Raw genomic sequence first — 115,343 nt, forward strand, 5'->3', positions numbered from 1 at the left:
TAGCTACCACAGTAGGAATTTGCGTGTTTTCTTTGGTACGAGTCAGTAATATTTCTTTCTTTTTGTCTACCGATGAAGGCTCTATTTTAGCAGAATAAGGCATATATCCTTCTGCTTGAATATCTAACTGGTACGAGGCAACAGGGCTTAATTCAGCACTATAAATATCGTTTTTCAGATTTAAAGCCAACTCTTGCGAAGATTTTAAATCGGTCAAATGCGCTGTAACATTACTCACTATATTTTTATACTTGGCATCGATAACAGAGAACGACAGGATACTTTCTTTTTCAAGCCAAATAGCTGTTTTGCCCTTATCTTTCTTCATACTCTCATCGAGTGTGAAGCGTCCGTCATATAGCTTGTAGCCTTCTGCTTTTACTTCGATAGTATAATTTACTTTGTCCATCAATGACGCCAGCACATATTCGTTACGAATGTCGGTAACCCCTTCTGCGATAGCACCTCCTCCTGGCGCGCTTATTCTTATACTTGCAGGCACTCTGGATTTTTTGACCGCATCAATAGCATACAACTGAATGAAATACTTTTTGAAGGGTTGTAATTCCAAATCTTTACGCTGATCGTCGCTTGTAGCCTGTATTTGTGTTTCGTATTCCTCAAAACCTGCTGCTTTTACTTTCATTTTGTAAGTATGTCCAGGCGTAAGATTTGCACTTACCTCTCCGTTTGGTAATGTTACCATGGCAGATACCATTTTGTTGGTCTGAATATCTGTCATTATCACCAAGGCATCTTTCAATAAATCACGCGTTTCAGCATGAACAGGGCGAGCAGTAAGTACCGAAAAATCTCTTGAGAAATACACATTAAAACTTCTGCTAGCCGAGAGATCTGCAATTGTAATTTTCTCTTTTTTAACAGAATACCCTTTTACTACTGTCTCAACATAATATGAACCAAAAGCAGGAATAACAAACTTAAACTCCATTTTCCCTGATACAGTCAATCCTTGGCTTACGACGCTTCCATCTGCTTTGGTTATCTTAAATATAGCTTCCAAAGGCTTTTGTGAAATAGAATCTTTTGCAGCCAATGTTACAGTCATATCCGACGCCACTCGTGTCATTCGGCATACTAATTCTGTTCCTGAAAAATTACTTATTTCTTGTGAAAAACGTTCAAATCCGCTCGACACCAATTCTATTCGATATTTGTTTTCTGGTAAAATCGAAATACTTGGCGAGCCATCATTCGAAATAATCACCTCAGGCTTGGCATTTTTATCTGACAAATCATACAGCGCATATTTCTGAACATCAATTTTGGCACCTGTTGCATTATCTACTACTTTGATGGCAACCTGTACATATTCTTTTTCGAGACGAATGATATAATTATACTTCTTGTTTTCAAGCAAGTCAGCCATGTTGAAGGTGCTTTGCTTCTGCTTAAATGTGGGTGCTGAAGTTTCGACAGTAAATACTTCTTTTTCAGAAATTCGTATTTCTACCTCAGATTTACCTTGGAAAGTTTCGACACGATTAGACTTTTCTAGTTTAACCGTTAGATTTGCTTCCACAGGTTTATTGGTTTTAGCATCCAAAATGGTAAAACTAACAGGAACAGATTTGTTTCTATACAAAGTAAAAGTAAGCGTTGCACCGACAGGAATATCTTCAATTTTTTGAGATAAAGGACGATACCCATCGGCACTTGCCACCACCTCAAAAGAACCTTTACGTTTCATCATGGCTTTAAATTCGCCAGCAGAACCCTGAATAGTAGGATTTACTTCGCCAGTAAGCATATCTGCAATCTTCACTTTCGAAGTTTTGATAATTTGCTTAGTATCTCCATCCACAATTTTCACCGTCATCGGATAACGGTCATTTTGCATGGCAATCAGCTCTATTTTCTTTTCACCTAATTTAAACTCAGGGAATTCAAGTGTTTTTTCAAAAGGCAAATAACCATCTGCCTCCGCCGAGATTTCTAATACGTCATCTTTTAAAAGTTTAATCTCAAAAAACTCAGTATCCTTATTGGTTTTACCTTCTAAAACTTCTCCTTTTTTCTTTGTTTTTACTTTAAATGAAGCATACAAAAGTCCTTGAGTTATATCGTCTACAGCCTTCAGGCGTATCAGTGTAACCTTCCGAGGAATCAACTTTACTGTCAAATCATTGGTTGATTGTCCCGTGAAATTGAGGTCATTATCTTCAAAATAATCAGATTGGATAGACACTTTTACCTGACGATTTTCTGGAATATGAAGCTTTACAGAATTCATACCTGTTTGTGGCGCAAATTGTGCTGTAGTACCCGTTCCACTTTCAGTCAAAACAACCCTCCAATTTGGCGCAGGCTGATTGGTGCTAGCATCCAATGCCTTAATCGTAAGATTGGTGGTAGTAGCCTCTAAAGCGATTTGAGTCAAAGGCTTTGCATCTTTTTGATTGTCGTATTTGAGGGGTTGCCTAACAGGATTATATCCTTTGGCATTTACCACTAGTTCATATTCTTGTCCTAAAGCTACTGCGCTGGCAATTTGTCCAGTTGCACCTTGTTGCTGGGTTGCAATGGCTTTCCCACTTCCTTTTTCTAGAATTTCTACTTGAGCTGGAATTAGAAAGCGAGTTTGCGAATCAACTACTTGAAATACCAGTTTTAATTGCGGCACATTGGCTGGAATTTTGGCTGGAATTGGCTCAACCTTTGCCTGATTAGCGAGCATCACCAACTTGATTGGCTCGACACTTGCCTCACAGCTCGATTGATTGGTAAGGTCCAGTCCTAATCTTTTTTCATAATAGCCAGCCTCTCTAATTTCAAAAGAGTAGTTTCCTTTTGCAGGGACGATAGCAGTATAATTTCCTTCAGTGTTCGACAAAAATGACGCAATGAGCGTATTCCCTTTATTTTTATCAAAAATATTGATTCTAGTTGCCACAGGTTTATTGGTGAGGGAGTCGGTAATAGTGCCAATAATGGTCTGATTTGCAAATAAAGAAACCGAAGTGGTATAGATATCGTTATTTTCAACAAAGAATAACTCTTGTCCACAGGCAGGTATTGCCGCAAACAAATCAGCTTGTGGTGTGTTTACCTCATTTAAAGGTTTTGCGGGCGACCATGTATTATTCGCTTGAAGAGTAGAATAATATAAGTCAAAATTACCTTTTCCTTCTTTTCTTACCGATGCAAAAACCAAAGTTTTACCATCAGGCATGATTCGAGGAGCTTTTTCACATAGCAAATTGATAGGGCTTGGCAACTCTACAGGTGCTTTCCAACTTCCATCAATGGCTTTTTCGGATACCATGATTCTATAGCAAGACTGGGCATCTTGTGTGTTTTTTTCATTGTATTTGGCACGAGCAAAATACAATTTTTGTCCATCAGGTGACAGAGATGGATATCCTTCATAATCGGTGGTATTGATTGTATTAGGCAAACGAGTTGGCGACGACCATCCAGTAGACTCTTTTACAGAAACAAAAATATCTTCGTGACCAGAAGATTCTTTGCTTTCTGCCGAGAAATACAGAATATTTCCATCGTAGCTCAAGCAAGGAGCACCGAAAGGTTGATTTTCGTAAAAAGTAGCGCTGATTTTGGGTATTGGCGTAGGCACAGACCAAACATTTCCTTTTCTTTTGGTTTCGAACAACTTCCAATCTCCCTGTCGATTTGACTCGAAAATCATGGTACGACCATCTGCACTAACCGTCGGAGCTGTTTCTATAAATTTGGCTGTGTTAACAGGTGGGTTTAAGGCTTTTTTTCCTTGCGCCACGATATGCTGCGAACTCAAAGAGCCAATTATTCCCAAAAGTATAAACTTAATATTTCGTGTTACGTTTTTCATGGGCAATTAATTACTTTGCAAAATTAGTTAATTTTGCCAATTGCGTACCTTGCTTTACACTCTTAGATGAAGTACCGAGTAGCTTTCTTTTCTTTATAACGCACAAAATGACGGTTCATGTTTTGCAAGAATTTGAAAAGTTTTTACTCTTGACTGTCAAAAAAGCAGGTACATTAGGATTTTGAAACCAAAAGATACAGGGTTCAATGATTTTTTTTGCAGAATTAGGCACTCAAGTCTCATTTTTTGACTGATTTATTTTTATTTGGTGCGTCTTCAGAAAAATCATCTCATAAAAATTGCATTTAATCTATAAATAACACAGTTTCGTATCCTGATTTACCCTGAGGCATTTATCTGTAAAAATTGGATTTAGCAGGGATAAGAAACATACAACAGTATTATTAAAATGAAATATTTAATTGTTGGCTTAGGAAATATCGGCCCAGAATACTTATTCACTCGTCACAATATTGGCTTTATGGTCATTGATAAATTAGCTAATACACACGAGGTAAAATACGATATGAGCCGCCTTGCCTATCATACCGAATTTAGACATAAAGGTAAACAAATTCACTTATTGAAGCCTACCACTTTTATGAACCTAAGTGGCAAAGCGGTAAATTATTGGCTAAAAGACTTAAAAATAGAGCCTGAGAATCTACTAGTTATTACAGATGACATTGCTCTACCCTATGGAAAAATGCGTTTAAAAACCAAAGGTTCTCACGGTGGGCACAATGGTTTGAGAAACATTGAAGAGCTATTGGGCACGCAACAATATAGTCGTTTGCGTATCGGAGTTGGAAGTGATTTTTCGAAGGGTCGACAAGCCGACTATGTACTAGGTAATTTTACTGAATCAGAAACAGCCTTTTTACCCGAGCATCTTGATAGAGCAAGTGAAATAGTACTTTCATTTTGTACTCAAGGCGTAAATCAAACGATGAACAAATACAATCAGTAATTGTACTTTTAAAAGAATTTTTCCATTTTTTCAAAAAGATACAATCAGAATAATACAGTAGTATTTTGCACAATTAACAAAATATTATTTTGGTATGCTTACCGACAATTACATCTTATATCCAACTATTCACTGATTTTGAAATAGTTATGGTATAGTTAGCTTCGTAAATTGAAAAAAAACATTTGGAGAATTAAAAAACTTTGCAGAAATTTGCATCATCAAACAACAGCAAAATAATTTGTACAAATCAACGATTAAGCAAATTATTAAAAATGCGAAAGGTGACATAAAAAAGTTACAGGCGTCAAAAAATCAGTATGTAAATTATTACTAGAAAAAAAGAACCAAACACTCTCATTTTTCGTTAATTTATTAAGTAAAAATACTGAAAACAAAACTTGTTGTTGTTCCTTACAAAATTACTTTTGGAAAGGTTTTTGCAAGAATTAGTAATTAGAAACTTGTAAGTCGATTTAAGACTCAAAAATATTTTTTTCATAGTTAAATAGGTTTAGAGGTAAGACGAGAAAGGGCGTTTTCAATGGAGACGCCACTTTTTAATTCTCCTCAAAAGCTATTCAAAGATTTTGGCCAAAGGCCACCGTTTTTTTCATAGTTAAATAGGTTTAGAGGTAAGACGGGAAAGGGCGTCTTCAATGAAGGCGCCACTTTTTAAAAACATTTACACTCAAAGTCGATTAGGTAGTAGCGAATGGGCAGATGGTTGCGATAAAGAGTTTTTGATTTTGTAAAAGGTGCAGTTATTTTTCATAGTTAAATAGGTTTAGAGGTAAGATTTGAAAGGACATGGCTATTGGCTTCGTCCTTTTTTTGTTTTTATTCCCTTTAGTTTTACTCCACTTATTCGCCACAATTATGACTTCATACCCAAAAAATATGTATATACATCAATTTTTCAAAACTCATCAAAAACTCCCCTTTTGTATCAAAGCGACACAATAAAAAAAATTTGTACAATTCTTAGTAAATCCCAATCGTTAGGTATATATTTGTATCAATTTTCATAGTTAAATAGGTTTAGAGGTTAAACAGATAAGGGCGGGAGCTTCTCCTGTCCTTATTTTTATTATGGATTCTGCATATTTCACAATTTGCAACTATCTATGCAAATTGTGCTAAATCCTGTATTTAACGACTCAACAATTCATACTTCAATTTACTGAATATCAAACACTTTCTGAAAAAGCAAAAAAAAATCTGCCACTTTCGTAGCAGATTTTGAAAGACATTTCTTGCAATTATCGTAAGTCTGAAATCGCAGCAAAATCCATATCTGTAAAGTCAAGGTTTTCGCCAGCCATACCCCAAATAAATGAGTAGTTGGTAGTACCAGCACCTGAGTGAATAGACCAAGGTGGAGACACAATCGCCTGATGGTTTGCTACTAGCATGTGACGCGTTTCTTGTGGTTGTCCCATAAAATGGAAAACACGGTGCTCTTGTGGAACATCAAAGTACAAATATGCTTCCATACGACGGTCATGCACGTGTGATGGCATGGTATTCCAAACGCTACCTTTGTTCAACACGGTAAGCCCCATTACGACCTGACAGCTCTGTAAACCATCTTTGTGGATATACTTATAAATCGTACGCTCGTTTGAAGTCTCTAAGCTTCCTAAAGCTACAGGAGAAGCCTCCTCTTTCGACAACTTACTTGTAGGATATACTTGGTGTGCTGGAGCCGACAAAATAAAGAAATTTGCAGGGGCTGAAGCATCAGCACTTTTGAAAGTTACCTTCTGAGAACCTTTACCAATGTACAAGCAGTCCAATTTTGACAATTCAAATACCTGACCATCTACCTCGATTGAACCGTCGCCACCTACGTTGATGATACCGGCCTCTCTTCTTTCAAAGAAATAAGTCGATTTTAAGTTATCATACGTCGGTAACTCCAATGCTTGTTCTACAGGCATTGCTCCACCAATAATCACACGGTCGTAGTGCGTATAAACGAGCTGAATAGTATCAGCAACGAAGTTTTTCTCAACTAAAAAATTGTTTCTTAACGCTTGCGTATCGAAGCCCTTTGCCTCATTTGGGCTGATGGCATGAAGAATTTGCATATTATTTATTTGGTTTTAATAGACTAAGAGAATACTTCTTCAAAAAGAATTTTGCCTTCTAAATCTACTTAGAAAGGCCAAAAGATTATTTTACCAGAACAATCTCCTGTAATCATTTTATTTAAAAAGTACAACTTTTATAAAATCAGTTTATTGAAGAATATTCATTCAATATAAGGTATATTAGGACTGATTGTAAAACGAATCTAAATGGTTTTCAAATTTTCTCTTAGTATCTGAAAGAGTTTTTTTGTGCAATCGTTACCGTAAACGTTATCAATTTAGATCCTAAGATATTTCAAGTACTTTCTCCCTCCTATCCTATCTGTTTTTTGAGACAACGATACGGCAAATAATGTTCTTCCTAAAATGGAAATCACAGCATTGAAGCAATATTGAATAAGTACTATTTCTCATCCCTTATCAACTGACAATATTCATATTTTAATCACAAAAAAGGGCTATCCCCAATGAGAGATAACCCTTTTGTTATAATAACGCTAACTATGAATCTTCTAGTTGATAGAAGCTCCGCTCCAAACGTCCTTTGAAGGATGCAAGAATGCCAAAGAACCATCTTTATCTTCCGCCATCAAAATCATTCCTTCAGATACCATTCCCATCATTGGGCGAGGTGCTAGGTTAGCCAAGAAAGTTACTTGCTTTCCAATCACATCTTCTGGAGAGAAATGCTCTGCAATACCACTCAAAATGGTGCGTTGCTTAAGCCCATCGTTCACTGTCAACTTCAATAGTTTCTTCGATTTTGCTACTTTCTCTGCGGCTTCGATTGTACCGATACGCAAATCCATTTTCGCAAAGTCATCGTACTGAATTGTATCTTTGATAGCCGAAACTTCTTTTCCTGCTAATTCATTCATTTTTTTAGCGTCTTGTAATTTTTGAATCTGTGCTTGAACAGTGGTATCCTCAATTTTATCGAATAACAAACCAATCGACTCAATTGGACTTCCTGCTGTTAGTAAATCGGCATTTCCTGCGTCAGACCAGTTCAAACCTGACAAGCCTAAGCCTGTGCCTAATTTAGCAGCAGTGAAAGGCATAAACGGTTCAGAAACGATTGATAAAGTTGCAGCAATTTGCAAACCTATATTCAAAATTGTACCTGTGCGTTCAACGTCTGTTTTGATTACCTTCCAAGGCTCTGTATCTGCCAAGTATTTGTTACCCAAACGTGCTACATCCATCACCAAAGCCAAAGCCTCACGGAACTTGTAGTTGGCAATAGCATCACCAATTTTATTTGGCAACTCAGCCAAAGTATCTAATGTCTGACGATCAAAATCAGTTAACTCGCCACGTGCAGGGATTTTTGAATCAAAATTCTTTTGCGTCAACACAAAAGCACGGTTAACAAAGTTTCCAAGAATACCTACCAATTCAGAGTTGTTACGTGTTTGGAAATCTCCCCAAGTAAAGTCTGAATCTTTTGTTTCAGGAGCAGAAGCTGCCAAGGCATAACGCAATACGTCTTGCTTGCCTTCAAACTCACGAAGGTACTCGTGCAGCCATACCGCCCAGTTACGTGACGTAGAAATTTTATCACCTTCTAAGTTCATAAACTCATTGGCAGGTACGTTATCAGCCAAAATAAAGCGACCATCTGCCATACACATTGCAGGGAAAATCAAGCAGTGGAAAACGATATTGTCTTTACCAATAAAGTTTACCAAGCGAGTTTCAGGATCTTGCCAATATTTTTGCCATTCGTCGGTCAACTCTTTGGTCATTGAGATATAACCAATCGGCGCATCAAACCACACATATAGCACTTTACCGTCTGTATCAGGAAGCGGTACTTTTACGCCCCAATCCAAGTCACGGGTCATAGCGCGAGGACGCAGACCGTCGTTTAACCAAGATTTAACTTGACCTAATACATTGGTTTTCCATTCTGGATGACTAGCAATATATTCCTCCAAAGCTGGTTGCATTTTGTCTAATGGCAAATACCAGTTTTTGGTTGGTTTCATCACAGGTTTTTCACCACTCAAAGCTGAGCGAGGGTTAATCAATTCGGTTGGAGATAGTGTTGAACCACATTTTTCGCATTGGTCGCCGTAGGCATTTTCATTACCACATTTTGGACAAGTACCTATGATATAGCGGTCAGCCAAAAAAGTTTGTGCTTTTTCATCAAAATACTGTTCTGTAACTTCTTCAACAAATTGACCTTTGTCGTACAAGTTTTTGAACATTTCTTGAGAAGTCTCATGATGTACTTTGTTGGAAGTACGAGAATAGATATCAAAAGAAATCCCAAATTCCTCGAAAGAACCTTTGATGATTTTGTAATACTTATCAACCACTTCTTGTGGTGTAATACCTTCTTTTTTAGCCTTAATCGTAATAGGAACACCATGCTCGTCGGTTCCAGAAACGAATTTTACATCGTGACCAATTGAACGTAGGTATCTAACATAAATATCTGCTGGCAAATAACAGCCTGCAATATGCCCAATATGGATAGGCCCATTGGCATAAATCAAGGCAGCTGTTACGGTTGTTCTTTTAAATTGCTTTGTCATTATATAAACGGAAGAGTAGCTATCTCTTCTTAAGTTTTTGATTCAAAATTTCGGGCAAAATTACGAATAATTTACATGCTATAGGCCGTAGGCGTTAGGCAAAATAAGATTCAACTATTTAGCTGTCGGCTTTCGGCAATGGGCTTTCGGCAAAATATATCTATAGTTATTTAAAAACATGTTAAAACTCTTTGCCTTGTGCCTGTTGCCTAGTGCCTAAATAAATCTTATTGTGCCCAGGCCCACACTAACTTATTACTGAATGCCAATAGCTGAAAGCCGAATGCCTAATATTTTACTTACGCTTTTCTTTCAATGTCTCTTAAGTTCTCCATTTTCTTATTTCTCAAGAAACCATTAATATCCTCCAAATGCTCTTTTACTCGTTTGTTGCCAAATTCGAATACTTTGGTAGCCAAGCCATCCAAGAAATCACGGTCGTGAGAAATTAAGATAATTGTACCTTCAAATGCCTTGAGAGCTTCTTTCAAAATATCTTTAGTCTTAAGGTCAAGGTGGTTGGTAGGTTCATCCAGAATCAACAAGTTTACTGGCTCTAACAACAACTTAATCATGGCCAAACGCGTTCTTTCTCCTCCTGAAAGTACCTTCACTTTCTTCTCGATAGCATCGCCGCTAAACATAAATGCTCCAAGGATATCCTTAATTTTAGTACGAATCTCTCCTACTGCAATATTATCAATCGTTTGAAATACTGATAATTCTCCATCCAATAAAGCTGCTTGATTCTGAGCAAAGTATCCAATCATGGAGTTATGACCGATTTTCAAATCACCTTCGTGCTGAATTTCGTTCATAATTGCTTTAACAAAAGTAGATTTACCTTCCCCGTTTTTCCCTACAAAAGCTACTTTTTCGCCTCTTTCGATGGTCATCGAAACATCTTTGAATACCAAATAGTCGTCATAGCTTTTCGCAACACCCTCTGCAATTACAGGATAGTTACCCGAACGTGGCGCTGGTGGAAACTTTAGATTCAAAGCAGATGTATCTACTTCATCAACCTGAACAATATCCAATTTTTCTAACATCTTCACACGTGATTGCACCTGTAAAGTTTTTGAATATGTACCTTTAAAACGCTCGATAAACTCCGTCGTTTCAGCAATCATTTTTTGCTGTTCGTTAAAGGCTTTTTGTTGTTGCTCCAAACGCTCTTTACGAAGTTGCTGATATTGTGTATAATTTACTTTGTAGTCATAAATTTTACCCATTGTTAACTCAATGGTACGGTTGGTGATATTATCAACAAACGCTCTATCGTGAGAAATAACGATTACAGCTTTGGCGCTATTCAACAAAAAGTCCTCAAGCCATTGTATCGACTCGATATCCATGTGGTTGGTAGGCTCATCTAGCAAAATCAAGTCAGGATTTTGGAGTAAAATTTTTGCCAATTCGATACGCATACGCCAGCCACCACTAAATTCACTCGTTTGGCGCTGAAAATCTGAACGAAGGAATCCCAAACCCAACAAGATTTTTTCAACCTCCGCATCATAGTTGATTTCTTCGATAGAGTAATATTTCTCACTTACTTCAGAAACACGCTCAATAATCGCCATGTATTCATCAGATTCGTAATCAGTGCGCGTTTCGAGTTGGTGATTGAGCTCGTCGATTTCGGCTTTCATACTCAACACATTAGAAAATGCCTTTGAAGTTTCTTCAAATACCGTTGAGTTGTCTTCTGTCAATAAATGCTGAGGCAAATAAGCGATAACAGCATCAGCTGGCTTCGAGATTTTACCACGCGTTGGCTTGTCAACACCTGCAATAATTTTCAACAAAGTGGATTTCCCCGCTCCGTTTTTGCCCATCAAGGCGATTTTATCTTTTTCGTTGACGTTGAATGTTACATCACCAAATAGCGCACGACCGCCAAACTCTACTGTTACGTTATCTACAGAAATCATATATAAAAAATAGCCCGTTTTCGTTTTTTGCTATTACCTTTTGAAGTTGTTATGTGTATCGAGAAAATTCTAGCATACAAAGATAAGGCTGATTTATGAATTCTTTCGGAGAAAAGACTTCCGAATTGAAAGTATTCTTTTGCGCCTCGATTTAAGTACCTACTACGTAAGGGTTCTGAAAAAGCGCAGGTTTGTTTGATAAAAACCCTTGACAATCAAATTGGAAATACTTATCTTTGCACCTCAATTATTATTAAGGCAATAAACAAACAAACAATATGCTGATTATCAACGTAAAAGAAAACGAGTCAATCGACAAAGCTCTTAAAAGATTCAAGAAAAAATTCGAAAAAACTGGTGTAGTTAAAGAACTTCGTAGACGTATGGCATTCGAAAAGCCATCTGTTGAGCGTCGTACTGAAGTAATTCGTGCTTCATACAAGCAAAAAATGTACGGTAACTTAGAGTCTTAATTAACGTTTGATTTCATTTCATAATGTTATCATTTAATCGCGAATTAAGCCGATAACCGTTCAGCATTCATAAAAAATTGACTATCTTTAGAATCATGAATTCAGAGATAGTCAATTTTTTTTTAGCCTACATACAACACGAAAAACGTTGTAGCGATCACACCACCACGGCTTATCGCAATGATATGTCGCAGTTTAGTCATTACCTTGCCAATACTTACGATTTTCATCATCCTCAACTTGCCGACCACCAAATGATTCGTTCGTGGGTGGTATCTCTCTCAGAAGCCAAACTCGATAGTCGTTCGATTAATCGAAAAGTGGCTACGCTTCGAAGCTTTTATAAATTTTTACTTTTCAAGAAAATCATCGACCAAGACCCTATGCGCAAGGTCGTGGCAATGAAAACAGCCAAGAATATTCCTACGTTTGTGAGAGAAAGCGAGATGGAAATGTTGTTGGACAAGGTGGAGTTTCCAGAAGATTTTGAGGGTGTCCGTGACAAACTCATCATGGAATTACTCTATGGCTCGGGTATTCGTTTGTCAGAACTTATTGAGTTGGAAGTAAAAGACATTGATTTTTACCAACATACCATTAAGGTTTTAGGAAAAAGAAATAAGGAAAGAATTGTGCCTATTCATGCCAATCTCTCTGCGCAAATAAAGGAATATATTGAGATAAGAGATAGAGAAGGTTTTCAACATCATTTGTTGATTGTAAGCAATAAAGGCGAACAAGGTTATCCTGTGATGATTCAACGAATTGTCAAAAAATATCTTTCACTTGTAACAAGCTTAACGAAAAAATCACCTCACGTATTGCGTCACTCCTATGCCACCCATTTGTTGAATAATGGCGCCGATTTGACTGCTATTAAGGATTTAATGGGACATACTTCCTTAGCTGCCACGCAGGTATATACCCACAATTCGATGGAAAAATTGAAAAAAATATATGAGCAGGCGCATCCGAAGGCATAATTGAGTGGGTGAGTGATTTTTATAAATTTCCTAGTTCAAGACTTAGTCTTGGACTTATTTTTTTAAAACAGTTTACAAACTGTAATCAAACACTAGTTCGAGACTTTGTCTCGAACTAGTGTTTGATTTTTAAGGTAAGACATTACGTCTCTACTGATATAATGAATATTAAAAACAATCACTCATGCACTCAATCACAAATCACTCAATACTATTCTTCGTCTTCAAATTTGAAGTTATCCAAATCAAACAACGAATCTGTTAAGTCCTTGAATTGAAGACCCTGGTCGAGCGTTTTCTTCGAAATCATTGAGAATTCTGAAAGTCCGTGCAATACAAACTCCATCATAAATAATTTTTCACGACCTTCGAATGTTGGATATATTTTTTCTACCAGTTCATCCAAGCCATCAATAGTTCTCAATCTTGATGAATAGTCAGCATCAGAACTATCGTTGAAAATATCAATAATGTTGCCATCCATAAACCAGTCGATAATTGGTTTGTATGGGTTTTTACCAGCTTTGTCTTTCGCCAACTTTTTGATTTTTTCTGGGTCTGGGAAGAAGTTCAAAAACTGCGTACGGATGGCTTTGCCAACCAAGTTTTGAGCCACAATTACAGGACCTTCTACCTCGCCTTCATACACTAACTCAACCTTGCCACAAACCGCAGGAATCACGCCAACTAAATCGGCAACACGTACATAGGTTTTTTCTTCCCCATTCAATAATGCACGACGCTCGGCAGCAGAAATAAGGTTTTCATATGCCGAAATAGTCATCCTTGCCGATACCCCAGATTTGGCATCTACGTACTCTGATTGACGGGCTTCGAAAGCAATTTGTTCAATCAAATCCTCCACTAAGGCATTGGTGGTCACCAATTGTTCTTGCTCAGGTTTGATGTTTGCTTCTTGCAAGGTAATACGTTTTCCGATTTCTAAAGTCTTTGGATAGTGCGTAACAATTTGAGAATCAATACGGTCTTTGAGTGGCGTTACGATTGAACCACGGTTGGTATAATCCTCAGGGTTAGCTGTAAACACAAACTGAATATCCAATGGCAAACGCAATTTGAATCCACGAATTTGAATATCACCTTCTTGTAAAATATTAAACAAAGAAACCTGAATACGAGCCTGTAAATCAGGCAATTCGTTAATTACAAAAATTCCACGATGCGAACGAGGAATCAAACCAAAGTGAATTACACGTTCGTCAGAATATGGTAATTTTAATGTTGCAGCTTTAATTGGGTCGGCATCACCAATAAGGTCAGCAACAGATACGTCTGGAGTGGCTAATTTTTCTGTGTAACGGTCGTCACGATGCAACCACGAGATAGGCGTAGCATCTCCTTTTTCAGCTATAACATCTTTGGCAAAACGTGATAGCGGTTGCAAAGGATCGTCATTAAGTTCAGAGCCTTCTACCACTGGCACATATTCGTCTAAAAGATTTACCATTAAACGAGCAATACGAGTTTTGGCCTGTCCACGCAAGCCCAGAAGGTTGATATGATGTTGCGAAAGAACCGCACGTTCGATATCTGGAATCACAGTATCCTCATACCCCCAAATCCCATCAAATACTTTTTCTTTATTTTTAATTTTTTGAATCAAGTTATCACGCAACTCTTGCTTGATAGATTTTGCCTGATAACCTGCATTTTTTAATTCGCCAAGAGTTTTGATAGCGAGTAATTGGGTTGCTGAAAGATTTTTGTAAGACATAAATTATTTTTGATTTTGGGATATAGGCGAATTTTCAATCGATTTCCAAAGGATTTCCGCCATAATTCGACCACTTATTTATCTAATTCTGCCGTTCACATACATTTAAGTGCGGCGATACTTAACATTCGGTAATTTTGAAAGGTAATAACCTCTTTATCTAAAATTCAAAATGAAGCTCCTTTCTGCTTAATCTCGACCTAGCAAGCCTCTGCTTTCGAGCAGGGGCTTTTTATCTGACATCCTTTCTTCGATTTCTTTGATAGTCTTCAAAAATGAATTCACCCAGCCCCTTTAAAGAAGAATAATAGGCACGACCATTATTGGTTTTGGTAAACTCCTGAACAAACTCTTTGAGATATTGGTCACGAGCAATCATAAAAGTTGTAACAGGAATTTTCAATCTACGGCATTGAGCAGCGAGGGTGAGGGTTTTGTTCAGAATCTTTTTATCCAAACCAAAACTATTTTTATAATACCGAATACCTTCTTTTAAACAAGTAGGTTTTCCATCTGTAATCATAAAAATCTGTTTGTTTTTGTTTTTTCTCCTGCGCAACAAATCCATAGCCAACTCCAAACCAGCGACGGTATTGGTATGATAAGGACCCACTTCAAGATAAGGTAAATCCTTCACCTGAATCTGCCAAGCGTCGTTGCCAAATACAATTACATCGAGGGTATCTTTGGGATATTTGGTCATAATGAGCTCCGAAAGTGCCATAGCGACCTTTTTAGCAGGCGTAATTCTGTCTTCTCCGTACAAAATCATTGAGTGTGAAATATCAATCATCAACACCGTAGAGGTTTGAGCTTTGTATTCCTTATCCATGATTTCGAGGTCATTTTCGGTCAACATAAAGTTTTCGAAACCATTATTGATTTGCGCATTTCGAATAGACTCGGTCATGGCAATTTGCTCCAAAGAATCTCCAAATTGAAATTCCCGACGATCGGTATTCATTTCGTCGCCAGTACCTTGGTAAGGTGTGCGGTGATTACCCGAATTGCCTGTTTTTTTAAGTTTTCCGAAAATTTCATCTAATGATTGTTTCCGAATACTCTGTTCGCCTTTAGCCGAAAGAACTTGAGCTTGTTGCCCATTTTCATCCTTTTCTTCACGGATGTATCCTTTTTCTTTGAGGTCTTCGATAAAATCGGCAATACCGTAAGAGTCATCAGTAAGGTTGTATTGTTTGTCGAGTTGGGTAAGCCAAGACAGAGCCTCCGAGACATCGCCCGAGGTCATGGTGACCAATTGATTAAAGATATCTAACAATTGGTCGAATTTGGCTTTTTTCCCATCTTCTTGTTCTTGTGGAACAAATTCAGAAAAGCGGTATCCGAGCATGCGTGTTTTAGAGCTAGTTGAAGGTTTTAAAAAAGGTAAAATTGAACACCGATACATCGGACTGTTCCAAATTCTATAATTATAAAACAAATTTTTACGCGTTGAGGTTTCCAGAAATTAACTTCCCAAACAGGCATAAAGCAAAATATTTTAGTTAGGCATAAGATTTAATCATTTATTTATACCGTTATTTTACTATTTAGCAGGAAAAATATTCTATTTGCCCCCTAAAATCCCCAAAGATTATTCTTGGAAAAGCTTTCCTAAAGGTCAAATCATATCAAGGCTTTATCTATATTTGTACTCCATTATAAACATTTAAACTGCTGTTGTAAAGCAGAAGCGTGCTTTTTAAGAGGCTTTTACACCAACTTATCGAGCAGCATCTTTACCAAAATATGAAAGTATTAAAATTCGGAGGAACGTCATGCGGAACCGTTGAAAGTATTCAATCAGTTCTAAGCATCATCAAGGGAAACCTTGAAAAAGGAGAAAAAATCGCCGTTGTATTTTCGGCAATGGGTGGAGTAACCAATCAGCTTATCGAAACGGGTAAAAGAGCCGCAGTAAGTGATTTAAGTTATTTTGACCTTGTAAAAACGATCGAAGAGCGTCATTTTAATGTAGTTAGAGCGCTGATCGATGTAAAAGCTCAATCAAAAGTATTTGCTAATATCCGAACGATTATCAACGAACTAGAGGATTTATTGAAAGGGGTGTCGTTGATTCGTGAGATTTCTTCTCGAACAGCTGATTTAATCGTAAGTTTTGGTGAACGTCTTTCGACCACTCTCATTTACGAAATCCTTCATGCACAAGGCGTTGATTGTCAGTTTTTAGACGCACGCAAAGTCATTCGTACTAATGATACTTTCGGCATGGCAGAGGTGGATTTTGACACGACTAATAGTCTGATTCAAGAACATTTTGCCAAAACCAAATCATTACAATTAATTACAGGCTTTATTGGTTCGACTGACAAAGGCGAAACTACGACTTTAGGACGTGGTGGCTCTGACTATACAGGTTCTATATTTGGTGCTGCCCTCAATTCTGAGGAAATCGAAATTTGGACCGACGTAGACGGTATGATGACCGCAGACCCTCGTAAGGTAAAAAATGCCTTTACGATTCCAACAATTACGTACTCGGAGGCAATGGAACTGACGCACTTTGGGGCTAAGGTGATTTATCCGCCATCGTTGCAACCAGCATTTGCCAGAAATATTCCCATTCGTGTACTCAATACCTTCAACCCTAGCTTTATTGGCACAGTTGTAAGTCGCCAAGCAGAGCCAAGCGAGTATATCATTACAGGTATTAGTTCGATTGATAACTTAGCCTTGGTCAACCTTCAGGGCTCAGGGATGATTGGTGTGGCTGGGGTTTCAGGAAAGTTATTCACGATTCTTGCCAAGCATAAAATCTCGGTGGTATTGATTTCTCAGGCATCGTCTGAGCACTCGATTTGTTTTGCCATTGACCCACAATATTCGCAACAGGTACGTCAAATTTTGGAAACAGAATTTGCAAGCGAAATCGCTTTAGGAGACATTGAAGGAGTAGATATTCAGGAAAATCTATCTGTTATTGCCGTAGTTGGGGAAGGTATGCGTCATCATACGGGGGTGAGCGGTAAATTGTTCTCGGTATTAGGTAAAAATGGTATCAATATCGTGGCTACCGCACAAGGCTCTTCTGAGTTGAATATTTCGGTAGTTATCGAGAAAAAAGATATTTCAAAAGCACTTAATGTTATTCACGATACTTTCTTTTTCTCTCAAGTCAAAACGCTCAACTTATTCTTGGTGGGTACTGGTTTGATAGGAAAAGCGCTTTTGAATCAATTGAAAGGACAAGCAAATTATTTGTCAAAATATAGAGGTTTGAAAGTAAATTTAGTAGGTGTAATGAATTCCAGAAAAATGCTCGTAACAAGCGATGGCATTTCGATGGATTCGTGGCAAGAGACCTTGGATTCGATGGGCAAAACCGCAGAACTTTGGGCTTTTGTGGAAGAAGCCAAACGCCTGAATTTACCTAACTCTGTATTTGCAGATTGTACAGCGGACAAGAATATCCATAACTACTACCTTGGTTTATTTGAATCGAATATCTCGGTCGTAACGCCAAACAAGGTAGCCAACTCTGGTCGATATGAAGACTATGCGTTGTTGCATAGAACAGTCTTGAAAAAAGGCGTCAAATTCTTGTACGAAACCAACGTAGGTGCAGGCTTACCTGTGATCAACACTTTGCAAGGTTTGATTGCTTCGGGCGATAGATTTGAGAAAATTGAAGGAGTACTTTCGGGTACCCTATCTTATATTTTTAACAACTTCAAAAAAGGTGTCAAATTTGCTGACATCGTTCGTGAAGCCAAAGTAAAAGGTTACACCGAGCCAGACCCACGCGAAGATTTGAGTGGTATGGATGTAGCTCGTAAGATTTTGATTTTGGGTCGTGAAATCGGACTAAGATTGGAACCTGAGGACGTAACCATTTTGAAATTATTACCAGAGAATTGTGAAAAAGCACCTACTGTAGAAGACTTTTTCAACGAACTGGAAGTATCCAATAGTTATTTTGAAACAATGGTTGACGAAGCCGAAGCTAAAGGCGAAGTACTTCGTTTTATCGCAACACTCGAAGACAATAAAATTACGATTGGGGTAAAAAGCATCGGCAAAACGCATCCATTCTATATGATGGATGGCGCCGACAACGTAATTTCATTTACCACCAAACGTTACCACGACCGTCCGTTGGTCATCAAAGGACCAGGCGCTGGTGCAGAAGTAACCGCTTCGGGGGTATTTGCCGATATTGTTGCTATAGGAAGCTATTTGGCGTAATAGGTTTTACTATGATAAATCGCATCGAAATACAAGGTTTTAAGTCCATTCAAAAAATGGACTTGAAACTATCTTCTATCAATATCTTAATTGGAGCAAATGGAGCAGGTAAAAGTAATTTTATCAACTTCTTTAAGTTGCTCTATCAACTCTATCATCAAGATTTACAAAACTACGTAGCCGAAGAAGCTGGTGCCGAAAATATTCTTCATTTAGGACTAAAATACACAGAAAAGCTGTTTGGGCGAATTGAGTTTGATAGTACGAATGCCTATCTGTTTACACTCGCTACCAATCAACAAGGAAGCTTATACTTTCAGCATGAGAGTACTCAATTCCATCATGGTTTCCCTTCTTGGGACGAGGTTGCTTTAGGAAAAGGTTATTTAGAAAGTAAGCTAAAAGATACAGAAGGTGCTCGTTATCGGTATGTCAACACCTATATGTCATCTTTCAGGGTTTTTCACTTTCATGACACTAGTAAAACAGCGAAAATCAAGCAAAAAGGAAGTATTAATGACAATAGAGTCCTGAGAGAAGATGGAGGGAATTTGGCTGCATATTTATTTTATTTACAAGAAACGTCTCCTAGAGATTTTCGAAAAATTGAAAATGTAATCCGAACAGTTGCCCCATATTTTGAAGGTTTTGATTTACAACCAGACAAAATCCGCAATGACCAAATTCAGTTAGCTTGGAAACAAAAAAGGTCAGATATGACTTTTTTTGCTATGCACTTATCAGATGGCACATTACGATTTATGACATTGGCGACATTGCTATTGCAGCCAAATTTACCAAAAACTATTATTATAGATGAACCAGAGTTGGGATTACATCCTTTCGCTATAAATAAGCTAGCAGGACTAATCAAAAAAGCCTCTGCTCAAAGTCAGGTGATTGTATCTACACAATCGACAGATTTGGTTGATAACTTTGCCCCTGAAGACGTTATTATTGTAGATAGAAATCAAACAGATTCAGCATTTAAAAGACTTGAAAGTTCATCTCTTCAAAATTGGCTTAAAAACTACACCTTAGGAAACTTATGGCATAAAAATGTTATCGGAGGTACACCATGAAAGATTTATACTTTGTCGTAGAAGGAGAAACAGAAAAAGAATTTGTTGATAGATTATTAATTCCTTATCTCTATCAGCGAGGTATTTCCACTCATATCCAATCCGTCATTATTTCAATGAAAGGAGGAGGTCATGGGTTCAATAATATCACACATTTTGGCAATACTATCGAGCCTTTATTACATTACCAAAACGAACCTATTATTACTACGATGATAGATCATTCAGGTATCAATAGTGAGCAAAAACTACCAAATTATTTACGTTGTATTAAGCATAACAATACCGAACAACGTATAAGTTGTATGGAAGAGTCATTAAAAAATTATGTCAACTCTATAAAACCATACCCAAACTTTATACCTAATATTCTCAGACACGAATTTGAAACCCTTCTATTTGCAAACCCATCCGAAGGATTTGACTTGGAAGATGAGGAAATAAAGAATAAGATAATAGACCTTAAAAGCGGTTATACAAGCATTGAAGATATAAATACCAACCCTGACAACTTCCCATCCAAAAGACTCGAAAGGATTTTTGCTGCATCAGGCAAAAAATATAATAAAATTGTCGATGGTATTGATATTGCTGAATTGACAGGCTTAGAAACAATCATTGAATATTGTCCACGCTTTTCAGTGTGGCTTGAAAATATTATTTCACTCGTATTAGCGAGTTAAGATTTTACAAAACCATGAATGATTCAATAAAAGTATTCGCCCCTGCTACAGTTGCCAATGTGGCTTGTGGTTTTGATATATTTGGCTTTGCGGTTGACAATCCTGGCGATGAGCTAATATTGCGCAAAACTGATTTAAAAGGCGTAAAAATTAATAAAATTGAAGGTGACGAAGGTCGTTTGCCATTGGATGCAAGTAAAAATACGGCTGGTATTGCCATTATCAAGTTCCTAGAAGCTATCGGGGCTGAATCGCAGGGTTTTGAAATGGACTTGAAAAAATTGATGCCACTAGGTTCGGGGTTAGGCTCTTCGGCAGCTTCCTCGGTGGCTGGTGTATTTGCAGCAAATGAGTTATTAGGTCGTCCGTTGGCACAAAAAGACCTATTACCTTTTGCGATGGAAGGCGAATTTATTGCTTGTGGTTCAGCTCATGCCGACAATGTTGGTCCAAGCTTGATGGGTGGATTTACGGTAATTCGTAGCTACGACCCATTAGACATTATCCAACTTCGTACACCCAAGGAGCTATATGCCACCATTGTTCACCCACATATCGAGGTAAATACCAAGGATGCACGTAATATCTTGAAACGTGAAATTTCTTTGAAAAAGACGATTACTCAAATGGGCAATGTAGCTGGTTTGGTAGCGGGCTTAATGCTTCCTGATTATGATTTGATTTCTCGCTCATTAGTTGATGTAATCATTGAACCCGTTCGTGCGATTTTGATACCACAATTTGACGTTGTCAAAAATGCTGCACTTGAAAATGGAGCGCTTGGCTGTTCTATTTCTGGCTCTGGACCTTCGATGTTTGCTTTGTCAAAAGATTTTGACACTGCTCAAAAAGTGGGAAAAGCCATGCAAGAAGGTTTTTCAAAGGTAGGTATCGATTCTGATTGTTACGTTTCTGGAATCAATCAAGCAGGGCCAGTCGTGATAGGCTAGATAATAATTTAGTGAATTATGATTGAGTGCATGAGTGATTATATAAAAATCTATATTCTTGCTGTAGAGGCACAATGATTTGCAGCCTACATCAAGGACTATGTATCAAAAAAGCGGTCGAAAATTGTTTTTCGACCGCTTTTTTGATACATAATAAAACAAAAGCCACTATAGGTTCTGCTATTTCTTCCAAAACTCAGAAAAGGTTTGCCTTTTCTAACGATATTTTCAAACTCAAAATGACAAATATTTCTTGCTACAATTCATAACGTCCTCACATAGCACAATCTTTTATCAAGTAATATATTGCACATATTTATTATTCTATCTCTATTTTAAAAATCTTTTTCAAAGCCCATAAGAAGCCAATACCGACCAAAGCTCCTAATGAATCTGCGACGACATCGATTAAATCAAAAGAACGGTGAAATGATTTAGGTAAACAATATTGCATTATCTCTATCCCTATCCCAAACAATACTCCTGCGAAAAAACCTCCTTTTTCAGATTTATAAGCATATACAACTAAAAAAGTCCATACTCCAAATGCTAATAAATGCTGCAATTTGTCATAAAAGTTGAATACCTGTGGGATTTTTGCCCCAGGCATTGCACACAATATGATGATTGCGACACCACACAACCACGACCATACCTTAATTCTTAAGAGTTTATCAATCAGATTCATATCTTGAAATATTTGCTATCAGTAATATATTAAAGATAATAAGAAATATATTACTGATATATTAAAAAAATTTAAAAATATTCTTTTTTAGTTATACACCTTGGAGTTTTTTCACCTACCTTTGAATCGTCTTTATCAAACCAATTTTTTATGAAAAAACTATTAACCCTTATTTGTGCTTGCGTAGTATTTGTGAGTTCTGCGCAAAATCAATATAATATTGTTCCTTTACCTCAAACTGTCACACCTCAGAAAGGTCAGTTCGTTGTAAAAGGAAATACAAGTATCGTAGTAAGTACTAATGACCCAGCTTTCAAACAAGTGGCGTCTATGTTGGCTGACCAACTGGGTGCTGCAATGGGCACAACACCTAAGGTAGTTAGCTCAAATAGTAAAGCCGTAAGCAACAGTATTCAGTTTGTAAAAAATGATCAACTAGCAGAGGAAGGTTATACGCTTAATGTAAGTAGCAATCAAGTAAGCATTGCAGCCAGCACAGGAAAAGGCGCATTTTATGCTTTACAAAGTTTGTTACAATTACTTCCAAATCAAATTTTTAGTAAAGAAAAATCTACAGGTATAACTTGGTCGGTTCCTAACTGTTCCATTGCTGATGCTCCTCGTTATTCGTATAGAGGTTTGCATTTGGATGTGGGTCGCCACTTTTTCCCTGTAAGCTTTATCAAAAAATATATTGATTTGATTGCTTTACACAAATTGAACAATTTCCACTGGCACTTGACAGAAGATCAAGGCTGGAGAATTGAAATAAAGCGCTATCCAAAATTGGCGGAAATCGCCTCGAAACGCGCGCAAACTGTCGTAGGTAGAGCTTATTCAAAGAAATTTGATGGCAAACCTTATGGTGGATATTACACGCAAGACGAAGTAAAAGAAGTGGTAGCGTATGCTAAAGCAAAATTTGTCAATGTAATTCCAGAAATCGAAATGCCAGGGCACTCTCAAGCAGTATTGGCAGCTTATCCTGAATTTGGTTGTAATCCTGATAAAATCTACCAAACTGCCACTGACTGGGGTGTATATGAAGATGTACTTTGTCCAAGAGAAGAAACATTCCAGTTTTTGGAAAATGTTTTGACAGAGGTAATGGAGCTTTTTCCAAGTGAATATATTCATATCGGTGGTGACGAATGTCCAAAGAAACAATGGAAAGAAAGTCGTTTTTGCCAAGAAATCATCAAGCGTGAAAACTTGGGTGATGAGCACGGCTTACAAAGTTATTTTATCCGTCGTATCGATAAATTTATTACCTCAAAAGGTCGTAAAATGATTGGTTGGGATGAAATTTTGGAAGGTGGTCTTTCGCCAAATGCAATCGTAATGTCTTGGAGAGGTACTGAAGGTGGTATTGCAGCGGCTAAAGAAAACCACGATGCCATCATGACGCCAGGTGGGTATGTGTATTTGGATCACTACCAAGCTGATCCTAAAACTGAGCCTTTAGCAATTGGTGGGTTTACTACTTTAGAAAAAATCTATTCGTACGAACCAACACCAACCGAACTTTCACCAGAACAACAAAAGCATATTATTGGGGTTCAAGCAAACGTTTGGACAGAATATATGCAAACCAGCGACTATGTTGAATACATGGTTTTCCCTCGTGCATCAGCCCTGTCGGAGGTAGCATGGACAAGGAAGGAATTAAAAGATTATAGCAAATTCTCTGAGCGCATGAAAGTTCATGCAGATCGTTTGGAGAAATTGCATGTAAACTTTTTCAAAGGCTTTTTAAAATAAAGCCACGCAAACCAGTAACTCCCAATTTTCCTATAAATAATAAAGGTCAGCAGGATATTCCTCGCTGACCTATTTTTTATTCTTCTGTGATATAACTCAAATGTTGAGCAAGCAAAATGTATAAATCTTGTGGCGTGTGGGGCTTCAATAAATAATCATTCATCCCTGTGCTAAGTGCCATTTCTATTGTTTCTGTATTGTTATCAGCAGAGCTAGCGATAATAGGTATCTCCGAAAATTTCCTCACTTCCTCTGCAAACTCGAATCCACTCATTTCTGGCATTTGTAAATCAACTATGATCAAATCATAATGTGTGCCCGCTTTCAAAGATTCTAAAGCATCAATGCCATTATTAAAGGTTTTTACCGAAATACCTTTCTTTTGTAAACTTCTGTTAATGATAATGAGGTTAATATCGTTGTCATCTATTGCCATGACATTGAAACCTTCAAAGTTAAAGTTCGCAACTGTATCTTTCTTTACGACCTCCTGCTGCACCTGTCCTACAGTCAAATCAAATTTAAAAGTAGAGCCTTTACCAACTTCACTTTCAACAAAAATACGAGTGCCAAACAGTTCAAGTATTTTACGAATAATGGCCAATCCCAAACCTGTACCCCCAAACTGACGGGTAGTTTTATTGGATGCTTGAACAAACTCTTCAAAAATCTGATTTACGGCTTCTTGAGGAATTCCTATCCCCGTATCGGTGACTTCTATGGTAAGAATATTATCCGTTTCGAGTTGTTCCTTCAAGGTAACTCTTATGGTAATCGTGCCATTTTTTGTAAACTTTACTGCATTAGAAACAAGATTATTGATCACCTGTACCAGTCTTATAGGGTCACCACCCACATAATTAGGCACATTGTCTGCAATCTCAATCAGTATTTTATTGCCTTGATCTTTGGCTCGATGCAAGTTGATACTTGCAATATTTTTCACCAAATCTCGAATATTAAAGCTAATATTTTCGAGTTGCACCTTTCCAGCTTCTAGCTTACTAAAGTCTAAAATATCGTTGATGATTGACAATAATGTTTCCCCTGTAAACCTTAATACATTGAGAGGGTCTTCTTGGTCTGGTCTGGGGGATTCTTCCAAAAGCAGGTTGATGTTACCTAAAATCGCATGCAAAGGCGAGCGTATTTCATGGCTCATCATCGACAAAAAGGTAGACTTAGCTTTCAAGGCAACCTCCAAATTGTCTTTAGCTTCGGTCAAAGCAAAGTTTTTGAGCTCCAAACTTTCCTTGGTTTCCATCAACTCGAAGGTCTTTTTACGGAGCTCCAACTGCCCCATTGCCTGTGATGCAAGCGCCTTGAGTGCAACCACTTGCTCTTCCTTGAGTGAGCGGGGACTACTATCTATCACGCACAAAGTACCCAAAGCATGCCCATTTTCTGCGACAAGCGGTATTCCTGCATAAAAAACCACATAAGGAGAACCTATCGTCAGCGGGTTATCTGAAAAACGTTCGTCTTGTCGTGCATCTTCGATAATAAAAGGACGATCGGGCTGTACAATCGCATGAGCACAAAAGGATAGTTCGCGCGGACCGCCATCTCCGTCTATCCCATTTTTAGCTTTAAACCACTGACGATTTTCATCGACAATAGTAATTGTAGAAATAGGGGTTTGACATATTTGAGAAGCTATTCTTACGATATCATCAAAATCCTTTTCTGGGAGTGTATCTAGTATTTTATACGCCTTTAGGGTATCTAGTCTTTCTGTTTCGTTTTCTGGTATTTTTGGAAAAATCATAATATCAACCGACTTGATTAAGTAAGGTTTGCATAAATGATAGGATAAATAGAACCACATTAAGCATGAGTGCTGAATTCTGAGCGATGAGTATTGCGTGTAAAATTATGATTACTGAAATTTCATCTCATTAATTCGTTCAACTCAACTAGGCACGATTACTTACGAAGGCTGTAAGCCGTAGGCATTTAGCAAAAAAATAATCATGATTTCATTAGAAACGCCTATTAATTTCAGCATACTGCATATAGCTTAATGCCTATTGCGGGTAAAAATTATTTAATTTTACCCACTAACTTATAACAAAGGGGTTCATCAAATCGAGGATACTTAGGAGCGTATGATGATTGGTTATTTATCTACAATGATGATAAAATAATCTAATCGAAAAGTTATTCATTATAAATATACAACAAAACACGTCTCAATAAGTTTGTGAACCAGAAAATAATTCACTTTTACAACACACTAACAGGTCTTTTTAAAAAATATTTTTATCATCCTTTATTCGAATTACGATATATTAGAATCGCTAAAATTATCACAAGCACCAGGAAATGAAGTCTTTATAAGGTCGACTGTTGGATTCCACAAAAATCAAGTCGATTTTTCTAAAACTCTAATTCAATTACATGAGGTTCGAGTATCAGTTTTTTCGCAAGACGCTCATGTCGAGACGTTTTGCCTCTTACCGACCAATAGCAAGTTATAGTATCATCCTTATAAATCTGTTTACCTTTCTTGGCTTGTACTTTTATTTGTCTAAAAATTTCCTCCATTCTAAGAAATCCTTCATCGCCTTTCTTAATAACAATTTTGTAATTACGAGTTTCGCCATATCTATGAATCCAACGTTCCATAACGATAAAAAACTGCAAAATCATAAATACCATAATTGCGCCAAAAAAAGAAAGTAAAATATGCCCATCGCCAATAGCCATACCTAGTGCAGCAGTAACCCAGATAATAGCGGCTGTGGTAAGCCCTTTTACACGATCATCTACTTTGAAGATGATTCCAGCACCTAAAAAGCCTACACCAGTAACAATATTGGCCGAAATCCTATCAGGAGAGGCACCCATTCCTACTTTTTCAGAAAGAATGGTAAAAATGGTAGAACCAACCGCTATCAAAGTGAATGTTCGCAAACCTGCAGATTTACTATGATACTCGCGTTCGCCTCCAATGATCGCTCCTACAAAAGTAGAAGCAAGCAGTTTGATTATATCTTCGTCATGTACAATATGATTCCAAAGAATCTCCCAATCTCCCATTAAAAACATACGTATATTTTTTCTTTACAGATTTTTATCATTAAATGGTAGTAAGCCCCTCAGGGCTTCTACTCCAACAACTTCTTAGCACTGTGAAATTAATAGATATTCTCAAGGCAAAAAAAATAGCCGTCACTTTCGTAACGGCTATTTTTTTGAGTATTTACCCTTATTGCTTTTCTGTGGCCATTACCAGCGCCAAATTCAATTTGGCCACCACGTCGTAAATTTTTGCTAATTCCTGTACAGTACGGTCTTTTGAAATACGTAAAACTACCGTTTCCGAATTTTTAGCTTTGGCTTGTTCAGCCAAGTAAGCTTCCAATTGATCGGCTTGTACGGGATTATCATCTACAAAATAATTATCATTCTCATCTACAGTCAAACGAATGTTTTCTTTGGTAGCCGTTTGTTCTGCTGAGCTTGATTCTGGCAAAAGCAGCTTAATAGCATCTGGGCTTGCCAAGGTTGATATCATCAAGAAAAACATCATCAAGAAGAATAGGATATCCGCTAAGGCTCCAGTTTCTACTTCTGATTGTTCTCTAGCTCTTTTTCTAATGTTCATATTTACTTCAAATTAAAGAGCTCTATTATTTAGAGGCTGGTTTGTGAAGAATATCCAAAAAGTCGATCGCAGTAACTTCCATTTTGTTTACTGTACGATCAATCATTGTTGTCAAAATCGTATAGAAGAAGTACGCAATGATACCTACCATCAAACCTGTTGCTGAAGTTACCATTTTTTCATAAATACCACTTGCGATAGTACTGATGTCAATTTTATTGGCTACCGAAATGTTGTGGAATGTACGAATCATACCCGAAACAGTACCCAAGAAACCAAACATTGGGGCAATTTTGGCAATTGAGGATAAGATACCCAAGTTTTTCTCCATGTTATAAATCTCTACACGTGCTGAGTTTTCGATGGCATTTTCGATATCGCGCATAGGTGACCCAATACGATTTAAGCCTTTTTCTAATAAACGAGCAATTGGGAATGGAGAGGTCTTGCAATAGTTGATAGCACCTTGGATGTTACCTGCAAAAAGCATTTCCTTTATTGAAAATAAAAATGTATTGTCCAATCTAGACGTTTTACTGATATATCTGTATCTCTCGACAAACAAGAAAAGAGCAATAAAAAACAATACAAAAATAGGAATCATAACCCATCCACCTTTTTCTAAAAGGCCAAATAAGTTTAGATCCTCTCCAACCTTGGTAACAGTCGTTACCGTCGTAGATGTTGTGTCGGGTTCAAAAGTAGTTGTCTGTAATAAGATACTTAGAAGAGTAGTCATAAGTTTTTACAGGTAAAAGCGTATTTTTCTAATTGAAAAATACGGCTAATTTGATTTGTAGGAAATTGATTAATTATTGAGTTACCTTAATTGCAAATTATTGCGATTGTCGCACGAGTTGTTACTTGTACGAACTAAATTTTCAACAAGTTTAACGAAAAAATTTAAGTAATATGATATAACTAAGTCAAAAAAAAGCCAGTTGCTGTACTGTAGGGTATGAGTTTAAAGTAGTTATTATACTTATCCAAAAACTTCATTTTACTAAAGTAGCATAGAAAAACGACTTTCTTTTTACCGTTTGATAAAAATGAAGCACCGACTCAAAAAATTTGTCTCAGCACCTTCGTATTGATCTGATGTCCTCCTTCAAATTCAATAATTTCGATGGAAGGAACAGCTTGTTTCAACGACTTTAGAAAATCATCAAATTTTGCTTGCTCCAAAATTTCATCTTTTTTCCCATACACATACACCAGAGGTTTATCTACAAAATGGGAAGGACTCACTACCTCTGATATGCCTTCCGAAAAATACCCTGCCCAAAGAATTAATCTTTGAAATGCTTCTGATTGCACTTCAAACCATCTTGCAGCAGTAGCACACCCCTGAGAAAAACCCAATAATTCTATCTCTACATCGAAAGGATTCAAATCCATCAATATGGTATCCAACAATTTATTGAGGTAATTGAGGTAATCCAAAATCTCGGTATCTCTCGACTCTTTGGTCATCCAAGTTGCTCCTACCCTACCCGAAAATCCATTAAGGTAGAACCTTGATAATGCCTCAGGCGCAACAATTAAAGTATTTTCTGATGCTAATTCTTTAAACTTTTGGATAAAAAACTCTCCTAACTGTCCGTAACCATGTAGTACGAAAATCACTTTACGTGTTTTTTCCGACCACTCGCCAATGGTGTAATAACGGGCGGTTTTAGTCACTTGAATTTCGTGTAAAGGCATTATGTCAGTAGTTTTTGGAAAATTAAGTAATAGTGCAAAATAAAATTGCATTATTACGCTGTAGGCAGTAAGCTGTAGGCGTTAGGCAAAAGTTGCTATTACTTCGTGATAAATACTATTTAACTTTTAGCCTACCGCATAAAGCCTAGAGCTTAAAGCGAGTAAAATTATTTTTACTTTGCCCGCTACCTTATTGATTCAATAACTTTGCTAATACACCCTCCTTCAAAGCATAAGTCGATACCTTAATTTGCTCAATATCATATCTTTTCAGGATAAAATCTATCAAACAAACCCCAACTACAATCATATCTACACGTAACTCTATCATCCCAGGAATTTGCATTCGCTTTTCTCTATCTTGCGAGACTAAGGCCAAAAAAGATTCTTTGAAAGAACTTATAGGTAAGTCAAAACTTACTTGTTCTCTTGGCGGCCATTCTCCATGAAGCTTATGCCAATACATATCCACTAAAGTCTCAAACGAACCTGCCGAGCCAATAATACATTCAGGAGCATATTGGTGTACGGCATTGGTCAATGGCAAAAGAGCATCTTCCAAATAATCACGCATCAAACCTACTGAACGAGGCGAAATAGGGTCAGTACTCATAAATTGATCCATCAATCGTTGACCGCCTATCTCAAAACTTTGTTTCCAAAAAACCTTTGTTGCATCACAAATGATAAACTCGACACTTCCTCCACCAATATCAATAATCATCGACGGTGTTCGTCCGATTTGCGTCCCTAGCTTCACTCCCTCATATATCAATCCTGCTTCTTCATCACCCGAAATAACTTGGATACTGATACCTGTGGCTTCAGCAATTTTTTCACAAAACTCTTGACCATTTGACGCATTCCGTACCGCACTGGTTGCCATAGCTTTTACATTTGCTAATGACACATCCTCTTTTTCTAAAATGGCCTTAAAATAATTTAATCCTACAATAGCTCTAGCTATTCCTTCTTGAGTAATAATACCTTTCGAAATACCACCTTGTCCAATTTTGGCGGCATAACTATCTTCATGTATAATTTGAAAATCTTGCCCTTCTTGTTCAACTACCAAGAGTTGAAAAGTATTCGTTCCTAAATCAATAATTGCTTTTCTCATATTTGCTATCGCTAATTTCTCACCTTGAGTGAATTACAAAGAAACACGATTCTTCTCCTACAAACGAACTTTCACCGAAAAACTTCGTGTTCTTTGTCTGGAAAAAACTCTATAGTTATCTTTACAGTATGGTATTAATAACAGGTATAACAGGATTAGTCGGAAGCTTTGTTGCCAAACATTTTTTGGACAAAGGACATCAAGTCGCGGGGTTTCGTCGTGCCAACAGTGATTTGTCTCTAGTGACTGATATTCAATCTCAAATCCATTGGCTTGAGGGCGATGTGCTAGATGTTTTGTCATTGGAAAAAGCCTTGGTAGGTATCGACATTGTTATCCATGCTGCTGCGGTTGTTTCCTTTGCGCCCAAAGATGCCGAGCTGATGAATAAAGTCAACATCGAGGGGACTGCCAATGTCGTTAATGCTTGTTTGGAAGCGGGTATTCGAAAAGTTTGCTTTATTAGTTCTGTAGCCGCACTTGGCAGAAAATTACCCCAAGAATATGTTGAGGGTCAGCAAGTAACCCTTAATGAAAAATCTACTTGGGAAGAAGATCCGCTCAATTCCAATTATGCTAAAAGTAAGTATTTGGCAGAAATGGAAGTATGGCGAGGCGTAGCTGAAGGGCTCAATGCAGTTATTGTCAATCCATCGGTAATTCTGGGAGAAGCAGATTGGAATAAAAGTTCGACCCAGCTATTCAAATATGCCAACAGCGAACCTACTTATTATCCCAAAGGAAGCCTCAATTATGTAGACATCCTTGACCTTTCTGAATGTGTCTATCAGCTTGTAACATCTGATATTGTGGGCGAAAGGTTTGTTCTGAACGCTGGTACGATTTCTTTTCAAAACTTCTTTGAGAAAGTATCCCAATCATTAGGAAAAAAAGCGCCAACCAAGGCGGTATCAAATACCATTTCTGAAATACTTTGGCGAGTAGAGGCTCTGAGAAGTTGGCTTACTGGAAGCACTCCTATCCTAACCAAAGAAACTGCACGTTCGTCCAAGTTTAACTTCTATTTTGATAATGCCAAAATCAAAAAACAATTGAATTTTAATTTCAGAAGTTTTGATGAGACAATTACCCGAGTTTCGCAAAATTTGTTAAAAAAACAAGCTTAAATAATAGAGAGGCGCTATCGTTTTTCCATTCAATTACTAACACGAACCATCATTTTATAAACTCTATTTTTATTTGATTTAGCCCCCGAACCATGAATGTAATTCCTATTTTAATACAGCTGTTTGAACGAGATTTACAAAAACTTAAAGCCGAAATTGTACAATATTCGCAAGAAGAGAACATTTGGGCGATTGTTCCTGAAATTAATAATTCAGCAGGAAACTTAGTACTTCATTTAGTAGGAAATCTGAATACCTATATTGGCGCTGAAATTGGCAAAACGGGGTATATCAGAAATAGACCTTTAGAGTTTTCTCAAAAAGGTTTATCCAAAAAAGAACTTGTCAACAAAATCAGTGACACACTCGATGTAATCAAAGAAAGTCTCAATACTTTACCAGAAGAGGCTTTAGAGGAAATATATCCTCAATTAGTTTTCGAACAAAAAACATCAACAGGCTATTTATTGACACATCTTACTACTCACCTTACTTATCATCTCGGTCAAATCAATTATCACCGACGCTTGTTAGATAAGGCGTAAATAAGACGGATTACTCTTGCCATTATTGATAAACTAATCAACTTTCATTCAATCAATTAAGTATCGAGACTGAACAATAGAACACAGATACATATTAGAAAAATACAAAACAAATTCGAGCTACTCTAGACAGGTTTTCGGGAAGATTCTCGTTTGCAATTTTCAAAATAAAATCTTATCTTAGCAATAGTCGTTTTGTAAAAAATAATTGTGGAAGATTGTTCCCCTATTAATAACCTCTTATAATTTCTAGCTATAAGGCATTATAAGAATCAAAAACGTTATTTCACCTCGTATTAATTGTATCTTATCCAATTATAACCATTATGGAACAAGACTTTGAAGACCGTCATGAAGATGTTCTCCAATCGGTAAAACGTTTTGAATCTATGTTAAAACGTGCCGAGAGCTCTTTTTTCGACTTAGATACTTTTGAGCAAATTGTAGAGCATTATATGGAGGAAGGAAAATTCGAAGAGGCTTCTCAAGCTTGCGAAATCGCACTTGAGCAGTATCCTTATTCGGTTGAGTTGATGCTATGCAAAGCCGAACTCAGTTCCAGCCTTGGTGAGTATGATGAAGCACTAGAAATTTTGGCTCGTGCAGAGTTGTTTAATCCATCTGACAACGATATTACTTTTTTAAAAGGAACCATTTACAGCCTCAAAGGCGACTATCAAGCGGCTATTGCAACCTTGACAGAAACCCTCGAAAACGCTGAAGATAAAGATGAGGTATTTTATCATATTGGCTTAGCATACCAAAGTTGGGAACGCCATCACAATGCGGTAGCGGCTTTCAAACAGGCAATTGAAGTAAACCCCAACAATGAAAATGCCCTGTATGAGCTGGCCAATAGCTTGGAGATAACGGGTAAGCTAGAAGAAAGTCTTCCTTACTACGAAAGTTTTATCGACAATGATCCTTATTCACAAAATGCTTGGTATAATATCGGTATTGCCTATTCTAAATTAGGACGATTTGAAGAGGCAGCTAATGCCTATGAATATGCCGTGGCCATTCAAGACGATTTTGCTTCGGCTTATTTCAATCTGGGAAATGCCTACATGAATTTGACGAATTGGACCAAGGCAGAAGAATGTTATCGCTATTGTTTAGAGCATGAAGATAAAAGTCCAGAAGTATATTGTTGTTTAGGAGCAAGTATCGAGCGCCAAGAGCGCTTTGATGAGGCAATGCATTATTACAAGGACGCCATCAAATTAGACCCTCTTTGGGATGATGGTTACTTCGGCGTTGGTATTTGTTTGTGTGAAAAAAAGAAATGGTTTGAAGCCATTCATTTTCTTAAAAAAGCCCTTGAACTTAATAAACACAATACCTATTACTGGCTCGCATTAGCCGATGCAGAGGCCAATTTGGGCAGTTTGGTTTCGGCTTTAGAAGCCTACCAAAAAGCGGCTGAGTTAGACCCTCAAAATACCGAAGCATGGATTAAATGGTCGGTATTGAACCATGAACAAGGAAATTATGACGATGCTGCCAACTTGATGTTGAGTGCTATCGACGAATTACCAGAAGAATCCGAATTGTACTATCGTGCTTCGATTTATTTGATTAAGGCAGGAAAATATAGAGAGGCTTTTAATTACTTGGAAACAGGATTGATTCTCAATTTTGATGGTCATGAAATCATGTTTGAATATTTCAAAAATTTAGAAACTCAAAAAGCGATTTATCGAATTATTGAGCAATATCAGAAAAAGTAAAAATCTTTTGTAACAAAAAATCCCCAAAGTCAGACTTTGGGGATTTTTTGTTTTGGTTAACCAACGATTAACAAAACTCTTCGAATACCATTTCAAGGTGAGCGGCAATCATCTCAGCCGAACGACCTTCGATGTGGTGACGCTCAACAAAATGAACTAAATCACCATCTTTGAAAAGCGCAATCGATGGAGATGATGGAGCGTAAGGCAAAGAGTACTCACGTACTTTTGCAGTAGCATCTTGGTCAACACCAGCGAAAACAGTAAACAAATGATCTGGTTTCTTAGCCGAATTCCAAACCGCTTCTTTCACGCCTGGACGAGCAGTACGAGCAGAACAACCACAAACTGAGTTGATAAACACCAAAGTAGTGCCTTTTTCTGTCATTACTGAATCTACTTCACTTGCTGATTTCAATTCTTTGAAACCACCTTCTACGATATCAGCTCTCATTGGAGCCACTAAATGTTCTGGATACATAATTACTTATAAACAAATTTAAAAATTTGGAATTTCTTTAATATAAACGTAATTGAGCAATAATCAATAGGCTTATCGCCTATTGCCTACAGCCATCGACTACATAAACCCTAACTCAAGTTTTGCCACTTCGGACATCATATCTTGTGAATATGGTGGGTCAAAAGTAAGCTCAACACTTACGTCAGAAACACCCTCAATTTCTCTAACTTTTTGCTCAATTTCAACAGGAATTTGCTCTGCTGATGGGCAAGAAGGCGAAGTCAAGGTCATGAGAATGTATATGTTATTTACTGGAAAAACCTTGATGTCATAAATCAAACCCAATTCATATACATCTACAGGAATTTCGGGGTCATATACCTTTTTAAGCGCCCCAATAACTTCTTCTTTTAATTCTTCCTCAGTCATTGTTTTGTAAAAAACTTGTTAAGTGGTTTATAAAAAGATAGTAATGTCTTTTCTTAACAATGCTTACTTGAGTTGGTAAGCAATTGCGTAATTCTTCATTTGTTTTACCATCGAAACCAAACCGTTTGAACGAGTTTGAGCTAAATGCTGACTCATACCAATTTGGTCAATGAAGTAAAGTTCTGATTCAGCGATTTCTTTTGGAGAATGCCCTGATAATACTCTAATCAACATACTTACCAATCCTTTTACAATTACGGCTTCAGAATCGGCTTCGAATATCAAATTGTCTCCTTCTTTGTGGGCATTAAGCCACACCTGACTTTGACAACCTTTGATAATATTATCTTCAGTTTTTTGATCTTGGGGTAAGCCTTTTAGCTTTTTGCCCATATCAATAATGTACTCGTATTTATCTGCCCAGTCATCAAAAAGTGCGAACTCTTCGATGATTTCGTCTTGAATTTCGTTAATAGTCATTAGTGTCTATTTCAATGAGTGAATTTTGAGTAAGCAAAAGTAGATATTTCTATCAGTTTGTTCTTTTACTTTTTGTTCACTTTGTAAAACTTACAATATTAAGCAAGCATTTTCTTCACACGGTGAAGACCAGCGATTAAACGATCAACTTCCTCAATTGTATTATAAACCGCAAAAGAGGCTCTTGTAGTTCCAAAAATATTAAAACGTTTCATCAAAGGTTGTGTACAGTGGTGACCTGTACGTACTGCAACTCCCAAATTGTCTAACAAAACGCCAATATCTTGTGGGTGAATCCCCTCAATCACAAAACTAGCAACCGAAACTTTATTTTTAGCCTCGCCAATTATTCTTAAACCTTCGATTTGTAATAATTGCTCAGTAGCATATTGCAAAAGCATATCTTCATGAGCCGCAATTTTATCACGACCGATTGAGTCCATGTATTCCAATGCAGCTTTGAGTGCTACTACATCAGCGATATTTGGTGTACCTGCTTCGAATTTGTAAGGAAGTTCGTTGTAGGTAGTTTTTTCAAAAGTCACTTCTTTAATCATCTCACCACCACCCATATAAGGAGGCATGGCTTCTAGTAAGGCTTTTTTGCCGTACAAAGCACCAACGCCTGTTGGTCCGTACAATTTATGTGCTGAAAACGCATAAAAATCTGCGTCTAAATCTTGCACATCAATGTCTAAGTGAGAAGTTGCCTGTGCACCATCAATCATCACAACTGCTCCTACTGCATGTGCTTTGGCTATGATTTCTTTCACTGGGTTAATCGTTCCCAAGGCGTTTGATACATGGTTTACCGAAACCAATTTTACTTTTTCAGAAAGTAATTGGTCGTATACCTCTATGTCCAACTCGCCAAGATCGTTTACTGGAATTACTTTGAGCGTAATACCTTTCTCTTCACAAAGCATTTGCCAAGGTACGATATTCGAATGGTGCTCTAGTCCTGAGATAATGATTTCGTCACCTTCTTTGATAAACTTACGTCCGTAAGTACTCGCTACTAAATTGATACCATTGGTAGTACCAGAAGTAAAGATAATTTCTTCGGTCGAAGCGGCTCCCAAAAATTTACGTACTGCTTCACGTGTAGCTTCAAAATCACGCGTAGCACGTTCGGCCAAAGTGTGAATCCCACGGTGAATATTGGCATTATCAAATTCATAATAATGCTTCAGTGCATTGATAACCGCGACAGGCTTTTGAGTAGTGGCCGCATTATCAAAATACACTAATTTTTTCCCATTGATTTCTTGATCTAGTACAGGAAAGTCTGCTCTGATTTTTTGAATATCTACAATTTCGGTGAGTGTCATGGCAGTTACGTGTTTTTGGGAAGTTCTACAATAAAATGGTGGCTAGCAATTCTAAATTTCTTTTGAAGATACAAACGATGTGCATCGTGGCGCTGATGACCCGAATCAAGATGAATGGCGTCACAGCCTAGTTCGATAGCATACTGTTTGATAAAATCTAAGAGCTGACTGGCTCGACCTTTTCCACGCGCTTGGGGCAATGTACTGAGGTCGTCGATATAGATAATTTTGCCAGCATAAAACAGATTCATACATCTGAATCCTACGGCTGACCAAATTTCTTGATTTGGTTCTTCGACAAAAGCGATTTGATAGGACTCCTTTTGCATTTGCTCATACATTTCCACAAAACGCTCTACAGTAAGATGTGGTCGTAGCTCGTGTATTACGGGAAAGCATCGAAGCAAATCTTCATGTGATTGAACCAGTTTGATTTGCATAGTACCTAAAAAAGTAGGAGTTATGAATTAGTGCTGAATGATGAGTTGTGAATTGTGAATGTAAAATTTTAATTATCAATATCTTACATTTTCAATTGATTAAATCATGTTTGACATGACTACCTTTTTAAGTAACTAATAACCAACCACTTGCCTCAAAATTGCATTAATTTTGTACCACTACTTAAAATAAATATGTCGGGTAATAAGCTTTGAAATATGAATGTAGAGTTTGTGAATTATGAATAAAAATCTTTAATCATAGATAATTAAAAACTTACATTTACAACTCATAATTCAACACTCACACCTACTTAATACCCGACACGGTTTTGATTTTTCTTTAAGATCAATCTTACGCTTGATATATTTTTTCAACAATAAGTCCTTCCAAGTATTCTTTAATAGCTGGAATTTCCATTTTGTCGATTACTTCTTGTGCAAATGCTAACATCAACAAAGCACGAGCAGCATCTTTAGAGATACCACGCGCTTGCATATAGAACAAAGCATCATCGTTTAATTGACCAGTTGTTGTTCCGTGTGAACACTTCACGTCATCTGCCCAAATTTCCAACTGAGGCTTCGTATTCATCGTCGCATCGTTTGAAATCAACACGTTTTTGCAAGACTGGAAGGCATTTGTTTTTTGCGCATCCTGTCTTACATAGATTTTACCGTTGAATACCCCCGTTGACTTATCTTTCAAGATACCTTTATATAATTCGTTTGAGTTCGAATTAGGTTTGGCATGATCAACAGCTGTGTGGTTATCTACGTGTTGTTTTCCGTTTGGAATGTACAAACCAAACATGTTAGCTTCGGCATATTCACCATCAATTTTGATATTGAGGTTGTTACGCACAAAACCACCATTTGCAGTTACGGTGTTTGCCGTAAATACCGAACGACCTTCTTGATAAACAGCAGTTGTACCGATGTTATAAGATTGGTCTGTTTCGTTTTGTACTTTGTAATAATGAACGTTTGCTTCTTCTGCTACGTAAACTTCGGTAACAGCATTAGTAAAGGATACATTTTCACCAAAAGAACGAAACGCTTCAGCTACTTTTACCTCAGCACGTTTGCCAGCTACAATCAAGTTACGAGGTTGCGCCGCTACGTTAGTTTCACGAGCATCAGCAATAAAACGCAAGATGATAGGTTGTTCTACTACTTTTTTCTCTGGTACATAAATAAATACACCATTTTTAGCAAAAGCAGTATTTACAGCTGTAAAAGCATTATCAGCTGAATCGGCATATTGGTTGAAATATTTTTCAATCACATCAGCATGCGACTTGATCGCCTCCGCCAATGGAAGAATCACCACCTCGTCTGTAGGGCTTACAATGGTACTTAAAGCTTCGTTGTAAACACCGTTGATAAAATACAAAATATTGCCATCCAAATTTGGAATAGCCATTTGCTCTACATCAGCAGCACTAAAGTCGGAAGGGGCATTAAACGCAAACGATTGGTTTACCAAGTTTTTAACGTTAGAATACTTCCATTCTTCATGCTTGATTGTTGGGAAACCCAATTGATCGAAGGTTTGCAAAGCCTGCTGACGTACCAAATGAATCGGGCTTTTGGCCTCGCCATTCATTTTGCCCTCAGCATCTTTAAAGTCAGCAATTAATTGTGCCTTCAAATCAGTATTACTATTCATTTTGTTCGATGATTTGATAATTGGTAGATTGTTACTTTACTACCTTTGAGTAAAACGCCTCAAAGATTACCGAAAATTAAGCGCTTACTTCAGCAGCGTCAACTTCAGCTTTAATCCAATCGTAACCTCTTTCTTCAAGTTCAAGAGCTAATTCTTTTGTACCTGATTTTACGATTCTACCTTTATATAATACGTGTACGTAGTCTGGAACGATATAGTCCAACAAACGTTGGTAGTGAGTTACTACGATAGTTGCGTTGTCTGGTGATTTCAATTTGTTTACACCTTCTGCCACAATACGAAGCGCATCGATATCCAAACCTGAGTCAGTTTCGTCAAGGATTGCCAATTTCGGCTCTAATACTGCCATTTGGAAAATCTCATTACGTTTTTTCTCACCACCAGAGAAACCTTCGTTCAACGCACGGTTCAACAAAGACTGGTCGATGTTTACGTAAGACATTTTTTGTTTGAACATTTTCAAAAACTGAACAGCATCTAATGGCTCTTCGCCACGGTATTTTCTGATTTCGTTTACCGCAGTTTTCAAAAAGTTGGTAGTCGAAACACCTGGGATTTCGACAGGATATTGAAATGCAAGGAAGATACCTTCAGCAGCGCGTTCTTCTGGAGCCAATTCCAAAAGGTCTTTGCCAAAGAAATCTACCGAACCTCCTGTAACTTCATAATCTTCGCGACCTGCCAAAACAGAAGCTAAAGTACTTTTACCCGAACCGTTTGGTCCCATGATAGCGTGAACTTCACCAGCTTTAACTTCTAAATTGATTCCTTTCAGAATTTCTTTTTCACCAATTTTGGCTTGTAAGTTATTTATCTTTAACATTTTCTTGGTAGTGATATTTGACCTATGACAAACGTTGTAGGATTGGCCTCCTCAATCAAAACTTACTGATTATCATTTGAAAGTACACTTTCATCTGTCAGGAGACAACACCTATTTAATTTAGGCACAAAATTAATTATTGGATTTTTCAAATACTATACTTTATTTAGAACAACTCTAAACAAATTGAAAAAGTTTATATTTATCCACATTTTTCTCAAAAAAAATGACGAAAGTCAGTGATTTTTTTTTTGGATTTTTTAAGACTGGCTTTGGGCGGGGGGTGAGTAACACAGGCACAGAGGCTCGAAGGGGCAAAGGGACAGAGGCACAAAGGCACAAAGTGAATGTATTGTTCTCTCAAGCAAACTTTGTGCCTGTTACCACTAAAAAACACTCTGTGCCTTTGTGCCCGTTCACTTTGCCCCTATCTAAAACCCTTTGTGCCCGTTCACTTTGCCCCTATCTAAAACCCTTTGTGCCTGTTCACTTTGCCCCTATTTACTCCACCACCACTTTTGTCCTATCCACAGGTATTCCACCGAGGCGATAGTCGAGGATATAAATTCCTTGTGGAAATTGTCGATTCAATGGTACCTGATATTCTCCCACAGATTGATTTTGGTTGACTACCTCATGTACTTTTTTTCCTGACAAATCATAAAGATAGATTTCTACTTGCCCCCTTGTCATAACTTCATATCTAACCTGACTGTTTGAAACTGCTGGGTTTGGGAAAATGGTTAGACTTCTTTTAGGTTCAAAAAACTCTTCAATACCTAAAACTAGCGACTTACTTTGAAACTGCCCATCGAGCCACAAACATCTCGAACGAATCCAATCTTTCATAAAATTTAATTCATCCTGAAAAGTCGTACCAACGTAATAGTTAGGCCAAACTTTTGTTCCTAAAACCCCTGGCCATCTCTTAAAATTACGTGCTACCGCAGGAGCTATAATCGTAGCCGTTGAGTCAATCCATTGATTGATACGTTCTGTAGCCAAAATTGTTTTGCGAAGTTCACCCCAACGGTTTGATGCTTTGGTTCTAAAATCTTCATCTTGCACGAGCTTCGACCACCAAAAAGGAGATAGATAAATGTCGCCAGTGGGAGAAGCCAAAGCGTTGATTTGGTATTGCCAACCTGTAGTTTTGTATCCTTCATAATAATCAGCATTGCCATAAGCCAAGTTGTAATCCCAAGCTGGACCCATTTTTAGGCGAGCATCTTTACTATCTTTATCCTTATAGAAATACGTACTGAGTCGATAACCATCGATATTTTTGGTAAGTTCGGTCAGAATAAAGTAGTCTACAAAAGAATCCATATCTATCATATTTCGCCAAGCGGCGTCTTTTTCGAGTGCAGTATTGGCGTAAAGTTCTTTTTCAAAAGTTGTCATCCAGCCTTTGATATAAGTCAACTGTTTGGAGGTCAAATCGGCATATTTGGGATATTCTACCTGAAAAAGTACACTTGGCGTCCCAATCGTATTTTTCCAAGACCAAGCAGGAGAACCGTTGACTTTATCAATTTTAAGAATATACCCACCCGTAAGCGCATCGCCAGTGCTATCGGTGGTTTTAATGCTAGAAATATTGACACGATTTTTATCTCTTTTGATTTTTTCCATGACTAAATACAAACCATCGTACCGACCATTCAATGTGATTTCGCAATAGCGTGTGCGGGTAGCGTATCTTCCCATACGATTCGAAATATCATAGGTTAGGGCATCTCGCATAAAGGTTTTGTCATTATAACTCGCATTGAGTACCCAATCTGATTCTTCAGGCATTCCTAAAAAAGCTATCTTCTGGCTTTTTCCAGTTGTATCTGCCCAAAGTTCAAAGCCATAAGGTTTCTTTGGAAAAAAATCTTTGGAGGTAGAACCTCTCAACTCTATACCCAAATAACCATTGTAGCCTGTGGGCGTATCATTAGGTGTATTCACCCGTCCGTTGCCATTATTGATGAGTTGTAAAGTCCCCAAAATCTTAGGTTCATCGGGAATGGTAGCACCATTTTTAGTGGTGATTTTTAAGATGGGCAAATTCGATTGGTCGAGGGTTTGAGCGGGACTAAAATGATGACATAATATACCAATGAAGGTTAGAAACAATAATTTTTTCATAGTTTGAATAGAATAGTTATTCGCAAATATAGTCAATATTTTGACCGAATAGTGATAATCTATCCTGAGATAAAATTCTCTATTAAAGCTATTTATTAGTGGAATAAAGTCAACTTTCTTAGGCAAAAACCAGTTTAATCTTTAACAAAAACCACTTTTTTTATTTTTATTAAAATTAAAGATGCTATAACATTTGTATTTAACTAAAAAAACAAGCTAAATTTAAAGCCAAACTTTTACCCTAGTGTTGAACTTTATCTATGAACTATTTAACTGACGAGCAAGTTGTACAGCTTGCTCCAGACGCTTCTTCTTTAAAAGCAGGACGAGACTTGTCTCAAGAACGCAAATGGCTCAATTTCCAATCCAATGAAAGGGTCTTGTGGGGAGAGCTTCAAGGGAGTGGCAAAAATCCCTATCAAACTCAAGTTGACCTAAACAATACTGCCTTCAAATGCTCATGTCCGAGTAGAAAATTTCCTTGTAAACATGGTTTGGGACTTTTGTTTTTAGTAGCACAAAAAGAAGGACAAATTCCTTCAACCATCGAGGAACCTTTATGGGTTAGCGATTGGATGAATAAAAGAAGTGCTAAAACCCATAAAGTAGAAGAGCCCACTGAAGCCATATCGCCAGAAACCATTGCGGCTCAAGCAGAAAAACAAGCTCAAGCCAAAGCCAAACGACAAGAAGAACGCTATTTGAAGGTTCAAAATGGTATTGCAGAATTAGAACTTTGGCTCAAAGATCTTGTTCAGGCAGGGCTATTGACGATTCCTCAAAAAGGCATACCCTATTTTGAACGCATGGCTGCCCGATTGGTTGACTCGCAAGCTACTGGGTTAGCAGGATTGGTCAAGTCTTTTAATAAGCTAGATTTCGTTAAAAATGACGATTGGCAAAAGAAAGCATTAGAGATTATCTCCAAAATATACTTACTCATTGAATCCTTCAATCGCTTAGATCAACTTCCTCCGCTAGTTCAGGAGGAAGTAAAAGCAAGAATTGGTTGGAATATCCAAACCAAGGATTTATTAGATCGAGAGGATATCGACACTATCAAAGATCACTGGTTAGTTTTAGGTCGACAAACCACTATCGAAGAGGGACTCACAATGCAGAAAAATTGGCTTTGGGGACTTAAAAGTCAGAAAAAAGCTCTAGTACTCAATTTTTCGTTTGGCGGCATGGCGATTGAAACGCCTATTTTGCCTGGCACAATCGCGCATGCAAATTTGGCTTTTTATCCTAGTCATACTCCCTTAAGAGCTACCGTCAAAGACTATATCTCGACTGTAGATTATCTCCCTGAGGCTATCTCTGGAAGCAATTCTTGGGACGATGTTCATACTAAAGCGGTAGATATTTTAGCACAAAATCCTTGGATAGACACCGTTCCTATGTTGATAGAGCAAGTACGTGTCGTATTTCATCAAGGCAAATACTATCTACAGGATGCAAATGAGACCATCGTGATGATTGATGCAGCCGTAAATCAAGAGCAAATCTGGAAACTGTTGGCCATCACAGGTGGCAATGCAGTATCTCTTATGGTGCTATATCAGTTTGATTCTGTTATACCATTGGGCATCGTTCAAAATTATGACTATCTATTATTGGACTAGCTTTCCTATTTTGAACATTGCTTATAAAAATCAACCTTCGACCAACCATATTCTGCTATTCATATGATGTATTGGAGTCACCTAAAAAAAACGGCTTTACTGGGTACAACCAAAATGCCATTACAGCTTGAGCCATTACCCGAACCTATTCGAAAAGCGCTAGCTAATGAAAAAAACACGGAGGATATCTTCCTGAAAGCCTCTAGCATGACGCTTTTGTATGAAAAAGCTGGCACCATGCACGAGAAAGTCACTTTCCCTACTCAGGCTTTTTCTGACACAGAAACATTCGAGTATTGTTCCAAGAATATCCATGCCATCTGGAAAGGTTTTTTAAATGAAGAAAAGGTTAATCCTTATTTGGTAGAGTATTTACTGCTCCAATGTACGCAACATCAGTTGATTGTTCAGGACACCTTAATTGTGCCAATATTGAATAAATTTTTCTCAAAATTCAGATCAAAACTACATCCTATTATTGGTAAAAAAGGTCTTTGGCTTACACAATTTAATCCTGACTGGAAAGATAGAGTTCTGGTTGATGATGTTTGGACAGAAGGGAAACCCTCTGCTCGAAAATTATATTTTAGTAACTTAAGAAAAGAAAAGCCCCAAGAAGGCTTGGCGCTTTTGGACGCTTCATGGAGTTCGGAAACGGGAAAAGACCTTAAAGATTTTCTGAATGAACTCATTCATCATTTATCTAGTCAAGACCTTGATTTTTTGGACAAAGTGTACGAAGAGCTAGCGCAAATCAAAAAGCCAAAAGATATTACTTCAGACACACTTAAGATAATCCTTCGCTTAAAGCTAGGCATTTATGGATGCGACTGGGCCAATAAGGTAGCAGCTCTTATCAAGCCATTACTTCCCAAATACTTGGAATCTAATGAGAAGAGCAAAGAAGTAGCTGAATTCTGGGAAGAAACCAAGATAAGAGAAAACTTAGGATTAGAGTCTGTAAGTCCCTTCAGAGGTGTTTCTGATGAACTTTACTGGATTTCTGAAACCTTAACCTACTTACATCCACAATACCTGATCGACTATTTTGACAATGATATACAAAAGCTTGTTCAAAAGTTTGTCGAGAAACCTGAATCAATATTGCTCAACTCTTTTACCAAAAGCCTGAAGCTAGCAACACCTGAGCAAATTGATATTTTCTTATCAAATTCTGATTTTTCGAAATACGATTGGCTTGATTTAGTTCAATTTCTAAGCTTGGAAAGACAAGAGGCACTTCTGATGAAGAGTGATGCTATTAACCTTAACATACTCAAGGATTTTGTCTTATTAAATCCGCATCAAGCGTATTCTACAAAATTTTCAAAATTCATTTTATCAGTCTTAGCTTCGGTGATTATTCATCCTCAAAACTATTACACATTGATGTATGAATATGATTTGATGAATGCTTTGGGGAGATGTCTTTCGACTCAGCTACTCAAACAACTTGACAATTATCCAGAACCAATTCAAACTGATGCACATAAAAACATGTGGACGCGCTCGGTGGTAGCTCCACTGAAATCTTCTTTGTATTATAAGGAGATGATTCAATCAGAATTTATACAAAAACTTTAGCTTGTAACAACTCCAAATAAATAGCTCAGTAAACAAGCTTTACACAAACCTTCAACACCATGAACGTATTACGTCAACACGCAGAAGAGCAATTTGCTCATGAATTAGAAGAAATTAGTAAACAAGATAAAAATACTCGTCCGACCAGTTGGAATCTTTCGCCTCAGGCCGTCGTGCAATATTTAATGGGAGGAAAATTACCAAACGGCTTTGAAGTTTCACCCAAATACATCGGTAATCGTCGCTTGATGGAAATTGCCGTAGCCACACTTACCACCGACCGCGCGCTACTATTATATGGTTTGCCTGGTACTGCTAAGTCATGGGTAGCAGAGCATTTGGCGGCAGCTATTTCAGGAAATTCGACATTGCTCGTTCAAGGTACCGCTGGGACTAGTGAAGAGGCAATTCGTTATGGCTGGAATTATGCCAAGTTGTTAGCGGAAGGGCCAAGCGAAAATGCCTTGGTAACCACACCCATGATGCAGGCGATGCGTACAGGAAAAATCGCCAGAATTGAGGAATTAACACGTATCACGGCTGATGTTCAGGACACTTTAATTACCATTTTATCAGAAAAAATGCTCCCAATTCCAGAGCTAAACATGGAAGTCCAAGCGGTAAGAGGATTTAATGTCATTGCCACTGCCAACAACCGTGACAAAGGAGTAAACGAATTATCTGGTGCCCTAAAACGTCGTTTTAACACAGTGATTTTACCTGTTCCTGAAACTATGAAGGAAGAAGTAGAAATTGTACAACATCGTGTATCTAGTTTACAAAAAGCCTTAGAACTTCCTGCGGAAGCTCCTGCTTTAAAAGAAATTCAAAGAATTGTAACCATTTTCCGTGAGTTGCGCGCTGGGGTAACAGCCGACGGCAAAACCAAAATCAAAACGCCATCAAGTACCATGAGTACCGCCGAAGCCATTTCGGTAGTAAATAATGGTTTAGCCTTGGCTGCTCACTTTGGCGATGGTCGTCTCAATGCCGAAGATTTAGCCGCTGGTTTGGTTGGAGCAGTAGTAAAAGACCCCATTCAAGATAAAGTCGTTTGGAATGAATACCTAGAAACAGTCATCAAAACACGAGAAGACTGGAAAGATGTGTATCGTGCTTGTAAAGAGATTGTATTGTAGAAATTAAATAAGAAGAGTCAGGTATGAGAATTTTGAACTAAAACTTCCATACTTAGTGCCTATTTCAATTTAGAGAATGTTAAAAAATTGTTTAGCCTTTGTTGATAAAACTAATTTCCCTTTCGACACTCTTTACTTTTCTTCACTAGGCGTGCCCGTCTAACACAAGAAAAGTAACCGCGCGGCGGCCGCAAAAGAAAGTCAAGAAATCCTAAACTCGCCTGCGGCTCAAACAACAGGATTTCACCAAACAAATACAAATACACAATATACTCATTTACAATAATTTACAACACAGAAACTTGCTATTATTTTAACAAGACAAATTCATGACAAACAGAATCCTTAACGCTTAAATCTGCACTCAAAATTATGCCCTTAACAATTTTGGGAATACGACATCATGGGGTAGGTTCGACCCAAAATGTAATCGAAATGTTGGAGCAAATCCAGCCAGATATGGTATTGGTAGAAGGTGCTCCAGAACTAGATTCGATTATTTCTTGGATAGGCAACGAACAGCTTCGTCCTCCTGTGGCTGTACTTGGTTATAACGTAGACGACCCTCAACAGGCGACATTCTACCCTTTTGCGGAGTTTTCACCTGAATGGCAAGCAATCCTTTATGCCAACCAACGCCAAATTCCGGTAAGAATGTTGGATTTACCTTTGGCAATAGGTTTTCAACAAAAAAAGAATGAAAAAGAAAATGAGACAATAGAAGAAGCCGATAGCGAAGAGACTGAACCTGTAGCGCCTCCGCCTATCCATAAAGATCCAATTGCCTACTTTGCTGAAATAGCAGGTTATGACAATTCGGAGCTTTGGTGGGAACATCATTTCGAGCATAACTATATTTCTAACAGTGCCAAAGAACATTTTGATGCTGTAATGCTCATGATGTCGGAGCTTCGCCAAGCCAATATCCCATCCGTTTTGGATGAAGAAAATATTGCCCGCGAAGCCTATATGCGTGAGATTATCCGAAAGGCTCAAAACGAACTTTACAGCAATATTGTAGTTGTTTGTGGTGCTTGGCACGCTCCTGCCCTACTCGATGTAAACTCTACCGCCAAAGCGGATACGAAACTTTTAAAGTCTTTACCCAAAACTAAAATCAAAGTAGCTACTACTTGGATTCCTTGGACAAATCAGCGTTTATCCATGCACTCAGGATATGGTGCAGGGATTACCTCGCCAGGTTGGTATGACTTTTTGTGGAAAAAAGGTAATAACCCTGATTTTGCGATAGAATGGCTGAGTCACGTGGCAAGGCTTTTCCGAAAAAAACAAGTTGATATATCTACAGCCCACGTCATAGAGGCATTTCGTTTAGCCGAAACCTTAACTAGTTTGCGTGGACTTTCTAGAATTGGTTTGCTTGAACTCAACGAAGCCACCCAAACCGTCATGTGTATGGGCGATACCATTTTGCTGAGCTTGGTTAAAGATAAACTTATTGTAGCCAATCGCTTGGGCGAAATTCCTGACGAATTACCCAAGGTTCCGCTACAGCTTGACTTTGAAAAACTGGCAAAAAGTAATCGTTTGGCACTGACTGCCGAAAAGAAAGAATATGAATTAGATCTTCGAAAAGAGTTAGACCTCAGTCGAAGTAAGATGATTCATCGCTTGGATATTTTAGAAATCAATTGGGGACACAAAGTCTACGCCCGTAGCAAAGGAACTTTTAAAGAAGCATGGACTTTGGCTTGGAAGCCCGAAATGTACCTGTCCTTGATTGATAAGGCCGTTTGGGGCAATACCCTCGAAGATGCTTGTACCAAATACCTAATAGATACGAGCCAAAAATCACAAAATATTGGAAAAATTGCCGACAATATCCAAAAAGCAATTCCTGCTGAGCTATTTGTAGCAATTGAATTTTTGCTTAAAAAAATCGACGAAGTCGCTGCCATTTCAGCCGATATTTTAGACTTAATGACTGCCCTTAAGCCTATGGTGGAAGTAAGCAGATACGGAAATGTTCGCAAAACAGACTTAGGAGCAATTCGTCTGATAGTGGATAGTCTCCTCACCCGCATCTGTATAGGCTTACCCAATACCTGTTTCGGACTCGATGATGACAACTCAAGAAAAGTATTCGGGCATATCCAACAAGTAAATGAGGCTACCAAGCTCATCGAAAACGACGAACTGACCCAGCTATGGTTTGATACCCTCAAAAAGCTATTGAATAAAGATGGCGTTCATGGTATCATTCAAGGATGTACTTGTCGCCTACTACTCGATGCTCAAGTGATTACTATCGAAGAAACAGCAGAGCGATTTGCTTGGGCACTGTCACAAGGACAAGAACCCAATTTTTCGGCAGGTTGGCTCGAAGGATTCCTCAAAGGAAGTGGTATGATTTTGATATATGACCATGTCCTTTGGAATCTACTTTACAAATGGGTAGCGGAACTTCCACAGGAATATTTCACAGAACTATTACCCATTTTACGACGTACCTTTTCTCATTTTGTACCTAACGAACGCCAACAACTTGGCCAAAAAGCCAAGGTAGGCACTATGATTCAATCACAAGAATTTACCACTATTAACAAAAACTTTAACCATCAACTCGCCGAAGGTGTACTGCCTATGTTAGACACACTTTTGGGAATTACTAGACTATGAAAAATTTAGAGAAATTAGAGAACTTTATCGACAATCTAAAAAACTCAGCCTATGTACAAGCTAGTGTTGACTTTGAAAAATGCGTCGAATATTTGAGAAGTGATGACCCTACGATTCCAGTATTTACTATACAAAACTATTGGGTCATCACTGGACTTGAGCAACTACTGGGCGATGTTGACGAATGGGATGAATGGGAAGACAAAATCATGGCGTTGATAACTCAACCTTCCTATTGGAATGAACCTCAAGCATTGGGATTTTCAACCTATGGTGGCTTTCGCGATTTTACCGATTGGGTCAGTGAGCAAATACTCCAAAGCAAGAATAACCTTGAAATAACCAAGGTACTCCAATTAGCAAGTCGTTTTATTACTGATGAAGCACTATTAATTTACTACGTAAATACAAAGACTTTTTTCGTTGATGGAAATCATAATTTGACCAAATGGGGTCATTATCTTCTACTTAACAATCAACATTATAATCCAATTTTGTTAAATACCAGTGTAGAAGCTAATGAGAAAACCCTCCTTGTAATGTTTCTTCTATCCTCTAAGCAAGAGGAATTTTTAGCGTCAATAATCGACTCATTGATTGTCGATGACAACATATTGAATATAACTGATTTGTTACTAGATGAGGATTCAACAAAATATGAACCACTCATCTTCGGCAAATGGCAAAACCTAAAGAATAGCTACGTATTCATTAAACAGTATGAATTTTTAGCTAAAAAGTTTCCCGAAAAATATAACCCGCTTGAACTAGAAACTCTTCAAAAAACGCTTTCCATCGAATTGAATTGGTGTAGTACAAACTATGCCAATCAATATATTTATGGACCAGAGCCAATCACTGTGTTAGCTCACTGCTTTAATTTTTTGATAAAAAAAGAAACACAGGAAACTAAAAAGCTATTCCAAAATGAACTTCGTAATATCTATTCAATACCAGTTGACCTATTAGTAGCGATTGCAAATGAATTGAAAGAAGAGGGTTTAGATATTTTAATAGAAGCTCTACATCAAGACCCAAATAATCTTTACTGGAATGATAAAGATTATTTCAAAAAATACTTCAAAATCATTGAAACACTTGATTTTCGCTCGCACCAACAGTATTTCTGGGATCTGAGTAAAAACAAGTCGAAAGAGTTACGCAGATTTGGTGCAGGGCTATTAAGCAAATTAGGTCCTGATGCTATTCCTAATGCTTCTGAACTAACCAAATCTAAAAAGTTGGAAGCCCGACAAATGGGATTTTTGATTTTATCGCTTATCAATACCGATGAATCAAAAGCCATTTTGGTAGATCTTTTGGAACAGGAAAAGAATGATGAGGCTCGTGATATCATTTTGGAATCATTGCGTCACTTAGTTAGCCAACAAAACTCTTTAGCAGAAATTAATACCAAAATAGCCCTTGCTCAAAAAAGAGGAAAGCTCAATACCCCTTTAACACCTTGGCTCGATGAAAAGATACTTCCTCCGCTATATTTCAAAGATGGTTCGCAACTAAGCGTTGAGGCGTTTCGTTTCTTGCATTACCGTATGAGTCGTGCCAAAGAAATCCGCATTGACCTTGAAGCAAAATTGCTGATTGAGCATTTGGACACCAACAAAAACAACGAATATGCCTCTAGTCTACTAGATACCTATTTTATCAATGGTGCACTGGCTAATTTCAAATTCTGTTTGACACTTGCTAGTATTTTTGGAGATACTACTGTCATCCGTCAATTGCGAAATAAGGTGCAAGAATTTGCCGATAACAATCGCGGTAAAATGGCAGAATATGTCGTAAAGGCATTAGCGCTCAATGGCGGAACAGAGGCCTTGCGTCATGTGGAGTTCTTTTCTAGAAAATATAAAAACAAAAATAAAAACGTCGGCGCTGCTGCAACGGAGTCTTTTTCATTGGTTGCCGAAGAGCTAGGAATCTCGCCATACGATTTAGCTGACCAAATTATTCCTGATTTTGGCTTTGAAGGATTATTTAAAACCTTTGAAGTCGATGGACACGAATATCGTGCTTTTGTCAATCAAGATTTCAAAATCTTATTCTTGAATGAAGATAACAAAACCCTAAAAGCTCTCCCAAAAGGTACGCCTGTAGCCTTGCAAGATGAGTTTAAAGAAATAGGCAAGGAAATCAAAGACATTGTAAAATCTCAAACACCTCGTTTGGAACAATACCTCATTATTCAGCGTCAATGGGATACTGAAAAATGGCAGAGCCTTTTCCTAAACAACCCCATCATGTTTGTGTACGCTACGAGACTAATATGGGGCGCTTTCAACGAACAAAAACAATTGTTATTTACCTTCAAAGTACAGGAAGACCAAACTTGTATCAACCAAGAAGGCGACGAAGTAGAATTCCAAGAAGGACAAATGATACGAATGGTGCACCCACTAATCCTCGAGACCGCGACCATCAACTATTGGTCTGAAGTATTAGAGGATGAAGGGCTATCGCCTGCATTTTTACAACTCAACCGCGAAGTTGTCAATTTTGATTCAGCGGATAAAGGAACACTTATTTCGTCTAAGTTCAGAGGCATCGAGATGTCAGGATATACATTCGTTTCTGTTCTAGAAAAAAGAGGTTGGTTTAGGGGTTCGGTAGTCGATGGTGGCTTCATCAGCAATTATTACAAAGACTTTGCAGAAGAGGGCATTACCGCTATCATCACACAAGAAGGAGATGTATGTGTAGGTTATTTGGATTCAATTGGTGGCATTGGCAATCTAATGTTTGTGAAATACGGCAGTGTTGACTTCGGAAGTTATACCTATGACGAGCCAGGGCATACAAACGACCCAAGACTCATTCCATTTGAGCAAATCTCCCCTATCATTTACTCAGAAGTAATGGCAGATATGCAGTATTTTAAAGAGAACGATAGTAGAGTAACCAACGGTAATGCTGAACCCTCTTTATAAATCCAAAAATCCACACTATTATTCCACGAGGCTAACAAACATTTATTAGAAATCAATTCTCATTGTTATAGCAAATACCTATTCAAAAAACCATAGGTATTTGCTATATGCATTCATTTTCAAAACTTAACACTACAAAAAAATAACCATCAACGCTCAAAAAGTGCACTTCAGTTATGAGCATCACTTTTAGGCATTACACAATCATGAAAAACACTACAGCACTTGAAACTTACATCGCCAATACTAAAGCTCTACCCTTGTATCAAAAGGAAACGCAAGAATATGACAAACTCCTCAATTACCTAACAGGTAATTCTGAGTATGTTCCCGAGATTAATGTACGTAGCTTAGAAATAATTCCTTTAGAAACGCTTCTTGGCCCTATAGAGGAATGGGATGAATGGGAAGAAAAGGTAGTAGAATTGAGACAAACTAAACATTGGTTTCTATCTATTCCGAAAGCCAATAGCTACATGCCTAAACCTGAATACTTATTTCAAGCATTACTATCGTGGGCGAATGCCCAGATTTTTGAATATACTAGTATATCCAAAATAGATCGCATACTTGCTAAGATAAATACCTACACAAACGACTTTGGAGGATTAATTTATTGGATGTCAAAAGTTCAACCTCTTGTAGTAAATGATAAGCCTACAGCACTAGGTGAATATGTTTTAGAAAACACAGATGCTAATTTGGCTTCCCTAAATGAGGCATTTTCTCTTGACTATCACTCTTTACTTGATTTGTTTCTTGTTAAAAGACCAGATTTAACTAAACTTTTCTTGAAAGGTTTTCATAGAAATCTTATTCCTCAAGTTAACTTATGGAGCAGAAGCCAAGACACCAAACTAAAAAATGCCTTTAAATATATAGAAACTATTCTAGCTTATCAGGGAGATCAATACGGTTCCATACTAGAGAATATATTTCATAAAACAGAAGATATCGAATCCAAATGGAAGCTATTTCAGTTATTACAAAAGTATATACCCAATCATATTCAAGCTTTTCAAGAGTCATACTACAATGATATTTTTGAAAAGCAAGTACAGTATTTTATCAAAAATAATCATTATTTAATTGATGAGTACTCTTCAAAATCTTATTTGAGGATTTGTATATCTTACTTATCGAATTTGCACCCTGCAAAGTATAAGCCCATAATCAGTGATAAACTCTTCGAGATGTCAAAACGGTACTTCTTACCTTACGATGTTATTGAAGTAATTACTGAAATATTGGATAGAGAGGATGTTGAAAAAATTTACACCAATATGGTACAATTCTATCGATTTTCTCCCAAACAATTACAATGTTCATTGAATTTAGCCCAAAAATTAGATTATCACGCATACTTACCTCAGATTTGGGATATTAGTAAAACAAACTCAATAGAGCTCAATAAAATAGCAGGTAAATTTTTAGCAATACTTGGTAATGCCGCCATTCCGCAAGCTACAGAACTATTACGCTCTAAAAAGGCATACACAAGACAAATGGGAATGAGTCTATTAGAGGCGCTGGATACTGCAGAGACCCAAAAGATAATTTATGATTTTTTAGAACTAGAACCTAATGATGATATTCGAGACAGTTATGTCGAACTGTTGAACCAAATGATTAGTAAACCATGTACAATTGAGGAAATTAAGGCTAAAATTGACTATGCAGAAAAAAGAGCAAAGCTTTCGACTCCACTCGCACCATGGTTGGATGACAAAGAAATATTCCCTCTGTACTTTAAAGATGGTACGCCTTTGAATACAAACGAGGTAAGATTTTTATACTACCGTATGAGTAGAATCAAGGAAATTGGTTTTGACTTTGAAGCAAAATGGTTGCTAGAACATATCGACATGAATCGAACACATGAATATGCTAACAGTTTAGTTCATATATTCTTCACTAATGATGCACCTGCCAATCTTAAGTTTTGCCTAACCTTAGCCAGCACTATGGGTGATGCTAGTGTTATTCGCACACTTAGAAAAAAGGTATTTGAGTTGACTGAAAATAATCGTGGAAAAATGGCAGAGTATGTTGTCAAAGCCATAGCTCTCAACGGAAGTACCCAAGCCCTACGTGAAGTTGAATATCTATCTAGAAAATTTAAGTCCAAATACAAAAATATTGGAAAAGCAGCCATAGAGGCATTCGAACTTGCCGCACAGGAACTAAATATTGATCCTTATGACCTTGCCGACCAAATAGTTCCTGATTTTGGTTTTGAAGGATTATTTAAAACCTTTGAGTTAGATGGTCAGGAATACAGAGCATTTATTAATCAAGATTTCAAAATCTTATTTTTAAATGAAAGCAATAAAACCCTAAAGTCTTTACCTAAAAGTGCCTCTGTTGAATTACAGAATGAATATAAAGAAATGGGGAAAGAAATAAAGGAACTTGTTAAATCTCAAACCTACCGTTTGGAGCAATATCTGATTATTCAGCGTCAGTGGGAAACAGAAAAATGGCAAAACCTTTTCCTAAATAACCCTTTGATGTTTGTTTATGCTACCAGATTGGTTTGGGGTGCATACAATGAGCATAAACAATTATTATTTACTTTCAAAGTTCAAGAAGATCAAACCTGTATCAATCAAAATGGGGATGAGGTAGAATTTGAAAATGGTCTTTTTATCAGAATTGTACATCCTATTGACCTTACCAAAGATATAGTTGCCTACTGGTCGGAGGTATTGAGCGATGAAAATCTCCAACCTGCATTTTTACAGCTCAACCGTACCGTTATTAATTTTAATGAACAAAATAGAGGAACAAAACTTTCTGCGAATTACAAAGGCATAGAGATGTCTGCTTATAAACTCTTATCCTGTCTTGAAAAAAGAGGTTGGTTAAGAGGCTCTGTCGTAGATAATGGACGTATTGGCAATTATTATAAAGATTTTGCTAATGAAGGTATTTCTGCAGTATTTACTCAAGAAGGGGAATTTACTATAGGTTTTATGGAAGGTACTGCCATAATAGGTAATTTGATGTTTGTCAAAAGTGGTAGCATTAATTTTAATCTTGGTTCGTATGAACCAAGAAAAGAGAGTGACCCAAGACTCATTCCATTTGAGCAAATCTCCCCTATCATTTACTCAGAAGTAATGGCAGATATGCAGTTTTTTAAAGAAAACGATAGTAGAGCAAACGGAAATTAAGCATTATGACAGACGAAAAAGAATCACTCAGACGCTGGCGTCTTATTTTGGGAGGCGATGAAGCCGATGGCACTCAATATCAACTGTCAGAATTAGACAGTCAAATCGATGATGCGCTCTCTGCTTTATATGACTTTGAAAGAAAACGAAATTTCAATTATGGACAAAATGGTGGCGGTGGTGGATCAGGAGGAAACGGAAGCTCAAGCCCTTCGGTTGCTCGCTGGTTAGGAGATATTCGTAAATATTTTCCTCAATCAGTTGTGCAGGTGATGCAAGGCGATGCCCTAAAACATCCAGAACTTCAGCAAAAGCTCATGCTCGAACCTGAGATTTTGGAACAGGCTACCCCAAATGTGCATTTGGTCGCCAGTTTAATGGAACTGGGCAAACTGATTCCTTCCAAGACCAAGGACACCGCTCGCAGAGTGGTGCAACAGGTTGTGGAGGAGTTAATGGACAAACTAGAACAAAAAACCGTACAGGCTATTTCAGGTGCTATCAATCGTAGTGTTCGCAACAAGCGTCCTCGTTACAATGAAATAGATTGGAATACCACAATTAAGAAAAATCTCAAAAACTATTTACCCGAATACAAAACCATTATACCAGAAATCAGGGTAGGATTTGGGCGTAAAAATAAACGCTCTCTTAAAGATATCGTCTTATGTCTCGACCAAAGTGGTTCTATGGGTGCGTCAGTTGTTTACTCAGGTATATTTGGCGCAGTGATGGCGTCGTTACCACAAATCACCACACAAATGGTAGTATTCGACACAGAGGTTGTTGACTTAACAGAAGATTTGAAAGACCCCGTTGAATTGCTCTTCGGAGTACAACTTGGTGGTGGTACAGATATCAACAAAGCTTTAGGGTATTGCCAAGAAATTATCAACAAACCCGACGACACTATTCTTATTATGATTACAGATTTGTATGAAGGAGGTAATCAAGTACAGATGCGCAAACGTATATTGGAGCTAAGTGAGTCGGGAATTCAAATAATATGTCTGTTAGCCTTAGACGATTCGGGAGCACCCTCTTTTGACAAAGACAATGCTAAGTTTCTATCTACCTTAGGAATTCCTGTATTTGCCTGTACGCCAGATTTGTTTCCAGATATGATGGCAGCAGCTATCAATCGACAAGATATGAGTGCGTGGGCAAGTCAAAATGACATAGTTTTAAAAGGCTCAAATAGCTAAATAGTTATAACGCCACATGCTTGAAATGTGGCGTTATATACTAAAAATCAGCACTTTCACTGATAGAGTTTTTCTCTAAAATCACCCATATATACTATAATATTTGAAGCCCTTTACCATCAAATAATTTCCACAAAAAAAGATACAGTATTATATACTTTGGCACGGTTTTAGAGCATTTAGTCTAAAATTGCCGCACTTCAATTTCGTACTAATTTTAGTATGCTTATCCTCTATTATCCTCACTCGTTCAAAACTCTTGCGTATACTCATTATTTAGGCCTCCATGGCATAATTTTTGCTCCTTTTTAGGCAAGCAACCGCCAGTTGCATTCAAAAAATCAAATTTCCTAAGTAGAAAACATCTCCGCCAACCAAAGAGCAATCTCTCGATTGTGACTTTGACTGTATTTCTATGTGGGCTGTAAAAGGTGTTTAATTCAATTAATTTTATGCTCATGAACAAGTTTACCCAAGTAGTTGTGGTACTGTGTATTTCTATGCTCAGTATCTTTAAAACACATGCGCAGGTGAAAACATTGGAGAATAATAAAATCCCAATGGATCCAATCGTTGGAACTGGCGTTACAATTAACTCCTCACCATCACTTACCGGTGGTGCTTCAAACACTTCAAACGTCGTAAACGGCGATCTTAGTGATTTCTCTACAATAGATTTAACACTCTCTCTTCTAGGTGGTGGTGTTGGTCTAACAGTACAAGACGCTAAACAATACTATCCCGCTGGTAATGTTGTAGGTTTTGTGGTAGCTCCTGGAGCTGGTATTCTCTCAGCTTCTGCATTATCTAACATTTCAATCAAAACTTTCCGTGATGGTGTACCTCAAGAAACAGCTACTGTATCTGGAGGGTTATTGAATGCCTCAGTATTGGGAGGTAGCATTGGAAAGCAAGTCTTAAGTTTTACAACGACAAAAGACTTTGACCAAGTTCAATTGTTTTACAGTGGTGGAATTGTTGGTTTGTTCAATAGCTTAAAAGTTTATTACGCTTTTGAAGGACCAGCAGCAACAATAAACTTAGATTGTGCAGACAAATGGGTGAATGGTGGAACTGGTACTTATAATGTTAGCAAAGGACTTTATTCAACAGGACTTGCTATATGTGCCTCTGGTGTAAGTAATGAGGCAAATGTTGTAAACGCTAGTACAACAGATTATGCTTCAATGGATGTATTATTAGCTATCGCTCTTGGTTCTTGTAATAGCTATATTGAAGTAACTTCTCCTACTACAGTACCTGCGGGTTCTGAAGCTGGTTTTGTTGTTTCAGATGGAAACTCCTTAATAAATTTAAGCCTGTTAAGCGCAGTTACCATTGAAACTTATAATGGTTCTATCAAACAAGAAAGCATTTCTGGTGGTAGTAGCTTAGTGAAACTTGGTCTATTAGGGAATACAAATACGTATGAGTTAGGTTTCAAAACTACAAAAGCATTCAATAAAATCAGAATCGTATCAACTAGTGGTCTAGTTTCTGTATTAGGTTCTTTGAGAGTTCACTATGCTTATTCAAAACTAGATTCTGATAACGACGGTGTATCAGACTGTTTAGATAAATGTGCTGGAGGAAATGACTTATTAGATACTGATGGTGATGGTATTCCTGATAGTTGTGATGCAAACACAATCAATGTTGCTGTTTCAAAAACAAGTAGCAACAATGGAGCTCCAGTTCCACAAGGCACTCAAGTTACTTACACTATCAAAGCAACAAGAGCAAGCGGATCTGCAGCTGCAACTGGCTTGGAAATTACAGATTTACTTCCATCAGGTGTAACTTATGTTTCTCACTCAGCAGAATCAGGAACAACTTATGATCAAACGACTGGTAAATGGTATATTGGTAGTTTACTAGGTGGCGATAAATTGGTAGCAACCCTCACTATTACAGTTACTGCAAAAGATGAAGGTGTTATCTTTAACACAGCAACTATTACGGCAAAAGATGGTAATTCCAACACTGGTAAAGAATCTGAAACGGTTTGTATTAGCGTACCTGTAAAACTTTGTTCTAACGAATCGTTAACATTGACAGCTCCAACTACCCTTACTTCTTATCAATGGAAAAAAGACGGTGTTAATATCCCTGGTGCTACTACTAATACACTTAAGGTAACAGAAGCTGGTAGCTATACACTAGATGGAACACTTACAGGTAATTGTCCTACAGGGAACTGTTGTGGTATTATCGTTGAACTTCTTCCAATTCCTGTTTTAGCAGTAACAGCTCAACCAACAAAAGGAAATTGTACTGGCTCAACGGTTACTTTAGGAGTAACAGGTACCAACACTGCTACTTATGCATGGGCTGGTCCAAACGGATTTACTTCGACTTCAGCTAACCCAACTGTAACAACATCTGCAACTTCAGTCCACGCTGGTGTATATACCATTACAGGTACATCATCATTGGGTTGTACAGCAACAGCTACAGTTCAGGTAAATGTTAACCCTGTTCCAACAGCTACAGCTAACGCTCCACTTCAAGTTTGTTTGAATGGTACAGCTAATCTTTCGGTAAGCAGCAATCCAGCTGGCGCAAGCTACTCATGGTCAGGTCCTTCAGGATTTACTTCTACAGTAGCTACTCCTACAATTGCATCAGTAACAAATGCTAATGTAGGAACTTATTCTGTAACTGTAACTGATATCAACGGTTGTACAGCAACAACTACAACGTCGATCAGTCTTTACACTGCTCCAATTATAGCGATTACACCAACTGCATTGGCTGTCTGTGAGCAATCTCCTATTACTTTGACCGCTTCGGGTGCATCAACTTACTCTTGGACAGGTCCGAACGGATTTACTTCAACGTCAGCTAATCCAACTGTAACAGCTAGCGCTTCGATGACTCAACATGCAGGTGTTTATACCGTAACTGGTGTTAGTGGTAACAATTGTAGTGCGACAGCTACTGTAAATGTAATGGTAAATCCTAAACCAATGGTTACTGCAACTACAGTTGTAGCTGTTAACTGTTCGGGTGTACCACTTACGCTAAAAGCAACAACAGACGGAACAACGCCTACTTATTCTTGGTCAGGTCCAAACAGCTTTACTTCAACAGCTGCAAGTCCTGTAGTTTCTGCTAACGCAACAGCTGCTATGAGCGGAACTTATACAGTAACAGTAACGGATAGTAAAGGGTGTATTGGTACAGCTTCAGTTGCTGTAACAGTTAACCCTGCTCCTACTACAACGATCACTGGTGGTCCAACTATCACGGTATGTTCTGATTCTCCAATTGCCTTTACTTTAGGTGGCAAACAAACAGGTGAAACTTATGCTTGGTCTGGTCCAAATAGCTTTACTTCAACAGTAGCAGAACCAACAGTAACAGCTGCTGCAACTGCTGCCAACCAAGGTGTATATACAGTAGTCGTAACAAGTACTTTAGGTTGTAACCAAACCGCTACAGTTAGCGTAACGGTTAACGCAACTCCTGCTGGAGCTACATCAAACGTATCAGTTTGTGCAGGAACTCCAACAACATTGACTGCAACTGGTGGCTCAACTTACTCATGGGATACTGGCGAAACAACAGCATCAATCTCTGTTTCTCCAACGTTATCTACTACATATCGTGTGACAAAAACTTCAGCACAAGGATGTTCAATTGTAGATGTGTTTAATGTTACCGTTAAAGCAGCTCCAACATTGGCAGGTGCAGTATCTATCTGTAGCGACGCAGGTACGCCAGCAACATCAACAGATGATACATATACATTCACATTGAACCCATCGGGTGGTAGTGGAACTACTTATACCGTTTCAGGAAGTGGAATTACGACTAGTACAGCTCAAAACTATGGAGCTCCATCTACGTCATTCGGTCCATTCTTAATCAGTGGTGGTGCTAAAACTATTACAATTACTGATGCAAATGGATGTTCGTTGAACAACGTGACTATCACACCTCCAGCGACATGTTCATCTTGTCCTCAGGTTTGTGTGCCGATTACAATTACAAAAGTGAGATAGTATAAATCTTATTTTGCGAGATAAATACAAAAGGGAGCCTGCATTGGGCTCCCTTTTTGTTGTTTGGGTAAATAAGTAAGTATGAGTGCTGAATTGTGAGTGATGAGTTTTGAGTGTATTTTTTGATTACTAATATTTTATCTCATTAATTAATTCAACTGAATTTTGCACGACTATGTAAAATATCCCTTAGTCTCAAAATGCTTCTTGGTATATGTGCTCCTTCTTACATGATTGCTTAAGCAAAAATGTTTCATCACTTTCAGATTATTTGAAAGCTAGAATTTCAACAGAATAATAACTTGGGGAAATATTTTTATAGAAGATATTAAGACAAGAAATAAATAGCAAAAGGGAGTCAAGTCTCGAATTGTAGTAAGGTCAAAAAAACATTCAATACCGTGCAATTAAACCGCCTAATTACTGCTTATTAGAATGCGTCATGAGCAAATGACTAATTACCATTAATACTATCAATCCAAGTAACTTCCCTCCCGTGCCTATATAGATACCTAAACTTACGAAAGAAATTACAATTTGGATTCAGCTTATGTACTAGATTTTCTTGTAAAAAGGACATATTGAATACACCTATAAGTGTATTTTCTACGAATACCATGCTAATATTTTCTTTTACACAGAAAAAACCTCAATTATATAATTTTCATATTTTGTGCTTAACTAAAGGGGATTCTGAAAATCTATTCAGTTTTAACATGAAATTTTTATTATGTTTTTCTCTTGACTTGACTTTGTGAAAAAAAAATAGTTTATTGCGAAAAATGAGTTTTTTACCATTTTTTACCTAAAAAGCCATAAACTTCAAAGACAATCAAATTATGGAAAAGTCTATCAATGTTTCATCGGAAGTAGGAACGCTAAAGAGGTTATTGATTCATAGCCCAGACAGTGGATTAGGGAAGGTTATTCCTTCAAAAGCTCAAGATTGGCTCTTTGAAGACATAGTGCATCTGGATACGATGCGAAAAGATGAATATGATTTCTACGTAAAAATACTACTTTACTTCCTCGACCCAGCCAAAATCAAAGGTCGATTACAAGAAATCGATGCCGATACTTCTCGAGAATTCTTCAAACCAGAAAGTCCTCATTATTTCAAATCAGATAAAGTAATCGAAGTTCAGAGGCTATTGGCCGAGGTTTTAGATAACTCTATTATAAGAACCCGACTTGTAGCAGCGGTTTGTGCTGTTGAACATTGCTCGTTTGCCATTCAAAACACACTATTGAATTACCCTTCTACAGAATTAGCCAAAACGCTTATCTCAGGCATGACGCCAGAAAAAGAAATGCTTTTTGCGCCTATTCCCAACTTTATCTTCACGCGTGATATTGGGATTACCATCAACAATCATTTATTGCTTAATAAACCAGCCAAAATAGCGCGTACCCGCGAAGCTTTGTTAATGCAATACGTTTTCTTCAATCACCAAATTTTTGAAGAAATACGCAGCAATATCATCGAAATACCCGACAACGAACATCAGTTCTTAATGCCCGACGACCAAAAGTCGGATACCATCGCTACACTCGAAGGTGGCGACGTCATGATGGTCGCTCCTAATCACTTATTGATTGGGATTTCGGAAAGAACAACCGTGTATGCTGCCAAACAAGTTATTGAGGCGCTCTTTGAAAAAGATATAGTTGAAAAAATCACCTTGGTAAAAATTCCGAAAAAGCGTGATTATATGCACATCGATACGGTATTTACCCAAGTCAAAAGAAATATCTGGGTATTACTAGGCTCTCTTGGAAAACAAGCTAAACAAGAAAATGAGGTTTTTGTAAAAGCTGGTCTCATCAAAGCAAAAGTAAAAGATGAATTGCGAATTATACAATTTAGAAAGGATGCTAAAGAGCCCAGAGTAATTGAATACTTAGAGGATTTACTAACAGAAATTTCAGTGAATGACCTCGGTTGTATGCCTCTCGATGTACAATTTGTGTATTCTGGAAATAATGAATTCCCTTACGGTGATCGTGAGCAGTGGACAGATTCTTGTAATTTGTTGGCGCTCAAAGAAGGCGTCGTAATCGGCTACGATAGAAATGACAAAACCCTTGAAGCTTTTAAGGCATTAGGTTTTGAAGCCATCAAGGCGGCTGATTTGATTCAAGAATTTGAAAGTGGTCGCAAGTCACCAGAGAATATGCAAAATACCTTTATCCTACTCCCATCAGCAGAATTATCTCGTGCTCGTGGTGGCTCACACTGTATGTCGATGCCAATTCTAAGAGAAGGATTTTAGGTTTTGGCTATCAGCAATGAGCAATCAGCTATCGGAGATTGCTAAAGAAGTAGTAGAAACATCTTTCCTGAATGCCGATAGCTCATTGCCGAAAGCCCAATAGATAATCTTTTTTGCATGATAACGGCTACACTATTAACAAATAACTATTTTTCAACAAACAAAACGGTTCAAACTATGCGTTCTCAAACAACTTCAAATATCTTGATGATTCGTCCTGTGCGATTTGGCTTTAATGAACAAACAGCAGAGTCGAATGCCTTTCAGGATAAAGCTTTTGGTCAACAAACCCAAGAAACAGCGCAAACTCAAGCCTTGCAAGAATTTGATGAAATGGTGGCTCGCCTCCGCAAACATGGGGTAAACGTCATTGTGGTTGATGATACGCCTGAGCCGCATACACCTGATTCTATTTTTCCGAACAACTGGGTTTCTTTCCATTATAACGGTACAGTCATCGAATATCCGATGCAGGCTCCCAACCGTCGTTTAGAGAGACGCCAAGATATCATTAGTTTATTGGAAAAAGATTTTTATATCAATAGAAGAATTGACCTTTCGAATTTTGAAGAAAAAGGCGAGTTTTTGGAGGGTACTGGCTCTATGGTACTTGACCGTAAGTTTAAGATTGCCTACGCTTGTATTTCACCACGTACGCATGAATCGGTTTTGAATGAGTTTGGTATCCAGATGAATTACGAAATCGTGAAATTCACCGCAGTAGATGGCGCTGGAAAGCAAATTTACCATACCAATGTATTGATGTGTATTGGCGATATGTTTGCTGTCATTTGTTTAGAGGCCATTCCCGATTTGGACGAACGCTTGAATGTACGTAACTCCTTAGAAAGTAGTGGCAAACAGGTAATTGAAATTACGCTCGACCAAATGAATCAATTTGCAGGCAATATGCTTGAAATTCGTAGCGAAAAAGGAGACCGATATTTAGTAATGTCAGATGCTGCATATTACTCGCTTACTCAAGCACAAACCAAGATTCTTGGCGATTATTGTACTATTTTGCACTTCGATTTAAGCATGATTGAGGGTAACGGAGGTGGTTCGGCTCGTTGTATGATGGCCGAGGTTCATTTACCAATGAAATAGATTTTCGGAACTTTTCGATTACTTTTGTAGTTCAAAAGTCATAACAACTTGTTTTTCCTAAAATAGATATAGCATCATGGTAACAGTAACAGATATAGCAGCAGAAAAAATCAAAGAATTACGTGATAAAGAAGGTTTAAGCAATAACTACAATGTACGCGTGGCCGTACAAGGGGGTGGTTGCTCAGGCTTGATGTACGACCTAGACTTTGCTTCTGAACCACAGGCCAATGATATGGTATTTGAAGATAAAGGAGTAAAAATCATGATTGACAAAAAATCAATTCTTTATCTTGCTGGCACAGAATTAGATTTTTCTGACGGTTTGAATGGCAAAGGTTTTCAGTTCAAAAACCCTAACGCAACTCGTACTTGTGGTTGCGGTGAAAGTTTTGCGGTATAATATTTAGTGAATTGTGATTGAGCGAATGAGTGATTATTTTTAGTATAATCTTCATTTGTAGAATACAACACGTTGCATCTAAAGCTGATTTTAGCATCAAAAAAGGGTCGAAAAATAAATTTTCGACCCTTTTTTGATGCTACCATACTAGCTTTTACTCGGCTCAAGACGCAATCATTGCGTCTCTACTGTTAGAATACAAATTTTAACATAATCACTCATTCGCTCAATTACTCAATCGCTAAAAATGCCACTAAACTAGGGCATCGAAAATCCTACAAAAAATCCTATAATGCTCAACGCAGGTAAAGTAAATACCCACTTGGCTGCTGAATAATGACCATGTTTAAATAACCACCAAGCCGCAATAATCGAAATCAAAGCTAGAATTGGAAAAGCCACAATTGAGAAAAAAGTCACCCAGCGCCCCTTCGTTGCGCCAGCATCAAACAAAAATGGGCTCATCATAATCGGAAAAAATGACCCTACAATCAATATTCCATAAAGAATACTGAGAATCCAAAGAATGGTTTTAGTGGTATCTGCATTCATGATTTCATAGTTTAGTTAAGATGAATAGGAACAAATATAGGAAACCTATTTTTAGACTCAAAACCTTGCTTGTTTTTCGGATATCGGATGTTGGATTTCGGAAGTATAACGTACATTTTAAAATCCTAGCTAGGACTATACTAAGAATTTCATTTCGCTCAAAAGCATTCTTATCATTATGCTGAAGGGGAACCCTTGTAGTTGCCACGTTGAATGCGGCAACCGCAAGGGTTGCCCCTTCAGCAATTTTTATCAACACAAAATAGGTACGTTTCCATCAGTATCCATACATTCCGAAATCAAAAATCCCAAATCCCCAATCGAACTATTGTTTAATCATTTTTAGCACCTGATTGCGTTGTGCATCTTGGATATGAATCAAATACAAGCCTTCTTTTAGGTCAGCGATGTATATATCTGTATTTGTATCTTCTACTTTTCCTTGTTTTACCATTTTCCCATAAAAATCGTACATTTCGTAATGTGTATCTCCTTTTCTGAAAGTTGGAACTGATAGACGAACCATATTTGTAGCAGGATTTGGGAATAATTTCACTGCCGTAGCCTCCTCTTCGATTCCTGTAATCACTAATGCCGAAGGTACTTTCCAAGGAACAATATCGGCTTCAGGTTTTGGGAATGGTTTTGTTGAAAAGATATGGAATTCTCCAGGCTCTAAGAACAAAGGCAAATCCAAATCTCCAACATCGATGCTACTCCCCGTAAAATAGTCATACCATTTGCCCGTAGATGGGAAAAGGCGTGTCATTCCTTTACTTTGAATATCAAAATTACCAACTACAAAAACTGTATTATCGCTCGAACGAAGTGTTACTTTTTTCTGCATACCTGTCAAGTCAATACTAAAATCTGTTGTTTTAAATATTGATTGCGAGGTTTTCAACTGAACCATAGCAGCATAAGCTTTGTATAACTTCATGCGACGAGCATCGGTTAAATACTCCCATTTTAAAGGTTTTTGTCCTGTACGACCGTTAAAATCAATATTTACATCGTAGCCTAACTCACCAAATTGCCAAATCATTTTTGGACCTGGAACCGCCATGAATACCGCCACATTTGCTTTTTCACGTTCTAGGGCTGTCGCTAAATCTCTAGTTGAGTAAGAGTTAGCCGTTTTTCCATTCTGTACGGCATCATAAATCAAACGCTCTTCGTCGTGACTTTCCATGTAACTTACCACGCCCGGTGTAGTCATTCCTCTCGACTGATAAGAGAGTCTTGTCAAATCAACCGATTCTCCTTTCATCATACCTCTAAAATCATAATTATGATTTCCCCAAACCATCATTCCCATATTAGTCAAAGCTCTTTCTTCTAAATCCTCAGAAAAAAGCTCCAAAATCACGAAAGCAGAAGCATCTACCTTGCGAATATTGTCGTAGTAGCCTTTCCAAATATCAACTCTAGATTGGTCATAAAGTCTAAATTGCGCATCGTTAGAGGTCTGTTTTTGAGTAAAACCCTTCGCCAAATCAAATCTAAAACCATCAATTTTATACTCCTGCAACCAAAAAGCATTCGCACGATTCACGTATGCTTTAGTAGCCACACTTTCATGATTAAAGTCAAAAAATACGCCAAATGGATGTCTATCGGTTTGGTTAAACATCGGAGAATCTGCCGAAGGTTTTGAACCATCCCAATACATTTTCACATAAGGAAACTCATAATCTGCTTGATTGAAAACCATATCCATGAGTACCGCAATACCCAATTCATGGCATTTGTCAATGAAGCGCTTCAAATCATCTTTTGTTCCATACGCCTTATCTGGTGCAAAATAGAAAATTGGATTATATCCCCATGAATCATTTCCTGTAAATTCCTGTACAGGCATTAACTCAATAGCATTTACACCAAGTTTTTTGAGATATGATAATGTATCTATAACTGCTTGATAGTTTTTGTTAGCTACAAAATCTCTTACATGTAATTCATACACGACTAAATCTTCTTTAGCGGGACGTTTGAAAGTAGTATTTTTCCAAGCATAAGCCGTTTGTCCTGTTTGAAACACCGAAGCAATGGTTTTTACTGTCGATGGTAAAGTTTTCAAATTAGGATAGGTCGTCGACGGGATATATTGGTCGTTATTAGGGTCTAGAATTTTTTCAGCGTAAGGGTCTGCCACAGCCAAAGTGCCATTGATCAAATACTGAAAAGCATATTCTTTCCCTTTTTCGATACCATCCAACTGTATCCAATAGCGTTCGGCAGAGGTATTTCTTTTCAACAAATAGTTATTATTGGTTTCCCAACTATTAAAATCTCCTATCACATGAACGAAGTCCTTATTGGGTGCATATAGCACTAAACCAACGCTTGTTTCAGACAAATAGTTGATACCATCTTTCCATCCCGCAGGAACTTCGGCGGTGGTAATTTGAGGTGGTACCAACACTGCCAATTGAGCGGTTGCAGTACCTAATTTTGCTTTTGCCTGAACTTTCATCGTAATAGTGGAAGATTTATCATTGATTAATTTAGCCAATGAATTATAAGGTATTGTGGTTGTAAAAGTATCTGTACTATCTGTTGAAAAATTAAGAATTGAGTTGTTAATCAATGTATTTCCAACACTTATTTCAGCAGAATAAAGGGCTTTTGCAGAAGATTTCAAACTAATAGCTAAATCTTGTCCTGACTTTAAAACTACCGAACTCTCGGTTGGTGACAAAAATGCGAGGCTAAAAGCAGCATCATACATAGTAACAAAAAAGTCCTCCGTTTGAGCCGTTCCATTTCCATTTTTCAACAAAACCCCGAGTCTTTTAATAGACTTACTAGTAGGCACATTATAGAATGTTCGAGGAGTAATTTTGATACTCCAAACATCATTGCCCAGTGAGGTCATTTTTCCGTTGGTAAACGGTTCGGCAAAGTTACTCTGCCCCGTCGGAACGTACTCAAAGGCATTGCCTGTGGCAGTAGTCCCAGCTCCAGACCAAAGGTATACATCGGAGGTTTTTCCTAACAATCCTTTCGTACGAGAATCTTTGGATTGTTTTAGGTCAAAAATAAGGGTTACTTCTTTATCGCCTGTCGGCAGAAGAGGGTCAGTTGTTACAGCCTGACCAATAATAGGATAGCAACTCACCCAAATCAGGGCAAGCAGAAGAGATAATTTTTTCATAAAATGTTTATAAACTTGGTTAATGGAAGTACGAAGATAGAGGCTTTCTTAGTTAAGTACAATAAAATACAAAGCAAAGACAGATTTTCCATGCTAACTCAAGTCTAAGACTTGGGTTAGCTATTTCTCAAGTTTTAAAACTTGACTATTCAAAAACATAATATTTCGAAATTCTGCTGTTGATATGAAGTCTGAAAACTATATAAAAAAACTGGTTCAAGTCTAAGACTTGAACCAGTTAGGACTATAAACTTGAAAGAGTAAAACTACAATCTTACGCTTTCAATCATATAAGAAATTTCTTCTACAGCAGCTTCGTCAGAACCCTCAAAACCAATCAATTTGTAACGGATGTTTCCTTTTCCATCAATGATAAATTTCGTTGGAATACCTACGATACCAAACTTGTCCACCACCTTGGTATTTTTATCGTCAAGCAATACTGAGAATGTATATTTATTATCCGTAATAAATGCTTGAACTGCTTTTTTAGGCTCAGGAATACGTTCCCAAGTATCAATAAACAAAAAGCGCACGTTTGGATCAGATTTGTACTTGTCTAAAGCTTTTTGCATCGCAGGAAATGACTTTTTGCATGGTCCACACCAAGTAGCCCAGAAATCCAAAATAACCACTTTGCCTTTTAGCTCAGCTAATGACACCTTATTTCCATCCAAATCAACCAATGAAAAGGCTGGAGCTGGTTGAGAAATCAATTCTTTTGCCAATTTTGCTTGAATACTTTTTTTCATGTCGGAATGCAATGAACTCAAGTATTTTTCAAAACCATCACTTTTTCCATTGGTCTGAATATAAGCCTCCTTTATCGCCACAGCTACCTCATTGCTACCTTTACCTGTCTTTACGAGTTCAGCCAACATAGGTAATGCTTCTTTACCTTTGCCTGTTCCTGTCAAAATAAGGGCATAAATCTCGTTGGTTTGGTTTACCTTATTTCCTTCAAGATTGCTACGAAGTTCGTTGATGTATTTCAGTGCTTCATCATACTTTTTGATTTTATAAAGTAGACCTGCATAGTTTTGCAAGTAGTAATAGTAGTCATTTTTAGCATTAGGATTTGGATTGTTTTCCAAAGAAGCCTTAGCATTCTGTAATCCTTCAAAAGCTAATTTTTCAGCAGTTACGAAATCGCCTTTTTGTAAAAACATTTGCGAATTAGAAGTCTGAGCAACCCCTCTATAGGATTGTGTTTTTATTTTGGACAACCACAACGCATTATTTACGGCATCGCCTGCTTTGGCATAGGTAGAGGCTATCTCAGAACGTGCATAGTCTTAAACAATATCCGCTTTTTCGGCAGGTTCAGGAAACTTTTTAAGGAATGTTTCATAAGCTTCCAATTTAGCTTTTACTTCTTGTGGCGCCTTAATAACCAAGTTGTATGCCGCGTTTAACGCTGCTTTTCCAGTTGGGAATTTCTGAACAGCCAATTTGTTAATGGAATCAGCTAGAGAACTTTGTTTGATAGAATACGCCACACGAATGGCAAAGGTAAAATCTTTTTCTTCGGAAGATTTTAGTAAACGAGCAATTTCCGTATCTACTTTCTTGAGCTCAATGGCATCGCCAGTATCAGCAATTTTTCGGTAAACTTTGAGGAGACTATCTTCTTTTGAAAGAGGCTTTTGCGTCTGAGCCAAGCCCACAAGGGAGATACTAAGCAAAAAGCTTAGTGCAAATAGTTTTTTGAACATAATAAATGAAATAAGTTTGAGATAAAGAAAAATGGAACTCGTAAAGATAAGGAGATTTTCTCCTCTATATGTGAAGTACACGAAGTATTGATTCACACCTAGTCCTAAAATTCTTTTTTTGAAGATCAGATATTTAGGTTTAGTAAAGGTTTCTCGAATGTAGCGAGTGAGTGATTAGGTAAGAAATTATTTTCCATCAGTAGAGACGCAATGATTGCATCTAAAGCCAAGTAAAATCTAGTATGGTAATATCAAAAAAGCGGTCGAACCATATGTTTTCGACCGCTTTTTTGATAAAAATTTAGAGAATAATCATTACCCCAATATTCGAGATGACTTTTCTTTGATGATTACTCAATAAACTTCTATGGTTTGGGCAAATTAAAATTTAAGTTTTGTGTTTTAGGCAACAGGCCTAAGGCAAAGAGTGTTAAAATGTTTTTTTATAACCACAGCCATGCTTTTTTACAAAGCCCACCGCCGAAAGCTGATACCTGAAAGCCTAATCTTAAATTTTATTTTACCCACTAACTCATTACTCATTTATTCCCAAATCTAGCTTTTGCCCAAGTTTTTCTTTCTTCTTCTGAAAAATATGTCCAAACCAAAATACGGCTTATTTTCTGACCATGTGACATTTCGATAATGTGATAATTGGTAACATCTGTTTTATCGAGGGCTTTGTACAAACTTTTTAGATTATCTTTTTTCGAAACTAAAGACGAAAACCAAAGACAGTTTTTGGCAAAAACTTTACTTTCTTGAATCATTTGCCAAATAAACTTTAGTTCACCACCATCACACCAAAGCTCACGACTTTGTCCACCAAAATTGAGTGAAGCATTTTGCACTTTTTTACCCGTAAGATTCTGCTGTTTACGAATAGAACTCGCAGAAGCCTCTTCAGCAGAGGCATGAAAAGGAGGATTACAAATCACCAAATCGAATAATTCTTGCATACGAATAATACCTTCCAGAATCTGATCGGGACGATTTTGTAAACGAACATCCACGTTATTTTTGAGATTCTGATTAGTAATAACAATATTTTGAGCCGACTTCATGGCTGTTTTATCGACCTCCGAACCAACAAAACGCCATCCGTATTCTGCATGACCAATGATAGGATAAACGCAATTAGCTCCTACCCCAACATCTAGAATTTTGATATCCTTGCCTGTAGGAATTTGACCATTGTTGGCTTCAGCTAATAAATCGGCGGTGTAATGCAAATAGTCTGCACGGCCTGGAATCGGTGGACACAGATAATGCAATGGTATATCCCAATAATCTATTTTGTAAAAAGCCTTCAAAATGGCTTTATTCAACAACTTTACCGCAGCAGGATTGGCAAAGTCGATGGTTTGGCTCCCATATTGATTGATAAATACAAAAGGTTTTAACTCTGGTGACACCTTCATAAGTGCCTCCATATCATATCTTTCTTGATGTTTATTTCTTGAATGAAGCATGTGTTGTATTTGGTAATTTAATGGCTGAGTGAGTGGTAAATGGCTGAATGATGAATGGTGAATTATATGGCCTTTTCACTCATTACAATTCCTTAAATCACAACTCACAAAATTTCTTGAGGGCATCGTACACGATATGCACAGGTAAACCCATAACAGTAAAATAAGAACCTTCGATGCGAGGAATACCGACCATGCCTACAAAATCTTGTACACCATAGCTCCCAGCCTTGTCGAAAGGTTTGCAATTTTCAATATAATAATCAATTTCAGCGTCCGTTAATTCTCTGAAAAATACCTCTGTCGTATCGCTGTAACTTTCGATTGAATCTTTTGTCATTACACATACACCTGTAATTACTTGGTGTTTGCGTCCCGAAAGCTTTTGTAACATCCACTTGGCCTCCGCTTTGTCTTGTGGTTTATTCAAAATCAAACCATCGACTACCACAATTGTGTCGGCAGTTAATATAATTTGGTTGTCGATTTCTTGCTGAAATGCTAAAGCTTTCTTTTTTGCCAAAAATACAGGAACTTCAGGCGCAGGCATCGTATCAGGGAAATCCTCATCTGTTGGTTTTACCTTGACACTAAATTCAAAGCCCGCATCTTTAAGCAATTGTTGTCGACGTGGCGAATTTGACGCTAAAACAAGTGGATAATTTAATGTTAGCATTCTGAGAGTTTTCGTATTTTTGTTTAGATATGATATGCAAATTTCTACAAAATAAGCCAATTATACCCACAAAACCTTGTAGGAACATGAGCCTGAGTGAAATTGTCGCACTGGTTTCAATGACCTTTTGGCTATTATTTGCGCCAATATCTGCTCAGGCTCAACAAAAAGATTCTATTCAAGCCTTCATTCCTGAAGATTATCAGGTAAAAAAGAACAAAGAGGATAGTCTACTTTATTCTAATTTGAAAAAACGTTTTTCAAAAAATCGAGTTCTCAACGAAATTTATCATGCCCTCTTCAAGGATGTATACAACCAAAACGCAGCAGGTCAGGAAGTAGTAAAAATTGATGAAAATCCCTTTCAAGAGTTTGAGGGAAGAGTAGTGCGTAAAATTTATGTTAAAACTCTTCGAGTATTTGGCGAAAGTGTCAATGATACCGCTCGCAAAGCGCAAGGTTTTGAAAAGTTTTTTAGCGCACTACATACCAATACTAGAGAAAGTATTATCCGAAAATCCTTCCTATTATTTCATACTGGCGATATCATCGATGCCGACCGACTTCGTGACAACGAGCGTGTAATGCGTAACAGTACCATATTGCATGATGCTCGTATTTTGGTAGTACCAGATGAGCAATATCCCAACTTAGTCGACTTGTTGGTAATCACACAAGACATCTGGTCCTTAATTCCTGATGTCAATTTTGGCGGTTTTGACCGTTATGATTTAAGTATCAATCAAGTAAACTTTCGAGGACTGGGACATTCTTGGCGAAATACTTTTTATATCAACCAAAAAGAATCGCCCAAACTCGAATATGCCACCACTTACACCATTCCATATATTGGTCGTTCTTTTATTACAGGACAATTGGATTTGTCTTTTCGCAGACAAACCAATCGCTATGCCTTGCGTTTTTTCAGACCATTTCTAACGCCTGAAATGAAAATGGCAGGAGGTTTTGAAATGAGTCACGACCGAGATTTGCGAGTTACCACAAGAGGATATGATGCTCGAACACTCATGCAAAATGACACCTTACCTTTGTATTTCCCAACAGTAAAGAATTATGTAGATTTTTGGTTAGCCCGTTCTTACAAACTCCCTTTTTTAAGTCCAGAAAATCAAGCTCGTACCCGCTTTATTGTTGGACTAAGATTTACCAGTATCAATTACACCCAACGCCCCATTGTCACAGCCGATACCAACCAGCTTTTTCGCAACCAAGAACAATATTTAGTCGGCATTGGCTTTTCGAATAGACGCTACAAACGGGATTTTTTGATTTATGGCTTCGGGATTACTGAAGACGTTCCCTATGGTTATCTAGCTACTTTTGTGGCGGGAAAAGAATATTCGGATGCTTTTGGCAGTCGCTTTTATTCGGGGATAAAACTGGCAAGAGGACAGTATCTCAACAATTCTGGCTATTTATATGCCTTACTCAATGCGGGTGCTTATACCAATGGCACCGCAGGGGTAAGTATCGAATCTAATTATTTTTCAAGATTATATACACTTCCAAAAGCCAAATTACGCCATTTTATCAATCTCAAATATGCCTTTGGTGTGCAGCGCTACACAGGCGAATATCTCAATATCAATGGTGAAAATGGAATTTTGGGCATCAATAGCGATCAACTTTGGGGTAGTAAAAAACTTGCTCTGGGTTATCAAGCGGTTTGGTTCTCAAAAGTCAACTTTGTGGGGTTTCGCTTAGCGCCATTTTTCCAATTAGATATGGCTTTTGTTACCCCTAGAAATCAATTTTTATTCACCAAGTATCCCTACACTGGGATAGGTTTGGGGGTAAGATTGCGAAACGAGAACCTAACGTTCAATACTTTTCAACTCAAATTTACCTATTTCCCCAACTTGCCTAACATAGGAGTGCTCAATGCTTCTTTTAGTGATACCTACAATTATCGCCTCAAAGACTTTGATATTTCGGCACCAGAAATCGTGCCCTTCCGATAATTGAGTATATTTGCAATCAATTAACCACCTCCGTTGAATACTTCTCTTAACTTGATGTAAAGCTCTGGCTTCTTGCAGAAAGATTACCATTTATAATTGTACAAAAATCCACGTTAATGGACATTTTCGGAAGAGTATTCGCTACTCTTGTTAATACTTTGTATCATTATAATCTTCTCAAAGCTAGGTCCGTACACATTAAATTTAAAATTATGTCTATTGAAAAAGATATTAAGCAAAAATCTTTTGCGAATCCTTACCAAAAACTAACCGTAAACATGATGTTTACCAATAACTGGTTAGTGTCGGAATTTAGTCAAATTATAAAACCCTATTCGCTGAGCGAACAACAATATAGCGTTCTAAAAATTTTACAGCTCTCTTATCCTACCCCACTCTGTATCAATACGATTATCGAAAATATGAGAGACCAAATGTCTAATGTTTCGAGACTGGTAGATAAACTTGAGCAGAAAGGTTTTGTCGAAAGAAGAAAATCGCCCACTGACAAACGGGTTGTAGAAGTACTTATTACAGAAGAAGGCTTGGACGTAACCAATGAACTCAATGATCTAATTGAGGTTTGGGAATCACAAAGCATTCAAATGAGTCAAACAGAACTTGAACAATTGGAAACCCTACTTCAAAAACTCCAAGAAGATGCTTCATTGGCAACTAAAAGGTATGTGAGTGGCGAATGAAACTGAGTTACCTTGAATGATTTGGTGCCATTTTTAGGAAAATCTATCACGAAAACCTCTATATTTTATTTAATCAGGAAAAAATAAACAAATTAACTTATTGATTTTCAGACTACTAATTAACATTAACAAAAAATTAACATTTTAATGTATTGACATCAAATGTTTTTACATTAAATTTGTATCATCAAATTATGAGTATCGAACAAGACATACAGCAAAAAGCATTCAAATCACCTTATACCAAGGCCGTTGTGAATATTATGTATACCAACAACTGGCTTTGTTCATTACAAAGTGATTTATTGAAACGTTACGATGTAACGTTGCAGCAATATAATGTTTTGAGAATTCTGAGAGGGCAGCACCCAAATCCTATTACAGTATGTGGGATTATTGAGCGTATGCTTGACAAAATGTCAAATGCCTCAAGATTAGTTGATAAGCTTATTCTGAAAGATTTGGTAATCCGTAAAGAATGTCCACATGACCGTCGTCAGGTAGATGTTATTATTACAGACAAAGGCTTAGATTTATTGGCAGAACTAGACAATCAACAATCTGAATGGGAAGCAGCACTTCATAAGTTAACGCCAGAAGAAGCGCTTACATTAAGTCATCTTTTAGACAAACTCAGAGGCTCAGCTGAATAATCGGTATTTTCTGAATTGTATTAAACTCCTTATTATTAATATTCACTAAAATTTTTTTCAATAAAATGAAAGCAATTAAATTCATCGCAAGTTTATTTGTATCTGCAACGGTATTGAGTACAGCTATCGCTGGTAACGCTCCTAAAAAAGCTGCTGAAGGTTTGGCAGTAGATACTAAAGGTTCTAAAATCCACTGGTTGGCTAAAAAAGTAACTGGTCAACACGAAGGATTTATCAGCATCAGCAACGGTAACCTTTCAGTAGCTAAAGGTAAAGTAACAGGTGGTACTTTCACAATCGATATGAAATCTATCGTTTGTACTGACATCACTGACGCTGGTTACAACCAAAAATTCATCAGCCACATCACTACAGGTGATTTCTTCGAAGTAGAAAAATTCCCAACTGCTACTTTCAAAATCACTAAAGTTGCTGGTTCAAACATCACTGGTGATTTGACTTTGCACGGTATCACAAAATCTATCACTTTCCCTGCTACAATTACTTCTGCTGCTGGTAAAGTAACTGCAACTGCTAAAATCCCAGTTGACCGTACAGACTTCAACATCAAATATGGTTCTAAGAAATTCTTCGAATCTATCGGTGACAAAGCTATCGACGATGTATTCAACTTGGATGTAACTTTGGTAGCTGGTAAATAATCCACCCAAAGCTCTCCGAGCTCTATATAAAAAAGCCCTGCAAATGATTGCAGGGCTTTTTTTGTGGTTTCTATTCTTTCTTAATTACTATATTATTCGTTTCTTCTTTGATTCTTTTAACTTTTTCAAAAATTCCTAATTAGTATGCTTGCATAATAATTTTATTTATCCCAAATTGCTTTATAATAGAATTTTACTTTCAAAAAATATAGTAAAATAAAGTCAAGATGGAGACATAAAATATTCCATAAGGTATTTTATTCATCTGTCTTACTTTAAAATCTTTAACCTAAAATAGCTATGTTTAACCAACCAATGCTAAGAGACGGAGCCTTACAAGGTAAGACCATTGTAGTGACAGGAGGAGGTACTGGACTAGGAAAATCTATGTCGAAATACTTTCTAGAATTAGGAGCAAATGTAGTTATTGCCTCCCGCAAACTCCCTGTATTGGAAGCCACAGCCAAAGAATTAGAAGAACTTACGGGTGGCAAAATCCTTCCAGTTGCTTGTGATGCGCGTAACTACGACGAGGTAGAAAATGTACTCAAAACAGCAATAGAGCACTTTGGTAGTGTGGAAGGCTTGGTTAATAATGCCGCTGGAAACTTTATCAGTCCTACCGAACGACTTACGCACAAGGCCTTTGATGTAGTCGTTGATATCGTATTGAAAGGTACATATAATTTTAGCTTGGCATTTGGAAAATATTGGATAGAAAACAACATTAAAGGAACTGTCATGAGTATTGTGACAACTTATTCTTGGACTGGTTCTGGTTATGTGGTACCTTCAGCGACAGCCAAAGCAGGTGTGTTAGCATTGACACGCTCCTTGGCGGTGGAATGGGGCTACAAATACGGTATCCGATTCAATGCCATCGCTCCAGGTCCGTTTCCAACAGAGGGGGCATGGGAAAGACTATTTCCTGCCGAAGCTATGGGACATGACCTTGCTAAAAAGTTTGACCCAGCAAGCCGTATTCCTCTCAAACGAGTGGGCGATCATCAAGAATTAGCTAATTTGGCGGCATTTCTGATGTCTGATTTCTCGTCATATATCAATGGCGAAGTTATTACGATTGATGGAGGTGAGTGGCTGATGGGCGCAGGTGAATTTTCGGCCTTGAACGAAGTACCAGACGAAAAATGGGATATGATTGCTCGTGCTGTGAGAGGCAAAAAATAAGATTAAAGTAAAAAGAATTATGAGTTAGGACTTTCTAACTATTGTGGATTTGGGATTTCTGATTGCGGAAAAATAGAAGCACATACTTCCAAAATCAGAAATCCCAAATAAATAGTTTTTCTAATCCTTTGTACACTACAAATTCATTACTCAAAAATCCAACCACTTACTTCATTATCAACACTTTGCTAAATATAATTTGATTATTGGGTAATTGTAATTTCAAAAAATAAGCACCATTTTGAATCGATTCAGGAAACTCTACCCGATATTCTTCCCCTACTCTATTCGATTTAATATCAATAATTTCTTGTCCATTACTGGAAAATACTTGTAGTTGCTTCACATCATTTACTCCCTGAATCGTAAGGTAAGTACTGGCAGGATTCGGAAAGATTTTTACCGATACACTAGGGTTCTCGACACCCAAAACTTGTGAATAATCAATCACCAACTTTGTATCAGTGTACACAACCGACCCATCGGCAAGTGTCAGTTTTAATCTGTAATAAGCAAATACTTCTTTCGGTCGAATCACAGACCATTTTCCCTCCAAAGTGCTATTGGCATTTTCGATGTACACATCTGTAAAATTCTGCTGATTATTACTGTATTGAACCGTGATTTTGGTAGGTGCATAAGCTTCGACATACGACCAACTCAAATGCAACGAATCTGTCTTTTCAACCAATGTAAATTGATTTAAAGGAGTCCAGCTACCTGACAAAGTAAACGTATTGGAAAGTGTACTTTGCAAAAAAGGTGCTTCAGAAACAATTCTGAGACGATACACCTCAAGAGGTGACACATTCTGAATATTGATAGTCACAGGGCTATTTGTTCCTTGTCCAACCTGTGCTACAAATTTTCCATCTTTATCCAATAGTTCTACTCGATAGGTTTTATTCTGACTGGTACTTCCTTGAAAATAAACCGCAAAATTTCGTCCGAATGGTAGATGTGAAGGTAATAATCGAGGCACTAAAGTGGCTTGAGGTTGGTACGGAATAGCCTTTTTGAAAAAAGTTGTGTCCATCGTACGCATCCATGCTGTAGCAGCTAGTGTTAGTCCCTGAATACCATTTTTGACATTTTCTAAATGCCCGTGAGCAATAGGTCTAGGATTTTGAATAGTATCTGTTTCGGGTCCAGCAAAGGTATTGGGTACATTTTTGAGAATTGCATTTTGTCCTTTAATAACCAAATCTGCCCATTCATTACGGCTCGAAACTGTTGAGCGGGCAATTGACCAAGGCATATTGTAGCCAAAAACTTGACGAGACTTTTCAATCAAATTCTTTACATTAGCTTCATAATTTTGTGCAGAAGTCTGATTATGAGCAGCATCCGATTCTCCTTGCATCCACAAAACCGCTCGAAGTCCTGTATGCGAAGCCAAATACTGCAAGGTATTTTTGAGATTTGCATAAGGTTGTTGGTTAGGCCAATACTTATTAACATACTGATTATAAGCCAACTCTCCATTAGCAGATTTACTCCAGTTTTCGGAAGTAGCAGCCGCCCAACCACAGTTTAATAAAAAAACAGGAACTTGATATTTCTGAACGATTTTGTCTGCCAACTCACCCCACAACCATGCCGACTCTCCCGATGGATACATATTAGAATTTGCCAAAGCCCTCTCCATTTTGTGCAGCACCAGCGGCGTGTTAGGAGCAACGGTAAGGTTATCTTTCTCATCCAAATATTTATTCAAATCATTGATAACAATTACTTTTTCTGAAGCATCCTTAGAACCCAAACCCTGCACGCCCATAGCGTTAGACTGCCCCGCAATCAAGAATACCTCTCCCACCCCTATCTGCTCGATAATCTTTTCGTCGATAATCGTATTATTGACCCAAGCACGTACATACAAGTCATAAAAACCTGCATTTACTTTTACTTTTCCAGAAAATTCATGATTCAAAACATTAGTTGCAAGGATATTCCAGCCTTTGGCAGGCTTACCTATTTCGACTAATTGATACTCGATTTTAGTAGCAGCAACATTGGTATATCCAGTAATCACCAAATCGGCTTGATGGGAAAGATTTTGTTGTAAAATCAAACGATTGATAGGGTGCAAAATAGTCATTTGCCCCCAAACGTAACAGGGATATAGTAACAATAGCAAGAAAATCCACAATCTGGAGGTCTTCATGGAGCAAGGAATTTGTTTAAATACGTGGCCTATAATTCAGAAGATTCAAGGATTTGTTCGAATGAACGATGTGTGGAAGTGAAATACGGCTATGAAATATAAAATAGCTTTAGGCAAAATAGCTGAGATTGCCTAAAGCTTGTAATCGATACTACAATTTGGGCGTCAAACCTAGTTTACGACCCTCTTCAATAATAAATGGCATTCCTGACTCCATCGTGTTTTCTATTTGCCCTTCGATAATAGCTTCTCGAACAGCAATTTTGATAATACCAACCTCCTTGGAAGGAGTTAGACCAAACGTTTCCATAATGATTTCGCCTGTAATAACAGGTTGAAAATTACGTAGTCTATCGCTTTCCTCCACCTCTTTGAGTTTCACTTCAACTATGTCAAAATTACGAAGGTAGCGCTTTACTTTTTCTCCATTTTTAGAAGTAATATCTGCACGACATAAAATCATGAGTCCTTCCAAATTTTCACCTGCTTCAAAAAGTAACCTCCTCAACGCAGAGTCAGTGATGGTCTCTTTTGACAAAGCAATAGGACGTAAATGCAAACGAACCAAGTTTTTTACATAACGCATTTTCTCGTTGAGCGGCAAGCGCATATTCGTAAAAATTGGTTTTACCATTTTAGCCCCCAACTCCTCATGTCCATGAAAAGTCCATCCTTTTTTCTTATCAAAACGCTTGGTGGCAGGCTTGGCAATATCATGCAAAATAGCCGCCCAACGAGTCCACAAGTCGTCCGACTTTTTGGCGACATTATCCAATACTTGTAATGTATGGTAAAAATTATCTTTATGCCCTTTGCCCTCCTCTGTTTCTACTCCTTTTAATAGACAGAACTCAGGGAAGATCAGTTGCAACAAACCGCAAGAATCTAATAATTTAAACCCATAAGAAGGTACTTTCGAAAGAATAATCTTATTCAATTCTTCGGTAATACGTTCTTTCGAAATAATCGAAATACGATCTTTCATCGACAACAAAGCATCGAAAGTATCAGGGTGAATGTCGAAGTTTAATTGCGTTGCAAAACGCACCGCACGCATCATTCTCAGAGGGTCATCAGAGAAAGTAATGCCTGGCTCGAGTGGTGTTTTAACAATTTTTCTTCTCAAGTCAGAAACACCATCAAATGGATCCAACAATTGTCCAAAATCACTCTTGTTCAAGGATATAGCCATCGCATTGATGGTAAAATCTCTACGATTTTGATCGTCTTCCAAAGTTCCATCCTCCACAATTGGTTTGCGGGAATCGCTACGATATGACTCTTTTCTTGCTCCTACAAACTCGACTTCCCAATCATCAATACGAATCATTGCCGTTCCAAAATTTTTGAACACAGACAAGTACGTATCTTCACGTCCAGAATTTTTGGCTACTAATTCAGCCAATTCTATTCCCGAACCAACGCACACAATATCAATGTCTTTTGAAGGACGATTTAAAATTAAATCACGAACAAATCCACCAACCACAAAGGCTCGAACATTCAGCTGTTGTGCCGAATCCGCTACTAATTGGAAAATGGGGTTATTATTTAAAGTTTCTGTAAAATTCATACAATTGTTTTGTAAAAGACTCTGAAGCTATAGCTCCCTTCTTTTCATTCTCTGATGACAATTGAACAAAGTATTCGCTTTGAGTCAATGGTCTGTTGGGCATTAGTACTGTAAAAAGGATTTGAGACTATTTCAGATTTGGGATTTCTGATTTCGGAAATAAAGTAAAATACCTTTGTTTTTTACAAAATATAGCAACTTACACTCCCGAAATCCAACATCCGATATCAGCAATAAATGGTTTTTATAATCCTTCGTACTTGACTAATTGGGGTTTACCATTTCTTAAACTCAATACAAGTATGGTAAACGGGCAATCGTGAAATATTGCTATTTTCTGATAAACTCAAACTCTCCGTACATCCCAATCTTAACAATCTGAGAAGGTTGGGCGTTTAGGTTTTCACCTTTAGGATTTTTAAGAATATAATCTACATTGTCGATAATTGACTGGTCAATGTCTGAAAACTGTGTAGGACTTGGTTGTCCTGAAATGTTCGCCGAAGTAGAGACAATCGCTCTTTCCATACGATGCACCAAACCTTTACAGAATTCATCCTTTACCAAACGAATAGCAACACTGCCATCTGGTCCCATCAAGTTTGGCGCTAGATTTTTACCTTTAGGATAAATGACTGTTAGAGGTTTTTCGGCAAACTCTACCAAATTCCAAGCAATTTCAGGCACTTCAACTAGATATTCAGAAAGCTGTTCGATTTTTGAGATAAGCACGATAAATGCCTTATTTGCGGGACGATGCTTAATTGACAAGATTTTCTCTACAGCTTTTTCGTTACGAGCATCGCAACCTAATCCCCAGATTGTATCAGATGGGTAAAGCAAAGTATCACCTTTCTTCAAATGTGTCAATGCCTCTCTATATAATTCTACCATTGTTTTAAATATTAGTCTTAGCAAAGAAACTATTGCTATTTGCACAAAGTATTTTCTGGAAAACGGTGTTCCAAAACTTTTGTTTTTTCAATTTTCACGCAAAGATACAACATTCTATCCTTCTTCGAGGATTTTCATAAAAGGATACCCTATATCATTTTTGACTAGTTGGGCTAGATTGTTGTGGCGCGTAGGCCATTTTACGAATATAAAGTACTTCCGACCCCATAGCATTGTCACTTCTGGCAGGTACTTGGCGTGTTCCCCAAATCAAAAAATACTTATCGTACCAAGCTGCCACTTCGGCTTCTTCGTCGATACGACGGTTTTCAATATCTGACTTTATTTCAAACAATTCTTTGTCTGAAGAACCTTTTCCATTGTGTAGATTTTGAAGATTCAATTTTCCTTTCTCCAAATAGGTCGTTATCCAATCGCCTTTGTATTGAGACACTTGTACTTGCTCCACCAAACCACTCCCTTCAAGAGAACCTAATGAAACGGCATCGTCCCAAAGTACTTTCCCATCCTTCGTAAACTCGCAAACAATGGCGTGCGTATAACGATAACGCCCTGCTCTAGCTCGCATTCGTTGCGCTTGGGCAATACTTATGGGAGCATAATTGTACATTCCTAGGGTATTGTTATTGTTAGGAGAATAATAATAGACCTCTGCCAATACCAATGCGCCTTTTTCTGTTTTAATCAAATCATGTACTTGTAACAAATAACTAAAGTTGGTTTCCTTGCCCTCTGTCTTCTTCTTCGCTATTTTTTCTTTTAGTTTTTGCTGACGTTTGGGAGATAAGTATCCAAAAAAATTACTCAACTCAGAAAAATCAATCATGGTTGTTCCTGTTTGCTCACCATTTTCAAAATGAGTCAGATACAAGCCTCTCGAATAATTACTGCAATTGGTGGAAAAATTACCAACCAAAATCGTTTCATGCTCAGACATAGGCAGGAGTCTACCGCTGACAAAATTGACATTTTTCTGATCTTCTAAAGGCACATGATTGGTTCTCAGCAAATCACCCATATATGAATAAGATAGTAAAGACATACTGCAAATGCCTTTCCTTCTTTCATTGATGATCACGTTGACTTCGTTACGTATTTCATCAATCTCCAAAGAATTAATCGTTACATTTTTGTCGTATATTCCTGATAAAACTTTTGTAGTAGCGTTAAAAAAAGCAAATGATATAACTACTGGTTTTTCAAAATAAGTACCTGCAAAATAGGCTGAGTTTCCTAAAACTTTAAAATGACTAATGGTTCGCAGGCCTACTAATTTTCCTTTAAATTCATCTATTTCGCCCAAACTCAAGTTGACACGCGTAATGACAAAATCATCGGCCTCTGCCTCGGCAAATAGAAAATACATATAGTCGGCATTTGAATAGGTCAACAGGTTTTCCATTCTTACAGGTGGTATATACTTTGTATTCCACAGCTCTCTGAGCGTAGAATCTATTCTGTAAAACTCCCATTGGCTATTTCTCCCAAATATTTCAGCATTATCAAGAACCACCAAAGCGCCTCTTTCTTTCAGCGGAATTACAGACCAGTCCTTCGTTTTGCCATATTCTTTGATATACTCTACATCATTCACCTTATCCAATTGAGCCCAAACTGAAAAGTTTACCAAACAACAAAGCATACAAAGAAGCCCAAGGCCAATACGCCAAAAATTATTCCTAACAATAGGAAAAACCCGAAAGGAAGAGATGAAGATAGTAAGGTGTTTTTTCATAGTATCGGTAAAAGGTTTTTGCTAGAATTAAACGGAAAATTAGTTCTGTTTTAATGGAAAACAAACATTATATCAGATTGTTATCTTTCTGTATCTCTTTTACAATTTACACATTTCAAAGGTTCTGAAAAAGAAAAAGCAGAGAGGTTTTCTTTTTCAGATATGGTTATCGAAGGGATTTTGGCTAATTTTGCACTTCGGTAGAAGGTACACTTCGTCAAATACGATTTTTTGCCATACTTAATGGTCTTCACTTTCTTCCTTTTAGTAAACACTGGAAAATTTTCCTAGCGCAATGAATATCGAAAAAATACTCCAAGACAGTATTCAAGCTGCCCTTTTGGCCGAGTTTGAAGTTTCCGAACCAACTATAGCCCTTCAGCCTACTCGTAAGGATTTTGAAGGATTTTACACATTTGTGGTTTTTCCCTATGTCAAAGCTCTTCGCAAGTCTCCTGTAGAAATTGGAAATGCCATCGGAAATTACTTGGTCAACAATACTACTGTTGTTAGTACCTTCAATGTAGTACAAGGCTTTTTGAATATTTCTATTGCCGATACTGCTTGGATGGATACTTTCAATCACCTTAGAAGTGATGCTTCGTTTGGTCAGCTCGCTGCCAAAAACGAAACTGTCATGGTAGAATACTCTTCTCCCAACACCAACAAGCCTCTTCACTTAGGTCACCTTCGTAACAACTTTTTGGGATACTCTGTAGCTCAAATCTTGGATGCCAACGGCTACGATGTAATCAAGGCCAACCTTGTAAACGACCGTGGTATTCATATTTGTAAGTCGATGTTGGCTTACCAAAAATTTGGTCAAAACGAAACACCCGCTTCAGCTAACCTAAAAGGCGACCACTTGGTGGGTAAATATTATGTAGAGTTTGACAAACACTATAAAGTAGAAGTAGAAGCCCTAAAAGCCGAAGGTATGTCGGAAGACGATGCCAAAAAGCAAGCGCCATTGATGAAAGAAGCACAAGAAATGCTTTTGAAATGGGAACAAGGCGACGAAGAAGTAGTAGCTCTTTGGCAAAAAATGAATGATTGGGTTTTTGATGGCTTCAATCAAACATACCAAACCATGGGCGTAAGCTTTGACAAAATTTACAAAGAATCTAATACCTATCTTTTAGGAAAAGAAACCGTAGAAGAAGGTTTAGCTTCAGGAGTTTTCTTCCAGAAAGAAGATGGCTCGGTATGGATTGACCTTGCAGATGAAGGTCTTGACCAAAAATTAGTACTTCGTAAAGATGGTACTTCGGTATATATCACCCAAGATATGGGCACAGCCGATTTGAAATACAAAGATTTCGGTATGTCAAAATCACTTTATGTGGTTGGTAACGAGCAAGATTATCACTTTGAGGTATTGTTCAAAATTTTGAAAAAATTAGGTCGTCCTTACGCTGAAGGTTGCTACCATTTGAGTTATGGTATGGTTGACTTACCTTCAGGAAAAATGAAATCAAGAGAAGGCACTGTGGTAGATGCCGACGACTTGATGCAAGAAATGAAGGATACCGCTCGTGAGCGTACCAACGAATTAGGTAAAATCGACGGATTTACTCCTGAAGAAGCAGAAGAACTATACAGTACTTTGGCAATGGGTGCCTTGAAATATTTCTTATTGAAAGTGGATCCGAAGAAACGTATGCTTTTCAATCCAGCCGAATCTATTGACTTCCAAGGAAATACGGGACCATTCATTCAATACACGCACGCACGTATTTGTTCGATTTTGAAAAAGGCAGAAGGTCAAAATATCAATATCGAAGAAGCAAGTGCATACACTAGTTTGCATGAAGTAGAGCGTGAAATCATTTTTGCATTGAGCGAATATCCAAGAAAAGTTGCCGATGCAGGACGAGAATATTCACCAGCCTTAATTGCACAATATGTGTATGACTTGGCAAAATCATATAACCGTCTATTTGCTGAATTGAGCATTTTTAGTGCTGAAAGTCCAGAAGCGATGCAGTTCAGAGTACAGCTTTCAAAAGCAGTTGGCGAAACAATTAAGAAGGCTATGGCGTTATTAGGTATAAAAGTACCAACAAGAATGTAATCCGTTTGTCGAATATTCAGACTTTAACCTGTTTTTCGCTTGATTGGATTGGCAATATTGGATAACTTTCAGCTTTAGTATTTATGAAAAAGCCCTTGTTTATCATCCTTTTAACAATCGTAACTGTCATGATTCTTAAACTTTTGAAAGTAGGAAGCTTGCTAGGAGCATTAGCACTTCCTTTTACCAAAAACTCTATCGAAAACAGACCTGTGAACACTGAATTTGCAGCTAAAAAAACGCTTTATGATTTCAAGATGAAATCATTAGAAGGCAAAGACGTAAATCTTGCGGACTATAAGGGTAAAAAAGTGATTATCCTAAATACTGCTTCAAAATGTGGTTATACACCACAATACGCTGACTGGGAAGCTTTTTATCAAGCCAACAAAGCGAAAGTAGTAGTATTAGGTTTTCCAGCGAATGAATTTGGTGGACAAGAGCCTGGTTCAAATAGTGAAATTGCATCTTTCTGTCAAAAAAACTATGGTGTTTCATTCCCAATGTTTGAAAAAGTTGTAGTAAAAGGCGAAGGCAAATGTGATTTGTACAAATGGCTTACTACAAAAGAATTAAACGGTTGGAACGACAAAGAACCAAGTTGGAACTTCTGTAAATACTTGATTAACGAAAAAGGAGAGTTAACAAACTTTTTTGCTTCAGGCGTAAAACCAAATAGCAAAGAATTCCAAGATGCGTTGAACAAGTAATCATGAATCTTTTTTGATAACTTGAAATACGCTTTAGGCAGTAAGCCGTAGACATTAGGCAAAAATTGTATTCATAATTTTGTTAGAAATACTTTTTGCTTACGGCATATAGCTTAATGCCTATTACAGGTAAAATAAATTTATTTTACCCACTAACTTATTTCAAGTAAAAACATCTAAATACCGAATGTACAGGTTATTTTTGTAGCTGTATATTCGGTATTTTTATTGGATAAAGGTTCGTCGTCTAGCGTATGGTTAGCGATACTTTTCTACTTCTTTTCGTTTTATTTTATACTTTAAAGACTTTATATAAAACATGAAAAATTGGATTCTGGCGGCTCGTCCTCGTACATTGCCTTTGGCACTGGCGAGTATTTTAATGGGAAGCTTCTTGGCGGCAGGTCATGATGCTTTTTCTTGGAAAATCTTTTGGTTGGCAGTGCTTACTACCACTTTTTTGCAAGTTCTTTCCAACTTTGCTAATGATTACGGCGATACAGTAAGTGGCGTAGATAGTGTAGAAAGAACAGTAGCAACCCGTGCTGTACAAACGGGGGCTATTACTCGAGAGCAAATGACCAGAGCAATGATTATCATGTCTGTATTGTCCTTGGCATCAGGTTCACTATTGATTTATGAAGGGCTCAAAGACACCGATATGCAAACGATTTTGGGCTTCTTTGGACTTGGTATCTTATCGATTATTGCAGCGATTACCTACACTGTTGGCAAACGACCATACGGATATATGGGCTTAGGAGATATTTCGGTATTGATATTTTTTGGATGGGTTGGTGTATTAGGAACCTACTTTTTATATACTCACAACTTTGATTGGTTAAACTTTCTACCAGCAAGTTCATGTGGCCTATTTGCGGTTGGCGTACTGAATATCAATAATATCCGAGATATAGAATCGGATACGAAAACAGGAAAAAATTCAATCCCAGTGAGATTAGGAAAGGAAAAGGCGGTTATTTATCACTGGTTACTGTTAATTGTAGGATTTTTGTGTGCAGTAATTTATACACTTTTAAATGAATCGGGCAACAACTGGATTCATTGGTTGTTTGTTGTTACACTTCCCTTATTGATTAAAATTGGTCGTGGGATTTCTCAAGGACAAACACCTGCTCAAATTGACCCATTTTTGAAAAGAATGGCTTTGACCACACTTCTTTTTGTACTTACGTTTGGCTTGAGCCAAATCTTATAATAACAATTTTGGGGCTAGAGTATAGAGCATTCATGCTGTACTCTGGCTTTTTTAATTGGTACCTGCCACACGCATATCTGTTGAAATTTTGTCGAACAAGCTTTTGTGAGGCATAATAAATACCTCCACACGGCGATTCATGCGTTGTCCGTCTACAATATCATTACTTGCTACAGGATTTCGTTTTCCATACCATAAGGCTTTGAGTCGATTGGGAGCTACACCGCTCAATACCAACCAATTGGCCACTTGAGCAACTCTTCTCAAAGACAAACGATCATTGTAAGCATCGGTACCATTAGCATCGGTATAGCTTTCCATAATGACCGACGTGTGAGGATACGACAATAACACACGCGAAAGGCTGGCCATATTCATTTTGCCAAACTCAGAAGGGATATCAGAGTTGCCGATAAAATAAGAATCGGTATCAAAGCGTATGTGAATAAGTTTGGTGTCAACACGAGTCACAGGGCTTACCTTGACTTGCTTTCGGAGGTCGACCAATTGCTTATCAAAATACTGAGCCACTCTTTCGTCTGCTGTTAACGAAGGTTCCAATCTATCGCTCACTGCCCGACTACGAGTAGTTGACGACTGTTGGACTGTCTGCCACCTCTCATCGGTATAGATACGATTTTTATTGATTACTCGACAACCATCCAAGCTTACAGTTGTCCCAAGCATAAGCCCAAGCAATATCTTTTTTCTACTCTTTGGAAAGGCAAATTTCATGACAGTTTATCTTTTATCTTTTGGCTGTAAGGTATTTTTTCAGTAATTTGGCTGAAACTTTGGCAATTACAAAGTTATAAAACAAATCTAAAGGTTAATCTATCTATTTACTTCATTTTTGATAGTTAACCTATCACTAAAACTTATTTTTTCAAATTTAACCCTATGAAAAAGAGTTTTTATTCTGCTCTGCTGTCTATATCTCTACTTAGTTTTACTGGATATTCACAACAAACCCCTGCGCCCACACAAACTTTTCAAGAGTTGATGGACTTAGGTGTGGTTCAGAGTCGTCAGGGCAACTATCCACTAGCTCAAAATTACTTCACACAAGCTATCCAGCTTCAACCAGATAATGCTGTTGCTTATTATAGCCGTGGTGTTACAAAGTCTAACCTTAAGGATAACCGTGGTGCTATCAATGATTTTGACAAAGCTATCGAATTAAATCCAAGATATTCGGATGCTTACATCGGTCGTGGAACTAGTAAAGCAAGACAAGAAGACCATAAAGGCGCTCTACAAGACTACAACCGTGGTATTGACCTGAACCCTGTTGACGCAAATGCTTACTTTAGCCGTGGTTACAGCAAATCAAAATTAGAAAACTACAAAGGTGCGCTTTCTGACTACAACAAATCTTTGGATTTAACTCCAGATAATGCCTTGGGTTATGCTGCACGTGGCGTAGTTAAGCAAAAACTAGAAGATTACAAAGGTAGTTTAGAAGATTTTTCAAAAGCAATTGAATTAAGTCCAAAACGCCCTTCTTCTTATTCTGGTCGTGCTTACAGCAAAATGAAAATGGCTGACTACAAAGGTGCCATTGCTGATTATGGTAAAGCACTAGAAATAAGCCCAGAAGATGCTGAATCTTTGTACTATCGTGGTTATTGCAAAAGCCAAACAGAGGACTTTGCTGGCGCACAAATAGACTTTGACCGTGCCTTGAGCCAAGACCCAGAAAATGCTCCCGCTTATTATGGTCGTGGTTTTGCCAAAAATAAGCTTGGTCGTACCAAAGAAGCTATTGATGATTTCAACAAAGCAATTGCTATTGGCAACATCGAAGCGAAAAAGGTTCTTTACGCAGGTCCTATTACCAAACAAGTTTTAGATGAACTACGTAGTGGTGTAAGCGAGCGATTGAAAATGGCAGAAATGACTGCTGAGCGTTCAGAAGTATATTATAACCGTGGTTTGTCAAAAGCAAAAATTGGTGATACCAAATCTGCTATTGAAGACTACAACAAAGCTATTGCTCTTAATCCAACCTTTGCTGAAGCATACTTCACAAGAGGAATGGTAAAATCTCAAATTGGCGACCAGCGTGGTGCTATTCAAGATTGTACTAATGCCCTTAAGTTGAATTCTAAATATGCTGAAGCATACTATGTTCGTGGTATTATTCGTCATGCATTGGGTGATACTGACGGATGTAATGACTTGAGTAAAGCTGGCGAATTGGGCTACACTGCGGCGTATGCGGTAATTCGTGACTACTGTAACTAGTATAAATCTGCTATAGATAATAAAAAAACCTGCCTCATCAGCAGGTTTTTTTTATTCCTTATTCAAATCGTAAGTGTTTCACAGATTCACCTGACATAGCAAGTTCTTCAAGAGAATCTATGCCAATTTGAAGATGCTTTTCTACATAATTAGCCGTGATTTTCTTATCACTTTCTTCTGTTTTTACACCATCTGGCGTCATTGGGTTATCCGAAACCAACAACAACGCTCCATGAGGAATTTTATTAGCAAAACCTACCGTAAAGATAGTGGCAGTTTCCATGTCGATACCCATTGCACGAATGTCTGTCAAATATTGCTTGAATTGCTCATCATGTTCCCAAACACGGCGGTTAGTTGTATATACCAAGCCAGTCCAATAATCTAGCTCATGTTTTTTAATCATGGAAGAAACAGCTCTTTGCAAACGGAAAGAAGGAAGTGCAGGAACTTCTTTTGGCATGTACTCATCCGAAGTCCCTTCTCCTCTTACAGCAGCGATAGGCAAAATCAAATCTCCAAGACCAAGGTTCTTTTTCAAACCTCCACATTTCCCTAAAAATAATACTGCTTTCGGAGAAATAGCAGTCAAAATATCCATTACAGTAGCAGCCATTGGCGAACCCATACCAAAATTGATAATGGTAATATTGTTGGCTGTGGCAGTTTGCATAGGTCTATCGATACCATTAATTGGTACATCAAACTGCTCTGCAAACATCTCTACATAATTTTTGAAGTTTGTCAACAAAATATATTGACCAAAGTCTTCGATAGCTGTGCCAGTATATCGTGGCAACCAGTTTGTCACAATTTCTTCTTTTGTTTTCATACCTGATGAAGTCGTGGTTTTGTTTAAAAGTTAATTTATTTGGAAAAGGGAGACAGGTCTCAGTGAAGAGTTGTGAGTGATGAATTGTGAATGTAAAATACTATTGACCCGATAGCTACAATGCTATGAAATTCAACCCATTTTGAATAGTAAATCGTGATAATAAAAAATTTACGCTCAAAATTCACAATTCACCACTCACTATTCATCACTAATATTTATCTATAGCCCTTTAAAATAAGGTGTGCTGAAACAGGTACGCTATTTTTAAAAATGCGTAAATTATTAAAACACAAAAACGAATGTTAATTTAACAGGCTAATACTACGATGGTATTTTCCGAGAAACAAGAATAAGCTGAGATTTAAACGAATCTTAAACTTGTTTTAACTAAAAGTGTCTAACCTTTATTGCTATTTTCTGTTAGACCAGAAGTCTTGCCTTTTTGAGGCTAACTGATAGGCTACGAGTCTGTTAGGATTTACTAAATTTTCACAACAAACTGTGCAGTAGAAATAATGGAATTATTAAACCTTCCTACATTTGACTACAAGTTACAAAAAAAAGATGGAAAATTATATATTTTCGATCAGCTTCGTAAAAAGTATTTGTTTCTGACTCCTGAAGAGTGGGTTCGACAACACTTTGTCAACTATCTTATTACACACTTGGCTTATCCCAAGAGTCTTATCAAACTCGAATCGGGACTTTCTTACAACAATGTCCAAAAACGTACTGATATTCAAGTATTTGATAGAAGTGGGCAGCTCTTTATGATTATCGAATGTAAGGCGCCCTATGTTGCGCTTACTCAGGCAGTGTTTGAGCAGGTGGCTCAATACAACCATTCATTGCGAAGTCCCTATGTGGTCATTACCAATGGAATGAGCCAATATTGCTGCCAAACCAATTGGGAAACTTTTCAAATTGACTTTTTAGAAAACCTACCCTTATTCCCATAATTTCATAAATTCATAACTACAAAGCCGTACTATCATTGCTCTATGATTATGTATCTTTGTCAAAAAACTACCTTCATTATGAACAAAAAACTCATAACACTGTTTGCTGGACTTTGTGCAGTTGTAACAGATTTATCTGCTCAGTCTCCAATAAAGAGTACCTCTAAAGCCAGTACCGCGGTTGTAAAAACAGCACCAAGTAAACCAAAACTAGTAATTGGTATCGTTGTAGATCAAATGAGATATGACTACTTGTATCGTTATAGCAATAAATATACAGCTGGAGGCTTCAAACGCTTGATGGGTGAAGGTTTTAATTGCCGCAATCATCATTATGACTACGTGCCAACTGTTACAGCCGCTGGACACGCAGCCATCTTTACTGGCTCAGTACCGGCTGTAGATGGTATTATTGGAAACGAATGGTTCGATAGTAAATCGGGGCGTACTGTATATTGTGTAGAAGACTCAACGGTAAAAACGATAGGTTCTGCTACCTCAGCAGGCTTGATGTCGCCAAAGAATCTATTGGTGTCTACTATTACCGACCAAGTAAAAATTGCCCAAAATCATCAAAGTAAAACAATTGGTATTGCGTTGAAAGACCGTGGTGCTATTTTACCAGCTGGTCATACTGCCAATGCAGCTTATTGGTTTGATTCAAAAGATGGGTTCTGGATTTCATCTTCATTTTACATGAATGAATTACCAAGCTGGGTTAAAGAATTTAATGCTCAGAAAAACCCTCAAAAATATGTCGCAAAAGGTTGGAATACCTTATTACCAATTGAGCAATACACTGAAAGTACTCCAGATGATCAACCTTTTGAAGGGAAATTGAGTGGTGAACAAAAACCTGTATTTCCTCATGAACTTGCCGCACAAGCAGGTGTAAACCTTTTGGAAGTGATTCGTTCGACACCGTATGGTAACTCTTTAACTAAAGACTTTGCGGTTACGGCTATTCAAAATGAACAACTAGGAAAAGGAGCAAGCACGGATTTCTTAACAGTAAGTTTTTCATCGACGGATTACGTAGGTCATGCGTTTGGGCCAAACTCTATTGAAGCAGAAGATACTTATATTCGCTTGGATAGAGACATTGCTTCATTATTGAGCTTCTTAGATACCTATTTGGGGAAAGAAAATGTACTGGTATTCTTAAGCGCCGACCACGGTGTAGCAGATGTGCCAGGTTATTGGCAATCTAAAAAACTTCCTGCAGGAACAACCGACGGACTTGTACTTACCAATACTGTTAAAGATGCCTTAAAAGCTTCTTTTGGTGAAGGTGATTATGTAAGAGCTGATGAAAACAATCAAATTTACTTGAATCATGAGACCTTAAAAACTAGAAATCTTTCGCGTGCACAAGTGTTTGAAGTTGTTCAAACTGCCCTTTTGAAAAGACCAGAAGTTGCTAATGTTATCGACCTTCAAAATCTTGCCAATGCTACGGTACCAGAATATCAAATCGGTTATATCAAAAATGGTTATAATGTGAAACGTAGTGGAGATTTCCTTTATTTCCTAAACCCAGGATGGTTTACAGGACGTAAAACTGGTACTACACATGGTTCGGTATATCGTTATGATACTCACATCCCATTGTTGTGGTATGGATGGAAAATCAAACATGGAGAAACCTCAAAACGCACTAACATCTCTGACATTGCTCCTACAGTAGCAGATTTATTGGATGTCTTAGAGCCTAATGGAACTGTTGGTAATGTCATTACTGATGTTGTAAAATAGTTTATAAAGTTTATTCCTTTTACTAAAAGAGACCTAATTAAGATTAGGTCTCTTTTACTTTTCTAAAGAAAATAACTTATTTTTGAAGAATAACTAGTTTGGTATGATTCATGCAGGAAATAGGGCAAATTCAAATAGAATTTTTAACGCTTAACCCGCATTTTATATTTTCCCAACTTTAATCGAAATTATCGTCTGAATTTATGAAAATCGCTGTAATTGGAACTGGCTACGTGGGTCTTGTAACAGGGACTTGCTTCGCCGAGACAGGAAACCAAGTAACCTGTGTGGATATCGACGAAAAGAAAGTCGAAAAAATGAAGAATGGCATCATCCCTATCTATGAGCCAGGATTGGACGTATTGTTCAATCGTAACACTGCTGAAGGGAGATTGAAATTCACGACCAATTTGGCGGAAGGTATCAAAGATGCAAAAGTAATCTTCTTGGCTTTGCCAACCCCTCCAGGCGAAGATGGCTCAGCAGATTTAAAATATATCTTGAAAGTTGCTGATGATTTAGGTCCTATCCTTGATCAATATGTGGTAGTGATTGATAAAAGTACTGTACCAGTAGGTACGGCAGAAAAAGTACATGCTGCGATTGCTAAAAATGCTTCTGAAGAACTTTTTGATGTGGTATCAAACCCAGAGTTTTTGCGTGAAGGTGTAGCGGTAGAAGACTTTATGAAGCCTGACCGTGTAGTAATTGGTACTCGTTCAGAGAAAGCAAAAGCTGTAATGAACAAGCTATATGCTCCATTAGTGCGTCAAGGTAACCCTGTTATCTTCATGGATGAGCGTTCGGCAGAGATGACCAAATATGCTGCAAATGCGTTCTTGGCAACTAAAATCACGTTTATGAACGAGATTGCCAACCTTTGCGAAAAAGTAGGTGCAAATGTAGACGATATTCGTCGTGGTATTGGTACAGACTCTCGTATCGGAAAACGTTTCTTATTTGCTGGTATTGGTTATGGTGGTAGTTGTTTTCCAAAAGACGTTCAGGCATTGGCAAAAACGTCTTCTGATAACCAATATGACTTCCAAATTTTGAAGGCTGTCATGAACGTAAATGAAGGTCAAAAGACGAAGTTAATCCCAACGATCAAAGAACACTTCGGAGGTGATTTGAAAGGCAAAGTATTTGCGATGTGGGGTTTGGCCTTCAAACCATATACAGATGATATTCGTGAGGCTCCAGCTTTGTACAATATCGAAGAATTATTGGCAGAAGGGGTAACTATTAAAGCATTTGACCCAGAAGCAATGGAAAATGTGAAGGGGGTAATCGGCGATAAAATTACCTATACAAAAGGTCCTTACGAGGCTATCAAAGATGCAGATGCAGTATTGATTATGACCGAATGGCCACAATTCCGTACACCAGAGTTTGAGGTGATGGATGTGTTGCTGAAAAACAAGGTAATTTTCGATGGTCGTAACTTGTACGAACTTGACCAAATGAAAGAACTAGGCTATACTTACTATTCTGTAGGTAGAGATGCTGTTAAATAATGGTGAATTGTGATTGAGAGAATGAGTGATTTATAAAAAATACTCGTTCACTCAATCACTAAATCTAAACAATATGAAACGAGTATTAATCACAGGTGGAGCAGGCTTTTTAGGCTCTCACCTTTGCGATAGATTTATCAAAGAAGGTTATCACGTTATTGCAATGGATAACCTTATTACAGGTGACTTAAAAAACATTGAGCACTTGTTTAAATTACCCAACTTCGAGTTTTATCACCACGATGTATCGAAGTTTATCCACGTTCCAGGCGAGTTAGATTATATTCTTCACTTTGCTTCGCCAGCTTCACCAATTGACTATTTAAAAATTCCAATTCAGACCCTTAAAGTAGGTTCATTGGGTATTCACAATTGTTTGGGATTGGCTCGTGTAAAGAATGCTAGAGTATTGATTGCTTCTACCTCGGAAGTTTATGGTGACCCAACGGTACACCCACAAACAGAGGAATATTGGGGTAACGTAAACCCAGTGGGTCCACGTGGTGTATATGACGAGGCAAAACGTTTCCAAGAAGCTATGACTATGGCATACCATACATATCATGGCTTGGAGACTCGTATCGTTCGTATCTTCAATACTTACGGCCCTAGAATGCGATTGAACGACGGACGTGTATTACCAGCATTTATTGGTCAAGCGTTGCGTGGTGAGGATTTAACGATGTTTGGAGACGGTTCTCAAACACGTTCATTCTGTTTCGTAGATGACTTAGTAGAAGGTATCTATCGTTTGTTGTTGAGCGACTATCCTTATCCAGTAAACATTGGTAATCCAGATGAAATCACGATTAAAGAGTTTGGTGAAGAAATCATCAAATTGACAGGTACAAACCAAAAGTTGATTTCATTACCATTACCAAAAGACGATCCAAAACAACGCCAACCAAACATCACAAAAGCGAAGGAGCTTTTAGGTTGGGAACCAAAAGTAAATCGTGCAGAAGGTCTAAAAATCACTTACGAATACTTCAAGTCATTACCAAACGATGAACTGTACAAAATGGCAGATCACAGAGGTTTTGAAGATTACGAAAGAAAATAAAATAAAAATCCCAAGCGAAATGCTTGGGGTTTTTATTTTGCTAAAAGAGAAGATTCTTTGGTCTATCTAAAGAAAATTTTGTTCAATTTCTTGTAGATATTTAACCTCTTTGCAAATAAAAATCCCGCCCTTGTGAGGCGGGATTTTTTTGTATGTTTAAATCCTAAGGGTATTAGTTGAAGATATAACGAACACCCAATTGGATTTGGTAAAGACTAGACAAAGAGTAGTTTTTAACAAATCTGTCTTGCAACAATACTGATTTTCCGTTTACAACTTGAGTAGCCAATCTGTAAGTGATATTACCTTGAGCATCCAAACCAGTTGTCAATGGAGTAGCTGTAGTCGTTGAGTAACCAATACCAGCAGTATTTGAAATCAAGTTACCAGCATTCAAGATATCAGCTCTGAAACGTAAGATATTAGTTTTGCTACCAGTTTTCACGAAGAAATCTTGCTCAACTGTGAAGTCAAAACGAGTTAACCAAGGGTAAGTTTGACCATTTCTTTCAACGTAATTTCCTCTACGAGAAGATAAATAAGCATCACCGTCCACCCATGCATCAAATGCAGCTTGTTGTTGTGCAGGAGTAAATGAACCGTTAGTGATGAAGTTCAAAGTAGAACCAGCTTTAGGGATATAAATCAAGTCATTGTTAGTTTGTCCGTCACCGTTCAAGTCAGTTGAGTAAGTGTAAGACAATTTAGAACCTGAGTTAGATACCATACCCAATGTGAAAGTAGTAGCACCACCAAATTTACCACCGTAGTTAATGCTGTAGTTTACATAACCTACAAAACGATGACGCAAGTCGTTATTTGAATAATCTAAACCTAAGTAGTTAACACCACGTACTGTTGGAGTTGTTGCATCTACAGTAGAACCTACAGAAGCTACGTCTTTAGCCATTGAGTAGGTATAGGCAAACATACCACCTAAGCCATTTTTCACTGGTTTCTCTAACTTAGCTGTAAAGCTGTATGAATAACCTTGGTCTGTGTTAGTCAAGATATAAGCACTGTTAGTCTTCGAGTTAATATAAAGAGAGTTAGCCGAAGCAACAGATCTTGGGTAACGGTCACGGTTATCAGCACCTGTAAATGTAGTTGTTGGTGCTTTCAAGTTTACGTCGATATATTTCAACGCATTGATGTTTTGGTTGTAGATATATTCTACTGTACCAATAAATCCAAATGGTAATTTTTGGTCAACTGCGATGTTTGATTTCCAAATTTGAGGGAATTTCAAATTCTCGTCATTAGCATTCAAAGTAAACGCTGGAATTGCATCTAAGTTAGTTGTAGAAGGCTTGTATTTAGATGGATCTAAAGTAAAAGGATAAGCTGTTGTGTTGTTAACTGTCAATACAGCGGTGTTCACACCGTTATTACCCAACTGGTTTGAAATCAACACATAAGGCATACGTGACAAGAACAAACCTGTACCACCACGAACTTGAGTCTTTTTATCGTTCTTAACATCCCAGTTAAAACCAAATCTTGGAGACAAGTATACACGACCTTTTGGCATTGCACCTGTATTTACTTTGTAATCAGAACCATCTGGAGCTTTGTAAGTAAGCGCAGCAACACTAGCATTATAATAGTCAATTTCTGTACCAATCGTAATGTAATCTGCACGCAAACCTGCAGTCAACTTTAAGTTATCTTTAGCTTGGAATTCATCTTGAAGATAAGCAGATGCTGTAGATACTTTAATTACTTGCCAAGGCTCTTGACCATCAGGTAGCAAAGAATAACGGTAGTTGAAACGCGCTAATTGTACTGGAGAGGTTGTCAAGTTTGGATTTGCAATGTAAGCATTCATTGCTGTTTCGAAATCAGCCATTGACTTGTATACATACACACCTTGAGAAGCTGGGAAGAACAGGTTATTTGATTTGAAGTATTCGTAAGAAAGACCAGCTGTCACAGTGTGTTTTCCAGCAAAGTATGTAAGGTTATCTGTAAAGTTCAACGTAGAGTAATCCAACTTGTTGCTTGGTGTGAATGGATCCATACCAGCAGTCGTATAAGTAGATACAGTAGAAGGGTCTTGAATCTCAATCAATGGGAACAATGAAGTACGGTACTTACGGTCTTCGATTTGCTTGTTGTAAGTAGCAATGAAGTTGTTCGCGATTCTTGAGTTGAATGTAGAGTTTAATTCTGCTACGATAGAACGCGTATTATCCAGAATGATGTAACCTGTATTCTGAGGAGATAATGACTGAGCATTATTTGCACGCGTACCAAAACCTGCTGTACCACTTGAGTTACTACCAGAAATCAACTGATCTGATTGAGAATCGTGATGTGAATAACGAACAGTTAATTTATGTTTATCGTTGATGTTATAATCGATACGAGCTAAGAATTTCTTAGAGTTTGACAAACTGTTGAAGCCATCAAATGCACCTGAATCCCAACCAAGTTTGTTCATGATTGTTGCAACTTTCTGCATATCAGCTAAAGTAGTTCTAGAGATGTTAGCACCAGAAGTACCTCTATTTGCTGACCAGCTAAGCGCTGGAGTTGAGCTATCAATAAATTCACCATTTACAAAGTAGAACAATTTGTTTTTGATGATTGCACCACCAACACGGAAACCTGTAGTTTTCTCGCTAAAGTTAGTAATCTTGATAGAAGTTGTATCAATTTTGTTACCTACTAATCCTTGATTTTTCCAGAAGTGGTAAACCGAACCTGTAGTTTCGTTAGTACCCGAACGAGTTACTGCGTTGATAGCAGCCCCTGCGAAACCTGATTGACGAACGTCAAATGGAGCGATGTTGATTTGTAATTGTTCAACTGCATCCAAAGAAATCGCACCATAACCTGTTCTACCTCCCGCTTGAGCTTCGTTACCAAGACCAAATCCGTTGTTGAATACCGAACCGTCAATAGTAAAGTTGTTGAAACGAGAGTCTTGGCCTGCAAAAGATGAACCGTTACTGTAAGCGTTGTATTTTGTAATCGAGTTGATAGTACGGCTCAAGGTTGGTAAAGTCGAAAGCGTTTGTCCTGAGAATGAAGCCGCTGCGCCAGTTCTTGAAGAACTAAACACATCATTTTTGTCACCTTTTACAATTACTTCTGTAAGTTGCTTTCCTTCTTCTGACAACTTAATGTTCAAAGATGTCGCAACACCTAATGTAGTATAAACTTCTGTGAATTCTTCTGTTTTGTAACCAACAAAAGAAACTGTAATCTTGAAAGGCCCACCTACACGCACACTTGGCAATGTAAAACGACCTGCTGAGTTTGTTGATGCACCATAGCGTGAGCCTGATGGGGTGTGAATAGCAATTACAGAGGCTCCTGGAAGAGTTTCTCCCTTTGCATCTACTACACTACCAGTAATAGATGAAGATGTAACCTGTGCAAAAACCTGTACACTTGAAATAGTAGCAGCAACTGCAAAAAGCAATGTCAAAACTACGTTAGTGGTAAAGATTCTTTTCAACATAGTGAATTTGGAATTTAGTTAGAAACTGAATGGATGATTTGGCTACAAAATAACAACAAAAAATTAGTAACAACAAAATTCGAAAATTAACTGAATGTAAATTTCCTTACTGTAAGGTACTGATTTATAAGTTTTGGCCATCAGACCTCTTAAAATAATGCTAATTTTTATACAAACAGTTTAACTAAAGGAATTTAAAAGCAAGTAGATTTTGTTAATCTATTAGATTAGTATTTTTTAAAGATTCTTTAAAATTGATGTATATACCTATATTTCATGATAAAGGTTTTAAATTTGCTACATGTCAAGTCAATTCCAACGATGATATTATCTAAATTTTATTTTGCTTTCTACAGCTCCATCAATCTTTTCAACAAACACTTTTAAAAATCTTTTGAGGAATGAATACTGCTCGAAATTTTATTTTCCTGATCACTTCTATTGTATTACTATTTAGTAGTCTAAAAAGTTTTACACAAAATCTCAAAATCTGTGGGCACCGTGGTGGATTTTATCAAAATTTTCCTGAAAATAGCGCCCCACTTTTTGACTATACCTACCAAAATGCCAACTCCTCTCTTATTATTCTTGAGTTAGACGTTCGAGAAAGCCTCAATGGTTCTCTCTTTATCTTGCATGATACAACTCTTGAGAGAACTACAACTGCAACAGGACTCATCAAAACATCCAATGATTCATTACTTTCAAAAACTTTTTTGAAAAATAGTCTAGGAAATATTTCCAAAACACCGCTTCCTACTTTCAATGAAATGTTGGTTTGGCTCAAAAACCATCCAAAGGCTTGGTTGATGCTTGATGTTAAAGGAACTTCTTGGAAAAAAGTGTACGATGCTGTAAACCTATACAAACTCGATTCGAGAGTGCTTTTTCTCACTTTCAAACCTGAAGATACCAAAGAGGTTTTTCAACTTTCGACGACTACAAATATTTCTGCGCTAATAAGAAATGAAGAAGATTGGAAAAATATTCTTGCATTTCAGCCTGATTTCAAACAGCTTGTTGCCTATGTCAACCCTCAAACGCCTGTGTCTGTCATTGCTGACTTAAAAGCAAAAGGTGTTCGTCTCATGGCAGATTGTAACGAAAACGCTAAAAATCACCCTAAGCCTTTTGAGTCATTATTTTATCAGGATTTAGCACAAAGTCTACAATTAGATATAATGATTACTGATTACCCTGTCGAGGTAAGTCGTATCTTTGCAGAAAAAAACAAATAATCTTCCTTCCTAGATTTTAGCAGATAAGCGTATTTCACTCGGAATGTATATTTCGTTGAACGCTCACATATTCGAAAATGAAACTATATTTTAGAAAAGCTGGCGAAACTGGCCAAGCGATTATTATTCTTCATGGTATTTTTGGTTCGTCGGACAACTGGCTTACCATCGGAAAAGTTTTGGCCGACACTTATCAGGTGTATATGGTCGACCAGCGTAATCATGGACAATCGCCAAAAAGTGATGAGTTCAATTACGAAGTGATGTCTGCCGACTTAAAAGAATTTATCGACGATCACCAAATCGAGAATCCAGTAATTATCGGTCACTCAATGGGTGGAAAAACCGTCATGCAATTTGCACTCAATTATCCAGATTCATTTTCAAAAATGATGGTGGTCGATATTGCGCCAAAATTCTATCCTGTACATCACCACATGATTTTACAAGGATTGGCAGCCGTTGACCTTCCTAATCTTAGTAGTCGCACCGAAGCCAACGAAATTTTAAAACGCTTTGAGGAAAAAGAAGGGGTACGTCAGTTTTTGATTAAAAACCTTTGGAGAAACCCAGAAAAAGACAATCAATTTGATTGGAGAATCAATGTACCTGTAATCTCTAAGAATATTGATGTTGTTGGTCACGAATTAGACAACGAACATGTGGTAGACCAACCAGTACTATTTGTCCGTGGCTCCGAATCGCACTATATCCAACCAGAAGACGAACGTCGTATTTGGGAAATTTTCCCTAACTACGAATTAGTCACTGTCGAGGGCGCAGGCCACTGGGTGCAGGCAGACAACCCTCAAGAATTTATTAGAATTACACGAGAATTTGTACAATAATCCCCTCCATGAAGACTTTATATCTTATCCCAACCACAATGGCGCCCAATACGGCACATCAGGTGTTGGCTCCTCAAATCTTGGAGGTGGTAAAACATACCAATTATTATTTTGTAGAAAATATTCGAACGGCTCGTCGTTGTATCAGCGAACTCAAATTGGGCAAGATTATTGACGAATTAGTATTTTTTGAATTGGATAAAGATACTACCGTTGATAAGGTTCGTTCCTATTTTAAACAAATTCCTGCCGATGCATCTATCGGCGTCATGTCAGAAGCAGGCTGCCCTGGTGTAGCAGACCCTGGCGCTGTTGCCGTACAAATAGCCCATGAAATGGGTATTAGGGTATGTCCGCTTGTAGGACCATCTTCTATCCTTCTGGGTTTGATGGCTTCGGGTTTTTCTGGTCAATCCTTTATTTTCCATGGCTATTTACCGATTGACAAAATTGAAAGACAAAAGTCTCTAAAAAATTTAGAAAAGAGCGCCCAGAAACTCCAAACGCAGATATTTATGGAAACTCCTTTCCGTAATAATCAATTTTTGGAAGATATTTTACAAACTTGTCAAGGCAATATCAAACTTTGTATTGCCAGTAATGTAAGTGCAGAGGATGAGTTTATCCAAACCAAAACTATTTCGGAATGGAAAAAACAAAAGCCTGATTTGCACAAAAAGCCAACGATGTTTTTAATGAGCGCCTAACAAATGGGTAATTAAAGCTATGAGTCTAGGCACTAGGCAACAGGCACTAGGCACAGAGTGTTAAAATGCTCTTTATTAACCACAGCCATGCTTTTTACAAAGCCCACTGCCGAAAGCCGATACCTGAAAGCCCAAAGCACAATCTTAAATTCTATTTTGCCCACTAACTTAGGTATTCATTCAAATCACTGATATACTGTTAACTAATAACTTTACTTAATTTTTATAACTTTGTCAGTATAGACTTATTCTTACAAGAAAATGATTCAGATAGAAATATTTACATTTAACCCTTTCCAAGAAAATACCTACATTCTATGGGACGAAACTTTAGAATGTGTCATCATCGATCCGGGTTGTCATGTGTATGAGGAACGTAAGGCATTAACAGATTTTATTTCGGAGAAAAAGCTAAAACCTGTTAAATTGCTCAATACACACGCTCATATCGATCATATTTTGGGTAATGCGTTCATCAAAAGAAACTATAGCATTAGCTACTTTTTACACGAAAAAGACATTCCAGTGTTAAATTCAGCACCTGATAGAGCCGCATTTTGGGGATTTCCTGCCTATGAGCATGCTTCAGTGGATGAGTATTTGGAGGAAGGGAAAGATATAAGTTTTGGCAATAGCACTTTACAGGTTTTCTTTACGCCAGGACACGCTCCTGGGCACGTAGTGTTCTATGCCCAAGAGCAAAACTTTGTTATTGGGGGTGATGTATTATTTAAAGGCAGCGTAGGGCGTACTGACTTACCTCTATGTAGCTTCGCCGATTTAGAAAAAAGTATTAAAACAAAATTATACACACTTCCCGACGAAACCGTAGTTTACCCTGGTCATGGATCAAGTACGACAATTGGTTTTGAGAAAAAGAATAATCCATTTGTCAGACTTTAAGCACAACACAGCATGTTTTCAATCAAAAATCATATCCCTAATGCTCTCACATGTGGAAATTTACTTTGTGGGATTTTTGGGTTAAATATTGTTCTTCCCACGCCAGATTTTATCAACCAGCCTGATAAATTAATTTTGCCTTCAATCCTCATTGGTGTGGCATTAGTCTGCGACTGGCTCGACGGCTTTATTGCTCGCTTGGTCAATGCGCAATCTCCCATCGGTAAAGAATTGGATTCCTTAGCAGACATGGTAACTTTTGGTGTTTTACCAGCCTTTATCATGCTAAAGCTTATCGAAGGAAGTTGTACAACGGGAACTTGTACTGTAGGATTATTTGGTTTTTATAAACCTTATATTGCTTTTGCGCTAGCCGTATTTTCGGCATTACGATTAGCAAAATTCAATGTAGATACCCGCCAAAGTCATTCGTTCATTGGAGTGCCTACGCCAGCCAATGGCATGGTAGTGGCGTCGTTGCCGTTGATTTTGGTGTATCATCCCGAATACCGTGATTATGTGCTCAATTACAATGTTTTGATTATTTATTCAATTGTAATGTCTTATTTGTTGGTAGCAGAACTACCGCTTTTTGCTTTGAAATTCAAGAACTTTGATTGGAAATCTAATCAAGTCAAATATATCTTCTTAATACTTTCATTAGCATTAATTTTGGTCTTCAAATTCGTTGCTATTCCATTGATTATCTTTATCTATATCCTGATTTCGATTGCTGATAATTTGATGGGAGAGAAAAAGTAACTATTTCCAAAATCACGAAATGAGCTTCTTTTAAACAAAAGTTTGAAAGAAGCTCTTTATATTTTAGGTAAGATGGATTTCGAATTACTTTTTGTTTAGCTATGCACCAACACCGAAAAAGATAATTTTTTCCTACTTTTACACAAATATTTAAGTAAAGCAGTAAGGGGGAAATTTTCAAAAGAAAAATACACTTTTGTTATTTTTCTTTAATATCAACAACAAACTAATTCACTTGGCAAAATATGTATTATTCAAAAATTGTGGGGCTAGGACATTACGTTCCTGAAAATGTAATTTCTAATCAATACCTCGAAAGCATTATGGATACCAACGACGCTTGGATTACCGAGCGAACAGGTATTAAAGAACGTCGATATTTTACTTACGGCAAGGACACGAATGCCTCAATGGCTACCGAAGCCGCTAAAATTGCCATCGAACGTGCTGGGCTAACGCCTCAGGAAATTGATTTTATTGTTTACGCTACGATTACACCCGACTACTATTTCCCAGGGCCAGGCTTTGTATTACAACGCAATTTGGGCATGCAAAACGTGGGTGTCCTAGATATTCGTGACCAATGCTCTGGATTTGTATATGCGCTCTCAACAGCAGACCAATTTATTCGTTCGGGAATGTATAAAAACATTTTGGTCATTGGTGCTGAAATACAATCTACCTTTCTTAATCATACCACCGAAGGAAGAGGTGTAGCGGTTATTTTCGGCGATGGTGCAGGTGCAGCAGTCGTACAAGCAACTACCGACCCCTCGCATCGAATTCTTTCGACGCACTTACACGCCGATGGTACGTATGCCGAAGACTTGTACGTAAAAGACCCTGGAAGTAGCCGTCCAAAGCGTTTTTATGATGATTTGTTCGAAGATAAAAATACTGGAGAGGTGATTATGAATGGGAATATGGTGTTCAAACACGCCGTAGTTCGTTTTCCAGAAGTAATTAAAGAAGCTTTGGATAAAAACAATTTATCTCCAGAAGATATTGACCTATTGGTGCCACATCAAGCCAACCTTCGTATTTCGGAGTATGTGCGCCAGCAAATGGGCTTGCCAGAAGAAAAAGTGATGAATAATATCCAAAAATATGGCAATACCACCGCAGCATCCATCCCAATTGCCTTAAGTGAAGCTTGGGAAATGGGGAAAATTAAAGATGGACATTTGGTATGTCTGGCGGCTTTCGGAAGTGGTTTCACATGGGGCTCCGCACTAATTAGATGGTAAATACTTGATTTGAAGGTATGCTGATTTGAAGACTAATCAATTTGAAGATTTGTCAATTTGAAGATTTGAAAATGTTTCGTAGATAGAGAATAAGGTCGATAAATAGAGCTAAACAACCTCATATTTTTTATCAATCCTTTCAATTATCATTAAATTTCCCAATTAGCACATTTTCAAATCTTCAAATTTTCAAATTAATACTGTCCTGTCGAGAGTAATACCAAGGTACAAGCTTCTTCCACATCTATACCCTTACTTTGTGCCAAAGTTTCAAACTCAGTATTTTCGGTGCCGGGGTTGAATACAATACGTTTTGGATTCAATCCAAGTATATAGTCATAATACTCCTGTTGATGCTGTGGACCGATGTACATAGTAACGGTATCTATATTTTCCAACTTAGGAAAACCATTTTGAATAGGAATAGAAGCGACTTCTCCTTTTTTTATTCCCAAAAGCTCTACTTCGTGCCCGTGATTTAAGAGCATATTGGTTGCGATGTAGGCATATCTTGCAGAATTGGTCGTTGCGCCAATCACCAATGTTTTTTTTGCCATAAGTATTTATATATCATTCCCTTACTATATTACTCGAAGTAATATCAAAGGCAAAAAATATGTAATTTTCAAGAATTTGTTTACTTTTAAAACAAATTTAAGAGAACTAATAGTTTCAGTATTACTGACATTTGTTACGTTCCATTATCCATTTTTATATTAATCTATGAATATCCCAAATACACATGATGATTTTTGCCAGCTATGGGCAAACAATCAGCAGCACTTAATTGCGCCCTATCTCAATGGGCAAAGTCAATTTATACCGCATCTTTTGCCCGAATTGGCCGTTAAGATTCCAACCGCCCAAATAGCTTATTTACTAGAGCGAAAGTTGGGACAAGCCACTTTCTATCAAGCCATTAATCCCAACAATACCGTAGATAGTCCTGTAAAGTCATTGCCTGATGGACAATGGCTCAAAACGGTAAATATGGTTGGTATCAATGTTCGAACGATTCAGAGCTTTTGGAATGTAGTAAAGTACTCTCTCACGTTGCCTGCTTCACAATCTTCAATTCACTTATTGCCTATTTGGGAATGTGGTGTAGTCGCAAGTTTGTATGGTATGGCTGGTTGGAACATCAATCCTGAGTTCTATGATGCCGAATTAGCAAGCTACTATCCTCATTTGGATACTGTCGAAAAGCAATTGAAAGTGGTAGTCAATATCTTACATGCTTTAGGCAAAACTGTGGGCATGGACGTGATTCCACATACTGATCGTTATTCGGAAATCGCCCTTGCCAACCCTCAGTATTTTGAATGGTTACAACGAAAAGAATTCGAGATTTTAAACCATGAAGAAAATTTACATCTAAAAGTTCAGGAACGTATTTTTGAGTTCTTACAAAAAGTAGGTGCTTCGGTCGATATCCCTTACCCAGACAATGTTCAGGCATTTTTTGACAATACTCAAATCAGTGAATCAGATCGAATATTAGTATTATTTGGTCAGAAAAAAGATCTCTGGGGACGAAATGGGCGCCGTAATCAGTTTATCAGCTATTTGTTTGAAGAAGGTTATGAGCCTGTGCCTGCCACAATGGCACCACCATATCGCGGTTTGGCAGTAGACCCACACGACGAGGCAAAAACAGTTGATGAAGACGGAAGAGTATGGCGCGATTATGTTATTGCTAAGCCACAAGCGATGTCTCGTGTTTTTGGGCCTTTGGGTAGATTTAAGCTTCATGAAGCTAAAAATAATAATGCAGATTGGGAAATAGACTTTGAAAAACCTCGTGTAGAAGTTTGGGAGTATGTAGCTAATCGTTACCTATCTTTTGCGCTCGATTTCAATTTTGATTTTATGCGTGGCGATATGTCACACGTACAAATGCGCCCAGAAGGCACGCCTGAAAATCCTGATTTGTATTACGATATTCATAAATACATCAAACATTTTATTCGACAACACAAGCCTTCGTTTGGATATTTTGCAGAAAGCTTCTTGGCTCCTCCCAACGAAATGGCGTATGGAGTTGAAGAAGAACATTTGGAAGGTTCAGATACAGATTCTACCCTTGGTGACTTACAGTCGATGGTAGTAGGTTCGCCAAGATTTATAGCAGAATTTGCTCGTTATCATGAATTGGCACAAACGCGTAGTTTTGCGCCTAATTTTACAATAATGACCGCTGATAAGGACGACCCTCGTTTTGATGAATTTTATCTAAAAGGAAACGAATTGCGTCTTTTCATGGCATTATTTCTAACGGATATGCCCTCGTACATGAGTCTGGGTTACGAACAGCGCGACCCACATCCTGTACCTGCACCAAACGAAAATTATACAAAATTATATGTTTTTCAGCTCGACGAAGGACCCAAAGCTACCCACGGACCGTATATATGGGGGAAAAATGGAACGTTATTCCATAATTTAGAGCAAATAAAGGTAATTGCAGACCAGCTAATGCCTAAGATAATTCATCAAAAAATACATTGGTTGATTAGTCCATCAGCAGAAAACCAACATAAAGTAATCGCTTGGAAAATTGAAGGACTTGGCAACTACGTATTTCTTGCAAACCTAGATATTGAGCAAGATATTACGGCTATTGAGCTAAAAGGAGCATTAATCGGTACAGAACTCAAAAATATTTTTTCAACTTTTGCATCGCCATTACAAAATGTTACGCAATCAAACGGTGTATTTATCGTTAATAGCTTGTTAGCAGGAGAGTGTAAAATTTTTGAATTATAAGCAATTTTTAATTCTAATTTTGATATATTTACTCAAGCAGTTCGTTATATTTATGACGAATTGCTTGAAACAAAATCACTAGTTGTAGAGTTATCATAGAGTGCTTTATTTTGATTAGACCTAACCCAATAAAACGACAAACTCTCGTAATCTTATAGTTAGATTGCTCGCTACAATAAATCAATTATCTTTGACCATGTTTGATTTATAGTTATTAAATGAGGTTTATTAAGTATTGTGTTCACAAGTTTTAGGCTACAAGCCCTAGGCATTAGGCAAAATGTATTTATCATTTCGGAAGAAATACTTTGACTCTTTTTGTTTAAAGCATAAAGTCTATGACGGGTAAAATTTCTTAAATTTCACCTATTTACCTAATGATGCTAGATGAGTAGCATACGCTCGAAACCTCAAGAAGTTAGCCTATAAATCATGTTAATTACGTTACTTACTTTACAAAATTTAATTGATTAGAAACAAACCAATTGTACAATAGGTTTAGTTGTTGTTATTTGTATAATCCTTAATCTTTACACCCATGACAGAAAAGAAAACAGCGTTGAAAATCAACAAAATCAGTAGTTTCTGGAACGAGAAATGGGTGGATATTCCGTTCACTGAAGTAGAAAATCCTCCTCGTTATCAGGTATCCAACTATGGAAGACTTAAAAGTTTCCAAAATGACCCTGTAAATGGCGAAATTATTGCTGGCTCAAAAATTCAAGGATATAAATCATTGAATATCAGAGCAAGAGGCAATAAGTCCTTGAATCGCTATGTACATAAACTTGTGGCTGAGTTTTTCTTGAAAAAAGACTCGGATGAGAAGAAATTTGTCATCCACCTCGACCACGACAAGCTTAACAACCACTGGGAAAATTTGAAATGGGTTACACGTGATGAAATGACCATTCATAACCGTGATAATCCAGCTGTGAGAGACAAAGTTATTCCAAGAAGAACCAAAAACTACAAACTCACAGAAAGTAAGGTTTTGATGATTAAAAAGATGCTTCGCTCAGACAAAAACCGTCTGAAAATGATTGCAAAGCAATTTGGCATCACTCATACCCAACTTAACCGTATTCGTTCTGGTGAAAACTGGGGCCACGTTAAATTGGATGATGAGAAATAAAAAGAGGTCGGAGCTAAGCTCCGATCTCTTTTTATTTTTGTGGATATTACCCACCGAGTTTATTGATTCAAAGGTAAGGTAAAATAGAAGGTCGAACCTGTGCTAGTTTGTGTATCAAACCAAATGCTACCTTTGGCATTATCCACAACCCATTTTGCCAGTGCAAGTCCCACGCCAGAACCTTGTTCTTTGGTGCTAAAATCAAGCATAAAAATTTTACTGCGGTCTTCTTCTGGGATACCTATACCGTTATCGGTTACACTAAACGTTATGGCCTCGATTCCTCTAATAAGGCGTACCGTAATAATAGGACTTCGGTGCGAAGGCACTGATTGAATGGCATTTACAATCAGGTTTTTAATAATATTTCCTGTAAGATGTCTATCTCCAACCACATAAATTGAATTTGCAGGAATATCCTTAATCAAACGAATGGTTTTGTCCTCCAAAAATAGATTAATCACCATGGTAGCTTCTGCGACAATGTCAAAAACCTCTTGCTTAGGAATTGGCATTCGAGCAAAATCTGAGAAAGAGTTAGCAATGTAAGACAAGTTATCTATCTGACCCGTAAGCGAATCTATCTGGTCTTTTATTTGAACGGCATCAATCGTTACTCCACGCGAAAGCTTATGTTGCAACAATTGCAAGGATAACTTCATTGGTGTCAAAGGATTCTTGATTTCATGTGCTACCTGTTTTGCCATTTGTTGCCAAGCTGACTGCTTATTGGAGTCTGACAAAGCAATTTTAGATTCCTCTAACTTGACTAGCATTTGGTTATAAGCTTTTATCAAAACGCCTATTTCATCGTCAGAGCGCCAGCTTAATGCCTCATTGGTTTTACTCAAATCTATTTTTCGTAATTTATTGGTAATAATCCGTAAAGGAACCGTAAGCGCATTAGAGGCAAAGAATGATAAGAGTAATAGTATCACGAAAATTGTGGTAAAGGCATTTAATAATGACCCAATTACAGCACTTACTTCTTTCTCATACCACACTTTCGCATCGTAAAAAGGGATACTAATAATTCCTAACAGGCGCCCCTCGTTCGAACGTATTCCGAGGAAGGAGGTCGTAAATGTCAAATTACCTAGTTGTTCGCTCAAACTTACTTTTAGCTCCTTTTCTTCCATCAACTTGATATAGGCCAGTGGATTCAAGAATTTTGAAACCATATTGGTTCTATAAATCAGGTTTTTGTTTGTTGCTAGTAACTTCCCTGTTGTATCAAAAATGCTTACAAACTTTTTACTATTCGAAACAATTTTTGTTAAAGTGTCCGACAAAAACTCTTCGCTCATTTTGCCCTGAGCATATTTATCCACCGCTGGCCATACACTGATACTTACATTTTCGGTCTGACTCAGATAGGACTGAGATTGACTTTCAGCCAATTTTGTTCCGATAATACTTAAGGTAATCCCCACCACTAAAATCAAAGGGAGTAAAAATGCTACGTTCAAATAAATCTGGATCTTGGTTGCCAAACTTACATTCATACGAGTAAAACCATATCGAACCGAATACAGCAACATCACACAAATAATGGTAACTACTAATACTAAAAACAAGAATGAAAAATTGGAGTATAGCCCAGAAGGCGTCATTTCCTCTGACGAAACGATAATTTTTCGATTATTTTTACCAGTTACACCCAAGTGTTTGAATCCGCTGTAAGTAATACCTTCAGAAAATAAAAAAGGATTATTTAAGACAGATAAAGGCATTTTTCTTTCATAATTATACCCTTTCCCACCTGAATTCACAATGCGTCCGTTTTCATAAACGGCAAAACTAAAATTACCTAATTCCAGCTGGGAGCCATCAGACATCGTCAAATCAGAAAAAGCATCTTTTGTGATACCATCACGCTCACGCAAATCTAGCACGATATATCCTACTTTTTCATCAAAATTGGTCTCTAATGGAACAAACTCAACATACTGTTTTACAAACCCATTGCGAGGTTCATTAATGAAAAATAAGTCAGGGTAATTGGTTTTATATTTGGGTTTGTTATACTCCTTTTCGTACGCTGCATAATTAGAAGATCCTTCTACATTTGTAAGCGAATTACCAGCTGGGTCAAATACCGATATTTCTACATCATAATAATCAAAGTAGTTATCTAACAATGATTTTTTGACATAATTCTGTACTTGTTCTCTTGGTAAAAGCGCTTTTCGAGCAATTTTCATCAGAGTTGTATCTTCCTTAATTTGAGTGACAAGTTTGCTCAGTAGAAACTCCCCTATCTCATCATTTTCTGCTAAGTACTTTTTCCCTAATTGTTGTTTCATTACCAAATCTCTCCGACTGGCTTGTTTATAAACCACATTGGTGGCCATAGCCGCACAAATAATTGACGCCGAAAAGAAATAGATTGTCGTTTGATATCGAAAAGTATAGAGATATCGTGGAAACTGCATCCAACAAATCAGGCCTATGTACAAGCCATGTAAGCTCAACACCCCTATTCCAATATCTAATAACAAAGCCCAAAACACCATGGAAAGCAAAGACGTCACAAGCAACAAGCCCATATAAACCATTGGCTTTGTCAAACGTAAAAGCTTGATAAATAAGTTGATAAGCACATGCGTCGCTAGGAAATACACTAAGCTTACCAACAAAAATATACCAATACAGGAGGTTTTGAGAGGCCTGTCCCAAAAATCAATACTGAGAGACAGATCTAGTCGGTATTGCGAGAAGATATAAATGTTGACTAGTACAAAATAGAGGCTTTTGTAAATGTAAAAACTCAGAAAGACAAAAATGCTGGCAATGGTTATTTTTAGACTTTGAGAAACGTGCATCACCCACAGATAGAATTTCATTTTGTAGTAATAATTCACCAAGTACAACAACAAGAAAAATATTACTATCAAATTGAGCATTAAATCACCCAAAGAAGGTACAATAGCCGATGAAGCATAAAACTTGGGATTAAACAAGTTGCTTTCGTAAAAAATAAAAGGCAAGGAATAAAACAGCATTACACCCCTCAATCCCACTAAAAAAACAACTAAAAGCAAAAAAGCCTTCTCATATTGGTGCTCATGATTGAATACCCAAATCAGACTCAATACAAATATGGTCAATAAAAATAACCCCAATACACCTAGCACAATGACATTGACAGGAATTGATTGATTTTTTAGGCTATCGGCCTTGGGTGGGGTAACCACAAATAAAAATATCTGATCTTCTGTATGAATGTTTAGGTGAGGATTCGTAGATTTCTCGACACTTAAATTTTGTGGGTCTATCGAAAAAATCGCAGGATTATAGGTAGATTTCAAATGGTTGGTTTCTGACTCGTATAATCGAAACAGTTCTATCAGCGAAAATATTTCATACTCACCTGTTTGCGCATGATTTACCACAAATTTATTCCTGTCGATTTCAAATGAACGAACCGTATAAGTACCTCTTACTTTTTCATATTCAGGAACAAATTTTGAATCTGACCAATAAATCAGAGCGTGATTCTTAAAAATAAAATACGGATGTGTCGAGTGAACAGCAAATTGAGAAAACTGAGGTTTAGGCCCTAGTGTTTGTAGCGTAGCGATTATTTTACGTAAATCTTCCTGCGAAACATTTACTTCCTCCTGTACCTTCTGCTGAACGTCATACAGATACTTATCTTCGGTAGCACTTACGGGTCCCTTTTCACTTAAAAAATAGACCAAAAAAGCCATACTAAAAGTTAGCAAAGCCAGTCCAAGAAATATTTTTCTCTTTTGTACTATAAATCGTATAAAGGATTGTAAATGTATTACCATGTATGACAACTATCTCTTAAAGGAGTTTGTAATTAATTTGGATTCTATTGTCTCAAAAATAATCAAGTAACTTGGATTCTTTGAGTAATTCATGATGAAACTGTTTAAATGGTTTTGAAAACAGCTTTCCGCTAATGAATTGACCCTAAAAAAAAGAGGCAGACTCCAAGAAGCCTACCTTTCCCTTAGTTTTTATTTACTATTTTTAAAAAATAGCTTGAGCAATTTTTTGCGTACTTTCTGATTTTGACATCGTGTAAAAATGTAAAATTGGCGCACCAAAATCCATCAACTCTTTACACTGTTGGATACACCATTCGATACCCACTTGCTTGACATCTTTATCCGATTTGCAAGCATTTACAGCATTGACCAAATCTATTGGAATATCCAAGTGAAATATTCTTGGCAATACAGTCAATTGTTTACGAGTTGCCAAAGGTTTAAGTCCTGGGATAATTGGGACATTGATTCCTTCTTCACGGCATTTTTTCACAAAATCAAAATACTTTTGATTGTCAAAAAACATTTGAGTGACGATATAATCAGCTCCTAATGCAACTTTTCTTCTCAAATACTCAAAGTCGACTTGGAAATTGGGAGCTTCAAAATGCTTTTCGGGATAGCCTGCCACACCGATACAAAAATTCGTCGGGGTGCTTTCGGTTTCTTCATGCAAGAGCTTTCCTTGATTCATACTTACCACTTGTTCTAGTAGCTCACTAGCATAAGCATGGCCTCCCTTCTCTGGCACAAAAGCAGCATTCCCTTTCACAGGGTCACCACGTAGCACCAATACATTATCGATACCAATGTAATGTAAATCAAACAAAAAATCTTCGGTTTCCTCTTGTGTAAAACCTCCACAAATCACGTGGGGTACCGCGTCTACCTTGAATCGGTTCATAATCGAAGCACAGATTCCGACCGTTCCAGGGCGCTTACGAGTAGGTATTTTCTCGATTCTTCCATTGATGACCTTTTCAATAAATTCTTCTCGGTGATAGGTAACTTCAATAAAAGGAGGCTGAAACTCCATCAAAGGCTCAATATTATTCATCAATGTTTGAATACTTTCACCTTTCACAGGAGGAATAATCTCAATTGAAAAGAGTGTTTTCCCTTTTGCTTCTTCTATATATTGGGTAATTTTCGTCATTTATAAGTCGTAATTAAAAAATTAAATCTATCGTTGTAGTTCAACCACCAAGTTTTCCCATTCTTTTTCTAATGAATAGGATGGCATTTTGGACTTGGCACGTGAGTACCAATAATTGGCATTCCAGTTGTCGCCTTCCTTGCGATGTAGATAGGCGTGCAAGCGATCATAGGGTTGACTTCCTTCGTTTGACTGAGCTATTTCATGAGCGGATTCCCAATCGCCTTTCGCATCATACCAAAGTGCTTTCAGAAATATATTACAATCTTGTGGGGGAAATTCTTCCGACAAGGTACTTTTCAAATAAGAGGCTGTAATCATTGTTGTGTATTGGATTCCATTTTGAAGCTGGAAAGTTACGCTATATGGTCAATTCAATAAAATATTTTTGAGAAAATCTGATGTCAACTATTAAATTTGGCATTTAAGGAATTCTGACTCTTCCTTGACTTTTGCACACTTTTTTGTACCTTGTTTGTGAGACTTTCACACATAAACACGTCATAAGCTTACTAATTGACTTTTAAATTTATTTGAACCTTTAATATTCAATCCGAACCATGAAACACATTTTCCTAGCCTTTATTACACTTTTAGGCTTTGGAGGTTTTGCTCAGACAAATCCTTCTTTTTACACAAAACAATTACAGTTCCCGCGTGTACGCGAAGCTGTCAAACTCAAAGGAAAGGCTGTGGAGGATTTATTAAAATCAAAAGGTATCAATACGCAAAAGTATGATATGTATATCAGGGCGTTCAAGAAAGAAAGAGTTCTTGAAGTTTGGGTCAAAAACCAAGAAAGCGCACAATATACTTTGGCAAAAACCTATGATTTTTGTGCCACTACAGGTGTCTTAGGACCTAAACGCCGCTCAGGTGACAGACAAATGCCCGAAGGTTTTTACACCGTAAATGCTTTCAATCCTCAAAGTGAATACATCCTTTCGTTTAGAGTAGGTTATCCTAATGCTTCTGACCTTAAATTTGCTGACCCTGTCAACCCAGGCGATAATATCTTTATCCACGGTTCTTGTTTGACCATTGGCTGTATCCCTGTTGGTGACGAACTTATCAACGAATTGTATCTTTTCGCAATCAAAGCAAAAAATAGTGGAAATGATATTCCTGTTCATATTTTCCCGACAAAATTGAGTGATGACAATTACAATGCCTTAAAACAAGAATTTAGCACCAATAATGACTTAATTGAATTTTGGTCTTGGCTAAAACCAGGGTATCAATACTTCGAAACTACCCACAAACTTCCTAAAGTGACTATTGCATCGGATGGGAAATATGTCGTAAACTAGGCTAGTTGAACAAGTAATGTAGCATATTTATAAACAACAAGAGACATTCTGAATTTTAAAAATTCGAGATGTCTCTTGTTGTTTATAAGTGATATATCTCGTAATATTCGAAACTAATACCTACAATCATGCTCTGAATCAAATCATTTTATGAAAAAAATTATATCTATTGACGCTATCAAAAAATTTGGATTTGAATTTTTATCTATCTTCATTGGTGTTTTTGCAGCCTTCGCACTCGACAGCTGGAATGAAACTCGAAAAGATAAATATGTAGAAATCAAGATTTTATCAGAAATCAATAATGGGTTAAGACAGGACATTCAAGATATGGAGCTCAATATGTTGGGACATAAACAGGGAATAGAGGCTACTACCTTCTTTCAAAAAGCTATCCTTTCACTACCTATCAATCATGACTCGACCAATGTTTACTATTTTAGATTGTTCCGTGATTTTATTTCAACCCAAAACTCTTCTGGCTATCAAACGCTCAAGTCGAAAGGATTAGAAATCATCGATAATGATTCACTTAGGTCTCAAATACTTTCTCTATATGAAAACGACTACAATTCTATCAGAAAATTAGAGGAGGAATATTCAGAATTACAATTTCATAAAAACTATTATGCCAAATTTAATGACTCCTTTGCTGAACACTTGACTTTTGATTCCAAAGGTGTAGTAAAAGGTATTAATAGCCCGATTGTTCTTACTACCAAACAAAAAAACATTCTACTTCTTGACCTGTACAGAATCAAAAGAAATAGAATGTTTGTGCTGAATATTTATGAAGAT

General features: G+C 37.5%; 83 protein-coding genes (2 of these 83 cut by a window edge). 45 read left to right on the plus strand and 38 right to left on the minus strand.

Translation table 11 applies throughout. The features are described 5' to 3' along the window. Positions 1 to 3,832, minus strand: the 5' portion of a protein-coding gene (locus QM524_RS07410; protein WP_283344086.1) for an OmpA family protein. The gene continues 398 nt to the left of window position 1, outside the view; the window shows 3,832 of its 4,230 coding nt (coding positions 1-3,832); its start codon is at positions 3,830 to 3,832; the stop codon falls past the left edge of the window. Positions 3,833 to 4,241: 409 nt separating this feature from the next. Here QM524_RS07410 and pth point away from each other — a divergent pair, with 409 nt between their 5' ends. Next, a complete protein-coding gene (gene pth / locus QM524_RS07415; protein ID WP_283344087.1) occupies positions 4,242 to 4,802 on the plus strand; it encodes an aminoacyl-tRNA hydrolase in 561 nt (186 codons plus the stop codon). A gap of 1,262 nt (positions 4,803 to 6,064) precedes the next feature. Here pth and kduI read toward each other — a convergent pair. The 3 genes from kduI to QM524_RS07430 all read right to left on the minus strand — a co-directional run bounded on the left by kduI (position 6,065) and on the right by QM524_RS07430 (position 11,381). After that, positions 6,065 to 6,895 carry a 5-dehydro-4-deoxy-D-glucuronate isomerase gene (kduI, locus tag QM524_RS07420; protein ID WP_283344088.1) on the minus strand — a complete coding sequence of 277 codons (831 nt, stop codon included), beginning with the start codon at positions 6,893 to 6,895 and terminating at the stop codon, positions 6,065 to 6,067. 515 nt (positions 6,896 to 7,410) lie between these two features. Beyond that, positions 7,411 to 9,444 carry a methionine--tRNA ligase gene (gene metG / locus QM524_RS07425; RefSeq protein WP_283344089.1) on the minus strand — a complete coding sequence of 678 codons (2,034 nt, stop codon included), beginning with the start codon at positions 9,442 to 9,444 and terminating at the stop codon, positions 7,411 to 7,413. A gap of 299 nt (positions 9,445 to 9,743) precedes the next feature. Beyond that, positions 9,744 to 11,381, minus strand: a complete 1,638-nt coding sequence (locus tag QM524_RS07430) for an ABC-F family ATP-binding cassette domain-containing protein (protein WP_095160390.1) — start codon at positions 11,379 to 11,381, stop codon at positions 9,744 to 9,746. A 278-nt stretch (positions 11,382 to 11,659) separates the two neighbouring features. On the opposite strand from QM524_RS07430, the gene rpsU reads away from it, so the two are divergent. Both rpsU and QM524_RS07440 read left to right on the plus strand, forming a co-directional pair. Next, on the plus strand, positions 11,660 to 11,854 hold the full coding sequence (rpsU, locus tag QM524_RS07435) for a 30S ribosomal protein S21 (RefSeq protein WP_095160389.1): 195 nt from the start codon (positions 11,660 to 11,662) through the stop codon (positions 11,852 to 11,854). Positions 11,855 to 11,949: 95 nt separating this feature from the next. Continuing rightward, complete coding sequence (locus QM524_RS07440) at positions 11,950 to 12,837, plus strand: tyrosine-type recombinase/integrase (protein ID WP_166579236.1); 888 nt, start codon at positions 11,950 to 11,952, stop codon at positions 12,835 to 12,837. 211 nt (positions 12,838 to 13,048) lie between these two features. Here QM524_RS07440 and QM524_RS07445 read toward each other — a convergent pair whose 3' ends face one another. Further along, positions 13,049 to 14,572, minus strand: coding sequence for a sigma 54-interacting transcriptional regulator (locus QM524_RS07445; RefSeq protein WP_283344090.1), 1,524 nt, complete (start codon positions 14,570 to 14,572; stop codon positions 13,049 to 13,051). Between the two features lie 232 nt (positions 14,573 to 14,804). After that, positions 14,805 to 15,923, minus strand: coding sequence for a vWA domain-containing protein (locus tag QM524_RS07450; RefSeq protein WP_283344091.1), 1,119 nt, complete (start codon positions 15,921 to 15,923; stop codon positions 14,805 to 14,807). 398 nt (positions 15,924 to 16,321) lie between these two features. Here QM524_RS07450 and thrA point away from each other — a divergent pair, with 398 nt between their 5' ends. From thrA to QM524_RS07470, 4 genes are read left to right on the plus strand one after another with little or no spacing between them, the layout of a single operon-like run. Beyond that, on the plus strand, positions 16,322 to 18,778 hold the full coding sequence (gene thrA, locus QM524_RS07455; RefSeq protein WP_283344092.1) for a bifunctional aspartate kinase/homoserine dehydrogenase I: 2,457 nt from the start codon (positions 16,322 to 16,324) through the stop codon (positions 18,776 to 18,778). Between the two features lie 11 nt (positions 18,779 to 18,789). Further along, positions 18,790 to 19,860 carry an AAA family ATPase gene (locus QM524_RS07460; protein ID WP_283344093.1) on the plus strand — a complete coding sequence of 357 codons (1,071 nt, stop codon included), beginning with the start codon at positions 18,790 to 18,792 and terminating at the stop codon, positions 19,858 to 19,860. After that, positions 19,857 to 20,543, plus strand: coding sequence for a DUF4276 family protein (locus QM524_RS07465; protein WP_095160384.1), 687 nt, complete (start codon positions 19,857 to 19,859; stop codon positions 20,541 to 20,543). The genes QM524_RS07460 and QM524_RS07465 overlap by 4 nt, the downstream gene beginning before the upstream one ends. Positions 20,544 to 20,557: 14 nt before the next feature. Next, the gene (locus QM524_RS07470) at positions 20,558 to 21,493 is read left to right on the plus strand and encodes a homoserine kinase (protein WP_283344094.1); all 936 of its coding nucleotides are present in this window, start codon (positions 20,558 to 20,560) and stop codon (positions 21,491 to 21,493) included. Positions 21,494 to 21,812: 319 nt separating this feature from the next. On the opposite strand, the gene QM524_RS07475 is transcribed toward QM524_RS07470, so the two are convergent. After that, complete coding sequence (locus QM524_RS07475; RefSeq protein WP_283344095.1) at positions 21,813 to 22,181, minus strand: VanZ family protein; 369 nt, start codon at positions 22,179 to 22,181, stop codon at positions 21,813 to 21,815. 150 nt (positions 22,182 to 22,331) lie between these two features. Here QM524_RS07475 and QM524_RS07480 point away from each other — a divergent pair, with 150 nt between their 5' ends. After that, positions 22,332 to 23,942, plus strand: a complete 1,611-nt coding sequence (locus tag QM524_RS07480; RefSeq protein WP_283344096.1) for a beta-N-acetylhexosaminidase — start codon at positions 22,332 to 22,334, stop codon at positions 23,940 to 23,942. 76 nt (positions 23,943 to 24,018) lie between these two features. On the opposite strand, the gene QM524_RS07485 is transcribed toward QM524_RS07480, so the two are convergent. From QM524_RS07485 to QM524_RS07510, 6 genes are all read right to left on the minus strand, one after another. Next, on the minus strand, positions 24,019 to 25,710 hold the full coding sequence (locus tag QM524_RS07485) for an ATP-binding protein (RefSeq protein ID WP_283344097.1): 1,692 nt from the start codon (positions 25,708 to 25,710) through the stop codon (positions 24,019 to 24,021). 611 nt (positions 25,711 to 26,321) lie between these two features. Continuing rightward, positions 26,322 to 26,993 carry an MgtC/SapB family protein gene (locus QM524_RS07490; protein WP_283344098.1) on the minus strand — a complete coding sequence of 224 codons (672 nt, stop codon included), beginning with the start codon at positions 26,991 to 26,993 and terminating at the stop codon, positions 26,322 to 26,324. A gap of 160 nt (positions 26,994 to 27,153) precedes the next feature. Beyond that, positions 27,154 to 27,552 (minus strand): ExbD/TolR family protein, encoded by a 399-nt coding sequence (locus QM524_RS07495; protein WP_095160376.1) that lies wholly within the window; start codon positions 27,550 to 27,552, stop codon positions 27,154 to 27,156. A gap of 25 nt (positions 27,553 to 27,577) precedes the next feature. After that, positions 27,578 to 28,291 carry a MotA/TolQ/ExbB proton channel family protein gene (locus QM524_RS07500; RefSeq protein WP_283344099.1) on the minus strand — a complete coding sequence of 238 codons (714 nt, stop codon included), beginning with the start codon at positions 28,289 to 28,291 and terminating at the stop codon, positions 27,578 to 27,580. Positions 28,292 to 28,614: 323 nt separating this feature from the next. Then, positions 28,615 to 29,256 (minus strand): alpha/beta hydrolase, encoded by a 642-nt coding sequence (locus tag QM524_RS07505; RefSeq protein ID WP_283344100.1) that lies wholly within the window; start codon positions 29,254 to 29,256, stop codon positions 28,615 to 28,617. A gap of 190 nt (positions 29,257 to 29,446) precedes the next feature. After that, on the minus strand, positions 29,447 to 30,376 hold the full coding sequence (locus tag QM524_RS07510) for a Ppx/GppA phosphatase family protein (RefSeq protein WP_283344101.1): 930 nt from the start codon (positions 30,374 to 30,376) through the stop codon (positions 29,447 to 29,449). A 128-nt stretch (positions 30,377 to 30,504) separates the two neighbouring features. On the opposite strand from QM524_RS07510, the gene QM524_RS07515 reads away from it, so the two are divergent. The 3 genes from QM524_RS07515 (at position 30,505) to QM524_RS07525 (ending at position 33,778) form a co-directional block, all read left to right on the plus strand. Continuing rightward, positions 30,505 to 31,503 carry an NAD-dependent epimerase/dehydratase family protein gene (locus QM524_RS07515; protein ID WP_283344102.1) on the plus strand — a complete coding sequence of 333 codons (999 nt, stop codon included), beginning with the start codon at positions 30,505 to 30,507 and terminating at the stop codon, positions 31,501 to 31,503. 92 nt (positions 31,504 to 31,595) lie between these two features. Continuing rightward, entirely contained in the window at positions 31,596 to 32,048 is a 453-nt protein-coding gene (locus tag QM524_RS07520) for a DinB family protein (protein WP_283344103.1), read from the plus strand. Between the two features lie 326 nt (positions 32,049 to 32,374). Then, positions 32,375 to 33,778: a tetratricopeptide repeat protein gene (locus QM524_RS07525; RefSeq protein WP_283344104.1), complete on the plus strand. Its 1,404-nt coding sequence runs from the start codon at positions 32,375 to 32,377 to the stop codon at positions 33,776 to 33,778. 67 nt (positions 33,779 to 33,845) lie between these two features. Here QM524_RS07525 and QM524_RS07530 read toward each other — a convergent pair whose 3' ends face one another. The 8 genes from QM524_RS07530 to QM524_RS07565 all read right to left on the minus strand — a co-directional run bounded on the left by QM524_RS07530 (position 33,846) and on the right by QM524_RS07565 (position 41,573). Beyond that, positions 33,846 to 34,259, minus strand: coding sequence for a BrxA/BrxB family bacilliredoxin (locus QM524_RS07530; protein ID WP_095160369.1), 414 nt, complete (start codon positions 34,257 to 34,259; stop codon positions 33,846 to 33,848). Between the two features lie 99 nt (positions 34,260 to 34,358). Beyond that, positions 34,359 to 34,670, minus strand: coding sequence for a DUF59 domain-containing protein (locus QM524_RS07535; RefSeq protein WP_095160368.1), 312 nt, complete (start codon positions 34,668 to 34,670; stop codon positions 34,359 to 34,361). A 63-nt stretch (positions 34,671 to 34,733) separates the two neighbouring features. Beyond that, a complete protein-coding gene (locus tag QM524_RS07540) occupies positions 34,734 to 35,150 on the minus strand; it encodes a SufE family protein (RefSeq protein WP_095160367.1) in 417 nt (138 codons plus the stop codon). 98 nt (positions 35,151 to 35,248) lie between these two features. Continuing rightward, entirely contained in the window at positions 35,249 to 36,481 is a 1,233-nt protein-coding gene (locus QM524_RS07545; RefSeq protein ID WP_283344105.1) for a cysteine desulfurase, read from the minus strand. Between the two features lie 5 nt (positions 36,482 to 36,486). Next, positions 36,487 to 36,921, minus strand: a complete 435-nt coding sequence (locus tag QM524_RS07550) for a GNAT family N-acetyltransferase (protein WP_095160365.1) — start codon at positions 36,919 to 36,921, stop codon at positions 36,487 to 36,489. Between the two features lie 355 nt (positions 36,922 to 37,276). Then, positions 37,277 to 38,593: a Fe-S cluster assembly protein SufD gene (gene sufD, locus QM524_RS07555; protein ID WP_283344106.1), complete on the minus strand. Its 1,317-nt coding sequence runs from the start codon at positions 38,591 to 38,593 to the stop codon at positions 37,277 to 37,279. Positions 38,594 to 38,669: 76 nt separating this feature from the next. After that, positions 38,670 to 39,437 (minus strand): Fe-S cluster assembly ATPase SufC, encoded by a 768-nt coding sequence (gene sufC / locus QM524_RS07560; RefSeq protein ID WP_283344107.1) that lies wholly within the window; start codon positions 39,435 to 39,437, stop codon positions 38,670 to 38,672. 501 nt (positions 39,438 to 39,938) lie between these two features. After that, positions 39,939 to 41,573, minus strand: coding sequence for a CotH kinase family protein (locus tag QM524_RS07565; protein WP_283344108.1), 1,635 nt, complete (start codon positions 41,571 to 41,573; stop codon positions 39,939 to 39,941). 260 nt (positions 41,574 to 41,833) lie between these two features. On the opposite strand from QM524_RS07565, the gene QM524_RS07570 reads away from it, so the two are divergent. The 11 genes from QM524_RS07570 to QM524_RS07620 all read left to right on the plus strand — a co-directional run bounded on the left by QM524_RS07570 (position 41,834) and on the right by QM524_RS07620 (position 63,680). Beyond that, positions 41,834 to 43,198: an SWIM zinc finger family protein gene (locus tag QM524_RS07570; protein ID WP_283344109.1), complete on the plus strand. Its 1,365-nt coding sequence runs from the start codon at positions 41,834 to 41,836 to the stop codon at positions 43,196 to 43,198. A 66-nt stretch (positions 43,199 to 43,264) separates the two neighbouring features. Beyond that, complete coding sequence (locus tag QM524_RS07575) at positions 43,265 to 44,782, plus strand: DUF5691 domain-containing protein (RefSeq protein WP_449757796.1); 1,518 nt, start codon at positions 43,265 to 43,267, stop codon at positions 44,780 to 44,782. A 59-nt stretch (positions 44,783 to 44,841) separates the two neighbouring features. Next, complete coding sequence (locus QM524_RS07580) at positions 44,842 to 45,921, plus strand: ATP-binding protein (RefSeq protein ID WP_166579876.1); 1,080 nt, start codon at positions 44,842 to 44,844, stop codon at positions 45,919 to 45,921. A 372-nt stretch (positions 45,922 to 46,293) separates the two neighbouring features. Beyond that, complete coding sequence (locus QM524_RS07585; protein ID WP_283344111.1) at positions 46,294 to 48,561, plus strand: DUF5682 family protein; 2,268 nt, start codon at positions 46,294 to 46,296, stop codon at positions 48,559 to 48,561. After that, positions 48,558 to 51,509 carry a DUF4132 domain-containing protein gene (locus QM524_RS07590; RefSeq protein ID WP_283344112.1) on the plus strand — a complete coding sequence of 984 codons (2,952 nt, stop codon included), beginning with the start codon at positions 48,558 to 48,560 and terminating at the stop codon, positions 51,507 to 51,509. Before QM524_RS07585 ends, QM524_RS07590 begins: the two co-directional genes overlap by 4 nt. 206 nt (positions 51,510 to 51,715) lie before the next feature. Further along, positions 51,716 to 54,685 (plus strand): DUF4132 domain-containing protein, encoded by a 2,970-nt coding sequence (locus tag QM524_RS07595; RefSeq protein WP_283344113.1) that lies wholly within the window; start codon positions 51,716 to 51,718, stop codon positions 54,683 to 54,685. A gap of 5 nt (positions 54,686 to 54,690) precedes the next feature. Continuing rightward, the gene (locus QM524_RS07600) at positions 54,691 to 55,890 is read left to right on the plus strand and encodes a VWA domain-containing protein (protein ID WP_283344114.1); all 1,200 of its coding nucleotides are present in this window, start codon (positions 54,691 to 54,693) and stop codon (positions 55,888 to 55,890) included. Between the two features lie 458 nt (positions 55,891 to 56,348). After that, the gene (locus QM524_RS07605) at positions 56,349 to 59,897 is read left to right on the plus strand and encodes a hypothetical protein (RefSeq protein WP_283344115.1); all 3,549 of its coding nucleotides are present in this window, start codon (positions 56,349 to 56,351) and stop codon (positions 59,895 to 59,897) included. Positions 59,898 to 60,736: 839 nt separating this feature from the next. Then, positions 60,737 to 62,170, plus strand: coding sequence for an arginine deiminase family protein (locus QM524_RS07610; protein ID WP_283344116.1), 1,434 nt, complete (start codon positions 60,737 to 60,739; stop codon positions 62,168 to 62,170). Positions 62,171 to 62,347: 177 nt separating this feature from the next. After that, positions 62,348 to 63,277, plus strand: a complete 930-nt coding sequence (gene ctlX / locus QM524_RS07615; RefSeq protein ID WP_283344117.1) for a citrulline utilization hydrolase CtlX — start codon at positions 62,348 to 62,350, stop codon at positions 63,275 to 63,277. A 76-nt stretch (positions 63,278 to 63,353) separates the two neighbouring features. Next, complete coding sequence (locus QM524_RS07620) at positions 63,354 to 63,680, plus strand: HesB/IscA family protein (protein ID WP_095160352.1); 327 nt, start codon at positions 63,354 to 63,356, stop codon at positions 63,678 to 63,680. A gap of 258 nt (positions 63,681 to 63,938) precedes the next feature. Here QM524_RS07620 and QM524_RS07625 read toward each other — a convergent pair whose 3' ends face one another. The 6 genes from QM524_RS07625 to QM524_RS07650 all read right to left on the minus strand — a co-directional run bounded on the left by QM524_RS07625 (position 63,939) and on the right by QM524_RS07650 (position 71,252). Continuing rightward, positions 63,939 to 64,232, minus strand: coding sequence for a hypothetical protein (locus tag QM524_RS07625; RefSeq protein WP_095160351.1), 294 nt, complete (start codon positions 64,230 to 64,232; stop codon positions 63,939 to 63,941). A 325-nt stretch (positions 64,233 to 64,557) separates the two neighbouring features. After that, positions 64,558 to 67,389: a DUF4961 domain-containing protein gene (locus QM524_RS07630; protein ID WP_283344118.1), complete on the minus strand. Its 2,832-nt coding sequence runs from the start codon at positions 67,387 to 67,389 to the stop codon at positions 64,558 to 64,560. 266 nt (positions 67,390 to 67,655) lie between these two features. Next, positions 67,656 to 68,558 (minus strand): TlpA disulfide reductase family protein, encoded by a 903-nt coding sequence (locus QM524_RS07635; protein WP_283344119.1) that lies wholly within the window; start codon positions 68,556 to 68,558, stop codon positions 67,656 to 67,658. A 126-nt stretch (positions 68,559 to 68,684) separates the two neighbouring features. Then, on the minus strand, positions 68,685 to 69,104 hold the full coding sequence (locus QM524_RS07640; protein WP_283344120.1) for a hypothetical protein: 420 nt from the start codon (positions 69,102 to 69,104) through the stop codon (positions 68,685 to 68,687). A 539-nt stretch (positions 69,105 to 69,643) separates the two neighbouring features. Continuing rightward, the gene (gene rlmF, locus QM524_RS07645; RefSeq protein ID WP_283344121.1) at positions 69,644 to 70,576 is read right to left on the minus strand and encodes a 23S rRNA (adenine(1618)-N(6))-methyltransferase RlmF; all 933 of its coding nucleotides are present in this window, start codon (positions 70,574 to 70,576) and stop codon (positions 69,644 to 69,646) included. A 97-nt stretch (positions 70,577 to 70,673) separates the two neighbouring features. Beyond that, positions 70,674 to 71,252, minus strand: a complete 579-nt coding sequence (locus QM524_RS07650) for a Maf family nucleotide pyrophosphatase (RefSeq protein WP_095160347.1) — start codon at positions 71,250 to 71,252, stop codon at positions 70,674 to 70,676. An 86-nt stretch (positions 71,253 to 71,338) separates the two neighbouring features. Between QM524_RS07650 and QM524_RS07655 the strand changes: the two genes are divergently transcribed. The 5 genes from QM524_RS07655 to QM524_RS07675 all read left to right on the plus strand — a co-directional run bounded on the left by QM524_RS07655 (position 71,339) and on the right by QM524_RS07675 (position 76,438). Next, positions 71,339 to 73,234 carry a hypothetical protein gene (locus QM524_RS07655; RefSeq protein ID WP_283344122.1) on the plus strand — a complete coding sequence of 632 codons (1,896 nt, stop codon included), beginning with the start codon at positions 71,339 to 71,341 and terminating at the stop codon, positions 73,232 to 73,234. 212 nt (positions 73,235 to 73,446) lie between these two features. Beyond that, positions 73,447 to 73,935 carry a MarR family winged helix-turn-helix transcriptional regulator gene (locus QM524_RS07660; RefSeq protein ID WP_176464331.1) on the plus strand — a complete coding sequence of 163 codons (489 nt, stop codon included), beginning with the start codon at positions 73,447 to 73,449 and terminating at the stop codon, positions 73,933 to 73,935. A 194-nt stretch (positions 73,936 to 74,129) separates the two neighbouring features. Next, a complete protein-coding gene (locus tag QM524_RS07665; protein ID WP_095160344.1) occupies positions 74,130 to 74,588 on the plus strand; it encodes a MarR family winged helix-turn-helix transcriptional regulator in 459 nt (152 codons plus the stop codon). Between the two features lie 65 nt (positions 74,589 to 74,653). Next, entirely contained in the window at positions 74,654 to 75,250 is a 597-nt protein-coding gene (locus QM524_RS07670; RefSeq protein ID WP_166579483.1) for a YceI family protein, read from the plus strand. Between the two features lie 300 nt (positions 75,251 to 75,550). Beyond that, entirely contained in the window at positions 75,551 to 76,438 is an 888-nt protein-coding gene (locus QM524_RS07675; RefSeq protein ID WP_229242205.1) for an SDR family oxidoreductase, read from the plus strand. Positions 76,439 to 76,604: 166 nt separating this feature from the next. Here QM524_RS07675 and QM524_RS07680 read toward each other — a convergent pair whose 3' ends face one another. From QM524_RS07680 to QM524_RS07695, 4 genes are all read right to left on the minus strand, one after another. Further along, entirely contained in the window at positions 76,605 to 78,602 is a 1,998-nt protein-coding gene (locus tag QM524_RS07680; protein ID WP_283344123.1) for a sialate O-acetylesterase, read from the minus strand. A 151-nt stretch (positions 78,603 to 78,753) separates the two neighbouring features. Beyond that, positions 78,754 to 80,175: a CCA tRNA nucleotidyltransferase gene (locus QM524_RS07685; protein WP_095160341.1), complete on the minus strand. Its 1,422-nt coding sequence runs from the start codon at positions 80,173 to 80,175 to the stop codon at positions 78,754 to 78,756. Positions 80,176 to 80,505: 330 nt separating this feature from the next. Then, the gene (locus tag QM524_RS07690; RefSeq protein ID WP_095160340.1) at positions 80,506 to 81,069 is read right to left on the minus strand and encodes an L-threonylcarbamoyladenylate synthase; all 564 of its coding nucleotides are present in this window, start codon (positions 81,067 to 81,069) and stop codon (positions 80,506 to 80,508) included. Between the two features lie 154 nt (positions 81,070 to 81,223). Next, positions 81,224 to 82,825: a hypothetical protein gene (locus QM524_RS07695; RefSeq protein WP_283344124.1), complete on the minus strand. Its 1,602-nt coding sequence runs from the start codon at positions 82,823 to 82,825 to the stop codon at positions 81,224 to 81,226. Between the two features lie 295 nt (positions 82,826 to 83,120). Between QM524_RS07695 and argS the strand changes: the two genes are divergently transcribed. From argS to QM524_RS07710, 3 genes are all read left to right on the plus strand, one after another. Further along, entirely contained in the window at positions 83,121 to 84,899 is a 1,779-nt protein-coding gene (gene argS / locus QM524_RS07700; protein ID WP_283344125.1) for an arginine--tRNA ligase, read from the plus strand. An 83-nt stretch (positions 84,900 to 84,982) separates the two neighbouring features. Then, on the plus strand, positions 84,983 to 85,609 hold the full coding sequence (locus QM524_RS07705) for a glutathione peroxidase (RefSeq protein ID WP_283344126.1): 627 nt from the start codon (positions 84,983 to 84,985) through the stop codon (positions 85,607 to 85,609). 319 nt (positions 85,610 to 85,928) lie between these two features. Next, on the plus strand, positions 85,929 to 86,828 hold the full coding sequence (locus QM524_RS07710) for a 1,4-dihydroxy-2-naphthoate polyprenyltransferase (protein WP_095160336.1): 900 nt from the start codon (positions 85,929 to 85,931) through the stop codon (positions 86,826 to 86,828). A 51-nt stretch (positions 86,829 to 86,879) separates the two neighbouring features. On the opposite strand, the gene QM524_RS07715 is transcribed toward QM524_RS07710, so the two are convergent. Further along, positions 86,880 to 87,563 (minus strand): OmpA family protein, encoded by a 684-nt coding sequence (locus QM524_RS07715; protein ID WP_166579475.1) that lies wholly within the window; start codon positions 87,561 to 87,563, stop codon positions 86,880 to 86,882. A 165-nt stretch (positions 87,564 to 87,728) separates the two neighbouring features. On the opposite strand from QM524_RS07715, the gene QM524_RS07720 reads away from it, so the two are divergent. Beyond that, complete coding sequence (locus QM524_RS07720) at positions 87,729 to 89,075, plus strand: tetratricopeptide repeat protein (protein ID WP_229242203.1); 1,347 nt, start codon at positions 87,729 to 87,731, stop codon at positions 89,073 to 89,075. 58 nt (positions 89,076 to 89,133) lie between these two features. On the opposite strand, the gene QM524_RS07725 is transcribed toward QM524_RS07720, so the two are convergent. Further along, positions 89,134 to 89,907, minus strand: a complete 774-nt coding sequence (locus QM524_RS07725; protein ID WP_095160334.1) for an AMP nucleosidase — start codon at positions 89,905 to 89,907, stop codon at positions 89,134 to 89,136. Positions 89,908 to 90,425: 518 nt separating this feature from the next. Between QM524_RS07725 and QM524_RS07730 the strand changes: the two genes are divergently transcribed. The 4 genes from QM524_RS07730 (at position 90,426) to QM524_RS07745 (ending at position 95,204) form a co-directional block, all read left to right on the plus strand. After that, complete coding sequence (locus QM524_RS07730) at positions 90,426 to 90,869, plus strand: type I restriction enzyme HsdR N-terminal domain-containing protein (protein ID WP_166579474.1); 444 nt, start codon at positions 90,426 to 90,428, stop codon at positions 90,867 to 90,869. Between the two features lie 78 nt (positions 90,870 to 90,947). After that, positions 90,948 to 92,624 (plus strand): alkaline phosphatase PafA, encoded by a 1,677-nt coding sequence (gene pafA, locus QM524_RS07735; RefSeq protein WP_283344127.1) that lies wholly within the window; start codon positions 90,948 to 90,950, stop codon positions 92,622 to 92,624. 203 nt (positions 92,625 to 92,827) lie between these two features. Continuing rightward, positions 92,828 to 94,141 carry a UDP-glucose dehydrogenase family protein gene (locus QM524_RS07740; RefSeq protein WP_283344128.1) on the plus strand — a complete coding sequence of 438 codons (1,314 nt, stop codon included), beginning with the start codon at positions 92,828 to 92,830 and terminating at the stop codon, positions 94,139 to 94,141. Between the two features lie 73 nt (positions 94,142 to 94,214). After that, complete coding sequence (locus QM524_RS07745; RefSeq protein WP_095160331.1) at positions 94,215 to 95,204, plus strand: UDP-glucuronic acid decarboxylase family protein; 990 nt, start codon at positions 94,215 to 94,217, stop codon at positions 95,202 to 95,204. A gap of 172 nt (positions 95,205 to 95,376) precedes the next feature. Here the strand turns inward: QM524_RS07745 and QM524_RS07750 are convergent, their stop codons facing one another. Continuing rightward, positions 95,377 to 98,673 (minus strand): TonB-dependent receptor, encoded by a 3,297-nt coding sequence (locus QM524_RS07750; RefSeq protein ID WP_283344129.1) that lies wholly within the window; start codon positions 98,671 to 98,673, stop codon positions 95,377 to 95,379. Between the two features lie 401 nt (positions 98,674 to 99,074). Here QM524_RS07750 and QM524_RS07755 point away from each other — a divergent pair, with 401 nt between their 5' ends. From QM524_RS07755 to QM524_RS07780, 6 genes are all read left to right on the plus strand, one after another. Next, a complete protein-coding gene (locus tag QM524_RS07755; protein WP_283344130.1) occupies positions 99,075 to 99,911 on the plus strand; it encodes a glycerophosphodiester phosphodiesterase family protein in 837 nt (278 codons plus the stop codon). Between the two features lie 77 nt (positions 99,912 to 99,988). After that, positions 99,989 to 100,759: an alpha/beta fold hydrolase gene (locus QM524_RS07760; protein ID WP_283344131.1), complete on the plus strand. Its 771-nt coding sequence runs from the start codon at positions 99,989 to 99,991 to the stop codon at positions 100,757 to 100,759. An 8-nt stretch (positions 100,760 to 100,767) separates the two neighbouring features. After that, entirely contained in the window at positions 100,768 to 101,466 is a 699-nt protein-coding gene (locus tag QM524_RS07765) for an SAM-dependent methyltransferase (protein WP_283344132.1), read from the plus strand. Between the two features lie 261 nt (positions 101,467 to 101,727). Next, positions 101,728 to 102,369 carry an MBL fold metallo-hydrolase gene (locus QM524_RS07770; protein WP_283344133.1) on the plus strand — a complete coding sequence of 214 codons (642 nt, stop codon included), beginning with the start codon at positions 101,728 to 101,730 and terminating at the stop codon, positions 102,367 to 102,369. A 12-nt stretch (positions 102,370 to 102,381) separates the two neighbouring features. Beyond that, on the plus strand, positions 102,382 to 103,131 hold the full coding sequence (locus QM524_RS07775) for a CDP-alcohol phosphatidyltransferase family protein (RefSeq protein ID WP_283344134.1): 750 nt from the start codon (positions 102,382 to 102,384) through the stop codon (positions 103,129 to 103,131). A 245-nt stretch (positions 103,132 to 103,376) separates the two neighbouring features. Continuing rightward, entirely contained in the window at positions 103,377 to 104,378 is a 1,002-nt protein-coding gene (locus QM524_RS07780; RefSeq protein WP_095160325.1) for a beta-ketoacyl-ACP synthase III, read from the plus strand. 194 nt (positions 104,379 to 104,572) lie between these two features. Here the strand turns inward: QM524_RS07780 and QM524_RS07785 are convergent, their stop codons facing one another. After that, positions 104,573 to 104,935, minus strand: a complete 363-nt coding sequence (locus tag QM524_RS07785; protein WP_166580385.1) for a CoA-binding protein — start codon at positions 104,933 to 104,935, stop codon at positions 104,573 to 104,575. A 166-nt stretch (positions 104,936 to 105,101) separates the two neighbouring features. On the opposite strand from QM524_RS07785, the gene QM524_RS07790 reads away from it, so the two are divergent. Continuing rightward, a complete protein-coding gene (locus QM524_RS07790; protein WP_283344135.1) occupies positions 105,102 to 107,144 on the plus strand; it encodes a hypothetical protein in 2,043 nt (680 codons plus the stop codon). 538 nt (positions 107,145 to 107,682) lie between these two features. Next, on the plus strand, positions 107,683 to 108,279 hold the full coding sequence (locus tag QM524_RS07795; RefSeq protein WP_095160322.1) for an NUMOD4 domain-containing protein: 597 nt from the start codon (positions 107,683 to 107,685) through the stop codon (positions 108,277 to 108,279). A gap of 59 nt (positions 108,280 to 108,338) precedes the next feature. Here QM524_RS07795 and QM524_RS07800 read toward each other — a convergent pair whose 3' ends face one another. The 3 genes from QM524_RS07800 to QM524_RS07810 all read right to left on the minus strand — a co-directional run bounded on the left by QM524_RS07800 (position 108,339) and on the right by QM524_RS07810 (position 113,553). Further along, positions 108,339 to 111,992: a sensor histidine kinase gene (locus QM524_RS07800; protein WP_283344136.1), complete on the minus strand. Its 3,654-nt coding sequence runs from the start codon at positions 111,990 to 111,992 to the stop codon at positions 108,339 to 108,341. Between the two features lie 289 nt (positions 111,993 to 112,281). After that, the gene (metF, locus tag QM524_RS07805) at positions 112,282 to 113,235 is read right to left on the minus strand and encodes a methylenetetrahydrofolate reductase [NAD(P)H] (protein WP_095160319.1); all 954 of its coding nucleotides are present in this window, start codon (positions 113,233 to 113,235) and stop codon (positions 112,282 to 112,284) included. 27 nt (positions 113,236 to 113,262) lie between these two features. Further along, complete coding sequence (locus QM524_RS07810) at positions 113,263 to 113,553, minus strand: hypothetical protein (protein ID WP_374760869.1); 291 nt, start codon at positions 113,551 to 113,553, stop codon at positions 113,263 to 113,265. Between the two features lie 242 nt (positions 113,554 to 113,795). Here QM524_RS07810 and QM524_RS07815 point away from each other — a divergent pair, with 242 nt between their 5' ends. Together QM524_RS07815 and QM524_RS07820 are read left to right on the plus strand one after the other, a co-directional pair. After that, complete coding sequence (locus tag QM524_RS07815) at positions 113,796 to 114,545, plus strand: L,D-transpeptidase family protein (protein WP_283344137.1); 750 nt, start codon at positions 113,796 to 113,798, stop codon at positions 114,543 to 114,545. 150 nt (positions 114,546 to 114,695) lie between these two features. Further along, a protein-coding gene (locus tag QM524_RS07820) for a hypothetical protein (RefSeq protein ID WP_283344138.1) crosses the window boundary here: on the plus strand, positions 114,696 to 115,343 show its 5' portion. Its footprint extends 54 nt past the window's final position; only the first 648 of its 702 coding nucleotides appear in the window; the start codon lies at positions 114,696 to 114,698; the stop codon falls past the right edge of the window.

It is taken from the genome of Flectobacillus roseus (assembly GCF_030056595.1).
GTDB classification, from domain to species: Bacteria; Bacteroidota; Bacteroidia; order Cytophagales; family Spirosomataceae; genus Flectobacillus; species Flectobacillus roseus.

Bases quoted from the DNA above. Each gene is read 5' to 3' on its own strand.
- QM524_RS07815 (WP_283344137.1), top strand. From the start codon at position 113,796: ATGAAACACATTTTCCTAGCCTTTATTACACTTTTAGGCTTTGGAGGT.
- QM524_RS07760 (WP_283344131.1), top strand. From the start codon at position 99,989: ATGAAACTATATTTTAGAAAAGCTGGCGAAACTGGCCAAGCGATTATT.
- QM524_RS07430 (WP_095160390.1), bottom strand. From the start codon at position 11,381: ATGATTTCTGTAGATAACGTAACAGTAGAGTTTGGCGGTCGTGCGCTA.
- QM524_RS07795 (WP_095160322.1), top strand. From the start codon at position 107,683: ATGACAGAAAAGAAAACAGCGTTGAAAATCAACAAAATCAGTAGTTTC.
- QM524_RS07775 (WP_283344134.1), top strand. From the start codon at position 102,382: ATGTTTTCAATCAAAAATCATATCCCTAATGCTCTCACATGTGGAAAT.
- QM524_RS07490 (WP_283344098.1), bottom strand. From the start codon at position 26,993: ATGTTTTTAATGGGAGATTGGGAGATTCTTTGGAATCATATTGTACAT.
- QM524_RS07550 (WP_095160365.1), bottom strand. From the start codon at position 36,921: ATGCAAATCAAACTGGTTCAATCACATGAAGATTTGCTTCGATGCTTT.
- QM524_RS07790 (WP_283344135.1), top strand. From the start codon at position 105,102: ATGAATATCCCAAATACACATGATGATTTTTGCCAGCTATGGGCAAAC.
- QM524_RS07515 (WP_283344102.1), top strand. From the start codon at position 30,505: ATGGTATTAATAACAGGTATAACAGGATTAGTCGGAAGCTTTGTTGCC.
- QM524_RS07510 (WP_283344101.1), bottom strand. From the start codon at position 30,376: ATGAGAAAAGCAATTATTGATTTAGGAACGAATACTTTTCAACTCTTG.
- QM524_RS07605 (WP_283344115.1), top strand. From the start codon at position 56,349: ATGAACAAGTTTACCCAAGTAGTTGTGGTACTGTGTATTTCTATGCTC.
- QM524_RS07610 (WP_283344116.1), top strand. From the start codon at position 60,737: ATGGAAAAGTCTATCAATGTTTCATCGGAAGTAGGAACGCTAAAGAGG.
- QM524_RS07495 (WP_095160376.1), bottom strand. From the start codon at position 27,552: ATGAACATTAGAAAAAGAGCTAGAGAACAATCAGAAGTAGAAACTGGA.
- QM524_RS07630 (WP_283344118.1), bottom strand. From the start codon at position 67,389: ATGAAAAAATTATCTCTTCTGCTTGCCCTGATTTGGGTGAGTTGCTAT.
- QM524_RS07625 (WP_095160351.1), bottom strand. From the start codon at position 64,232: ATGAATGCAGATACCACTAAAACCATTCTTTGGATTCTCAGTATTCTT.
- QM524_RS07725 (WP_095160334.1), bottom strand. From the start codon at position 89,907: ATGAAAACAAAAGAAGAAATTGTGACAAACTGGTTGCCACGATATACT.
- QM524_RS07565 (WP_283344108.1), bottom strand. From the start codon at position 41,573: ATGAAAAAATTATTGTTTCTAACCTTCATTGGTATATTATGTCATCAT.
- QM524_RS07590 (WP_283344112.1), top strand. From the start codon at position 48,558: ATGAAAAATTTAGAGAAATTAGAGAACTTTATCGACAATCTAAAAAAC.
- QM524_RS07740 (WP_283344128.1), top strand. From the start codon at position 92,828: ATGAAAATCGCTGTAATTGGAACTGGCTACGTGGGTCTTGTAACAGGG.
- QM524_RS07685 (WP_095160341.1), bottom strand. From the start codon at position 80,175: ATGAATTTTACAGAAACTTTAAATAATAACCCCATTTTCCAATTAGTA.
- QM524_RS07575 (WP_449757796.1), top strand. From the start codon at position 43,265: ATGTATTGGAGTCACCTAAAAAAAACGGCTTTACTGGGTACAACCAAA.
- QM524_RS07530 (WP_095160369.1), bottom strand. From the start codon at position 34,259: ATGTATCCAGAACATTTAGTGGCTCCAATGAGAGCTGATATCGTAGAA.
- QM524_RS07785 (WP_166580385.1), bottom strand. From the start codon at position 104,935: ATGGCAAAAAAAACATTGGTGATTGGCGCAACGACCAATTCTGCAAGA.
- kduI (WP_283344088.1), bottom strand. From the start codon at position 6,895: ATGCAAATTCTTCATGCCATCAGCCCAAATGAGGCAAAGGGCTTCGAT.
- QM524_RS07750 (WP_283344129.1), bottom strand. From the start codon at position 98,673: ATGTTGAAAAGAATCTTTACCACTAACGTAGTTTTGACATTGCTTTTT.
- argS (WP_283344125.1), top strand. From the start codon at position 83,121: ATGAATATCGAAAAAATACTCCAAGACAGTATTCAAGCTGCCCTTTTG.
- QM524_RS07745 (WP_095160331.1), top strand. From the start codon at position 94,215: ATGAAACGAGTATTAATCACAGGTGGAGCAGGCTTTTTAGGCTCTCAC.
- QM524_RS07480 (WP_283344096.1), top strand. From the start codon at position 22,332: ATGAAAAAACTATTAACCCTTATTTGTGCTTGCGTAGTATTTGTGAGT.
- rpsU (WP_095160389.1), top strand. From the start codon at position 11,660: ATGCTGATTATCAACGTAAAAGAAAACGAGTCAATCGACAAAGCTCTT.
- QM524_RS07465 (WP_095160384.1), top strand. From the start codon at position 19,857: ATGAAAGATTTATACTTTGTCGTAGAAGGAGAAACAGAAAAAGAATTT.
- QM524_RS07720 (WP_229242203.1), top strand. From the start codon at position 87,729: ATGAAAAAGAGTTTTTATTCTGCTCTGCTGTCTATATCTCTACTTAGT.
- QM524_RS07640 (WP_283344120.1), bottom strand. From the start codon at position 69,104: ATGTTCAAAAAACTATTTGCACTAAGCTTTTTGCTTAGTATCTCCCTT.
- QM524_RS07585 (WP_283344111.1), top strand. From the start codon at position 46,294: ATGCCCTTAACAATTTTGGGAATACGACATCATGGGGTAGGTTCGACC.
- QM524_RS07800 (WP_283344136.1), bottom strand. From the start codon at position 111,992: ATGGCTTTTTTGGTCTATTTTTTAAGTGAAAAGGGACCCGTAAGTGCT.
- QM524_RS07660 (WP_176464331.1), top strand. From the start codon at position 73,447: ATGTCTATTGAAAAAGATATTAAGCAAAAATCTTTTGCGAATCCTTAC.
- QM524_RS07710 (WP_095160336.1), top strand. From the start codon at position 85,929: ATGAAAAATTGGATTCTGGCGGCTCGTCCTCGTACATTGCCTTTGGCA.
- QM524_RS07670 (WP_166579483.1), top strand. From the start codon at position 74,654: ATGAAAGCAATTAAATTCATCGCAAGTTTATTTGTATCTGCAACGGTA.
- pafA (WP_283344127.1), top strand. From the start codon at position 90,948: ATGAACAAAAAACTCATAACACTGTTTGCTGGACTTTGTGCAGTTGTA.
- sufC (WP_283344107.1), bottom strand. From the start codon at position 39,437: ATGTTAAAGATAAATAACTTACAAGCCAAAATTGGTGAAAAAGAAATT.
- QM524_RS07655 (WP_283344122.1), top strand. From the start codon at position 71,339: ATGAGCCTGAGTGAAATTGTCGCACTGGTTTCAATGACCTTTTGGCTA.
- QM524_RS07695 (WP_283344124.1), bottom strand. From the start codon at position 82,825: ATGAAAAAACACCTTACTATCTTCATCTCTTCCTTTCGGGTTTTTCCT.
- QM524_RS07690 (WP_095160340.1), bottom strand. From the start codon at position 81,069: ATGGTAGAATTATATAGAGAGGCATTGACACATTTGAAGAAAGGTGAT.
- QM524_RS07665 (WP_095160344.1), top strand. From the start codon at position 74,130: ATGAGTATCGAACAAGACATACAGCAAAAAGCATTCAAATCACCTTAT.
- QM524_RS07520 (WP_283344103.1), top strand. From the start codon at position 31,596: ATGAATGTAATTCCTATTTTAATACAGCTGTTTGAACGAGATTTACAA.
- QM524_RS07705 (WP_283344126.1), top strand. From the start codon at position 84,983: ATGAAAAAGCCCTTGTTTATCATCCTTTTAACAATCGTAACTGTCATG.
- QM524_RS07470 (WP_283344094.1), top strand. From the start codon at position 20,558: ATGAATGATTCAATAAAAGTATTCGCCCCTGCTACAGTTGCCAATGTG.
- rlmF (WP_283344121.1), bottom strand. From the start codon at position 70,576: ATGCTTCATTCAAGAAATAAACATCAAGAAAGATATGATATGGAGGCA.
- QM524_RS07535 (WP_095160368.1), bottom strand. From the start codon at position 34,670: ATGACTGAGGAAGAATTAAAAGAAGAAGTTATTGGGGCGCTTAAAAAG.
- QM524_RS07445 (WP_283344090.1), bottom strand. From the start codon at position 14,572: ATGTCTTACAAAAATCTTTCAGCAACCCAATTACTCGCTATCAAAACT.
- thrA (WP_283344092.1), top strand. From the start codon at position 16,322: ATGAAAGTATTAAAATTCGGAGGAACGTCATGCGGAACCGTTGAAAGT.
- QM524_RS07440 (WP_166579236.1), top strand. From the start codon at position 11,950: ATGAATTCAGAGATAGTCAATTTTTTTTTAGCCTACATACAACACGAA.
- QM524_RS07460 (WP_283344093.1), top strand. From the start codon at position 18,790: ATGATAAATCGCATCGAAATACAAGGTTTTAAGTCCATTCAAAAAATG.
- sufD (WP_283344106.1), bottom strand. From the start codon at position 38,593: ATGAATAGTAATACTGATTTGAAGGCACAATTAATTGCTGACTTTAAA.
- QM524_RS07485 (WP_283344097.1), bottom strand. From the start codon at position 25,710: ATGATTTTTCCAAAAATACCAGAAAACGAAACAGAAAGACTAGATACC.
- QM524_RS07620 (WP_095160352.1), top strand. From the start codon at position 63,354: ATGGTAACAGTAACAGATATAGCAGCAGAAAAAATCAAAGAATTACGT.
- metG (WP_283344089.1), bottom strand. From the start codon at position 9,444: ATGACAAAGCAATTTAAAAGAACAACCGTAACAGCTGCCTTGATTTAT.
- metF (WP_095160319.1), bottom strand. From the start codon at position 113,235: ATGACGAAAATTACCCAATATATAGAAGAAGCAAAAGGGAAAACACTC.
- QM524_RS07780 (WP_095160325.1), top strand. From the start codon at position 103,377: ATGTATTATTCAAAAATTGTGGGGCTAGGACATTACGTTCCTGAAAAT.
- QM524_RS07540 (WP_095160367.1), bottom strand. From the start codon at position 35,150: ATGACTATTAACGAAATTCAAGACGAAATCATCGAAGAGTTCGCACTT.
- QM524_RS07545 (WP_283344105.1), bottom strand. From the start codon at position 36,481: ATGACACTCACCGAAATTGTAGATATTCAAAAAATCAGAGCAGACTTT.
- QM524_RS07675 (WP_229242205.1), top strand. From the start codon at position 75,551: ATGTTTAACCAACCAATGCTAAGAGACGGAGCCTTACAAGGTAAGACC.
- QM524_RS07500 (WP_283344099.1), bottom strand. From the start codon at position 28,291: ATGACTACTCTTCTAAGTATCTTATTACAGACAACTACTTTTGAACCC.
- QM524_RS07635 (WP_283344119.1), bottom strand. From the start codon at position 68,558: ATGTTTTTACAAAAAGGCGATTTCGTAACTGCTGAAAAATTAGCTTTT.
- QM524_RS07600 (WP_283344114.1), top strand. From the start codon at position 54,691: ATGACAGACGAAAAAGAATCACTCAGACGCTGGCGTCTTATTTTGGGA.
- QM524_RS07450 (WP_283344091.1), bottom strand. From the start codon at position 15,923: ATGCTCGGATACCGCTTTTCTGAATTTGTTCCACAAGAACAAGAAGAT.
- ctlX (WP_283344117.1), top strand. From the start codon at position 62,348: ATGCGTTCTCAAACAACTTCAAATATCTTGATGATTCGTCCTGTGCGA.
- QM524_RS07730 (WP_166579474.1), top strand. From the start codon at position 90,426: ATGGAATTATTAAACCTTCCTACATTTGACTACAAGTTACAAAAAAAA.
- QM524_RS07580 (WP_166579876.1), top strand. From the start codon at position 44,842: ATGAACGTATTACGTCAACACGCAGAAGAGCAATTTGCTCATGAATTA.
- QM524_RS07525 (WP_283344104.1), top strand. From the start codon at position 32,375: ATGGAACAAGACTTTGAAGACCGTCATGAAGATGTTCTCCAATCGGTA.
- QM524_RS07650 (WP_095160347.1), bottom strand. From the start codon at position 71,252: ATGCTAACATTAAATTATCCACTTGTTTTAGCGTCAAATTCGCCACGT.
- pth (WP_283344087.1), top strand. From the start codon at position 4,242: ATGAAATATTTAATTGTTGGCTTAGGAAATATCGGCCCAGAATACTTA.
- QM524_RS07770 (WP_283344133.1), top strand. From the start codon at position 101,728: ATGATTCAGATAGAAATATTTACATTTAACCCTTTCCAAGAAAATACC.
- QM524_RS07755 (WP_283344130.1), top strand. From the start codon at position 99,075: ATGAATACTGCTCGAAATTTTATTTTCCTGATCACTTCTATTGTATTA.
- QM524_RS07595 (WP_283344113.1), top strand. From the start codon at position 51,716: ATGAAAAACACTACAGCACTTGAAACTTACATCGCCAATACTAAAGCT.
- QM524_RS07505 (WP_283344100.1), bottom strand. From the start codon at position 29,256: ATGCCTTTACACGAAATTCAAGTGACTAAAACCGCCCGTTATTACACC.
- QM524_RS07765 (WP_283344132.1), top strand. From the start codon at position 100,768: ATGAAGACTTTATATCTTATCCCAACCACAATGGCGCCCAATACGGCA.
- QM524_RS07475 (WP_283344095.1), bottom strand. From the start codon at position 22,181: ATGAATCTGATTGATAAACTCTTAAGAATTAAGGTATGGTCGTGGTTG.
- QM524_RS07715 (WP_166579475.1), bottom strand. From the start codon at position 87,563: ATGAAATTTGCCTTTCCAAAGAGTAGAAAAAAGATATTGCTTGGGCTT.
- QM524_RS07570 (WP_283344109.1), top strand. From the start codon at position 41,834: ATGAACTATTTAACTGACGAGCAAGTTGTACAGCTTGCTCCAGACGCT.
- QM524_RS07680 (WP_283344123.1), bottom strand. From the start codon at position 78,602: ATGAAGACCTCCAGATTGTGGATTTTCTTGCTATTGTTACTATATCCC.